Source organism: Enterobacter sp. EC_64 (genome assembly GCF_019584165.1).
In the GTDB taxonomy this organism is placed as follows: Bacteria; Pseudomonadota; Gammaproteobacteria; order Enterobacterales; family Enterobacteriaceae; genus Enterobacter; species Enterobacter roggenkampii.
Genome location: NZ_VDAS01000001.1, coordinates 229,904 through 317,570, shown reverse-complemented (window position 1 = coordinate 317,570; position 87,667 = coordinate 229,904). Strand labels below are relative to the sequence as shown.

General features: G+C 56.1%; 98 protein-coding genes, 1 tRNA gene, 3 pseudogenes and 1 riboswitch (1 of these 103 only partly in view). Of the genes and pseudogenes, 65 read left to right on the top strand and 37 right to left on the bottom strand.

What is annotated here, in order from left to right:
* The 6 genes and pseudogenes from FHC52_RS01565 to FHC52_RS01550 all read left to right on the top strand — a co-directional run.
* Nucleotides 1-505, top strand: a 505-nt coding sequence (locus FHC52_RS01565) for a DDE-type integrase/transposase/recombinase (RefSeq protein WP_220419875.1), incomplete at its 5' end; no start/stop codon positions are given.
* 57 nt (nucleotides 506-562) lie between these two features.
* The gene (locus FHC52_RS01560; RefSeq protein ID WP_021242329.1) at nucleotides 563-1,426 is read left to right on the top strand and encodes a GTPase family protein; all 864 of its coding nucleotides are present in this window, start codon (nucleotides 563-565) and stop codon (nucleotides 1,424-1,426) included.
* A 114-nt stretch (nucleotides 1,427-1,540) separates the two neighbouring features.
* A pseudogene (locus FHC52_RS22920) lies at nucleotides 1,541-1,632 on the top strand (DUF945 domain-containing protein); the annotation flags it as partial.
* 209 nt (nucleotides 1,633-1,841) lie between these two features.
* Nucleotides 1,842-1,979: pseudogene (locus FHC52_RS23005) on the top strand (transcriptional regulator); the annotation flags it as partial.
* Between the two features lie 18 nt (nucleotides 1,980-1,997).
* Entirely contained in the window at nucleotides 1,998-2,324 is a 327-nt protein-coding gene (locus FHC52_RS01555) for a TA system toxin CbtA family protein (RefSeq protein ID WP_045334606.1), read from the top strand.
* A 115-nt stretch (nucleotides 2,325-2,439) separates the two neighbouring features.
* Nucleotides 2,440-3,273: a DUF4942 domain-containing protein gene (locus FHC52_RS01550; protein ID WP_021242327.1), complete on the top strand. Its 834-nt coding sequence runs from the start codon at nucleotides 2,440-2,442 to the stop codon at nucleotides 3,271-3,273.
* A gap of 223 nt (nucleotides 3,274-3,496) precedes the next feature.
* On the opposite strand, the gene FHC52_RS01545 is transcribed toward FHC52_RS01550, so the two are convergent.
* The gene (locus tag FHC52_RS01545) at nucleotides 3,497-4,531 is read right to left on the bottom strand and encodes a tyrosine-type recombinase/integrase (protein WP_045406992.1); all 1,035 of its coding nucleotides are present in this window, start codon (nucleotides 4,529-4,531) and stop codon (nucleotides 3,497-3,499) included.
* Nucleotides 4,531-5,109, bottom strand: coding sequence for a phage repressor protein CI (locus tag FHC52_RS01540; RefSeq protein WP_199400223.1), 579 nt, complete (start codon nucleotides 5,107-5,109; stop codon nucleotides 4,531-4,533). Before FHC52_RS01540 ends, FHC52_RS01545 begins: the two co-directional genes overlap by 1 nt.
* 129 nt (nucleotides 5,110-5,238) lie before the next feature.
* Here FHC52_RS01540 and FHC52_RS01535 point away from each other — a divergent pair, with 129 nt between their 5' ends.
* The 11 genes from FHC52_RS01535 (at nucleotide 5,239) to FHC52_RS01485 (ending at nucleotide 11,926) form a co-directional block, all read left to right on the top strand.
* Nucleotides 5,239-5,502, top strand: a complete 264-nt coding sequence (locus FHC52_RS01535; RefSeq protein WP_220419874.1) for a hypothetical protein — start codon at nucleotides 5,239-5,241, stop codon at nucleotides 5,500-5,502.
* Nucleotides 5,503-5,532: 30 nt separating this feature from the next.
* Nucleotides 5,533-6,042: a phage regulatory CII family protein gene (locus tag FHC52_RS01530; protein ID WP_015386351.1), complete on the top strand. Its 510-nt coding sequence runs from the start codon at nucleotides 5,533-5,535 to the stop codon at nucleotides 6,040-6,042.
* A 7-nt stretch (nucleotides 6,043-6,049) separates the two neighbouring features.
* Complete coding sequence (locus FHC52_RS01525; protein WP_220419873.1) at nucleotides 6,050-6,250, top strand: phage filamentation protein Fil family protein; 201 nt, start codon at nucleotides 6,050-6,052, stop codon at nucleotides 6,248-6,250.
* Nucleotides 6,214-6,555, top strand: a complete 342-nt coding sequence (locus tag FHC52_RS01520) for a DUF5347 domain-containing protein (RefSeq protein ID WP_000963477.1) — start codon at nucleotides 6,214-6,216, stop codon at nucleotides 6,553-6,555. Before FHC52_RS01525 ends, FHC52_RS01520 begins: the two co-directional genes overlap by 37 nt.
* A 67-nt stretch (nucleotides 6,556-6,622) precedes the next feature.
* Nucleotides 6,623-6,856: a DUF2732 family protein gene (locus FHC52_RS01515; RefSeq protein WP_220419872.1), complete on the top strand. Its 234-nt coding sequence runs from the start codon at nucleotides 6,623-6,625 to the stop codon at nucleotides 6,854-6,856.
* Nucleotides 6,856-7,083 (top strand): TraR/DksA family transcriptional regulator, encoded by a 228-nt coding sequence (locus FHC52_RS01510; RefSeq protein ID WP_187797716.1) that lies wholly within the window; start codon nucleotides 6,856-6,858, stop codon nucleotides 7,081-7,083. The genes FHC52_RS01515 and FHC52_RS01510 overlap by 1 nt, the downstream gene beginning before the upstream one ends.
* A complete protein-coding gene (locus FHC52_RS01505; protein WP_220419871.1) occupies nucleotides 7,080-7,937 on the top strand; it encodes a DNA adenine methylase in 858 nt (285 codons plus the stop codon). Before FHC52_RS01510 ends, FHC52_RS01505 begins: the two co-directional genes overlap by 4 nt.
* Nucleotides 7,934-10,327, top strand: a complete 2,394-nt coding sequence (locus FHC52_RS01500; protein ID WP_220419870.1) for a replication endonuclease — start codon at nucleotides 7,934-7,936, stop codon at nucleotides 10,325-10,327. Before FHC52_RS01505 ends, FHC52_RS01500 begins: the two co-directional genes overlap by 4 nt.
* Nucleotides 10,328-10,488: 161 nt before the next feature.
* Nucleotides 10,489-10,677, top strand: coding sequence for a hypothetical protein (locus FHC52_RS01495; RefSeq protein WP_001154443.1), 189 nt, complete (start codon nucleotides 10,489-10,491; stop codon nucleotides 10,675-10,677).
* A gap of 11 nt (nucleotides 10,678-10,688) precedes the next feature.
* Nucleotides 10,689-10,922 carry a DinI family protein gene (locus tag FHC52_RS01490; RefSeq protein WP_001217561.1) on the top strand — a complete coding sequence of 78 codons (234 nt, stop codon included), beginning with the start codon at nucleotides 10,689-10,691 and terminating at the stop codon, nucleotides 10,920-10,922.
* A gap of 299 nt (nucleotides 10,923-11,221) precedes the next feature.
* Nucleotides 11,222-11,926: a DUF4145 domain-containing protein gene (locus tag FHC52_RS01485; RefSeq protein ID WP_063614638.1), complete on the top strand. Its 705-nt coding sequence runs from the start codon at nucleotides 11,222-11,224 to the stop codon at nucleotides 11,924-11,926.
* A gap of 8 nt (nucleotides 11,927-11,934) precedes the next feature.
* Here the strand turns inward: FHC52_RS01485 and FHC52_RS01480 are convergent, their stop codons facing one another.
* Entirely contained in the window at nucleotides 11,935-12,981 is a 1,047-nt protein-coding gene (locus tag FHC52_RS01480) for a phage portal protein (RefSeq protein ID WP_058654547.1), read from the bottom strand.
* Entirely contained in the window at nucleotides 12,981-14,747 is a 1,767-nt protein-coding gene (locus FHC52_RS01475; RefSeq protein WP_058654548.1) for a terminase ATPase subunit family protein, read from the bottom strand. The genes FHC52_RS01480 and FHC52_RS01475 overlap by 1 nt, the downstream gene beginning before the upstream one ends.
* A gap of 142 nt (nucleotides 14,748-14,889) precedes the next feature.
* Between FHC52_RS01475 and FHC52_RS01470 the strand changes: the two genes are divergently transcribed.
* The 12 genes from FHC52_RS01470 (at nucleotide 14,890) to FHC52_RS01420 (ending at nucleotide 20,698) form a co-directional block, all read left to right on the top strand.
* Nucleotides 14,890-15,723: a GPO family capsid scaffolding protein gene (locus FHC52_RS01470; protein WP_023223454.1), complete on the top strand. Its 834-nt coding sequence runs from the start codon at nucleotides 14,890-14,892 to the stop codon at nucleotides 15,721-15,723.
* Nucleotides 15,724-15,739: 16 nt separating this feature from the next.
* Nucleotides 15,740-16,801, top strand: coding sequence for a phage major capsid protein, P2 family (locus tag FHC52_RS01465; protein ID WP_013098795.1), 1,062 nt, complete (start codon nucleotides 15,740-15,742; stop codon nucleotides 16,799-16,801).
* Between the two features lie 3 nt (nucleotides 16,802-16,804).
* A complete protein-coding gene (gene gpM / locus FHC52_RS01460) occupies nucleotides 16,805-17,455 on the top strand; it encodes a phage terminase small subunit (RefSeq protein ID WP_024552863.1) in 651 nt (216 codons plus the stop codon).
* A 93-nt stretch (nucleotides 17,456-17,548) separates the two neighbouring features.
* Nucleotides 17,549-18,013: a head completion/stabilization protein gene (locus tag FHC52_RS01455; RefSeq protein ID WP_058654550.1), complete on the top strand. Its 465-nt coding sequence runs from the start codon at nucleotides 17,549-17,551 to the stop codon at nucleotides 18,011-18,013.
* Nucleotides 18,013-18,216: a tail protein X gene (locus FHC52_RS01450; RefSeq protein ID WP_000868184.1), complete on the top strand. Its 204-nt coding sequence runs from the start codon at nucleotides 18,013-18,015 to the stop codon at nucleotides 18,214-18,216. Before FHC52_RS01455 ends, FHC52_RS01450 begins: the two co-directional genes overlap by 1 nt.
* A 3-nt stretch (nucleotides 18,217-18,219) precedes the next feature.
* The gene (locus tag FHC52_RS01445; protein WP_000171565.1) at nucleotides 18,220-18,435 is read left to right on the top strand and encodes an HP1 family phage holin; all 216 of its coding nucleotides are present in this window, start codon (nucleotides 18,220-18,222) and stop codon (nucleotides 18,433-18,435) included.
* Complete coding sequence (locus FHC52_RS01440; RefSeq protein ID WP_001528581.1) at nucleotides 18,416-18,925, top strand: lysozyme; 510 nt, start codon at nucleotides 18,416-18,418, stop codon at nucleotides 18,923-18,925. The genes FHC52_RS01445 and FHC52_RS01440 overlap by 20 nt, the downstream gene beginning before the upstream one ends.
* A 4-nt stretch (nucleotides 18,926-18,929) precedes the next feature.
* The gene (locus FHC52_RS01435) at nucleotides 18,930-19,307 is read left to right on the top strand and encodes a DNZ54_00345 family protein (RefSeq protein WP_023223449.1); all 378 of its coding nucleotides are present in this window, start codon (nucleotides 18,930-18,932) and stop codon (nucleotides 19,305-19,307) included.
* Nucleotides 19,304-19,732, top strand: a complete 429-nt coding sequence (lysB, locus tag FHC52_RS22735; RefSeq protein ID WP_187298286.1) for an Rz-like lysis system protein LysB — start codon at nucleotides 19,304-19,306, stop codon at nucleotides 19,730-19,732. The genes FHC52_RS01435 and lysB overlap by 4 nt, the downstream gene beginning before the upstream one ends.
* A complete protein-coding gene (gene lysC, locus FHC52_RS01430) occupies nucleotides 19,617-19,865 on the top strand; it encodes an Rz1-like lysis system protein LysC (protein WP_233165517.1) in 249 nt (82 codons plus the stop codon). Before lysB ends, lysC begins: the two co-directional genes overlap by 116 nt.
* Nucleotides 19,828-20,259 carry a phage tail protein gene (locus FHC52_RS01425; protein WP_058654553.1) on the top strand — a complete coding sequence of 144 codons (432 nt, stop codon included), beginning with the start codon at nucleotides 19,828-19,830 and terminating at the stop codon, nucleotides 20,257-20,259. Before lysC ends, FHC52_RS01425 begins: the two co-directional genes overlap by 38 nt.
* Nucleotides 20,252-20,698: a phage virion morphogenesis protein gene (locus FHC52_RS01420; RefSeq protein WP_048213299.1), complete on the top strand. Its 447-nt coding sequence runs from the start codon at nucleotides 20,252-20,254 to the stop codon at nucleotides 20,696-20,698. The genes FHC52_RS01425 and FHC52_RS01420 overlap by 8 nt, the downstream gene beginning before the upstream one ends.
* 11 nt (nucleotides 20,699-20,709) lie before the next feature.
* On the opposite strand, the gene FHC52_RS01415 is transcribed toward FHC52_RS01420, so the two are convergent.
* The gene (locus tag FHC52_RS01415) at nucleotides 20,710-21,240 is read right to left on the bottom strand and encodes a hypothetical protein (RefSeq protein ID WP_048213298.1); all 531 of its coding nucleotides are present in this window, start codon (nucleotides 21,238-21,240) and stop codon (nucleotides 20,710-20,712) included.
* A 95-nt stretch (nucleotides 21,241-21,335) separates the two neighbouring features.
* Here FHC52_RS01415 and FHC52_RS01410 point away from each other — a divergent pair, with 95 nt between their 5' ends.
* From FHC52_RS01410 to FHC52_RS01385, 6 genes and pseudogenes are all read left to right on the top strand, one after another.
* A complete protein-coding gene (locus FHC52_RS01410) occupies nucleotides 21,336-21,914 on the top strand; it encodes a phage baseplate assembly protein V (protein WP_058654558.1) in 579 nt (192 codons plus the stop codon).
* On the top strand, nucleotides 21,911-22,270 hold the full coding sequence (locus tag FHC52_RS01405; protein ID WP_058654554.1) for a GPW/gp25 family protein: 360 nt from the start codon (nucleotides 21,911-21,913) through the stop codon (nucleotides 22,268-22,270). The genes FHC52_RS01410 and FHC52_RS01405 overlap by 4 nt, the downstream gene beginning before the upstream one ends.
* A complete protein-coding gene (locus FHC52_RS01400) occupies nucleotides 22,257-23,165 on the top strand; it encodes a baseplate assembly protein (protein ID WP_058654555.1) in 909 nt (302 codons plus the stop codon). Before FHC52_RS01405 ends, FHC52_RS01400 begins: the two co-directional genes overlap by 14 nt.
* Complete coding sequence (locus tag FHC52_RS01395; RefSeq protein ID WP_058654556.1) at nucleotides 23,158-23,763, top strand: phage tail protein I; 606 nt, start codon at nucleotides 23,158-23,160, stop codon at nucleotides 23,761-23,763. Before FHC52_RS01400 ends, FHC52_RS01395 begins: the two co-directional genes overlap by 8 nt.
* A pseudogene (locus FHC52_RS01390) lies at nucleotides 23,760-24,522 on the top strand (phage tail protein); the annotation flags it as partial. The gene FHC52_RS01395 and the pseudogene FHC52_RS01390, both read left to right, overlap by 4 nt.
* Before the next feature lie 359 nt (nucleotides 24,523-24,881).
* Nucleotides 24,882-25,292 carry a tail fiber assembly protein gene (locus tag FHC52_RS01385; RefSeq protein ID WP_220419868.1) on the top strand — a complete coding sequence of 137 codons (411 nt, stop codon included), beginning with the start codon at nucleotides 24,882-24,884 and terminating at the stop codon, nucleotides 25,290-25,292.
* Here FHC52_RS01385 and FHC52_RS01380 read toward each other — a convergent pair.
* Nucleotides 25,289-25,699 carry a hypothetical protein gene (locus tag FHC52_RS01380; RefSeq protein ID WP_220419867.1) on the bottom strand — a complete coding sequence of 137 codons (411 nt, stop codon included), beginning with the start codon at nucleotides 25,697-25,699 and terminating at the stop codon, nucleotides 25,289-25,291. The two genes, FHC52_RS01385 and FHC52_RS01380, sit on opposite strands and share 4 nt — an antisense overlap.
* A gap of 706 nt (nucleotides 25,700-26,405) precedes the next feature.
* Between FHC52_RS01380 and FHC52_RS01375 the strand changes: the two genes are divergently transcribed.
* From FHC52_RS01375 to FHC52_RS01335, 9 genes are all read left to right on the top strand, one after another.
* A complete protein-coding gene (locus FHC52_RS01375; protein ID WP_088728478.1) occupies nucleotides 26,406-26,963 on the top strand; it encodes a recombinase family protein in 558 nt (185 codons plus the stop codon).
* A gap of 104 nt (nucleotides 26,964-27,067) precedes the next feature.
* The gene (locus FHC52_RS01370) at nucleotides 27,068-28,240 is read left to right on the top strand and encodes a phage tail sheath protein (protein ID WP_058654820.1); all 1,173 of its coding nucleotides are present in this window, start codon (nucleotides 27,068-27,070) and stop codon (nucleotides 28,238-28,240) included.
* Nucleotides 28,241-28,249: 9 nt separating this feature from the next.
* Nucleotides 28,250-28,765 carry a phage major tail tube protein gene (locus FHC52_RS01365; protein ID WP_001207650.1) on the top strand — a complete coding sequence of 172 codons (516 nt, stop codon included), beginning with the start codon at nucleotides 28,250-28,252 and terminating at the stop codon, nucleotides 28,763-28,765.
* Between the two features lie 54 nt (nucleotides 28,766-28,819).
* Entirely contained in the window at nucleotides 28,820-29,122 is a 303-nt protein-coding gene (locus FHC52_RS01360; RefSeq protein WP_058654819.1) for a phage tail assembly protein, read from the top strand.
* Between the two features lie 14 nt (nucleotides 29,123-29,136).
* Complete coding sequence (locus tag FHC52_RS01355) at nucleotides 29,137-29,256, top strand: GpE family phage tail protein (protein WP_000763315.1); 120 nt, start codon at nucleotides 29,137-29,139, stop codon at nucleotides 29,254-29,256.
* Complete coding sequence (locus tag FHC52_RS01350) at nucleotides 29,249-32,026, top strand: phage tail tape measure protein (protein ID WP_220419866.1); 2,778 nt, start codon at nucleotides 29,249-29,251, stop codon at nucleotides 32,024-32,026. Before FHC52_RS01355 ends, FHC52_RS01350 begins: the two co-directional genes overlap by 8 nt.
* Entirely contained in the window at nucleotides 32,023-32,508 is a 486-nt protein-coding gene (locus FHC52_RS01345) for a phage tail protein (protein ID WP_013098780.1), read from the top strand. The genes FHC52_RS01350 and FHC52_RS01345 overlap by 4 nt, the downstream gene beginning before the upstream one ends.
* Complete coding sequence (locus FHC52_RS01340) at nucleotides 32,505-33,605, top strand: phage late control D family protein (protein WP_220419865.1); 1,101 nt, start codon at nucleotides 32,505-32,507, stop codon at nucleotides 33,603-33,605. Before FHC52_RS01345 ends, FHC52_RS01340 begins: the two co-directional genes overlap by 4 nt.
* A 50-nt stretch (nucleotides 33,606-33,655) precedes the next feature.
* Nucleotides 33,656-33,874 carry an ogr/Delta-like zinc finger family protein gene (locus tag FHC52_RS01335; protein ID WP_053216766.1) on the top strand — a complete coding sequence of 73 codons (219 nt, stop codon included), beginning with the start codon at nucleotides 33,656-33,658 and terminating at the stop codon, nucleotides 33,872-33,874.
* 15 nt (nucleotides 33,875-33,889) lie between these two features.
* On the opposite strand, the gene FHC52_RS01330 is transcribed toward FHC52_RS01335, so the two are convergent.
* On the bottom strand, nucleotides 33,890-34,264 hold the full coding sequence (locus tag FHC52_RS01330; RefSeq protein WP_045415195.1) for a hypothetical protein: 375 nt from the start codon (nucleotides 34,262-34,264) through the stop codon (nucleotides 33,890-33,892).
* Between the two features lie 126 nt (nucleotides 34,265-34,390).
* Nucleotides 34,391-34,466, bottom strand: a tRNA-Ile gene (locus FHC52_RS01325).
* A gap of 124 nt (nucleotides 34,467-34,590) precedes the next feature.
* Here FHC52_RS01325 and mug point away from each other — a divergent pair.
* A complete protein-coding gene (mug, locus tag FHC52_RS01320; protein WP_008503183.1) occupies nucleotides 34,591-35,097 on the top strand; it encodes a G/U mismatch-specific DNA glycosylase in 507 nt (168 codons plus the stop codon).
* A gap of 97 nt (nucleotides 35,098-35,194) precedes the next feature.
* On the opposite strand, the gene rpoD is transcribed toward mug, so the two are convergent.
* The 3 genes from rpoD to rpsU all read right to left on the bottom strand — a co-directional run bounded on the left by rpoD (nucleotide 35,195) and on the right by rpsU (nucleotide 39,272).
* The gene (gene rpoD, locus FHC52_RS01315) at nucleotides 35,195-37,042 is read right to left on the bottom strand and encodes an RNA polymerase sigma factor RpoD (protein ID WP_008503184.1); all 1,848 of its coding nucleotides are present in this window, start codon (nucleotides 37,040-37,042) and stop codon (nucleotides 35,195-35,197) included.
* Between the two features lie 154 nt (nucleotides 37,043-37,196).
* Nucleotides 37,197-38,942 carry a DNA primase gene (gene dnaG, locus FHC52_RS01310; protein ID WP_023294585.1) on the bottom strand — a complete coding sequence of 582 codons (1,746 nt, stop codon included), beginning with the start codon at nucleotides 38,940-38,942 and terminating at the stop codon, nucleotides 37,197-37,199.
* Nucleotides 38,943-39,056: 114 nt separating this feature from the next.
* The gene (gene rpsU / locus FHC52_RS01305) at nucleotides 39,057-39,272 is read right to left on the bottom strand and encodes a 30S ribosomal protein S21 (protein ID WP_001144069.1); all 216 of its coding nucleotides are present in this window, start codon (nucleotides 39,270-39,272) and stop codon (nucleotides 39,057-39,059) included.
* A gap of 236 nt (nucleotides 39,273-39,508) precedes the next feature.
* On the opposite strand from rpsU, the gene tsaD reads away from it, so the two are divergent.
* A complete protein-coding gene (gene tsaD, locus FHC52_RS01300) occupies nucleotides 39,509-40,522 on the top strand; it encodes a tRNA (adenosine(37)-N6)-threonylcarbamoyltransferase complex transferase subunit TsaD (protein ID WP_008503186.1) in 1,014 nt (337 codons plus the stop codon).
* 87 nt (nucleotides 40,523-40,609) lie between these two features.
* Here the strand turns inward: tsaD and ureG are convergent, their stop codons facing one another.
* The 10 genes from ureG to plsY all read right to left on the bottom strand — a co-directional run bounded on the left by ureG (nucleotide 40,610) and on the right by plsY (nucleotide 48,470).
* A complete protein-coding gene (ureG, locus tag FHC52_RS01295; RefSeq protein ID WP_008503187.1) occupies nucleotides 40,610-41,227 on the bottom strand; it encodes an urease accessory protein UreG in 618 nt (205 codons plus the stop codon).
* Nucleotides 41,228-41,236: 9 nt separating this feature from the next.
* Nucleotides 41,237-41,911: an urease accessory protein UreF gene (locus tag FHC52_RS01290; protein WP_045371376.1), complete on the bottom strand. Its 675-nt coding sequence runs from the start codon at nucleotides 41,909-41,911 to the stop codon at nucleotides 41,237-41,239.
* On the bottom strand, nucleotides 41,911-42,450 hold the full coding sequence (locus FHC52_RS01285; RefSeq protein ID WP_032653478.1) for a HupE/UreJ family protein: 540 nt from the start codon (nucleotides 42,448-42,450) through the stop codon (nucleotides 41,911-41,913). The genes FHC52_RS01290 and FHC52_RS01285 overlap by 1 nt, the downstream gene beginning before the upstream one ends.
* Nucleotides 42,451-42,459: 9 nt before the next feature.
* Nucleotides 42,460-42,918, bottom strand: coding sequence for an urease accessory protein UreE (gene ureE, locus FHC52_RS01280; RefSeq protein ID WP_032675515.1), 459 nt, complete (start codon nucleotides 42,916-42,918; stop codon nucleotides 42,460-42,462).
* Nucleotides 42,919-42,927: 9 nt separating this feature from the next.
* Complete coding sequence (gene ureC / locus FHC52_RS01275) at nucleotides 42,928-44,631, bottom strand: urease subunit alpha (protein WP_126289545.1); 1,704 nt, start codon at nucleotides 44,629-44,631, stop codon at nucleotides 42,928-42,930.
* Nucleotides 44,624-44,938 (bottom strand): urease subunit beta, encoded by a 315-nt coding sequence (locus FHC52_RS01270; protein WP_023294581.1) that lies wholly within the window; start codon nucleotides 44,936-44,938, stop codon nucleotides 44,624-44,626. Before FHC52_RS01270 ends, ureC begins: the two co-directional genes overlap by 8 nt.
* A gap of 10 nt (nucleotides 44,939-44,948) precedes the next feature.
* Nucleotides 44,949-45,251 (bottom strand): urease subunit gamma, encoded by a 303-nt coding sequence (locus FHC52_RS01265; protein WP_003862556.1) that lies wholly within the window; start codon nucleotides 45,249-45,251, stop codon nucleotides 44,949-44,951.
* A 10-nt stretch (nucleotides 45,252-45,261) separates the two neighbouring features.
* Nucleotides 45,262-46,089 (bottom strand): urease accessory protein UreD, encoded by an 828-nt coding sequence (locus FHC52_RS01260; RefSeq protein ID WP_126289543.1) that lies wholly within the window; start codon nucleotides 46,087-46,089, stop codon nucleotides 45,262-45,264.
* Nucleotides 46,090-46,298: 209 nt separating this feature from the next.
* Nucleotides 46,299-47,765, bottom strand: a complete 1,467-nt coding sequence (locus tag FHC52_RS01255; protein WP_126289541.1) for an MFS transporter — start codon at nucleotides 47,763-47,765, stop codon at nucleotides 46,299-46,301.
* 90 nt (nucleotides 47,766-47,855) lie between these two features.
* Nucleotides 47,856-48,470, bottom strand: a complete 615-nt coding sequence (plsY, locus tag FHC52_RS01250) for a glycerol-3-phosphate 1-O-acyltransferase PlsY (protein WP_008502955.1) — start codon at nucleotides 48,468-48,470, stop codon at nucleotides 47,856-47,858.
* A gap of 107 nt (nucleotides 48,471-48,577) precedes the next feature.
* Here plsY and folB point away from each other — a divergent pair, with 107 nt between their 5' ends.
* Both folB and bacA read left to right on the top strand, forming a co-directional pair.
* The gene (gene folB, locus FHC52_RS01245; RefSeq protein WP_008502956.1) at nucleotides 48,578-48,946 is read left to right on the top strand and encodes a bifunctional dihydroneopterin aldolase/7,8-dihydroneopterin epimerase; all 369 of its coding nucleotides are present in this window, start codon (nucleotides 48,578-48,580) and stop codon (nucleotides 48,944-48,946) included.
* A gap of 106 nt (nucleotides 48,947-49,052) precedes the next feature.
* Nucleotides 49,053-49,874: an undecaprenyl-diphosphate phosphatase gene (gene bacA, locus FHC52_RS01240; protein ID WP_220419864.1), complete on the top strand. Its 822-nt coding sequence runs from the start codon at nucleotides 49,053-49,055 to the stop codon at nucleotides 49,872-49,874.
* 10 nt (nucleotides 49,875-49,884) lie between these two features.
* Here the strand turns inward: bacA and FHC52_RS01235 are convergent, their stop codons facing one another.
* Together FHC52_RS01235 and FHC52_RS01230 are read right to left on the bottom strand one after the other, a co-directional pair.
* Nucleotides 49,885-51,126: a multifunctional CCA addition/repair protein gene (locus FHC52_RS01235; RefSeq protein WP_008502958.1), complete on the bottom strand. Its 1,242-nt coding sequence runs from the start codon at nucleotides 51,124-51,126 to the stop codon at nucleotides 49,885-49,887.
* A 60-nt stretch (nucleotides 51,127-51,186) separates the two neighbouring features.
* Entirely contained in the window at nucleotides 51,187-51,807 is a 621-nt protein-coding gene (locus FHC52_RS01230) for a TIGR04211 family SH3 domain-containing protein (protein ID WP_025912514.1), read from the bottom strand.
* Nucleotides 51,808-52,036: 229 nt separating this feature from the next.
* Between FHC52_RS01230 and FHC52_RS01225 the strand changes: the two genes are divergently transcribed.
* The 3 genes from FHC52_RS01225 to hldE are packed head-to-tail and all read left to right on the top strand — an operon-like array spanning nucleotide 52,037 to nucleotide 57,686.
* A complete protein-coding gene (locus FHC52_RS01225; RefSeq protein WP_126289539.1) occupies nucleotides 52,037-53,338 on the top strand; it encodes an inorganic triphosphatase in 1,302 nt (433 codons plus the stop codon).
* Nucleotides 53,339-53,359: 21 nt separating this feature from the next.
* Nucleotides 53,360-56,215: a bifunctional [glutamate--ammonia ligase]-adenylyl-L-tyrosine phosphorylase/[glutamate--ammonia-ligase] adenylyltransferase gene (gene glnE, locus FHC52_RS01220; protein ID WP_065101645.1), complete on the top strand. Its 2,856-nt coding sequence runs from the start codon at nucleotides 53,360-53,362 to the stop codon at nucleotides 56,213-56,215.
* A 40-nt stretch (nucleotides 56,216-56,255) separates the two neighbouring features.
* Nucleotides 56,256-57,686: a bifunctional D-glycero-beta-D-manno-heptose-7-phosphate kinase/D-glycero-beta-D-manno-heptose 1-phosphate adenylyltransferase HldE gene (gene hldE, locus FHC52_RS01215; protein ID WP_003862540.1), complete on the top strand. Its 1,431-nt coding sequence runs from the start codon at nucleotides 56,256-56,258 to the stop codon at nucleotides 57,684-57,686.
* 114 nt (nucleotides 57,687-57,800) lie between these two features.
* Here the strand turns inward: hldE and ubiK are convergent, their stop codons facing one another.
* Entirely contained in the window at nucleotides 57,801-58,097 is a 297-nt protein-coding gene (gene ubiK, locus FHC52_RS01210; protein WP_045371366.1) for a ubiquinone biosynthesis accessory factor UbiK, read from the bottom strand.
* A gap of 119 nt (nucleotides 58,098-58,216) precedes the next feature.
* Nucleotides 58,217-58,367: riboswitch (FMN riboswitch) on the top strand.
* Between the two features lie 106 nt (nucleotides 58,368-58,473).
* Here ubiK and ribB point away from each other — a divergent pair.
* Complete coding sequence (gene ribB, locus FHC52_RS01205) at nucleotides 58,474-59,127, top strand: 3,4-dihydroxy-2-butanone-4-phosphate synthase (protein ID WP_008502964.1); 654 nt, start codon at nucleotides 58,474-58,476, stop codon at nucleotides 59,125-59,127.
* Nucleotides 59,128-59,171: 44 nt separating this feature from the next.
* On the opposite strand, the gene FHC52_RS01200 is transcribed toward ribB, so the two are convergent.
* The 5 genes from FHC52_RS01200 to zupT all read right to left on the bottom strand — a co-directional run bounded on the left by FHC52_RS01200 (nucleotide 59,172) and on the right by zupT (nucleotide 65,169).
* Nucleotides 59,172-60,233 (bottom strand): fimbrial protein, encoded by a 1,062-nt coding sequence (locus FHC52_RS01200; protein ID WP_220419863.1) that lies wholly within the window; start codon nucleotides 60,231-60,233, stop codon nucleotides 59,172-59,174.
* Nucleotides 60,217-60,975, bottom strand: a complete 759-nt coding sequence (locus FHC52_RS01195) for a molecular chaperone (RefSeq protein WP_126289549.1) — start codon at nucleotides 60,973-60,975, stop codon at nucleotides 60,217-60,219. The genes FHC52_RS01200 and FHC52_RS01195 overlap by 17 nt, the downstream gene beginning before the upstream one ends.
* Nucleotides 60,976-60,984: 9 nt before the next feature.
* Nucleotides 60,985-63,429: a fimbria/pilus outer membrane usher protein gene (locus FHC52_RS01190; protein ID WP_220419862.1), complete on the bottom strand. Its 2,445-nt coding sequence runs from the start codon at nucleotides 63,427-63,429 to the stop codon at nucleotides 60,985-60,987.
* A 74-nt stretch (nucleotides 63,430-63,503) separates the two neighbouring features.
* Nucleotides 63,504-64,064 (bottom strand): fimbrial protein, encoded by a 561-nt coding sequence (locus FHC52_RS01185; RefSeq protein WP_032653446.1) that lies wholly within the window; start codon nucleotides 64,062-64,064, stop codon nucleotides 63,504-63,506.
* A gap of 331 nt (nucleotides 64,065-64,395) precedes the next feature.
* A complete protein-coding gene (gene zupT / locus FHC52_RS01180) occupies nucleotides 64,396-65,169 on the bottom strand; it encodes a zinc transporter ZupT (protein ID WP_220419861.1) in 774 nt (257 codons plus the stop codon).
* A 196-nt stretch (nucleotides 65,170-65,365) separates the two neighbouring features.
* On the opposite strand from zupT, the gene ygiD reads away from it, so the two are divergent.
* Nucleotides 65,366-66,154, top strand: coding sequence for a 4,5-DOPA dioxygenase extradiol (gene ygiD / locus FHC52_RS01175; protein WP_126289535.1), 789 nt, complete (start codon nucleotides 65,366-65,368; stop codon nucleotides 66,152-66,154).
* Between the two features lie 82 nt (nucleotides 66,155-66,236).
* On the opposite strand, the gene FHC52_RS01170 is transcribed toward ygiD, so the two are convergent.
* From FHC52_RS01170 to tolC, 3 genes are all read right to left on the bottom strand, one after another.
* A complete protein-coding gene (locus FHC52_RS01170; protein WP_021242309.1) occupies nucleotides 66,237-67,397 on the bottom strand; it encodes a glutathionylspermidine synthase family protein in 1,161 nt (386 codons plus the stop codon).
* A gap of 2 nt (nucleotides 67,398-67,399) precedes the next feature.
* On the bottom strand, nucleotides 67,400-68,065 hold the full coding sequence (locus FHC52_RS01165; protein WP_008502972.1) for a DUF1190 family protein: 666 nt from the start codon (nucleotides 68,063-68,065) through the stop codon (nucleotides 67,400-67,402).
* Nucleotides 68,066-68,259: 194 nt separating this feature from the next.
* Nucleotides 68,260-69,738: an outer membrane channel protein TolC gene (tolC, locus tag FHC52_RS01160; RefSeq protein WP_008502973.1), complete on the bottom strand. Its 1,479-nt coding sequence runs from the start codon at nucleotides 69,736-69,738 to the stop codon at nucleotides 68,260-68,262.
* A gap of 204 nt (nucleotides 69,739-69,942) precedes the next feature.
* On the opposite strand from tolC, the gene nudF reads away from it, so the two are divergent.
* Genes nudF through parE form a run of 5 tightly spaced genes read left to right on the top strand, consistent with a single transcriptional unit; the run spans nucleotide 69,943 to nucleotide 74,351 of the window.
* Nucleotides 69,943-70,575, top strand: coding sequence for an ADP-ribose diphosphatase (nudF, locus tag FHC52_RS01155; protein ID WP_008502974.1), 633 nt, complete (start codon nucleotides 69,943-69,945; stop codon nucleotides 70,573-70,575).
* Nucleotides 70,572-70,994, top strand: a complete 423-nt coding sequence (locus FHC52_RS01150; RefSeq protein WP_094918781.1) for a DUF1249 family protein — start codon at nucleotides 70,572-70,574, stop codon at nucleotides 70,992-70,994. The genes nudF and FHC52_RS01150 overlap by 4 nt, the downstream gene beginning before the upstream one ends.
* A 27-nt stretch (nucleotides 70,995-71,021) precedes the next feature.
* Nucleotides 71,022-71,849, top strand: coding sequence for a 3',5'-cyclic-AMP phosphodiesterase (gene cpdA, locus FHC52_RS01145; protein WP_126289533.1), 828 nt, complete (start codon nucleotides 71,022-71,024; stop codon nucleotides 71,847-71,849).
* Entirely contained in the window at nucleotides 71,849-72,430 is a 582-nt protein-coding gene (gene yqiA / locus FHC52_RS01140) for an esterase YqiA (protein ID WP_008502976.1), read from the top strand. The genes cpdA and yqiA overlap by 1 nt, the downstream gene beginning before the upstream one ends.
* Nucleotides 72,431-72,458: 28 nt before the next feature.
* Nucleotides 72,459-74,351 (top strand): DNA topoisomerase IV subunit B, encoded by a 1,893-nt coding sequence (parE, locus tag FHC52_RS01135; RefSeq protein WP_008502977.1) that lies wholly within the window; start codon nucleotides 72,459-72,461, stop codon nucleotides 74,349-74,351.
* A gap of 83 nt (nucleotides 74,352-74,434) precedes the next feature.
* On the opposite strand, the gene FHC52_RS01130 is transcribed toward parE, so the two are convergent.
* Nucleotides 74,435-76,576 carry a TonB-dependent siderophore receptor gene (locus FHC52_RS01130; RefSeq protein WP_126289529.1) on the bottom strand — a complete coding sequence of 714 codons (2,142 nt, stop codon included), beginning with the start codon at nucleotides 76,574-76,576 and terminating at the stop codon, nucleotides 74,435-74,437.
* A gap of 385 nt (nucleotides 76,577-76,961) precedes the next feature.
* Here FHC52_RS01130 and FHC52_RS01125 point away from each other — a divergent pair, with 385 nt between their 5' ends.
* Genes FHC52_RS01125 through FHC52_RS01105 form a run of 5 tightly spaced genes read left to right on the top strand, consistent with a single transcriptional unit; the run spans nucleotide 76,962 to nucleotide 81,635 of the window.
* Nucleotides 76,962-77,774, top strand: a complete 813-nt coding sequence (locus tag FHC52_RS01125; protein WP_126289527.1) for an ABC transporter ATP-binding protein — start codon at nucleotides 76,962-76,964, stop codon at nucleotides 77,772-77,774.
* Nucleotides 77,771-78,754, top strand: coding sequence for an iron ABC transporter permease (locus FHC52_RS01120; RefSeq protein ID WP_044597636.1), 984 nt, complete (start codon nucleotides 77,771-77,773; stop codon nucleotides 78,752-78,754). The genes FHC52_RS01125 and FHC52_RS01120 overlap by 4 nt, the downstream gene beginning before the upstream one ends.
* Nucleotides 78,751-79,791 (top strand): iron ABC transporter permease, encoded by a 1,041-nt coding sequence (locus FHC52_RS01115; RefSeq protein ID WP_126289525.1) that lies wholly within the window; start codon nucleotides 78,751-78,753, stop codon nucleotides 79,789-79,791. The genes FHC52_RS01120 and FHC52_RS01115 overlap by 4 nt, the downstream gene beginning before the upstream one ends.
* 9 nt (nucleotides 79,792-79,800) lie before the next feature.
* Nucleotides 79,801-80,751, top strand: a complete 951-nt coding sequence (locus FHC52_RS01110) for an iron-siderophore ABC transporter substrate-binding protein (protein WP_039025554.1) — start codon at nucleotides 79,801-79,803, stop codon at nucleotides 80,749-80,751.
* Complete coding sequence (locus tag FHC52_RS01105; protein ID WP_008502983.1) at nucleotides 80,748-81,635, top strand: MurR/RpiR family transcriptional regulator; 888 nt, start codon at nucleotides 80,748-80,750, stop codon at nucleotides 81,633-81,635. The genes FHC52_RS01110 and FHC52_RS01105 overlap by 4 nt, the downstream gene beginning before the upstream one ends.
* Nucleotides 81,636-81,731: 96 nt before the next feature.
* Here the strand turns inward: FHC52_RS01105 and FHC52_RS01100 are convergent, their stop codons facing one another.
* The 4 genes from FHC52_RS01100 to qseB form a co-directional block, all read right to left on the bottom strand.
* Nucleotides 81,732-82,046 carry a putative quinol monooxygenase gene (locus tag FHC52_RS01100; RefSeq protein ID WP_126289523.1) on the bottom strand — a complete coding sequence of 105 codons (315 nt, stop codon included), beginning with the start codon at nucleotides 82,044-82,046 and terminating at the stop codon, nucleotides 81,732-81,734.
* Nucleotides 82,047-82,077: 31 nt separating this feature from the next.
* Nucleotides 82,078-82,659, bottom strand: a complete 582-nt coding sequence (locus FHC52_RS01095) for an NAD(P)H-dependent oxidoreductase (RefSeq protein WP_014833281.1) — start codon at nucleotides 82,657-82,659, stop codon at nucleotides 82,078-82,080.
* 105 nt (nucleotides 82,660-82,764) lie between these two features.
* Nucleotides 82,765-84,114, bottom strand: coding sequence for a quorum sensing histidine kinase QseC (gene qseC / locus FHC52_RS01090; protein ID WP_032675503.1), 1,350 nt, complete (start codon nucleotides 84,112-84,114; stop codon nucleotides 82,765-82,767).
* Nucleotides 84,111-84,770, bottom strand: coding sequence for a quorum sensing response regulator transcription factor QseB (gene qseB, locus FHC52_RS01085; RefSeq protein ID WP_023326078.1), 660 nt, complete (start codon nucleotides 84,768-84,770; stop codon nucleotides 84,111-84,113). The genes qseC and qseB overlap by 4 nt, the downstream gene beginning before the upstream one ends.
* A 138-nt stretch (nucleotides 84,771-84,908) precedes the next feature.
* Between qseB and FHC52_RS01080 the strand changes: the two genes are divergently transcribed.
* Together FHC52_RS01080 and parC are read left to right on the top strand one after the other, a co-directional pair.
* A complete protein-coding gene (locus FHC52_RS01080; protein WP_008502988.1) occupies nucleotides 84,909-85,310 on the top strand; it encodes a YgiW/YdeI family stress tolerance OB fold protein in 402 nt (133 codons plus the stop codon).
* Nucleotides 85,311-85,428: 118 nt separating this feature from the next.
* Nucleotides 85,429-87,667 carry the 5' portion of a DNA topoisomerase IV subunit A gene (gene parC, locus FHC52_RS01075; RefSeq protein ID WP_008502989.1) on the top strand. 20 nt of this gene lie beyond the right edge of the window, so 2,239 of the gene's 2,259 nt are visible here — the first part of the coding sequence; the start codon lies at nucleotides 85,429-85,431; its stop codon lies beyond the right edge, outside the window.

Genomic DNA, 87,667 nt, shown 5'->3' with positions numbered 1-87,667 from the left:
CGATATGCGCTGGTGTTCAGATGGCTTCGAGTTCGGCTGCGACAACGGCGAAAAACTGCGGGTAACGTTCGCGCTGGACTGCTGCGACCGTGAGGCCATAGACTGGGCAGCAAGCACGGGAGGCTATGACAGTTCGACCGTGCAGGATGTGATGCTGAGGTCGGTGGAAAAGCGCTTCGGCGACAGGCTGCCCGACACAGCGGTGCAGTGGCTGACGGACAACGGTTCAGCATATACCGCGCATGAAACGCGGAGGTTCGCCAAAGAGCTGAATCTGGAGCCATGTACAACAGCGGTGAGCAGCCCGCAGAGCAATGGCATGGCCGAACGGTTCGTGAAGACGATGAAGGAAGACTATATCGCGTTCATGCCGAAACCGGATGTGAGAACAGCCCTGCGAAACCTTGCAGCGGCGTTCACGCATTACAATGAAAATCACCCGCATAGTGCGCTGGGATATCACTCTCCGAGAGAATACCGGCGGCAGCGGGCATCGTTAACTTAAGATACAAAAGCTGTCCGGAAATGGCGGGTCAAGATCATGCTTTTCAGGGGAGTTGAGATGAAAAATGTTGAAAGTATGCAGCCGCTGCAGAATTCGCTTTCCGACCTGCCGCAATGGGTGTCTGAACGTATATCGCAGCAGATAAATCAGTTAATCCACTATGAACCGGTGATCGGCATTATGGGTAACACCGGAGCGGGAAAGAGTAGCCTTTGCAATGCCCTGTTTGCTGGAGAGGTATCGCCGGTCAGCGATGTGGAGGCCTGTACCCGTGAACCACTGCGCTTTCGCCTGCAGGTTGGCGACCGCTATATGACGCTGGTGGACCTGCCCGGCCCTGGGGAGAGTAGCGTTCGCGATACCGAGTATCCTGCGCTGTACCACGAACAACTTTCCCGGCTCGACCTGGTACTGTGGTTGATTAAGGTAGATGACTGGGCGCTGGCGGTAGATGAGCATTTTTATCATCAGGTGATTGGGGAGGCATTCCGGCATAAGGTGCTGTTTGTTATCAGCCAGTCGGACAAGACTGAACCCACCAGCGGTAGTGGTCAATTGTCCACGGCGCAGAAGCAGAATATCAGCCGCAAAATCTGCCTGCTGCACGAGCTGTTTCAACCTGTACATCCGGTGTGTGCGGTGTCGGTCCGTCTGCAGTGGTGGTTACGGGTGATGGCCGAGCGGATGATAAAGTGTCTGCCACGTAAGGCCAGTAGCCCGGTGGTGGCGCAACTGCAGTCTCCCTTTCACACAACGACAGTCCAGGAAAAAGCACGTGACGATTTTGGTGAAACGGTCGGCGCGGTACTGGACACGGTAAGTGCTTTCCCACTGATACCGGCTCCGGTACGGGCCGTAATACAGGCCGTCCGTAACACCGTGGTGTCCGTTGCCCGGGCTGTCTGGAATTTCTTCTTCTGAACGTTTAACGCCTGCCTGTTCATTCCCGAGCCCTGTCGCTAGTGCGGCAGGGCTTTCTTTATTTGTTTTACCCATATTGAGGAGTCTGCTCATGACCCGTCTGGCTTCGTGCTTTCCCGCGCCGTGCGTGGTATCGACGGAAATGTGAAGCTCAACCGGGCTCTCTGGGTTTGGCGGAAGCTATGCTGAGTGGATTTCAGCCCTGATAGTTTTACCGCCATGTTAACAAAGGACACTCCCTGTCCGTTTCCCTCCCCATTGGATTAAGTGTTTTTTCACCGTATTTCACGGTGTGCCGCGTCGGGGCTGCTTCCGGAGGCAGATAAAAAATAGTTCATTCCACGTCCATACCCTGTCCGCCCCCCTATTTAGAATCATTTCATATTCAGTCAGTTAACTATTTCGAAGATTTAAGATGACACAGGCAGAGCGCCGTCATGACCGGCTGGCTGTCAGGCTGTCACTGATAATCAGCCGCCTGGTTGCCGGTGAAACGCTTAACATGGCGCGGCTGGCTGCAGTGTTTGGTGTGTCAGTCCGTACCCTGCGACGGGATTTTCGCGAACGGCTGATGTATCTGGACCTGGAGTATCGACGGGGGCAATACCGCCTGCGCAGTACCGGTGGGGGCGTCCAGGTGCGGCAACAACTGTTAACGTGTCTACTGGAACGCCATTACGGCCTCACACTCAACGATACGCCATTTCATGATGACGCATCCACACAGGAATATATCGAAGCGGGAATAACGCTTGCTGATGCAGTGAATTTCTTGGTGGAACGCTATGAGCTGGTGCGCACTGATCGCAAAGGATTTACCTGGCAGGAGCAGACACCGCTCCTGACAGCTACAGATATTCTCAGAGCCAGACGCGCTACCGGGCTGATGAATACATAAATCCTTCGAGCCTCATTCCTGATTTTTACCTCTGCACTTTCCTCTCTTTCTATTCATTGCATAATGCGTCTGCCATTACCTGGTGGGCGCGTTTGCTTTTTACGGACAAACTATCATGCAAACAGAAGCTGAAGTATTAACAGATCATAGCGAGCTAATTTGCTCGACCAGCATTGAACGCATAGTGACAGGCCGTGATACAGCATTAAAACAGATCGAGCAACTTATCCAGCAGCTTGACAGCATTTCCCGGCTAACCTCAGAAATCGGCGGTGGTACAGCGCAAGATTGGGCAATGAAAGTTGGGCACCGTTACGACAGTTGGATGACTGAAAATACTGATAAAGCACTGCCTGCTATCACCCGTAATATCGACCGTAGTATCTGGCGAGACTTGATGTTGAAGTCTGGCATGATGGCATTGATGGATGCTCAGGCTCGTGACCAGTGGCATAAGAACCTGGAGAAGGGGGATCTGCCTGCCATCAGTGAGGCGAATATCCTCAGTACTTTTGAGCAACTACATCGGAACAAAATGGATGTATTTGAGCGTGGCATTATCAATGTCTTCAAAGGCCTGTCATGGGATTACAAAACCAATAGTCCTTGTAGCTTCGGTAAGAAAATCATCGTCAACAATCTGGTGACGCATAACCGCTGGGGATTTAATTTGAACTGGGGTTGGCGACGGGATCACCTAGCGGACCTGGAACGAATGTTATTTCTGCTGGATGGTAAACCGATACCCGACAACCGTGGCGATGTCACTACCCGGTTGATGGATCATATTCGGGACAATCCTTCAAAGGATGTGTACGAAGATGATTTTTTCAGTGTTCGTTACTTCCAGAAGGGAACTGCGCACATCACTTTTAAACGGCCCGACCTGACAGAAAAGATGAATGATATTGTGGCGAAGCACTATCCGGGGATGTTGTCAGAGAGATGAAGACGGTGGGGTGGCTAATTCCTTACCTGACCCATTACCTGACCCAAATTGCATCCAAAGAAAAAAGAGTCAGATGATTTCTCATCTAACTCCTTGTTTTATTTGGTGGCCCCTGCTGGACTTGAACCAGCGACCAAGCGATTATGAGTTCATACAGCATCAACCGAAAATCAATAGTTTGCATTATTTATCATTGACATAGGTTGTCATTGTTTGCCACTAATTACCCATTATCCGCCATTTCTACCGCCACTTTATCGCCACTCATCGCCAATGGGTTTAGCTTAACAGCATCTTCTAAATGGTCAGGGGCAAAGTGGGCATATCGCATCGTCATTTTAATATCAGTATGGCCGAGGACGCGTTGCAGGACCAGAATATTACCACCATTCATCATAAAGTGACTGGCGAAGGTGTGACGCAGAACGTGGGTCAGTTGCCCTGCCGGTAATTCGATGCCTGTTCTCTCAAGAGCAGACCTAAACGCGCCATAACAATCACTAAATAGCCGACCTGCTCGGTCATCCGGTAGGGTGTTAAATAGCTCCTTGCTAATAGGGACTGTGCGGTTTTTTTTGCCCTTCGTGTTGATATAAGTGATTTTGAAATTTGTGAGCTGACTTTTTTTTAATTGTTCGGCTTCAGACCAACGTGCGCCAGTCGCAAGGCAAATTTTTACCACATTGACCAAATCCTGATTTTCATGGCGCTGACATTCAGCAAGCAGTACGGCGATCTGTTCCTGATTTAGCCAAGCCATTTCCATTTCTTCAGTGCGGAAAGGGCGCATATTTTTTAGCGGGTTTTCTCCTTTCCATTCGCCAAGCCGATTAAGCTCATTGAACACTGCGCGAAAGTAGGCCAGCTCAAGATTAAGTGTTCGAGGCGATACCTCTTTAACCCTATTTGAACGGGCATATTCACCCTTTAGCCTCTTTTCCCGGTAGCGGGAAAACATCTGCGCATCGAAATCGCGTGCGAGCGGTTCGCCCATACACTCAAAAACATGATGCATCGCTAACTGGCGTTTGAGACCGTCTTTGAGGGTAATACCGTGAGCGCTATACCATGAGTCAATTAGGTCTTTTAACGTGCGTCTGTCTTCCTTTTCTTCCTGCCACGGGTTTTGTACTGTGTACTGTTCAAACGCCAGCGCCTCGCCTTTGGTGGCGAATTTCTTTCTGATGCGTTTGCCTTTTGCCCCGTTTGGATAAAGCTCGCAAATCCAGCCGCCAGCAGGGTTTTTACGGATCGCCATCAGTTAACCTCACTGTAGATACCCACTACACGACCAATCAGTTTTATCTCATCAAAGCCGCATTCAAAGGGCACTTTCCCACCTGCAACGTGGAGTTTCTTACCGGGGAGAATGGTTAACTCGCGAATGCTGTTTGCTCCTTCAATATCTACCAACCATAGGCCATCGGAATGTGGTGAATCTTGATCAACAAAATGCAACTTTCCTTCTGCTCGAACTGCAATCCCTTTTGATATCTGCGTACTCAAAATATTAGGGTCAACGCTCAATATGGAATTTTTCTCAAGAACACCATCCTTGAGAATATAAAGATCCATTTTTTTAGGATCAGTGATTGAAGGGCTGGTTTCGAATTGTTCCCCCTCCCCGGTCAGAATCCACCTGAGACTTGCACCAGTTTCAAGCGAGCAGAACGCCGCTAGATCGTAAGAGATAGTGCCGCGTGTGTATCGGTTCTGCAGGGAACTTGGTGACATTTCAAAGTGATTTGCGAGCTGCAATTTTTGGGTGAAGCCATAAACAGAGATGATCCTGTCAAGGATAGTTAGAGGCTCAAAAGTGTTTTTGTTTATGCTCATTAGTGTTTTCCATGTTGACCAATGCTCAAAAGTTAATTACATTGCTCATCAGTGAAGTGTGTATGTTGGCAAACATTGGGGAATGAGAGGCCAACATTGTCTAAAACAGTAAATAGGGAATCATGCATCATGGCTTCTGAAATCGCAATCATCAAAGTACCAGCCCCCATCGTTACCCTGCAGCAGTTTGTTGAACTGGAAGGTGTCTCCGAGCGTACTGCTTATCGCTGGACAACTGGTGATAATCCTTGCGTGCCAATCGAACCGCGCACAATACGTAAAGGTTGTAAAAAAGCCGGTGGTCCTATCCGCATTTACTACGCACGTTGGAAAGAAGAGCAAATGCGTAAAGCTCTGGGTCATTCACGTTTTCAACTTGTTATTGGTTCGTAATTCACTTTATGGCAAAGGTAAGGGGGGATCATGTTTGATTATCGTGTTTCCAAACATCCGCACTTTGACGAAGCCTGCCGGGCTTTTGCGCTGCGTCACAACATGGCGAAGCTGGCAGAACGTGCGGGAATGAACGTCCAGACGCTGCGTAACAAACTGAATCCGGAGCAACCGCATCAGCTCACGCCGTCGGAAATCTGGCTGCTTACCGATCTTACTGAGGACTCCACGCTGGTTGACGGCTTTCTGGCTCAGATTCACTGCCTGCCATGCGTACCGATGAACGAAGTGGCAAAAGAGAAGCTGCCGCATTACGTCATGAGCGCTACTGCTGAAATCGGACGTGTTGCTGCCGGTGCCGTATCGGGCGATGTGAAAACCACCGCAGGCCGCCGCGATGTTATCAGCAGTATTAACTCTGTTACTCGTCTGATGGCACTGGCTGCCGTTTCGATGCAGGCGCGTTTACAGGCTAACCCGGCGATGGCAAGCGCGGTGGATACCGTGACGGGCCTCGGCGCTTCGTTCGGTCTGATCTGAGGTGGTTATGCTGACTAAAGAACCATCTTTCGCGTCACTTCTCATAAAGCAAAGCCCGGCAATGCACTACGGTCATGGCTGGATCATGGGGAAGGATGGCAAACGCTGGCACCCGTGCTGCTCTCAGGATGAACTGCTGGCTGACCTGTCCACAACCAAACAGGGGAAATCATGGCTATTGAAGGCGCTACGGCGACTGTTCCATTAAGCCCCGGTGAACGCCTGGACGGCCTGAACCATATTGCGGAATTGAGGGCTAAAGTGTTTGGTCTGAATATTGAGCCGGAGCTTGAAAGGTTTATTAAAGATATGCGCGATCCGCGCGACGTAAATAATAAACAGAATGAGCGGGCACTGGCAGCCATTTTTTATATGGCAAAAATTCCGGCAGAACGTCACGGCGTCAATATTAGTGATCTGACTACTGACGAAAAGCGGGAACTAGTGAAAGCAATGAATCATTTTCGTGCAGTGGTGAGCTTATTTCCCAAACGGCTAACCATGCCGAATTAATCCACAACAGAAATTAATGGCGTAAACCCGCCGGGCTTCTTGTTGCCCAAATTCAGGAGAAACAACTATGCGAAATATCGAAACCCGTACCACTAAAACCGGACCAGATGATGCTGGACTCAACCTGTTGCTGACTGAGGCACGCAAAGAAGAACGCCGGGGACGCGAAGATGTGATGGCTGCACGTCTGGATTCTTTAGCTACTCGTATCGTGTCACGTCAGCTTAACCACACGGAAGCGGCTGAGCTGCTGCGTCAGGAAGCGGTGAAGATTCAGAACGAAGCGCAGGAGATCCACTGATGGCTGATTCAATGGACCTTGTACAGCAGCACGTTGAAGAAGAACGCCAGCGCCACATCCACACCGCCCGCAATAAAGCGCCGGGCATTTCTCGTGTTCTCTGCATTGATTGCGATGCGCCGATCCCGCCAGCTCGCCGCCGTGCCGTTCCGGGCGTGCAGTGCTGCGTCACTTGTCAGGAAATCGCAGAACTGAAAGGCAAACACTACAACGGAGGTGTTGTATGAGCACTATCCTGAAATGGGCGGGAAATAAAACCGCTATTATGCCGGAACTGATTAAGCACCTTCCTGCTGGCCCACGACTGGTTGAACCTTTCGCGGGTTCCTGTGCTGTGATGATGGCGACAGACTATCCTCATTATCTTGTCGCGGATATTAATGCTGACCTGATTAATATGTATCAGGTAATTAAAGATGAAGTAGAACACTTTATTGCTATCTCAAAGGCTCTCTTTGCCTGCAACAATTTTTCTGAACAGTATTATGTTATTCGTGAAGAGTTTAATCATTTGCATTCCTTAGACTTAATCTGGAAGGCTGCTTATTTCCTTTTTCTAAATCGCCATTGTTACCGTGGGTTGTGCCGTTATAACCGTGCAGGGCATTTCAACGTACCTTACGGCAATTATAAAGCTCCCTATTTTCCCGAAGCAGAAATTCGCACTTTTGCGGAAAAGGCCCAGCGTGCAACGTTCATTTGTGCCAGCTATGACGAAACATTGGCGTTATTGGTGCCTGGGGATGTTATTTATTGCGATCCGCCTTATGACGGTACTTTCAGTGCCTATCACACTGCCGGTTTTACTGAGGACGATCAGTATCAGTTGGCCTCTATTCTTGAGCGCCGGGCATCAGAAGGCCATCCGGTCATTGTTTCGAACAGCGACACTTTTCTGACTCGTTCCCTGTATCGAAATTTCACCCATGACCGCATTAACGTAAAGCGCAGCATCGGCGTTGCCGCGGGCGAAGGAAAAAGGGCTGACGAACTTATTGCTGTACTCCAGCCGGAAGTATGGGCTGGCTTTGATCCAGCCGGCGGGCCTGATTGCTCTGTCGTGCATGAGGTGCGCGCGTGAGTCATCACGAAGTTGAAAAGCACGGCGGTGCAAAAGATTCCGCCGATGCTTTTGCCTGGAATGTACCTAAAAAGGCGATTAACCCCTACATGGACCCGGCGGAAGTAGCGCCGGTTTCTGCGCTTTCAAACCTGATTTCTCTCTATGCTGCAGATAACGAGCAGGAGCAACTGCGCCGCGAGGCCCTGAGTAATGAGGTCTGGGAACGCTATTTCTACAATGAATCCCGCGATCCTGTTCAGCGTGAAATGGAGCAGGACCAGCTGATAAGCCGCGCCAAAATGGCCCGCGAACAGCAGCAATTTAATCCCGATCTGGTCATCGTTGCTGACGTGAGCGCCCAGCCAGCGCATATCAGTAAGCCGCTGCTTGAGAGGATTGAATATTTCGAGGGCCTGGGCAAGCCGAAGGCATATTCCCGCTATCTGTGTGAAACCATCAGGCCGTGCCTTGAACGCCTGGAGCGCGTGCGTACCAGCCAGATTTCTGCTTCATTCCGTTTCATGGCGAGCCATGACGGGCTGGAGGGCTTATTGGTCCTGCCCGAAATGAACCAAGAGCAGGTTAAGAGGTTATCTACCCTGATGGCGGCGCACATGAGCATGTGTCTGGATGCTGCCTGCGGTGAGCTGTTTACGGATGAAGACGTTACGCCGGAAGAGATCCGCCGGTCATGGGAAAGGGTGGCCGCAGAGGCCATGCGCCTCGATGTTATCCCGCCTGCTTTCGAGCAACTGCGACGTAAAAAGCACCGCCGTAACCCGGTCCCCTACGAGCTTATTCCGGGCTCGCTTGCCCGTATGCTTTGCGCGGACTGGTGGTATCGCAAGCTGTGGCAGATGCGCTGTGAATGGCGGGAAGAACAGCTGCGCGCTGTCTGCCTGGTTAACAAAAAGGCCTCCCCATATGTCAGCTATGAGGCCGTGATCCATAAACGCGAACAGCGCCGCAAATCCTTGGAGTTTTTCCGCTCGCATGAGCTGGTTAACGCCGAAGGTGACACGCTGGATATGGAAGAAGTGGTAAACGCCAGCAGCAGCAATCCGGCGCACCGGCGCAACGAAATGATGGCCTGCGTTAAGGGGCTGGAGCTGATCGCAGAAATGCGTGGTGAATGCGCCGTGTTTTATACCATCACCTGCCCGTCACGCTTTCACGCAACGCTTAACAACGGCAGGCCAAACCCGAAATGGACCAGTGCCACGGTCCGTCAGAGCAGTGATTACCTGGTGAATATGTTCGCCGCCTTCCGTAAGGCGATGCACAAAACCGGGCTGCGCTGGTATGGCGTCCGCGTTGCTGAACCACACCATGACGGCACCGTACACTGGCACCTGCTGTGCTTCATGCGCAAAAAAGACCGCAAATCCATCACCGCGCTGCTGCGTAAATTCGCCATTCGTGAGGATCGGGAGGAGCTGGGCGCCAATACCGGGCCGCGTTTCAAGTCTGAGCTTATCAACCCGCGCAAGGGCACCCCGACCAGCTATATCGCCAAATACATCAGTAAAAACATCGACGGGCGCGGGCTGGCGCAGGAAATCAGTAAAGAAACGGGCAGATCACTGCGCGATAACGCTGAGAACGTAAACGCCTGGGCTTCGCTGCACCGTGTCCAGCAATTCCGCTTCTTTGGTATCCCTGGCCGCCAGGCGTACCGCGAGCTGCGCCTTCTGGCCGGACAGGCTGCCAGAGTGCAGGGTGACCAGAAGGCAAGCGCGCCTGTACTGGAAAACCCGCGACTGGATGCTGTGCTGGCCGCAGCTGATGCTGGCTGTTTTGCCACCTACATCATGAAGCAGGGCGGCGTCCTGGTTCCCCGTAAACATCACCTTGTCAGGACTGCCTACGAGCTTAACGAGGAGCCGAGCGCCTACGGTGATCATGGTGTCCGTATCTATGGCATCTGGTCCCCGATCATTGAGGGCCGGATCTGCACTCATGCAGTAAAGTGGAAAATGGTTCGTAAAGCCGTTGACCTTCAGGAGGCGACAGCCGACCAGGGCGCTAGCGCCCCTTGGACTCGTGGCAATAACTGTCCCCCTGTTGAAAATCTGAACAAATCAGGGGGTGATTTACCCGATATTAAAACCATGGATGAGAAGGAGCTGCAGGAATATCTCCACAACATGGGCCATAAGGAACGGCGGGAGCTGACAGCCAGGTTAAGGCTGGTAAAACCGAAGCGGAAAAAAGCATATAAACAGAATATTTCGGATCAGCAGCGCCTGCAGCTTGAGGCAGAACTGAGTTCCAGAGGGTTCGATGGTAGCGAGTCAGAGATTGACCTGCTTCTGCGCGGCGGCAGTATTCCGTCAGGTGCCGGGCTGCGTATTTTATACCGCAACCACCGTCTGCAGGAAGATGACAAATGGCGTCAGTGGTACTGATGCCGCCGCTTTAATAATTCTTGCTCTTATTGATCCGCATCAGAGCGATCTAATTGACAGATAAAAAACGGTTTACATTCGCAAATCCCTACTATACTGTAATTATAAACAGTGGATATATATACAGTTGTTGTGTGTCCGAGGTAGTGATAGGAGGGAAAATGCAGGATTATCTTTTGGAGTCATTGAAGCTCCAGCGCATTGATTTTTTTATCAAGCTTGTAGCGGCTAGTGAGTGCAGCGATGAAGAAAAACGGCTGGCTATCCAGTGGGTGTCCGAACTGACCGACGAGCTGATGGCGAAAATCCGCAGCCATGAATACTGCCGGTCGATGGACGTAACCAGTTAAGGGGAATCTGTATGCGCATTGAAATAATGATCGATAAAGAGCAGAAGATTAGCCAGGCTACACTGGACGCCCTTGAATCCGAGCTTTACCGTAATTTGCGCCCTCTGTATCCCAAAACAGCAATTCGTATCCGTAAGGGCAGCGCCAACGGCGTTGAGCTGAGCGGGTTAAAACTGGATGAAGATAAAAAGCGAGTGATGGAAATAATGCAGCAGGTCTGGGAGGACGACAGCTGGTTACATTAGCGAACGTTGCGGACGATAAAACTGGTTTTACCGTCCGCAACGTTGAACAACGAGCCACGCGAGGCGTTAGTGCTGTTGTGCATGTCTATGCCGCATGAAATCGCATGATCGTTTGAGGATCGTTTTTGCTCAGGCCCGCCAGAACTGGCGGGCTTTTGCTTATGTCATGCAGGTGCATGAAAACCACTACACAAAGCGGGCAGGCGTGGCGGGGATACGAGCGCGCGCTCATGGTTGTCAGTAAGAATTTATGGTATTTACAATATATAAATAATCACCATTTCAAGGAGATCTGTTGCATGGCTATGTTAGTGGAAAATTGCCCAAGGTGCGGTGCGCAAAAAATAGCATTTGATGTTCGAGGGGCTAACTGCTGTGGTACGTATGAAACATTTTCCGGCGAAAATTTACCCGAATATGAAGTATATTGTGTATGCAGGGAGTGTAAGAAAACCACAATATATATTTGCGATAGTTTAGAACGGGGGCGTGATCTTAGCAGTATTAACTGGGGCATGGCCTTATTTAAGTTAACTGATATTGCAAAAGTAAAACGTCCAATTAGTCCAGCAGATTTAGATGCAGGAGAACCACCAGAATTTTTGCCTCAGCATATACATGAAGCTTTTGTAGAAGGTTCTAAGTGTTTAGCTATTGGTTGCTATAACGCAGCAGGAACTATGTTTAGGTTATGTTTGGATTATGCAACAAAGGACTTATTACCCAAGGAAGATGCTGAACCAAATCAAAAAATACGGCGAAGCTTAGGGTTAAGAATGAATTGGTTGTTTGATAATCAGCGGTTGCCAGAGACTTTAAGAGACTTGGCTGAATGTGTAAAAGATGATGGCAATGACGGCGCGCATGAAGGAGTTTTAGATTACGCGGCTGCAGAGGATCTTGAAGAGTTCACTTATATATTGTTGGAACGTTTATATACTGAACCTCAACGCCTTGTTCAGGCAAAAGCAAGACGTGAGGATAGAAGAAAAAATAGAGGGTAGAACGGCAATTATTTTACATAATCACCCAATTCATAAGGAGAAAATGTAATTATTGCTTCCCCAAGCCAGTCATTTAATTCCTGCAAACGTTTTTGCAAGGGGATTAACTCATTGCGGACAAATACGCGACTGGCTTTTTCTACATCACCAAAACCGCCTGTATTGTTGGGAATAATCCCCATCATTTGCGGCGGTACGCGGTGTGCTGCCAGCATATCATCGCGGCTCACGTTCTTGATGTTCAGAAATTCATCCTTTGCAGCAACCTCGGACAACGGAATGATCTGGATACCATCTTTTTTCCCGTTGGGGGAGTACATAAACAGGTTGCGGAAGTTGCCAGGTCCTTTGGCGCTTTTCATTGCCTGGCGGATATTGTTCACATCCTCCTGATTCTGTGCTGCATCAGTCATGTACATTATGAAGCCAGCATGGCTGCCGTTGATATAATACTTACGGCGAAATAGCGTTGCGGACTCGTTGAGGAGTGTTGATGGGATAGCGGAGAGATAGCCGGGCAACCCATAAATCTCTTGGTTAATATCCGGCTCCATCAGATGGAAGACGTTGCCACGTGTAAATTCATAAGGCTGTGTGGTCAGGCCATACTGAACAAACCAGTAGGTATCGAGATCCACACCACGCCGTGTATATTTCGCCAGTGCTGGTTCCAACGAGAGAACGCCGCCGAGTCGGTTGGTGCGCTTTTCCAGATAGGCGTTACCGAACACAAGATAGTCCTGAACGAAACGGGCAAAAGCCTGCTGGCTGAGCAGGCGGTGCGGAATGTAGGTACTGCTTAGAATGTCGCGCTTAACCGCTATTGGTGAGCTGTGATGCACGGCGGCGCGGTAGGTTCGCGCCAGTCCGTCAAAGCTTACCGGCGGCTCATACCAGCGGTCTATCTGCACACATTCCACATAGTCCAGCAACTCTCGGCGGTCCAGCACCGGGATAGGATCGCCAAAAGTGAATGCCTCGGCTCTGGTGGATGTGCCTGTCTGCTCAATGCCATCAGATGTTGCTGTGTTGCTGATATTACCGAGTTCACTCATCAAAAAATCTCCACAATATTGCTGGTATTGGCGGATTCGCCCTGCAGCGGTTCGTTAAACAGTGCGTGCATCGTTGCCCAGGCCAAATCTGCGTGGCTGGCTTCTTCGCTGCGGCTGGCTTCATAGGTAGGGCGGTTGCCGCTGGCGGTTGTGGCGCGGCGGATAGCCATAAAGGACTGCGCAATGTCGGTGTGCCCGGCGTCAAACTCCAGACGGCGGTGGCTGATAATGTCGTATGCTTTGAGCACCAGGGCGTTTTTAATATTGGGGTTGTAGACAAACTCCCGGACAGCGGGAAAGAACGCTTTTACGTTCTCGTAAACGCCGTGACCGACGCCGGTCGAGTCGATGCCGATATAGGTCACGTTGTACTGCTGCGTCAGTTTTTTAATGGCGTCAGACTGGGCGCGGAAGTCCATCCCGCGCCACTGGTGTCGCTCCAGAATACGGAACTTCCCGCCCGGTACAGTGGGCGGTGCCACCACCACACACCCGGCGCTGTCACCGTTCTGCGTGCCTTTCGCCGGGTCGTATCCGATCCAGACTTCGCGCCAGCCAAACGGGCGCAGCGCCAGCGCCTGAAAATCTGCCCATACTTCCCAGCTGTCCACCATGCACGCCTGCAGTTCGCTGAGCGGGAATACTGACGCCAGATCGTCAATAAATTCGCACATCAGCAGGTTCTGGTATTCGTCAGGGCTGTACTCCATGCGCAGCTGGTCGAGGTCGAACAGATTACAGCCGCCGCGCACCGCATCCTCCACGGTGACGATCTGGCGATACTGTCCGTCCGGGCAGAGCACACCGCGCGCAAGGTTGCTGTGGGTCAGGTCAATGTCCACCTTGTCTGCTTTGGCGCGGCCCCGGTTGAACAGCGCGCCGGACCAGAACGGATAGGCGCTGTGGGTCAGGCTGGACGGCGTGGAGAAGTAGGTTTGTCGCCATTTCTTGTGAATGGCCATACCGGAGGCAACCTTGCGCAACTCCTGGAATTTCGGTATCCAGAAATATTCATCAAGGTACAGGTTGCCGTGGTAGCTCTGCGCCGTGCGGGCGTTGGTGCCGAGGAAGTACAGGCACGCGCCGTTGCTGAGCGTCATCGGGTCGCCTTTCAGCTCAACATCCACCTCTTTTGCAAAGTCGATGATGTACTGCTTAAAAACGTGTGCCTGCGCCTTACTGGCTGAGAGAAAAATCTGGTTGCGCCCCGTGGTGATGGCGTCAATCAGCGCTTCGCGGGCAAAAAAGTATGTTGCCCCGATCTGGCGTGATTTAAGCAGGTTGCGAATGCGGTGTTTTACGCCTGCCTGCCACCAGTGGCGCTGATATTCAAACATGCCGTTGCGGAAGATTTCCTCCAGCTTTTCGGTCTGTTCATCGGTAAAAACATTCTTTTCGGGCTGCCTGCGCGGGCCTTTGTTACGGTTGGCGACGTTTGGGTTTAAGTCAGCTTCGTTCCCGCCATCGTTAAATTTACCGATCCGGGCGTGGCGCTCTGACTGGCGCGCCAGCAGGTCAATTTCCTTGAAGTCTTTCCCTTCCTTCTGCTCCTTCATGATGAGCTGGCAGTAACGTGCGGCGGTGGTGAGCTGCATCTGATCCAGCGGCCCATAGTCGCCCCATTTGTCGCGCTTCTTCCAGCTGTGAACGGTTGCAACTTTCTCGCCCAGCATTTCAGCAATGCGGGCTACGCGGTATCCCTGAAAGTACAGCAGCATGGCCTGCCGACGGGGATCGAGGTCTGCGGGGGTCAGTGTGGTGTTCATGGCACAAACATACGGCCTTGACAGGCGGCTTTCCCCGGCTGCGGTTTGTGTGGTTTACCGTACAAGTGCCGCGCGTTGTTTCACTCCCCCCATCACCGCAAACATAAGGCTCCAGTAAGTTTTTTCTAACGGAGCACGGCTCATGACAGTGAAAGCAAAGCGTTTCCGTATCGGGGTGGAAGGTGCCACCACTGACGGGCGCGAAATCCAGCGTGAATGGCTGGTACAGATGGCTGCCAGCTATAACCCGACGGTCTATACCGCGCTGATTAACCTTGAGCACATCAAGTCTTATCTGCCGGACAGCACCTTTAACCGCTATGGCAGGGTGACGGGGCTGGTTGCAGAAGAAATCAAGGACGGGCCGCTGGCGGGCAAGATGGCGCTTTATGCCGATATCGAACCCACGGACGCCCTGGTGGAACTGGTGAAGAAAGGCCAGAAGCTTTTCACCTCCATGGAGGTCAGCACGAAGTTTGCCGACACCGGTAAAGCCTATCTTGTGGGGCTGGGTGCGACGGACGATCCGGCGAGCCTTGGCACCGAAATGCTGGCATTCAGCGCCACCGCCGCGCATAACCCGCTGGCGAACCGTAAGCAGAACCCTGAAAACCTGTTTTCGGAAGCGGTTGAAACGCTGATTGAACTGGAAGAAGCCCAGGACGAAAAGCCGTCCCTCTTTGCCCGCGTCACCGCGCTGTTCACCAAAAAAGAGCAGACCGATGAGGCGCGTTTCTCCGATGTGCATAAAGCCGTGGAACTGGTCGCCACCGAGCAGCAGAACCTGAGCGAACGCACGGATAAATCCCTGTCCGAACAGGACAAGCGCCTTTCTGAGCTGGAGTCCTCCCTGCAGGAGCAGCAGACCGCCTTTGCCGAGCTTGAGAAAAAGCTGAGCAGCGAAGACAGCCGAAAAGACTACCGCCAGCGCGCGCCGGGCGGTGACGCACCGGCAGGCACCCTGACCAATTGCTGATGGAGCATAAAACCCGATGAAAAAGAAAACCCGCTTTGCCTTTAACGCTTACCTGCAGCAGCTGGCGCGCCTGAACGGTGTGGAGATTGAAGAACTCTCCAGTAAGTTCACCGTAGAGCCGTCCGTGCAGCAGACGCTGGAAGACCAGATCCAGCAGTCCGCCGCTTTCCTGACGCTGATTAACATCACACCGGTCACTGAGCAGTCCGGGCAGTTGCTGGGGCTGGGCGTTGGCAGCACCATTGCCGGAACCACCGATACCACCACCAAAGAGCGCGAGCCTACCGATCCGACGCTGATGGAAGACGTGGAATACAAATGCGAGCAGACCAACTTTGATACGGTGCTGACCTACGCAAAACTGGACCTGTGGGCGAAATTCCAGGACTTCCAGGTGCGTATCCGCAACGCCATCGTCAAGCGTCAGGCGCTGGACCGCATCATGATCGGCTTTAACGGCGTGAAGCGTGCCAAAACCTCCAACCGTGCTGAGAACCCGCTGCTGCAGGACGTCAATAAAGGCTGGCTGCAGAAAATCCGCGAAGACGCGCCGGATCACGTCATGGGCAGCACCACGAAAGACGGTGCAACGACTGCAGGCGCGGTCAAGGTGGGCAAGGGCGGCGACTATGCCAACCTGGACGCCGTGGTGATGGATGCCGTCAACGAGCTGATCGACGCGGTTTATCAGGATGATGACGATCTGGTTGTCGTCTGCGGACGTGAACTGCTGTCTGACAAGTATTTCCCGCTGGTCAACAAAGAGCAGGACAACAGCGAGAAAATCGCCGCCGATCTGATCATCAGCCAGAAACGTATGGGCGGCCTGCAGGCTGTGCGCGCGCCTTATTTCCCGGCAAATGCCCTGCTGATCACCCGTCTGGATAACCTGTCCATCTACTGGCAGGAAGATACCCGACGCCGTTCTGTTATCGACAACCCGAAACGTGACCGGATTGAAAACTTTGAATCCGTCAACGAGGCGTATGTGGTCGAGGACTACCGCTGTGCGGCGCTGGTTGAAAACATTGAAATCGGTGATTTCAGCGCGCCTGCCGCACCGGAAGGTGGGGAATAACACATGAGCCTGAGTCCCGCACGGCAGCACCGCCTGCGCATTCAGGCCGAACAGGCCGCCCGTGAGGGCGGCAGTGTTCGCCATGCGTCGGGCTATGACCTGATGCTGCTGCAGCTGGCAGAAGACCGCCGCCGCCTCAAGGGCGTCCAGTCCACGGTGAAAAAGGCGGAAATCAAGGTGGAGCTGCTGCCGAAATATTCCGCCTGGGCGGAGGGCGTGCTGGCTGCCGGAGGTGCGCAGCAGGATGACGTGCTGATGTACGTGATGCTGTGGCGTATCGACGCCGGTGATTATGCCGGTGCGCTGGAAATCGGGCGTCATGCGCTGCGCCATGGCTGGGTGATGCCGCTGGGCAACCGTAACGTGCAGACCGTGCTGGCAGAAGAAATGGCAGACGCGGCGCAAAGCGCTCTGCTAGCCGCAGCCGGTTTTGATGCCGATCTGCTTTTGCAGACGCTGGACCTGACAACCGATCTGGATATGCCGGACCAGTCGCGGGCGCGTCTGCATAAAGCCATCGGCGCTGTACTGAGCGAAAGCAACCCGGCATCTGCCCTGAATCACCTTACCCATGCGCTGCAGCTCGATCCCCGCTGTGGCGTGAAAAAAGAAAAGCAGCAGCTGGAGCGCAGACTGCGCAATGACAGCCGCTAAAGAACGTGCCCCGCGCACGGGCGGCACGGGGTGGCGAAAGGCACTGCCACATCAAAACCCCGTCCACCGCCCACTTATTCAGGAGAAAGCCGCATGAAGTTTGTTGCGCCAGAACAGGCACCGGAACAGGCGGAGGTCATCAAAAATACGCCGTTCTGGCCTGATGTGGACCTGTCGGAATTTCGCAGTGTGATGCGCACTGATGGCACGGTGACGCAGCCGCGTTTAAAGCAGGTCGTGCTGACGGCGATCTCTGAGGTTAACGCTGAGCTGTACGACTTCCGCAAGCGTCAGCAGATGCTGGGCTGGCAGACACTTGCTGAGGTTCCTGCAGAAATGCTGGACGGCAAAAGCGAGCGTATCCAGCACTACCACAACGCTGTTTTTTGCTGGGCGCGCGCCGTGCTCAATGAGCGTTATCAGGACTATGACGCCACGGCGTCAGGCGTGAAGCGAGGGGAGGAGCTGGCGGAGGCCAGCGGCGATCTGTGGCGTGATGCCCGTTGGGCTATCAGCCGGGTGCAGGATGCACCGCACTGTACGGTGGAGCTTATCTGATGAAAGTGCGTGCGCATCAGTATGACACGGTGGACGCGCTTTGCTGGCGTCATTACGGGCGCACGCAGGGTGTCACTGAGCAGGTTCTGCAGGCAAATCCGGGGCTGGCTGAGTACGGCCCATTTTTACCGCACGGGCTGCAGGTGGAGCTGCCGGACATTACGGCGTCAACCACGGCGCAGACCGTCCAGCTATGGGACTGAATTATGACGCTTGAACGAATCAGCGCCTTTATCACTTACTGCATCGCCGTGCTGCTGGCATGGCTGGGCGATCTGTCGCTCAAGGATGCGTCAACGGTTGGCGGCGTACTGATTGGTGTGCTGATGCTGGCTATCAACTGGTACTACAAACACCAGTCTTTCAAATTGTTACGTGGCGGCAAAATTTCGCGGGGGGAATATGAATCCTTCAATCGTTAAGCGCTGCCTTGTCGGGGCGGTGCTGGCTATCGCCGCCACGCTGCCCGGTTTCCAGTCGCTTCATACCTCCGTTGAGGGGCTGAAACTGATCGCCGATTACGAGGGATGCCGCCTGCAGCCTTATCAGTGCAGCGCGGGCGTGTGGACCGACGGGATCGGCAATACGTCCGGTGTGGTGCCGGGCAAAACTATCACGGAACGGCAGGCGGCGCAGGGACTTATCACCAATGTGCTGCGCGTGGAGCGGGCGCTGGAAAAATGTGTGGTGCAGCCGATGCCGCAAAAGGTCTATGACGCGGTGGTGTCGTTTGCTTTCAACGTGGGCACCGGCAACGCCTGCAGCTCCACGCTGGTTAAGTTGCTGAACCAGCGGCGCTGGGCGGATGCCTGCCATCAGCTGCCGCGCTGGGTGTATGTCAAAGGTGTGTTTAATCAGGGGCTGGACAACCGCCGCGCGCGGGAAATGGCCTGGTGCTTAAAAGGAGCATAACGGAATGAAAAAGAAAGTCATGAGTGTTTTTTTCCAGCTGGCATGGGCTGCGCTGTTGGTTATCAGCCTGCTGTATCCGCGCAGCGGTGCGCCGGTTCTGGTTGGTGCGTCTGTCTGGGTGTCATGCTTCCTCGCCTGGCTGCTTGCTGCGCTGTGCGCTGTCGGGTGGTTCGCCGGAGATCGGGCACGCGATGAGGTCAGGGCGGCATTGCTGAAATTCAGGGCACACCCTGTAAAACCCGTGCGTACATGGATAATCAGGCTGCTTATTGTTCTGTGCCTGGCGTTTTCGGGATGGGTGATCACCCTGGTGTTTTACCTGCTGACGCTGGTTCTGTATCAGATTGCCCGCGCGCAGCTTCATGAGCCGATGGCGGCCTGATGCGTGCGCTGGCGGTAGTGCTGGCGCTGGCACTTGCGGCGCTGGGCTGGCAGTCGTGGCGGCTTAACAATGCCAGCAACACCATCGAGACGCAGGGCGCGGCGCTGAAAAGCAAAACGCAGGAGCTGACGAAGAAAAACAGCCAGCTGATTGGCCTGTCCATTCTGACCGAAACCAACAGCCGGGCGCAGACGCGACTTTATGCAACAGCGGAGCAGACCACCGCATTGCTGCGAAGCCGCCAGCGCCGGATCGAGGAACTGAAACGTGAAAACGAGGATTTGCGCCGCTGGGCTGACACTCCTTTGCCTGCTGACATTATCCGGCTGCGGGAGCGTCCGGCCCTCGCCGGAGGTGCAGCTTACCGTGAGTGGCTGTCCCAGAGTGACGCAGTGCCGTCTGGAAAGGTCAGCGCCGCGCAGTAACGGCGATCTGAACGCGGTGCTGGATGAAACCGAGGCCGCCTGGGCGGTCTGTGCTGACAAAGTGGACACGATTATTGCGTGTCAGGAGCGAGACAGTGAACAAACCGCAGTCCTTACGCAGCGCGCTGAATAAAGCGGTGCCTTATGTCCGCGACAACCCGGACAAGCTGCACCTTTTCGTTGATAACGGCTCACTGGTGGCAACCGGTGCCAGCTCCATGTCATGGGAATACCGCTACACCCTGAACGTGGTGATCGAGGATTTCAGTGGTGACCAGAATCTGCTGATGGCTCCCGTGTTGCTATGGCTCAGCGAAAATCAGCCGGACGCCATCAACAACCCGGAGCTGCGCGAAAAACTGTTCACCTTTGAAGTGGATATTCTGCGCAATGATGTGTGCGATATCAGCCTGAATCTGCAACTGACGGAGCGTGTACTGGTCAGCACTGATGGCAGCGTGTCAAGCGTTGAAGCGGTGCCGGAGCCGGACGAATCCGAAGAAATGTGGACGGTGAAACGTGGATGAACTGCAGAGGGTGGATGACTGGCTAACGGCATTGCTGGCAAATCTGGAGCCTGCAGCACGCAGCCGTATGATGCGGCAACTGGCGCAACAGCTACGCCGGACGCAGCAGCAGAACATCAGGATGCAGCGTAATCCTGACGGCAGCGGCTATGAGCCGCGCCGGGTGACAGCCCGTAACAAGAAGGGACGCATCAAACGCCAGATGTTTGCAAAGCTTCGCACCACAAAATATCTGAAAACTGCAGCCAGTGCCGACTCTGCCAGCGTGCAGTTTGAGGGCAAGGTGCAGCGCATTGCCCGTGTTCACCACTACGGTCTGCGTGATCGCGCCAGCCGTAAGGGGATGCTAATTAAGTATTCATCTCGAAGATTACTAGGTTTAAATGACCATATTAAAAGTGACATAAGGGATTTACTTTTGAGTTATTTGTTAATGTAAAGTTAGGACGGTTACGCACTTAATAATCTTAAATAGAGCTTTACGCTTTGACAAAAAAGAAAAAGGTTGATTTTTATTTTCCAGTTCTTTTTGTTTTGAATTCCTGAAACAATAATAGAACCGTCCCAATACTTTACTCCATTTTTGGAGGTTTTTTTTGTTAGTTCGAAATTTAGTGCGTGAATAACTTTATTGCAACACTCGCGTATGGAGCCTTTAACATGGCCATCAATAACAAAAAATATATTTTTATATTCTTCGAATGCTTCTATCTCGGGTGAGTAATCTGGGTCCCATTCATGTTTACTAGAGTCTTGAAGAATTCGTAATTTAGTACAAAGGTTAATGAGATTATTGCTAATACTATACTCCAACCAACCGTTGTACGATAACTCCTCTATTTCAAATTCAGTTACCATGACGCCATCATATTCCTTCTGGGTAGACTGTATACGCTGTAAATAAACCTCTGATGAGCAGCATAATTGTTCAATTATCCTTGCATGCTCTTCTATGGCGTAATAATCAATAGGATGGCTCATGCTTTTTCCCTTCTCCGATTAGAATTGTATTTGTGTTATCCACCACACAAGGAGGTATTGATGCCATAGATTCAATGTACGTGCAACCTAACTCCATGAATGCACAACTCACAGAAATCATGCGCCTTATCACCAATCTGATCCGCACCGGCATCGTGACCGAAGTGGATCGGAAGAAATGGCTGTGTCGGGTGAAAGTGGGCGAGCTTGAAACCAACTGGATTAACTGGCTGACGCTGCGCGCCGGTGGTGCCCGTACATGGTGGTGCCCGTCCCCGGATGAGCAGGTGGTGGTGCTGAGCATGGGCGGCAATCTGGAAACCGCTTTTGTGCTGCCCGCCATCTATTCGAATCAGTTTCCGTCGCCGTCGGATTCCGTGGACGGCTGCGTGACGGAGTACCCGGACGGGGGATGGTTTGAGTATGAACCCGCTACCGGACGATGGCATGTCAGGGGCATCAAATCCATGGTGATCGAGGCATCAGACAGCGTCACCTACAAAACCAGTGAGTTTGTGGTGGAGGCTGACACCACGCGCATTAACAGCGAGGTGGTGATCAATGGCGGCGTCACCCAGGGCGGCGGCGCAATGAGTTCTAACGGGATCGTAGTTGATGACCATGAGCATAGTGGTGTTCTGAAAGGCGGCGACAACACGGGAGGTCCGGTATGACGTTATATATCGGTATGAGCAGGAATGACGGGCAGGCCATTGCAGATACAGACCATCTGCGCCAGTCGGTGCGGGATATTCTGCTGACGCCGCAGGGCAGCCGTCTTGCTCGCCGGGAATATGGCTCCATGTTGTCTGCCCTGATTGACCAGCCGCAGAACCCTGCACTGCGTCTGCAGATTATGTCTGCAGTCTATGTGGCGCTGAACCGCTGGGAGCCGCGCCTTACGCTGGACTCCATCACCATCAACGGCAATTTTGACGGCTCTATGGTGGTTGAACTTACCGGACACAGCAATAACGGCGCGCCGGTTTCCCTTTCCGTATCAACAGGAGCAGACAATGGCAGTCATTGACCTTTCCCGGCTACCGCCGCCGCAGATTGTGGACGTGCCGGACTTTGAGGCATTGCTGGCAAAACGCAAGGCCGCCTTTGTGGCCCTCCATCCGGCTGATGAACAGGAAGTCGTTATGCGCACGTTAGCGCTGGAGTCAGAACCTGTCACCAAACTGCTGCAGGAAAATACTTACCGCGAAATCCTGCTGCGTCAGCGAATTAATGAGGCTGCGCAGGCGGTCATGGTGGCCTATTCCATGGGAAATGACCTTGAACAACTGGCAGGTAACTGCAACGTGAAGCGCCTGACGGTAGTCCCTGCAGATAATGACGCGGTGCCGCCGGTCGCCGCAGTAATGGAAAGTGATGAAGCATTACGCCAGCGCATTCCTGCAGCATTTGAGGGGCTGTCCGTTGCAGGGCCGACGGGAGCCTATGAGTTCCACGCCAGAAGCGCCGACGGGCGCGTGGCTGATGCCAGCGCAACCAGTCCGGCACCGGCAGAGGTGGTACTTACCGTGCTGAGTCGTGAGGGTGACGGTACGGCAGGGGCTGACCTGCTGGCGGTGGTTGAGCTGGCGCTTAACAGTGAAAAGGTTCGCCCGGTGGCAGACCGTCTGACGGTGCGCAGCGCTGAAATTATTCCGTACAGCGTGGATGCGACGATCTTCCTTTATCCGGGGCCGGAGGCTGAGCCGGTGATGGCAGAAGCAAAAGCCAGCCTGCAGAGATACATCGCCAGTCAGACGCGGCTGGGACGTGATATCCGCCGCAGCGCCATTTATGCCGCGTTGCACGTAGAGGGCGTCCAGCGTGTGGAGCTGGCGTCCCCGCTGGATGATGTGGTGCTGGATAAGACGCAGGCAGCGTCCTGCACAGAGTGGAGCGTCACCAACGGGGGTACGGATGAGTAGTCTGTTGCCGCCGGGTTCGTCGCCGCTTGAACGCCGACTGGCGCAGACCTGCAGCGGGATTTCCGATCTGCAGGTTTCGCTGCGTGATTTATGGAATCCGGCAACCTGCCCGATCAGGTTCCTGCCTTATCTGGCCTGGGCGTTTTCTGTTGACCGCTGGGATGAAAGCTGGACAGAAAGCGTCAAGCGCCGCGTTGTGCAGGATGCTTTTTATATCCATCAGCACAAGGGGACAACCAGCGCCGTGCGGCGTGTGGTTGAGCCGTTTGGCTTCCTGATCCGCATCATTGAGTGGTGGCAGACCGGCGAAACGCCGGGGACGTTCCGTCTGGATATTGGCGTGCAGGAGCAGGGCATAACAGAAGAAACCTATCTGGAGCTGGAGCGCCTGATCGGTGACGCCAAACCGTGCAGCCGTCATCTGGTTGGCATGTCCATCAATTTGCAGACAGGTGGTCCGTATTTTTTGGGTGCAGCCACCTACATCGGTGAAGAAATCACGATCTATCCGTACATCAACGAAACCATTATTTCCGGCGGCACCGCTTATGAGGGCGGAGCGGTCCATGTTATTGACACGATGAGAGTGAACCCATGAGCGCAAAATTTTACACCCTGCTGACGGATATCGGCGCGGCGAAACTGGCTAGCGCCGCCGCGCTCGGTATCCCGCTTAAAATTACCCAGATGGCGGTGGGTGACGGTGGTGGAGCACTGCCCACTCCCAGCGCACAACAGACTGCGTTAGTGGCTGAAAAGCGCCGCGCAGCGCTGAATATGCTGTATATCGACCCGCAGAACAGCAGCCAGATTATTGCTGAGCAGGTGATCCCGGAAAATGAGGGCGGGTGGTGGATTCGTGAAGTCGGACTATTTGATGAAACCGGTGCGCTGATTGCTGTGGGAAACTGCCCGGAGAGCTATAAGCCGCAGTTGGCGGAGGGCAGCGGACGCACGCAGACCGTACGCATGGTGCTGATTACCAGCAGCACCGATAACATCACCCTGAAAATTGACCCTGCTGTGGTTCTGGCAACCCGCAAATATGTGGATGACAAGGTGCTGGAGCTTAAGGTGTATGTGGATGACCTGATGGCAAAACATCTTGCTGCTGCAGATCCACATACGCAATATGCGCCAAAAGCCAGTCCGACATTCACTGGTACGCCAAAAGCACCGACGGCAGCGGCAGGCAATAATTCCACGCAACTTGCTAACACGGCTTTTGTGCAGGCGGCAATTGCCGCACTGGTGGCATCTTCTCCAGCTGCACTCGATACGCTTAACGAACTGGCGGCGGCGTTGGGAAACGATCCTAATTTTGCCACCACCATGACAAATGCGCTTGCCGGAAAGATGGACAAGGCAGCCAATGGAAAAGACATTGCTGATGTTTCGGAGTTTCTCAAAAACCTTGGTTTAGCAAGTTTTCCGCAATATCAGACTTTGGGGGCCGGGCAGCATATTATTCAACACGGCTCCGGTGCTGCAAACAGTTCAGGAATAGCCGATATCGTATTCCCTAAAGCGTACACAACTACAGATAATCTTAATGTTATAGCAACCGCGACGGCGATCACTCCATCAAACTATATCGTTACAGTCGGGACTCCAACGTTAACTGGTGTGCGTATTTATACAACTGGTGCGAACGCAGGAAGCATACCGACACCAATGGCAATCGGATTTAACTGGTTCGCAACCGGGAGATAATTGATGAAAGTTTTTTACAGTGCCAGCCAGAACGGTTTTTATGATGATAACCAGACTCTTCCTGCAGATGCGGTCGAAATTGCTGAGTCGCTCCGAACTGAGTTAATTACCGCCCAGAACGCAGGCGGCGTAATCAGGCCGGGAAGTGATGGAATGCCGGTGATCATCCCGTCCGCAGATTACGTCCCGGAATTAACTGAAGAAGAGCAGCGGTGGTTTGCTGAATCCAAAAAACAGTCACTGTTGTCAGAGGCAACCAATCGAATTGGACCTCTACAGTACGCGGTCGATGCAGGCAAAGCGACGGAAGAAGAAGCCGCCGCTTTGATTGCATGGCAGGATTACAGGCTGAATTTGATGCGAGTCAATACGTCAAAAGCGCCCGATATCAAATGGCCTGAACTGTCCGTTTAATTAGCTGGTAATGGCGGTAGTACACTGCTACCGTCACCCACTTTGATGTATGCACGCAACTGCTTGCGATAATCCGTCCATGCCATCAGAGCGGCATTCACTTCCGATTCGGTAGTTCCTGCATAATCAGCGTCTTCTATCTGTTCATTCAGTGCAGTGATTTTTTCCGTAGCGACGTTGTACTCAGTCTGTGCCAGTGCCATATTTTTCTGTGCCAGTTCTTCTTCTGATAATTCTGGTGGTGGCGGAGCCGTGAACTTTCCATCTGTGTAGAACCAGCCAATATCGGCAGCACCTGCGCTAATCCTGATCGCCTCGATATCGTCGCCAAAATCTAAATCAATTCCATCCCACACGATGACATTAACAACAGTTCTGTTCTCTACAACAGCATATAAGTCAGCCATTACGCATACTCCCAGATGATTGCAATTCCGCTTCTTCCGGATGACCCAGGGACTGAGTTTGCCACTGTCGCACCACCGTTACCGCCAGCACCATATCCACCTGGTCCGGATAAAATTGACGAACCGCCGATACCGGGTCCGACGGATGCACCGGCAATTGTTGGTGACGCGGAAACCCCGCCTAGTCCCGAACCACCGGAACAATTCAGGTCACCGCCTGTGCCTGTTCCTCCCTGATTCCCTGCGCCCACTATTGTTGACATGTTATTTCCTGTGCCCACCGCGCTATTGCCCAGAGCGCCACCGGATGCTGAAAAAATAGAACCGAATGACGTTATCCCTCCAGATGAGCCATTCGTCCCACCGGCTGATGCACCGTTACCTCCTGCGCCGATAGTCACTACCACTGACGAAATGGATGATAAACCCACCCATTTTGCTGCGTATCCTCCAGCACCGCCCCCGCCGCCAGCAGCATTAAAATTCTGTGACGCTGTTGCCCCGCCACCACCACCACCACCACCTACAATTTGCACCCACGCAAATTTGGCACCTGACGTTGGAGTATAGGTTCCCGATGACGTGATAATCATGGGACGACCAATCAACCGGCCTACAACGCCGTTATTTACCAAACCAACGTTTTTGAAAATGCATAATTATCAGTCAAATGGCATGATTTCTCATTTTAACGGAATGAAAAACCATGCTTATTGGATATGTACGCGTATCAACAAATGACCAGAACACGGCTTTGCAACGTGATGCGCTGGAGCGGTCAGGATGTGAGCTTATTTTTGAAGATAAAATGAGCGGTAAAACAGCAGAAAGACCGGGGCTTAAAAAATTACTAAAGCGCCTTTATCCTGGAGACACGCTTGTTGTCTGGAAACTGGATCGACTTGGGCGGAGTATGCGTAACCTGGTCATTCTGGTGGAGGAACTAAAACAACGTTCCGTGAACTTCCGCAGCCTGACTGACAGTATTGATACTTCAACACCAATGGGGCGTTTTTTCTTCCACATTATGGGCGCGCTGGCGGAAATGGAAAGGGAGCTAATCGTGGAGCGTACTCGCGCCGGGCTGGCGGCAGCAAGGGCGCAAGGTCGTATTGGTGGCAGGCGTCCAAAGCTAACCCCGGAGCAATGGGCGCAGGCTGGGCGTTTGCTGGAAGGTGGCGAAACACGTCAGCGTGTAGCGTTGATCTTCGATGTGGGTTTATCAACGTTGTACAAAAAATTCCCTGCCAGTCGGCAAGCTTAACAATGGTTTCATTGTGCCATGAATGACACATTGCCGACTGCGTGCACGGGAGGCATATCAACCAGAACATAGGCAGACACCCTGTAAACCGGAGAGACTGCCTTATGGCTCAGGACTACCACCACGGCGTGCGCGTTGTTGAAATCAACGAGGGCACCCGATCCATTACCACGGTGAGCACCGCCATTGTGGGCATGGTATGCACCGGCGATGATGCTGATGCGTCCATGTTTCCCCTCAATAAGCCGGTTCTGCTGACCGATGTGTTGACCGCCAGCGGTAAAGCGGGCGAGTCCGGCACGCTGGCCCGTTCGCTGGATGCGATTGCAGACCAGGCTAAACCCGTGACCGTCGTTGTACGTGTGGCGCAGGGCGAAACCGAAGCGGAAACCACCTCCAACATTATCGGCGGCGTGACCGCTGACGGTAAAAAGACGGGCATGAAAGCGCTGCTTTCGGCGCAGTCGCAGCTCGGCGTCAAGCCGCGCATTCTCGGCGTGCCGGGACACGACACGCAGGCGGTTGCCACTGAGCTGCTGAGCGTGGCGCAGAGCCTGCGCGGGTTTGCTTATCTGTCCGCCTATGGCTGCAAAACGGTGGAAGAAGCGATTGCCTACCGTGACAATTTCAGCCAGCGCGAGGGGATGCTGATCTGGCCTGACTTCATCAACTTTGACACAGTGCTGAATGCAGATGCGACGGCTTACGCCTCCGCCCGTGCGCTCGGCCTGCGTGCCAAAATTGACGAGCAGACCGGCTGGCACAAAACCCTGTCCAACGTGGGCGTGAATGGTGTCACCGGCATTTCCGCTGATGTGTTCTGGGATCTGCAGGACCCGGCAACCGATGCGGGACTGTTGAACCAGAACGACGTCACCACGCTTATCCGCAAAGACGGCTTCCGCTTCTGGGGTTCCCGCTGCCTCAGTGACGATCCGCTGTTTGCCTTTGAGAACTACACCCGCACGGCGCAGGTGCTGGCTGACACCATCGCAGAAGCGCACATGTGGGCGGTGGATGGCGTGCTTAACCCATCGCTGGCCCGTGACATTATCGAAGGTATCCGCGCCAAGCTGCGCAGCCTGAAAGCGCAGGGTTACATCATCGGCGCAGACTGCTGGCTGGATGAGTCGGTGAACGATAAAGACTCCCTGAAAGCCGGGAAGCTCACTATCGACTACGACTACACGCCGGTGCCGCCGCTTGAAAACCTGATGCTGCGCCAGCGCATCACCGATCAGTACCTGCTGGATTTCTCCAGCCAGGTCAGCGCGTAAGGGGACACCATGGCTTTACCACGTAAGTTAAAACACCTGAACCTGTTCAACGACGGGAACAACTGGCAGGGGATCGTTGAGTCTCTGACCCTGCCGAAATTCACCCGCAAGTTTGAGAAGTATCGCGGCGGCGGTATGCCGGGCGCGGTGGACGTGGATATGGGGCTGGATGACGGCGCACTGGACACGGAATTTTCAATCGGTGGCACCGAACTGCTGTTATTCAAGCAGATGGGCAAGGCCACCGTTGACGGCATCCAGCTGCGTTTCACCGGCTCCATTCAGCGTGACGATACCGGCGAAGTGCAGGCCGTTGAGCTGGTTGTGCGCGGGCGCCATAAAGAAGTGGATTCCGGCGAGTGGAAAACCGGCGAGAGCAGCAGCACCAAAGTCAGCAGCACCAACAGCTACGCGAAGCTGACCATTAACGGTGAGGTGCTCTATGAGGTCGATCTGGTCAACATGGTTGAAATCGTTGACGGCGTGGACCTGATGGAAGAACACCGTAACGCCCTCGGCCTCTGATTAACCTTAACGGCGCGGGAAGCCGCGCCAGTATTTCATTAACAGGAAACGAACATGAGCGACAAGCTGACTGAAAAAACCGTAAAACTGGATACCACCATCATGCGCGGTAAAACTGAAATTACCGAAATTGTGCTGCGTAAGCCGCAGTCCGGCGCACTGCGTGGCACCCGTCTGCAGGCCATTATGGATATGGACGTGGGCGCGATGATGACTGTGATCCCGCGAATCTCCTCCCCGACGCTGACTGCGCAGGAAATGGCAGAGCTGGACCCCGCCGATCTGACAGCAATGGCTGTAGAGGTGGTTACTTTTTTGTTGCCGAAGTCGGTGCTTGCCGATTTGCCGACAACCTGACGGTTGATGATCTGGTGGCAGATATTGCCACCATCTTTCACTGGTCGCCGTCCATCACTGACGTTATGCCGCTGACTGATGTGCTGGAGTGGCGGCATAAGGCAATTCAGAGAAGCGGGGCCAGCGATGAGTGATAATAACCTGCGACTGCAGGTAGTTCTGGGGGCGGTGGATAAGTTAACCCGCCCATTTAAAAATGCACAGGCTGGCTCTAAGGAGCTGGCATCAGCTATTCGACAAACCCGCGATCAGATTAAAAAGCTGAGTGATGCTGGAGGTCAGCTTAAATCTTTCGATCAGCTAACTCAAAGTGTTAGCCGTACTGGTGCCGAACTGGATCAGGCGAGGCTACGCGCTCAAATGATGACGCGCGAAATGTCTTCTTTGGAATCCCCGACAAAAAAACAAACGCAGGCGCTTGAAGCTCAGTGGCGTGCTGTTTCACGTCTTGAACAAAAACAGCAACAGGAAACTCGCCAGATGGCGGCAGCCAGGGCTGAGCTTTATCGGCTGGGGTTATCTGCTGGGGGCGGAGCGCGTGAGACGGCACGGATTGCACAAGAAACTGAGCGGTATAACCGACAGTTGGCTGAGCAGGAGCGCAGGCTGCGTGAAGTTGGCGAGCGTCAGCGAAAGCTCAACGCCATCAAAGCCAAGGCTGAAAAGACCCGCGAGTTAAGGAATTCTCTGGCAGGTAATGGTGCAGGGGCGATGGCGGCTGGGGTAACTACTGGCATGACGTTGCTGGCTCCAGTAAAAGCCTATTCAGAATCAGAAAATGCAGCGAATCAGCTCGCCGGTTCAATGATGGGGCCGGGCGGAAAGGTAGCGCCTGAATTTGAAAAAATTAACCGGCTTGCAGTTGCTTTGGGCGATAAGCTGCCGGGAACAACAGCCGACTTTCAGAACATGATGACTATGCTACGCCGTCAGGGTATGTCGGCGCAGGTCATCCTGGGCGGCTTGGGAGAGTCAGCAGCTTATCTTGGCGTGCAGTTACAGATGGCTCCCACTGCAGCAGCTGAGTTTGCGGCTAAGTTACAAGATGCTACCCAGACCTCCGAAAAAGACATGATGAATCTGATGGACGTGATCCAGAAAGGATTCTACGCAGGGGTAGATTCAGGAAATATGCTGCAGGGGTTCTCAAAAATCAGCAGTGCGATGGATATTATTCATAAAAAGGGATTGGACGCGGCTAAGACATTTGCTCCTCTATTAGTTATGGCTGATCAGGCTGGTATGGCTGGAGAGTCAGCTGGTAATGCCTACCGAAAAGTATTTCAGTCCGTCATGAATACGGAAAAAGTGAAGGATGCTAATGATGAACTAAAAGGCACCGGAGTTAAGTTCGATTTTACGGATGGCAAGGGGGAGTTTGGCGGGCTGGAGAAAATGTACACGCAGTTAGCTCAACTCCAAAAGCTTAATACTGAGAAAAGGTTAGCTACTCTAAAAGGTATTTTTGGGGATGATGCGGAAACGCTGCAGGTGCTAAATATTATGATTACCAAAGGCATCTCAGGCTATCGTGAAACGGCTTCAAAGTTACAAAATCAGGCTTCTCTACGCGAGCGTGTTGATGCCTCCTTGAATACTCTTGGTAATAAATGGGAAGCCGCTACAGGTTCCTTTACCAATGCTATGGCTAGTATCGGTGAAACAGTTGCCCCAACATTAAAGAAGCTGGCTGACTGGTTGGGTGAACTGGCTTCGCGTCTGGATGGTTTTGTTAAACGACACCCACAATTGACCTCTGCGCTGTTTAAGCTGGCAGCTGGCTTTGCCATTGTTGCAACCGCCGCTGGGGTTGTTTCACTAGCGCTGGCGTCCGTGTTAGGGCCGATGGCAGTAGTGCGAATGAGCGCAGGGGTGATGGGGCTAAAATTTTCATCTGCATTTGGTCTTATTGGGAAAGCAATCAGTTCTGTTGGCAAGTCAGTTATATGGCTGGGCCGATTGATGTTTGCAAATCCTATACTGGCTGTCATTGGGCTGATCGCCGCTGGTGCAATTTATATCTGGCAGAACTGGGACACGCTTGGGCCAAAATTCAAGGCAATGTGGGATGCCGTATGTAATGCCACAAGTACGGCATGGGATTGGATTAAAGAGAAGGCCAGTGCCGCATGGGAGGGGATTAAGTCACTGTTCTTTAATTATACCTTGCCGGGATTAATAGCTAAAAATTGGGATGCAATAAAATCTGGCGTTTCTGACGCGTGGGCCAATATCAGACAATCTATTAGTGAAAAATGGAATTCGATCCTGGCTGATGTTGCCGCGCTTCCTGCGAAGTTTCAGGACATGGGCAGCGCCATTATTGACAGCATTCTCGATGGAGTTAATGCCAAATGGGAGACACTCAAAAGCAAGCTTTCCTCAGTCACCGATTATCTGCCTGACTGGATGACCGGAAATAATAAAACACAAGGTAAAGCACAGGTGCAGGTGGTTGGTGGAGCAGCAGCAGCTGCCGTTCCGTTTGCCGGGATGTATGACAGTGGTGGGATTATTCCGCGCGGTCAGTTTGGTATTGTTGGGGAGAACGGCCCTGAAATTGTGAACGGCCCCGCAAATGTGACCAGCAGGCGGCGCACTGCTGCGCTGGCTTCCGTCGTTGCAGGTGTCATGGGCGTAGCGGCAGCGCCTGCAGAGGCAGCTCCACTACATCCTTACAGCCTGCCTACTGTGGCATATAAACAAAGCCAGCCTGCGAAATCTGCCAGTGCGCCGCCAGTGATGCACTTTGAAACTCACGCACCGATCACTATCTATGCTCAGCCAGGGCAGAGTGCGCAAGATATTGCCCGTGAAGTTGCCCGACAGCTTGACGAACGCGAGCGCAAGACCAGGGCTAAAGCACGCAGCAATTTCAGTGATCAAGGGGGATATGAATCATGATGATGGTACTGGGGTTATATGTCTTCATGCTGCGTACAGTGCCATATCAGGAGCTGCAGTATCAGCGAAGCTGGCGACACGCCGCCAACAGTCGGGTGAACCGGCGACCATCAACGCAGTTTCTTGGCCCGGATAATGACTCGCTGACGTTATCTGGCGTACTGCTGCCGGAAGTCACCGGGGGCAGGCTGTCATTGCTCGCGCTGGAGCAAATGGCAGAGCTGGGCAAAGCATGGCCTCTGATTGAGGGAAGCGGGACCATTTACGGCATGTTTGTGATCGAGAGCCTGAGTCAGACAAAAACAGAGTTTTTTGAAAGCGGAATGCCTCGCCGTATTGAGTTTACGCTGACCCTGAAAAGGGTTGATGAGTCGCTGTCTGATATGTTCGGCAGTCTCAGCGATCAGCTCAGTAACCTGCAGGACTCTGCAACGTCTGCGATAGGTAATATTAAAAATACGGTTGGAGGGTTGCTGCAGTGAATTTTAGCTCTGATCTTTTTGACCTGAACAGCAGAAGCCCGGCTTTCAGTATCACTATTGAAGGTAAGGACGTGACCACCGCGCTGGATGCGCGCCTGATGAGTCTGACGCTGACCGATAACCGGGGTTTTGAGGCTGACCAGCTTGATCTGGAGCTGGACGACGCCGACGGGCAGATCGTTCTGCCGCGACGTGGTGCCGTTATTCAGCTGGCGCTGGGGTGGAAGGGCCAGCCGCTTTTCCCAAAAGGGGCATTTACGGTGGATGAGATTGAGCACAGCGGTGCTCCTGATCGTCTGACTATCCGTGCCCGTAGCGCTGATTTCCGTGAAACCCTCAACACCCGGCGCGAAAAGTCATGGCACCAGACAACCGTTGGCGATGTGGTAAAGGAAATCGCAGCACGGCATAACCTCAAAATGGCGTTGGGTAAAGACCTGACGGACAAGGCACTGGATCACATGGACCAGACCAATGAAAGCGATGCCAGTTTCCTGATGAAGCTGGCGCGCCAGTATGGGGCGATTGCTTCCGTTAAGGATGGAAACCTGCTGTTTATCAGGCAGGGGCAGGGAAGAACGGCGAGCGGAAAGCTGTTGCCGGTTATCACCATTGAACGTAAAGCCGGTGACGGTCATCGTTTTACCCTGGCTGATCGTGGTGCTTATACCGGTGTAATTGCCAGCTGGCTGCATACCCGCGAACCCAAGAAAAAAGAAACAACTAAGGTTAAGCGCCGCCGGAAGAAAACCACCGCGCCCAAAGAGCCGGAAGCAAAACAGGGTGATTATCTGGTGGGAACGGATGAAAACGTTCTGGTTCTTAATCGTACTTACGCAAACCGCAGCAATGCTGAGCGTGCGGCAAAAATGCAATGGGAGCGCCTGCAACGTGGTGTTGCGTCTTTCTCCCTGCAGCTCGCAGAGGGGCGGGCAGATCTCTACACCGAAATGCCAGTAAAGGTGAGCGGCTTTAAGCAGCCTATCGACGATGCAGAATGGACCATTACAACGTTGACGCATACGGTCAGCCCGGATAATGGTTTTACTACCAGTCTGGATCTTGAGGTTAAAATTGATGATTTAGAACTCGAATAGTAGTAAATTCACTAAAGTGAATTTAAAAAGCGTCAAATGAGGTTCTGATTATGATGAATTGCCCTAAATGTGGACACGCAGCGCATACAAGAAGCAGCTTTAGGGTATCGGACCAGACAAAAGAGCGTTATTGCCAGTGCCAAAATATTAACTGTGGTGCTACTTTTGTTACTCATGAAACTGTTGTGAGATACATTACTACTCCCAATCTAATTGATCATGCCCCACCACACCCATCAACGGGAGGGCAGGGCCATATGAACTTTTAAAACCACTGATTAGGTTTACATTTTTTCGATTAAGCTGGTTCTGTATTCTTCTGCTTGCTTGAAGTCCATGGAACCAGTTTTTTTACACTCAATCCCACCGCCATTTATTTTGTAACCCTGATCGGACGTGACATTCCATAGAGTGATTTTTTTTATTGTCTCTGGATTCCACTTGTTCATAAAGTAGTCATCACATATAGCGCTGAACATGGATTTTGCAGCGTCTATCATTAGTGCTTGCTTGTTGTATCTGACGGTCAGCTCACCATCTTCCAGTACATGAGTCCTGATATCATAACCAGCTATCAGATTGTCGATAGAGTTGGGTATTTTGTCCGCGAATGCGCTCTGAGAAGTGATTAGTAACAGAGCTAATAAAGGTTTTTTCATGAGAGATCGCCCTTTAAAAGTAAAAGTATGTGAAAAACCACCGCCATTTCATCGCCACTAAAAAATTAACCAACAAAAAAGCCACTCGCTAGAGTGGCTTAATTATATGTTTTTAAAGCTAAAATTTGGTGGCCCCTGCTGGACTTGAACCAGCGACCAAGCGATTATGAGTCGCCTGCTCTAACCACTGAGCTAAGGGGCCGTGGCGGTGAATTATAAAGTAACTCCCCGCAGCAATCCAGCCATTCACACCTGCCTGCTGTTTTTATAAACAACGCATTATCAATCCTTTATACTTCCATAACGATGTATCAGCGGGAGTAAAGATGATCAACGACATTCTGGCCCCTGGCCTGCGGGTGGTGTTCTGCGGAATCAACCCGGGCAAGTCCTCGGCGCACACCGGTTTTCACTTTGCCCATCCGGGCAATCGCTTCTGGAAGGTGATCTACCAGGCCGGGTTTACCGACAGGTTACTCAAGCCCGAAGAGGAGCAGCATCTGCTGGACACGCGCTGCGGAATTACCATGCTGGTCGAGCGGCCGACGGTGCAGGCAAGCGAGGTCAACCTGCATGAACTGCGCAGCGGCGGGCGGGAGCTGGTGAAGAAGATTGAAGACTACCAGCCGGCCGCACTGGCGATCCTCGGCAAGCAGGCCTACGAGCAGGCATTCAGCCAGCGCGGGGCTAAGTGGGGTAAGCAGAGCATCATGATTGGCGTTACGCAGGTGTGGGTGTTGCCGAACCCGAGCGGGCTCAACAGGGCGACGCTGGACAAGCTGGTAGAGGCGTATCGGGAGCTGGATGAGGCGCTGATGGTACGGGGGCTTTAGGGCTTCTACGGCCTGATGCCCTCACCCTGACCCTTTCCCACAGGTCGAGGCAATAAAAAAAGCTCCCCGAGGGGAGCTTTTTCACTGTCAGAACAGATTAGTCGTCCAGGAAGCTACGCAGCACTTCAGAGCGGCTTGGGTGACGCAGCTTACGCAGCGCCTTCGCTTCGATCTGACGGATACGTTCGCGGGTAACGTCGAACTGTTTACCCACTTCTTCCAGCGTGTGGTCGGTGTTCATATCGATACCGAAACGCATACGCAGCACTTTCGCTTCACGGGCGGTCAGGCCAGCCAGAACGTCGTGCGTTGCGGCACGCAGGCTTTCGGTGGTGGCAGAGTCCAGCGGCAGCTCGAGGGTGGTATCCTCGATGAAATCACCCAGATGCGAATCTTCATCATCACCAATTGGTGTTTCCATGGAGATTGGTTCTTTGGCGATCTTCAGCACTTTACGGATCTTGTCTTCCGGCATCAGCATGCGCTCGGCCAGCTCTTCCGGCGTCGGCTCGCGACCCATCTCCTGCAGCATCTGGCGGGAAATACGGTTGAGCTTGTTGATCGTCTCAATCATATGCACCGGAATACGGATGGTGCGCGCCTGATCCGCGATAGAGCGGGTGATAGCCTGACGGATCCACCAGGTTGCGTAGGTGGAGAACTTGTAACCACGACGGTATTCAAACTTGTCTACCGCTTTCATCAGACCGATGTTGCCTTCCTGAATCAGATCCAGGAACTGCAGACCGCGGTTGGTGTATTTCTTGGCGATAGAGATAACCAGACGCAGGTTCGCTTCAACCATCTCTTTCTTCGCACGGCGGGCTTTCGCTTCACCGATGGACATGCGACGGTTGATGTCTTTAACCTGCTCGATGGTCAGGCCAGTCTCTTCTTCAATCTGCTGCAGCTTCTGCAGGCCGCGATACACGTCTTCTTTCACGTCGTGCAGTTTTTCAGACCACGGCTTGTTCATCGCAATAGCCGCGTTGAACCAGGTTTCGCTGGTTTCGTTGCCGGTGAAGAGGGTGATGAAGTTCTTCTTCGGCATTTTGCACTGCTCAACGCACAGCTTCATGATGATGCGTTCCTGGGTACGTACGCGATCCATCATCACGCGCATGCTGTTCACCAGGTAGTCGAACTGTTTTGGCACCAGGCGGAACTGTTTGAACACTTCAGACAGTTTCAGGATCTCTTCCTGAGCGGCTGCGTGGCTGCGGCCTTTCGCTTTGATGGTGTCACGCGTCACTTCGTACTGAGTACGCAGCTCGGCAAACTTCTCGCGCGCCAGTTCTGGGTCGATGCTGTTGTCATCATCGGCGCTGTCGTCGTCGCTCTCTTCCTCATCTTCGTCTTCGTCATCATCCATCTCTTCCTGAGACAGTTCAGAACCGACGTGAGTGGCGGTAGGCGCCATATCTTCTTCAGCGTTCGGGTCGACAAAACCGGTGATCAGGTCAGACAGGCGCGCTTCTTCCGCTTCAACGCGATCGTACTGCTCCAGCAGATAGGTGATCGCTTCCGGGTACTCAGCAACAGAGCACTGAACCTGGTTGATCCCATCTTCGATGCGTTTTGCGATGTCAATTTCGCCTTCGCGGGTCAACAGTTCAACGGTACCCATTTCGCGCATGTACATGCGGACCGGGTCAGTGGTACGCCCGATTTCAGATTCCACGCTGGACAGTACCTGTGCAGCAGCTTCTTCCGCATCTTCGTCAGTGTTGTTGGAGGTTTCAGCCAGCAACAGATCATCGGCATCCGGTGCTTCTTCCATCACCTGAATGCCCATGTCATTGATCATTTGGATGATGTCTTCGATTTGATCTGAATCGACGATATCTTCCGGCAGATGGTCATTGACCTCGGCATAGGTCAGATAGCCTTGCTCCTTACCACGTTGGACAAGAAGTTTCAGCTGTGACTGCGGGTTTTGCTCCATAAGACGGTATCCACACTTAATTCGTTTGATTGGTGTCGGCGATGGGGCTGCCAACCTTTAAAGCGAGGGCGTACTTATATTTTTGCCGCTGCCTCTCAGTGCGGCTGCCGGGGGCTTCCCGATCGATATTCGGCACTTAAGCCGTTAAATTTATTTATTTCTTCGCCAGTTCCTGGTTAATCATCCAGAGCTCCCGGCGTTCTTCGCTGCTCAAACCGTGTGTGCGCTCGCGAGCTATCAACTCTTCCTGGCGCAACTCAAGCATCGAATCAAACATATGGTTGAGTGAGTCGGTAAACGTTTTTTCTGCAATGTCCTTATCTGCTATATCGTCCCACATCGACAATTTTTCAAGGGTAGCGGCCTCTTTTGTGCCGCGATAATGCTCTAAAAGTTGTCCGGTGGTCAGACCTGGCTGAGACAAACAGGTGTTGACCAGTTCTGAAAATAAGCCAAGCCCGGGCAATTTTTCGTGGTTCAAACCCGCCAGCGACGGCACCTGTGGCGCCAGCTCGGGGTTTTGTACCAGTAACCCTATCAGTATACGCATGGTTGTGCGTTTTAGCTGAGGCGCGGGGCGAACCGCACCGTTTTCAGCCTGTTTAGGCATTAAACGTTCAAGCTGGCTGTCATCCAGAATGCCGAGCTTGTTGCCTAGCTCCTGACGCAGGTAGATGCGCAGCGTTTCGCCGGGCACCTGACTGATTAACGGCAGCGCCAGCGTGCTGAGCTGCGCGCGCCCGTCAGGGGTACTCAAATCAACCTGCGGCATCAGGCTGTTAAACAAAAACGTGGAGAGCGGCTGTGCCTGCTCCATCCGCGCTTCAAACGCCGCTTTGCCCTCTTTACGCACCAGCGTATCCGGGTCTTCACCGTCGGGCAGGAACATAAAGCGCAACTGACGCCCGTCGGTCATATAGGGTAGCGCGGTTTCCAGCGCGCGCCAGGCGGCATCGCGTCCGGCGCGGTCTCCGTCGTAACAACAAATCACGTTGTTGGTCACGCGGAACAGCAGCTGGATGTGATCCGCCGTCGTGGACGTTCCTAACGACGCAACCGCGTAGTTAATGTCGTACTGCGCCAGCGCAACGACGTCCATATAGCCTTCGACGACCAGAAGACGCGGTGGTTCCGCGTTATCCTGCTGCGCCTCATAAAGGCCGTAAAGCTGGCGGCCCTTATGGAAAATATCGGTTTCCGGGGAGTTGAGGTACTTCGGCAGGGCATCACCCAGCACGCGACCACCAAAACCAATTACCCGGCCTCGCTTGTCGCGGATTGGGAACATTACCCGTTCGCGGAAGCGGTCGTAGCTTCGTCCCTGGTCGTTGGTGACCAGCATGCCTGCATCGATGAGAGACTTACGATCTTCGCTATTGCCGCCAAAACGCTTTAACACGTTGTCCCAGCCGGGCGGGGCGTAGCCAATAGCGAAACGCGCAATGACATCGTCGCTCAGTCCGCGCTTGTTCAGATACTGACGCGCAGGTTCAGCCGCAGAGTGCTTAAGAGACTGTTGGTAAAACGAATTCAGGCCATCCATCAGTTGATACAGCGTTTGCCGTTGATGGCGCTCGATCTGACTTGGCCCACTGCCAGCTTCATACGGCACTTCAAGGTTATGCATTGCCGCCAGCTCTTCGACGGTTTCAACGAACTCGAGCTTGTCGTAGTTCATTAAAAAATCGACGGCATTACCGTGAGCACCACAGCCGAAGCAATGGTAAAACTGCTTTTCACCGTTTACGGTGAAGGAGGGGGTTTTTTCGTTATGGAACGGACAGCACGCATGGTAATTCTTGCCCTGCTTCTTCAGCTTTACCCGCGCGTCGATGAGATCGACGATGTCGGTTCTGGCGAGCAGGTCATTGATGAAAACGCGTGGGATTCTTCCGGCCATATGCCCCAAAATTTAAGCGACTTATAAACGAAAACAAGCCGCGCATTCCTTCCGGAAGCACGGCCTTACGACTACTACTCTGTCTGTCAATTGAGGGCTGAGGCCCTCAACCAATTAGTACAGACGAGTACGGCGTGCGTTTTCGCGAGCCAGTTTCTTCGCGTGACGTTTCACAGCGGAAGCTTTAGCGCGCTTACGTTCGGTCGTTGGTTTTTCATAAAACTCACGACGACGAACTTCAGCCAGAACACCTGCTTTCTCGCATGAACGTTTGAAGCGACGCAGTGCTACGTCGAACGGCTCGTTTTCACGTACTTTAATTACCGGCATGTAACTCTCACCTTTAATAAATTCGGTTTGCCGCTGGCATCAACGCCAGCTTATTTCAAAATGGTGCGGAATTTTACTGCAAATGCTGCTGCTTTGTAAAGCACCGATGCGATTTTGAAAGGGACTTTAATAAGGGTGAGGAGTATACACGAGCCTTCTTCCTGGGGCGAACAAAGTTTTACATCAACCCGCCCAGGCTCTACACTGCGCGGTATTGAAACGAGGTAAAACAAGTCATGCGTGTACTGGGTATTGAAACATCCTGCGATGAAACCGGCATCGCCATTTACGACGACGAAAAAGGGCTTCTGGCCAACCAACTGTATAGTCAGGTGAAATTGCACGCTGACTACGGCGGCGTCGTGCCTGAACTGGCCTCTCGTGACCACGTGCGTAAAACCGTTCCCCTGATTCAGGCGGCGCTGAAAGAGGCCGGGTTAAGTTCAACCGATATTGATGCCGTAGCCTACACCGCGGGGCCGGGTCTGGTCGGCGCGCTGCTGGTCGGCGCGACGGTTGGCCGTTCGCTGGCCTTCGCGTGGGATGTGCCAGCCATCCCGGTTCACCATATGGAAGGGCACCTTCTGGCGCCGATGCTGGAAGAGAATCCGCCTGAATTTCCGTTTGTGGCGCTGCTGGTCTCCGGCGGCCATACGCAGCTGATTAGCGTCACGGGCATTGGCAAGTACGAGCTGCTGGGCGAGTCAATCGACGACGCTGCCGGTGAAGCGTTCGACAAAACCGCCAAGCTGCTGGGACTCGATTACCCAGGCGGCCCGATGCTGTCCAAAATGGCGGCGCAGGGAACGGAAGGGCGCTTTGTCTTCCCGCGTCCGATGACCGACCGTCCGGGGCTGGACTTCAGCTTCTCCGGGCTGAAAACCTTCGCGGCCAACACCATCCGCAATAACGACGACAGCGAGCAGACCCGCGCCGATATCGCCCGCGCGTTTGAAGATGCGGTGGTGGATACGCTGATGATCAAGTGCAAGCGCGCGCTGGATCAGACCGGCTTCAAGCGTCTGGTGATGGCGGGCGGCGTCAGCGCCAACCGCACGCTGCGCGCGAAGCTCGCCGAGATGATGCAAAAGCGTCGTGGGGAAGTGTTCTACGCCCGTCCCGAATTCTGTACCGATAACGGGGCGATGATTGCCTACGCCGGTATGGTGCGCCTGAACGCTGGCGCAACGTCTGACCTGAGCGTGTCCGTGCGTCCGCGCTGGCCGCTGGCGGAACTGCCTGAGGCGTGAGTTTTTTTGCCCGGTGGCGCTGCGCTTACCGGGCCTACAAAACCGTAGGCCGGGTCAGGCGAAGCCGCCACCCGGCAATAACCCGCACTACACCCGCAGCATCCCTTTCTCTTCCAGAAACGCAATGATCGTTCCCAGACCGTCTCCCGCTTTCAGGTTAGTAAAGGTCCACGGACGCTCGCCTCGCATGCGGTTGGTGTCGCGCTCCATCACCTCCAGCGAGGCGCCGACGTACGGCGCGAGATCGGTTTTGTTGATCACCAGAAAATCGGACTTGGTGATCCCCGGCCCGCCCTTGCGCGGAATTTTTTCCCCTTCGGCCACGTCAATCACGTAGATGGTCAGATCCGCCAGCTCCGGGCTGAAGGTCGCGCTCAGGTTGTCCCCGCCGCTTTCCACGAAGATCAGATCCAGATTGCCGAACTTCTCGCTGAGCGCTTCCACCGCCGCCAGGTTCATCGAGGCGTCTTCGCGGATGGCGGTATGCGGGCAGCCGCCGGTCTCCACGCCCACGATGCGCTCCGGCGCCAGCGCGCCCGCCTCGGTCAGGATGCGCTGATCCTCTTTGGTGTAGATATCGTTGGTCACCACCGCCAGGTGATATGTGTCGCGCATTGCCTTGCAGAGCGCTTCCAGCAGCGCGGTTTTGCCCGACCCTACCGGGCCACCCACGCCCACGCGCAGGGGATGTTTGTAATCAGCCATGTTGACTCCTCAGGAACGGAATAGTCGTGAATATTGGGTTTCGTGGCGCGCGGAGGCGATGGCGGACAGCGGCGTAGCTGCTCCCAGCGCGTCGTCGCGACGTAAAAAGGCCTGTTCAAGCCCGGCGGCAAAATGGTCGCTCAGCTCGATAATCAGCTGCTGCGCCGCCTGCTGCCCAAACGGCACCAGCTTGACGCCCGCCATGACCGCGCTCTCAATCCAGCTGTAGCCGAGGCTCAGCGCCAGCTCGCGCACGTCAATGCCCCAGCGCACGCCGAGCCACGCCATGCCGCAGAGCTGGCTTTGCCTGCACAGCGCCAGCCATTCTGCCGGGCAGTCCGGCTCCCAGCTTTTGATGAGACGCGTAAAGGCCGCTCCGCGGTTGCGTTCTTCTTCGCGCAGCTCGCGCGTTTCCCGACAGGCGAGCAGGTATGCCGTCCAGCGTTTGGCCGTTGCCAGATCGTGCCGATCGCAGGCCTGGCAGAGGCGGTGAAACAGCGGCAGATCGACGCAGAAAAAACTCTGTTCCATCTGCTGGATCTGCCAGCGTTTAAAGGCGTCGACGTTCGCGACCCAGCCCGCCTCCACGGCCCACTCCAGCCCCTGCGACCAGGTAAATGACCCGACCGGCAGGCTGCTGCTGGAGAGCTGCATCAGGCGCAGCCACTGGCGGGCGTGCTCCATCAGCTCATCAGCGCCAGCAGGGCGGAGACGATCAGCCCGCCGCCGAAGGTTTTACGCAGCCCGTCGTGACGGCGCAGCAGCAAGCCTGCGGCGAAACTGGCGCACAGCACCGTCGCGCTGGCGAACATAAACCCGCTGGTGAACAGCCAGAAGCTATGGCCGGACATCTCCACGCCGTGCGCCCAGCCGTGGAACATCGCCAGGGCAGGCACCGCCAGCAGCAGACGGTTTTCAGTCTTAAACATCATCACGCCGCTGACCGCCAGCGAGGCGATAATCAGCATCTCCATGCCGCTAAAGCCGCCGAGCAGGCTGCCTGCGATGGCGCCGACAAGCATCATCCCGAGGGTGGCAAACGGCAGCAGGAGCTTGCGGCCGCTCAGCGCCGAGAGCACGCCTGCACCGGTGAGCATCAGGAGATGATCGAGCCCGGTCAGCGGATGGAAAAAACCAGCCTGAAAGCTGTCGGCACCGTGGCCGGGATGCGCGAGCGCGGGAACGGAAAAAGCCAGCAGTAACAGGGGGAGTAACTTGCGCATGATGAGTCCTTAATGTGAATGGGCGTGAGAATGGCTATGGGCATCGCTGGCATACGCGCCCGCTTCTGGTTCAAACGGCAGGCTGGCGTAGGTCACCTCCAGCCCAAACTGGCGCAGCATGTCGTCGAGAACGTGATCGTGGTGATAGCGCAGCTCGCCGGGCATCACCTGCAGCGGCACGTGGCGGTTGCCCAGGTGGTAACAGGCGCGGGCGAGCAGGAACGGATCGGCGCAGCGCACCACGGAGACCGACTCCGGGGCGGCGATCACTTCGATCACTTCGCTGCCGTCGTCGGTGGTCAGCAGGTCCCCCCCGCGCAGCAGCAGGCCGCGCGGCAGCATCAGCCCGGCTTCGCGGCCGTCGTTCAGCGCTACGCGGGCGCGGCTTTTCACCCGTACGTCAATCGGCAGCGTGACGCTGGCGGTAGTCGGGTGCGCGTGGTCCAGACGTTGGGTCAGATAAATCATCATTACTCCTCAAAACAGGAAATAGCGTTGCGCCATCGGCAGAACGTCAGCCGGTTCGCTGGTAATCAGTTCGCCGTCGACGCGCACCTCGTAGGTTTGCGAATCAACGGTGATGTTCGGTTGCAGAGCGTTATGGATCATGTCGGCCTTTTTCACCGTCCGGCAGCCTTTTACCACCGCCGTGGCGCTCTGCAGACTGAGCTGCTGTGGGATGCCGTTCGCACTGGCGGCCTGCGAGATAAACGTCAGCCGCGTAGCGTGGCGTGCGGCGCCCAGCGATCCAAACATCGGGCGGTAATGGACCGGCTGCGGCGTGGGGATTGAAGCGTTGATGTCGCCCATCGGCGCGCAGGCGATCATCCCGCCCTTGACGATGGTGGCGGGCTTGACGCCGAAGAACGCCGGGGACCAGACCACCAGATCTGCCAGCTTGCCCGCCTCAATCGAACCGACTTCGTGGGCGATGCCGTGGGTCAGCGCCGGGTTAATGGTGTACTTGGCGACATAGCGCTTCACGCGGAAGTTGTCGTTATCGCCGGTCTCTTCCGGCAGCGCGCCGCGCTGGACCTTCATGCGGTGCGCGACCTGCCAGGTGCGGATAATCACTTCCCCGACGCGGCCCATGGCCTGCGAATCTGACGAGGTGAGCGAAAACGCGCCGATATCGTGCAGCACGTCTTCCGCGGCGATGGTTTCACGACGAATGCGGGATTCGGCAAACGCCACGTCCTCGGCAATATCCGGGTCGAGGTGATGACAAACCATCAGCATGTCGAGATGCTCGTCGATGGTATTGACCGTGTAGGGCAGCGTCGGGTTGGTGGAGGAGGGCAGAATATTCGGGTGCGCGCAGGCGGTGATGATATCCGGCGCGTGGCCACCGCCCGCCCCTTCGGTGTGGAAGGTGTGGATGGTGCGCCCGCCAATGGCGGCCAGCGTATCTTCGACAAACCCGGACTCGTTCAACGTGTCGCTGTGCAGCGCCACCTGAATGTCCATCTCTTCGGCCACCTCCAGCGAGCAGTTGATCGCCGCAGGCGTGGCGCCCCAGTCTTCGTGGATCTTCAGCCCGATGGCGCCCGCGGCAATCTGCTCGCGCAGGGCATCTGGGTTGGAGCCGTTCCCCTTGCCGAGCAGGCCGATATTCACCGGAAGCGTATCGGCAGCCTGCAGCATGCGGGCGATATACCACGGCCCCGGCGTGCAGGTGGTGGCGTTGGTGCCCGCCGCCGGACCGGTGCCGCCGCCGATCATGGTGGTGACGCCGGAGACCAGCGCCTCTTCCGCCTGCTGCGGGCAGATCCAGTGGATGTGGGTGTCGATCCCGCCTGCGGTAACGATCTTCCCTTCGGCGGCAATCACTTCCGTCGCCGCGCCAATCGGGATCGTCACACCGGGCTGGATGTCCGGGTTCCCGGCTTTACCGACGGCAAAGATCCGCCCGTTCTTGACGCCAATATCGGCTTTCACGATCCCCCAGTGATCGACGATCAGCGCGTTGGTCAGCACCAGATCCACGCAGTCGTCTGCGGTCATCTGCCCCTGACCCATGCCGTCGCGGATCACCTTCCCGCCGCCGAACTTGACCTCTTCGCCGTAGATCGTGAGATCGTCTTCCACTTCAATCCACAGCTCGCTGTCGGCCAGCCGGACTTTATCTCCGGTGGTGGGGCCAAACATATCGGCATAGGCCCGGCGTGAAATGTCAGCCATGTTTCACCTCGCCCATTACCTCGCCGCGAAAGCCGACAATGCGCTGCGCACCCGAGACCTGAACCAGCGTCACTTCCCGCTTCTGGCCGGGCTCAAAGCGCACGGCGGTGCCTGCCGGGATGTTTAACCGGTAGCCTCGGGTCGCCTCACGGTCAAACTTCAGCGCCGGGTTGACCTCGTAAAAGTGATAGTGCGATCCGACCTGGATCGGCCTGTCGCCGTGGTTTTCGACAATCACGGTTTGGGTTTCTCGCCCGACGTTGATCGCAATCGTGCCGGGCTGGATCTGGTATTCGCCTGGGATCATCACGCGCTCCTTAGACGATCGGGTTGTGGACGGTGACGAGCTTGGATCCGTCCGGGAAGGTGGCTTCCACCTGGATATCCGGGATCATCTCCGGCACGCCCTCCATCACCTGGTCGCGCGTCAGGACGTGGCGGCCCGCCTCCATCAGCGAGGCGACGGTTTCGCCATCGCGCGCGCCTTCCATGATGAAGGCGCTGATCAGCGCGACCGATTCCGGATAATTGAGCTTTACCCCGCGCGCAAGGCGGCGTTCGGCAACCAGCGCGGCGGTGAACAGCAACAGCTTGTCTTTTTCTCTGGGAGTCAGTTCCATAGCGTTTCTCTTATGTCTGCCAGATGCGCGGCGAACAGGCGGTTTTGGGGGTTAAAAGCGGGCGAAGCGACTGCCAGATATCGCGCATCACCCGCTGACAAATCAGGTTGTCGTGGGAGAGAAAACGCACCGACATGAGATCGTCGGTGAGCGTTGCCCCCGCAAAATGGCCCAGAGGCGCGAGCAGCGCGCGCACCGCGTCGAGTTGTTCTTCTCTGGCCGGGTAGAACAGCAGCGTGCCGATCCACGGATGCCCGGCGACGGGTGTGAGATCGCCGTTGCTGAGGTGCTGACGCTCAATCAGACGCGGCTCGTCCTCAACCCAGACTTCAAGGCGGCTCTCCAGCGTGCCGTGGCTGAAGGTCTCACCGATCACCGGTCGTCCCAGACAGTACAGCTCCCACGCCAGCAGCGTGCTGGAGGCCTTCAGGTGGAAGACGGAGCGCAGCGCGGCATTCGCCCCGGGGAAGATAATGGTGTCCTGCGGCAGCCACTCCAGCGTGGCGTCTTCATCAAGGTAAAAGTGCTGGCTCAGACGCGCCTGCGGGCCGCTGCTGCGATAAAACTTGCTGGCGCCGGGCATGGTGATAAGCGTGTGGCTTTTGGCGTCCAGCCGAACGGAAATGTCCAGCGTATCGCCGCCCACAACCCCGCCCGGCGGGTGCAGCAGGTAAAGGTGGCAGGTTTCGCCTTCGGGATAAAATGGACGCTGAACGGTAAGCGGCCCGACGTGATGAGCGGAGTGCAGGAGGGTTTTCTCAGGGGTGTGACAAAACTGCAGGGCAAGCGACGCCTGCCAGCCTTTGTACGAATTATCAGTGACCTGAGCTGCTAACATGCTGCATCCATCTGCGCATCATCGGGGTCGTTTCAGTATGCCCTGGCAGAATTGAAGGCTGTCATATGAGTCGCTTATGGATAAAAAAACGGCTCATATGAGCCGGTTTCAAACTTTTGATAATCGCCCGGCGGCGCTACGCTTGCACGGGCCTACAAGAGAATGCGCAATGTAGGCCGGGTAAGCGCAGCGCCACCCGGCAGGAAAGGCTAGCGATAATCCTCCGCATCCACATCATACCCCGACGGCTCCCAGCGGATCGCCAGCAGCGAGGTCAGGCCGATAAATGGCGCCAACGCAATCACCCAGAACACGGCGGTATCCAGCGAGGCGACCAGCAGCGGGAACAGGAACAGCGACAGCGTCGAGCTGCTGCGCATCAGCGTCTGGTTAAGGCCAACGCCGACGCCGCGCAGCGAGGTCGGGTAGCTCAGTGAGGCAAACGTCATGGTATGCGCGCCCGGGCCGAAGCCCTGGCCGAACAGGAAGAGCGCCAGCATCGCCACGGCAAGCACGCCTTCGGTGGCGCCTTCCGGACGACCAATTAGCCCCAGGCCCAGCAGCGCGACCAGCTGGCAGGCGTAACCCGCCAGCGACATCCGCCAGGCGCCGAAGCGCGGCACGTAGCGTACCGCCAGCAGTCCGCCAACGAAGGCAAACAGCAGGTTAAGCACCAGAGAAATCAGGATGGTGGTCAGCATCGACTGGACGAAGAAGCTGGAGATGATCACCGGCAGACCAAACGCCACCGCGTTATAGGCGAACGAAGAGACGACGGACAGCAGCGTGGCGAGCGTCGTGCGGCGTAAGTAGACGCCGCGGAACAGGTTCAGATAGTTGGACCATTTCGCTTTATTCACGACGGGAGCTGGCTGGCTGAGCGCATCCTGCGGCACGTGGGCATTGATGTTATACGATTGACGCAAAATAGACGCCGCCTCCTTCAGGTTGCCCTGATTTGCCGCCCAGACTGGCGATTCGCTCATATAGCGGCTGCGGATGGCGATAATCACCAGCGCGGGTACCGCGCCGAAGCCAAGGATCAGGCGCCACAGCCAGTCGCTGTGGCTTTCCGGCAGCACGGCGTAGAAGAAGAGCACCAGCAGGTAGGAGATACTGATGGCGGCATACCAGGTGGGGCACCACATGGCGACGCTGGAGGCCTTATTGCCGGGGCCTTTTAGCCTGGCGAACTCGCTTAAAAATGCCATCGCCACGGGAAGGTCGATCCCGACGCCAAGCCCCATGACAAAGCGGGCACCCGCCAGCACATATTCGTTCGGGGCCAGCGCACAGGCGATGGCGGCCACCACGAAGAAGAGCATGTCGGCCATAAAGACGCGATAGCGCCCGATTTTATCCGTGAGATAACCGCCGAGCAGCGCCCCGACAATCGCGCCAAACGTAATGGCGGACGCCACCATGCCGGTACCGGCGGGCGTCAGGTTAAATTCGCGGGTGATATCTTTTATGCCGAAGGCCAGCGCGCCCAGATCGTAGGCATCGAGGAAAATCCCGCCCAGCGCGATACCGATCACGATGCGAGCATTGGCCCGGCCCTGAGAACCATCATTAACGAGGCGTGAAACATCCGATGCGCTGCGCACCCACTGGATGTCGCCATCGGAACGTTTTCCTGCCGTTGAAAGGGGAGTTGTTTCTGTGATTTCTGCCATTTTCTTCTTATGTGGTTGTGTTGTGTCCCTAACAGTTACCACAGGCAGAAGGTGACCAAAATCACATTTGGCTATAAGGCATAACTAACCTTACGGAGCGTCTTTTTTCTTCCTCTTGAGCTTCGTCCAGATTTTGGTCTCCTGACGACGCCACAGGCGCTGAATATTGTCGTGATGACGCAGCAGGATAAGGCAGGAGAGCATCGATACCGGGAAGGTGAACTGAGGTTTGAACCACCAGACGTAGAACGGGGCGATCAGCGCGCTGACGATCGCGCCCAGCGACGAATAGCCGCTCAGCAGAATGGTGAGCAGCCAGGTGCCAGCCATCACGCCGGTTAAATCCCAGCCGATAGGCGCAATGGCACCAAAGGCGGTTGCCACGCCTTTACCGCCTTTAAAACCGAAGAATACGGGCCAGATGTGGCCGACACAGGCAGCAATGGCAATGAGGCCCAGCCAGAACGGCGTGACGCCCAGCGCATACGCGCCCCAGACGGGTAGCATCCCTTTCAGAACATCAAAAATCAAAACCGCTACGGCTGCTCCCTTGCCGCCAATTCGTAGTACGTTGGTCGCTCCCGGATTCCCGGAACCACTTTCACGCGGGTCAGGTAACCCGGCGATGCGGCAGACCAGAATGGCGCTGGAGATTGAGCCGCAAAGATAGGCGAGGAGGATCATTCCAGGCGCGATTGCACTCATAACGCTGTTCCGTTTTGAAAATGTATCTGTATTCTCAGCATCTGTGGATAATACGCATAATTCGCCGGAAGTGGTATCCGGTTTAGCCAAAAAGCAGGCAGGTCGTGATGGATATTGTATTTATAGAGCAACTTTCGGTAATCACCACTATTGGTGTTTACGACTGGGAACAGACCATCGAGCAGAAGCTGGTGTTCGATATCGAAATGGGCTGGGATAACCGCAAGTCGGCAAAAAGCGATGACGTGAACGACTGTCTCAGCTACGCCGACATCAGTGAAACGGTCATCGGCCACGTGGAAGGGCAACGTTTTGCGCTGGTCGAACGGGTGGCGGAAGAGGTCGCAGAATTGCTGCTGAAAAAATTCAACTCACCGTGGGTGCGCATCAAGCTGAGCAAACCGGGCGCGGTGGCGCGCGCGGCCAACGTGGGCGTCATTATCGAGCGTGGCACAAATCTGAAAGGGAAGATTTAACGTCATAATAGCTAAACCATTTTAGGTTATACCGGTCTTAAAGCTGTATCTTTCACGGTAGCCGTTGGGGCGACCGTTTTTTTTATATTTTTTTAGGGGTTTATAGATGAGCGATATGCACTCGCTGCTGGTGGCGGCAATACTGGGTGTGGTCGAAGGATTGACGGAGTTTTTACCGGTTTCCAGTACCGGCCATATGATCATTGTTGGTCATCTGCTGGGCTTTGAAGGCGATACTGCAAAAACGTTTGAAGTGGTGATCCAGCTGGGTTCGATTCTGGCGGTGGTGGTGATGTTCTGGCGCCGTCTGTTTGGCCTGATCGGTATCCATTTTGGCCGTCCGCCGCAGCACGAAGGGATGAGTAAAGGCCGCCTGTCGCTGATCCATATTCTGCTCGGGATGATCCCGGCGGTGGTGCTGGGGCTGGTTTTCCACGACGCCATCAAATCGCTGTTTAACCCGATTAACGTGATGTACGCGCTGGTGGTGGGCGGCTTCCTGCTGATCGCCGCGGAAGTGCTGAAGCCAAAAACGCCGCGCGCGGAAGGGCTGGACGATATGACGTATCGTCAGGCGTTTATCATTGGCTGCTTCCAGTGTCTGGCGCTGTGGCCGGGCTTTTCCCGTTCAGGCGCAACCATCTCCGGTGGGATGCTGATGGGCGTAAGCCGTTACGCCGCGTCAGAGTTCTCGTTCCTGCTGGCGGTGCCGATGATGATGGGGGCCACCGCGCTTGACCTCTATAAAAGCATCGGTTTCCTCACCACGGGCGACATTCCGATGTTCGCCGTCGGCTTCATCACCGCGTTTATCGTGGCGCTGATTGCCATCAAAATCTTCCTGCAGCTGATTAAGCGTATCTCGTTCATTCCGTTCGCGATCTACCGCTTTATCGTTGCCGCTGCGGTTTACGTGGTCTTCTTCTGACCGACTGCCCTCAGTCTTTTGGCTGAGGGCAATGCTTTTCCTTCCACTCTGATACCGCCTGAATCCGCCGTTTCGTCAGCTCTTCGCGAATGTCCGGGCCTTTGAATCCCGCCTCGACAACGTCCTTCGTCGGCACCGCTTTGGCTACCTCCCAGGCTTTACGCAGTAAACGTCCCTGCGGGTAGTCACAGGCTTCAAACCCGGTACGCCCGCGCACGTCAGCCTCGCTGGTGAGCGCGATCTGCTCCACGCGCTGGGGTTTGCGCCAGGCGTCGATGTTATCGAACAGCTTAACGATGGTGGCCGGTTTCAGGATCGGGAAGGTATGGATCAGGTCGTGGAATTCGGCCACCAGTTTCGCCAGATCGCGGATTTCGTTCGGCACGCGCAGGCGCTGGCACAGCCCTTCGACCAGCTTCACCCCTGCCGGACCGTGCCCGTGGTGCCGAGGCCAGAGCTCTTTTGGCGTTAAGCCTTTGCCGAGATCGTGGCACAGGGTGGAAAAGCGCACGTCCACGTCAGGGCTGAGCATGGCCGCCATGCTCAGGGTCATCAGCGTGTGCACGCCGGTGTCAATCTCCGGATGCCATTTCGCCGGAGCCGGTACGCCAAACAGCGCGTCTATTTCCGGGAACAGCACCTTCAGGGCGCCGCAGTCGCGCAGCACCTGGAAAAAGACCTGCGGGTTACGCGTGGTGAGCGCATTCTCGGTCTCTTTCCAGACGCGCTCTGGCGTCAGGTGTTCAAGCTCGCCCGCCTCGGTCATGGCGGTCATCAGCGCCATGGTCTCATCGGCAATGCGGAAGCTGAGATGGGCGTAACGCGCGGCAAAACGCGCCACGCGCAGCACGCGGAGCGGATCTTCAGAAAACGCCGGGGAGACGTGACGTAAGAGACGGTTGCGCAGATCGTCCTGGCCGCCATAAGCGTCAATAATCTGGCCGTGCTCGTCCTGCGCCAGCGCGTTAATGGTGAGATCGCGACGCAGGAGATCGTCCTCCAGCGTGACGTCCGGCGCGGCATAGCAGGTAAAGCCCGTATAGCCCGAACCTGATTTCCGCTCGGTACGCGCCAGGGCATACTCTTCGCGGCTTTTCGGATGTAAAAAGACGGGAAAATCGCGGCCTACCTGCTGGTAGCCCGCGTCCAGCATCTCTTCCGGGGTGGCGCCCACCACCACCCAGTCTTTATCTTTGACCGGCAGACCTAACAACGCATCACGTACCGCACCACCGACCAGATAACTCTTCACGCCTGACACTCCCGTTTTCTCTTTTCCAGAATGATACGTAAGTCTGGCAGAGAAGACGAATTAGTTCATCCAGCGATCTTTACGTTTACGGCTTGGGATCAGGTGCGGCAGAACCAGACCCAGCACCAGGCCGACGCCCAGCACGCCGCCGCCATACATAAACCACTGCATGATGATGGTGCGCTGTTTGTCATCGAGCTGCAGGTTGGCGGCATTCACTTTCTTCTGCGCGACAATCAGCTCGTTTTTCAGCTTCTGGTTCTCTTCTTTCAGGCCGTTAATCACCCCGTCGCTCTGCGCCACTTTCTGCTGCATCTCGGCGGTACGCTGGTTCCAGGTTCCGTCGATATTGTTCAGCTTGTCGGTCAGGGTTTTCACCTGATTTTCCAGATCCGGTACGCGGGTGCGCAGGCTTGGCACGGTGCTCAGCTCTTTCAGTGGGATCCAGGACGTGCGGCCAGAACTGTCGCGAACCTGACCGTAGTTGGTGTCCGCGTTGGTCTGTAACAGGGTGACTTCCTCGCCGGCATTTACCGTGCCCACGAGGCGATAATTATCTCCGGGGCCACTGCGTACCCAGGTGTTCAGTTCGTCAGAAACGTAACGCTTCTCTTCAGCGTGCACTGCGGTTGCGGCGCTAAAAGCGAGTAAAGTAAGTCCAATCAGGCGTAATTTAAGCATCATTAGTCGTTATTTTCATAAATAGTGGAACGATAGTAGTGGCAACAGTGTCTCTACGCAAAGCATTCATCAGCAATCAGAATCATCTGTGTCACGACTCTACACATTTACGCCCGTCAAATTGCTCATTGCATGGCAATTTGGCGCAAAATACTATGTACTGACAAACAAATGGCGAGGAAGTTCGCCCTCATTGACGCGTCTGTGACGCCCGCAAAAGTACAAGGCTATGGCTCAGGAAATCGAATTAAAATTTATCGTCGAAAAAGACAGCGTTGACGCACTCCGCCAGCATCTGCATACGCTCTCCGGCGAACACCATGCACCGGTACAACTGCTTAATATCTATTACGAAACGCCGGATAACTGGCTACGCCGCCACGATATGGGGCTGCGCATCCGTGGCGCGAGTGGGCGCTACGAGATGACGATGAAAATTGCCGGCCGCGTGGTCGGCGGGTTACATCAGCGTCCGGAATACAATATCGACACCAGTCAGCCAGAACTTGAGCTGGAACGTTTTCCGGCGGAAGTCTGGCCGGAAGGCGAGCTGCCTGCCACGCTGGCGGAGCAGGTGCAGCCGCTGTTCAGCACCGATTTCTGGCGCGAGAAATGGCTGGTGACGGAAGGTAAAAGCCGCATCGAAATCGCCCTCGATCTGGGTGAGGTGAAGGCGGGTGAGTACCAGGAGCCGATCTGCGAACTGGAGCTTGAGCTGCTGGAAGGGGACGCAAATGACGTGCTGAAGCTGGCGCGCAAGCTGGTGAACCAGTCCGGATTGCGCCAGGGGAGCCTGAGCAAAGCCGCGCGGGGTTACCATCTGGCCGCCGGAAATGCGCCGCGCGTGCTGAAAGAGACGACCATTTTGCGCGTTGCGCCGAAAGCCAGCGTTGAGCAGGGGCTGGAAGCCGCGCTGGAGCTGGCGCTTTCTCAGTGGCAGTACCATGAAGAGCTGTGGGTACGAAATGTGAAAAACGCCAAATCCCACGTGCTGGCGGCCATTGCCCTGGTGCGCCATACCCTGACGCTCTTCGGCGGTATTGTTCCTCGCAAAGCGAGCGCTCACTTACGTGATCTGCTGACGCAAACCGAAACGCTGATGCTCTCGGACGTATCTGCGCAAACGGCGATCTACAGTCCGCAAGCCGCTTCGGCAAAACTGGCGCTGACCGAGTTTCTGGTGACGCGCGGCTGGCGCGCCTTCCTGGATGCGAAAGCCGAGGCCAAAATCGCGGAAAACTTTAAGCGTTTCGCAGACATTCATCTTTCCCGTCATGCCGCTGAACTGAAGAGCACCTTTGCGTATCCGCTCGGTGATAAGTATGGCGATCAGCTTCCCCGTCTTTCGCGCAACATCGACAGCATGCTGCTCCTTTCCGGTGCCTACGACGGGCCACAGGCGCAGGCATGGCTGGAAAACTGGCAGGGGCTGAAGCATGCCATCGAAACCCGTCAGCATATTGAAATTGAGCATTTCCGTAATGAGGCCATTTCGCAGGAGCCGTACTGGCTGCACAGCGGAAAACGTTAACTCTGGCAAGGAACCCCTAGAATGCCGCTTTCTTCACCGTTACAGCAGCAGTGGCAGACCGTTTGCGAACGTCTGCCTGAGTCATTACCGGCGTCATCGTTAAGCGAGCAGGCGAAAAGCGTGCTCGTCTTCAGTGATTTTGTGCAGGAAAGCATCGCCGTCTACCCGGACTGGCTGGCGGAGCTTGAGAACGCACCGCCGCAGGCGGACGAGTGGCGGCACTATGCCGGCTGGCTGCAGGCCGCGCTTGAAGACGTCGCGGATGAGGCGACGCTGATGCGCGTCCTGCGTCAGTTCCGCCGTCGTGTGATGGTGCGCATTGCCTGGGCGCAGGCGCTGGAACTGGTGAGTGAAGAGAGTACGTTGCAGCAGTTAAGCGAGCTGGCGCAGACGTTGATTGTCGCCGCGCGCGACTGGCTCTACGCCGCCTGCTGTAAAGAGTGGGGCACGCCGTGCAGCGAGGAAGGGGTTCCTCAGCCGCTGTTGATTCTGGGGATGGGCAAGCTGGGCGGCTGCGAGCTGAACTTTTCCTCCGATATCGACCTGATTTTCGCCTGGCCCGAGAACGGCTCCACGCGCGGCGGCCGTCGCGAGCTGGACAACGCCCAGTTCTTTACCCGCCTCGGCCAGCGTCTGATTAAGGCGCTGGATCAGCCGACGCAGGACGGTTTTGTCTACCGCGTGGACATGCGCCTGCGTCCGTTTGGCGACAGCGGGCCGCTGGTGCTGAGCTTTGCCGCGCTGGAGGATTACTACCAGGAGCAGGGGCGCGACTGGGAGCGTTACGCGATGGTCAAGGCACGGATCATGGGCGACAGCGACGACGCCTACGCCAACGAGCTGCGCGCCATGCTGCGCCCGTTCGTGTTCCGTCGCTATATTGACTTCAGCGTGATCCAGTCCCTGAGAAATATGAAAGGGATGATCGCCCGTGAGGTGCGCCGTCGCGGGCTGAAGGACAACATCAAGCTCGGCGCGGGCGGCATTCGCGAAATCGAATTTATCGTCCAGGTCTTCCAGCTGATTCGCGGCGGGCGCGAGCCGTCGCTACAGTCCCGCTCGCTGCTGCCGACGCTGAGCGCCATTGAGCAGCTTCACCTGCTGCCGGACGGCGACGCGCAAACCCTGCGAGAGGCCTATCTTTTCCTGCGCCGTCTGGAAAACCTGCTGCAAAGCATCAACGACGAACAGACCCAGACCCTGCCGGGGGATGACCTTAACCGGGCGCGTCTGGCCTGGGGGATGCGCGTGGATGACTGGTCAACGCTGACCGAACGGCTCGATGCCCATATGGCAGGCGTGCGCCGCATCTTCAACGAGCTAATCGGTGATGACGAAAGCGAATCGCAGGACGATGCCCTTTCCGAGCACTGGCGCGAGCTGTGGCAGGACGCGCTCCAGGAAGATGACACCACGCCGGTGCTGTCGCACCTAACCGACGACGCGCGCCATCGCGTGGTGGCGCTGATTGCCGATTTCCGTCTTGAGCTGAACAAGCGCGCCATTGGCCCGCGCGGCCGTCAGGTGCTGGATCACCTGATGCCGCACCTGCTGAGCGAGGTCTGCTCGCGGGCGGATGCGCCGGTGCCGCTGTCGCGCATGATGCCGCTGCTGAGCGGGATCATCACGCGCACCACGTACCTTGAGCTTTTGAGCGAGTTTCCGGGGGCGCTGAAGCACCTGATTTCCCTCTGCGCCGCCTCCCCGATGGTGGCCAACAAGCTGGCGCGCTACCCTCTGCTGCTGGATGAACTGCTCGACCCAAACACTCTGTATCAACCCACGGCGACGGATGCCTACCGGGACGAGCTGCGTCAGTATCTGCTGCGCGTGCCGGAAGAGGACGAAGAGCAGCAGCTGGAGGCGCTGCGCCAGTTTAAGCAGGCCCAGATGCTGCGCGTGGCGGCGGCGGACATCGCCGGAACGCTGCCGGTGATGAAAGTGAGCGATCACTTAACCTGGCTCGCGGAGGCGATCATCGACGCGGTCGTGCAGCAGGCGTGGGTGCAGATGGTGTCCCGCTACGGCCAGCCGAAGCACCTTGCTGACCGTGAGGGGCGAGGGTTTGCCGTGGTGGGTTACGGCAAGCTCGGCGGCTGGGAGCTGGGATATAGCTCCGATCTGGATTTGATCTTCCTGCACGACTGCCCGGTTGACGTGATGACCGACGGCGAGCGCGAGATTGACGGGCGTCAGTTCTATCTGCGCCTGGCCCAGCGCATCATGCACCTGTTCAGCACCCGCACTTCGTCGGGCATTTTGTATGAAGTGGATGCGCGCCTGCGTCCGTCCGGCGCGGCGGGTATGCTGGTCACCTCAACGGAGTCCTTCGCCGATTACCAGAAGAATGAAGCCTGGACCTGGGAGCATCAGGCGCTGGTGCGTGCCCGCGTGGTGTATGGCGATCCGCAGCTCAAAACGCAGTTCGATGCCGTCCGTAAGGATGTGATGACCACCCCGCGCGAGGGCAGTACGCTGCAGACGGAAGTGCGCGAAATGCGCGAGAAAATGCGCGCGCACCTGGGTAATAAACACCGCGATCGCTTTGATATCAAAGCCGACGAGGGCGGGATTACCGATATTGAGTTCATTACCCAGTATCTGGTGCTGCTCCACGCGCACGACAAGCCGAAGCTGACCCGCTGGTCGGATAACGTGCGCATTCTGGAGCTGCTGGCGCAAAACGACATTATGGACGAGCAGGAGGCGCAGGCCTTAACCCGCGCCTACACCACGCTGCGCGACGAGCTGCATCACCTGGCGCTACAGGAGCAGCCGGGGCACGTGGCGCTGGACTGTTTTGTCGCAGAGCGTGCTCAGGTAACGGCCAGCTGGCAGAAGTGGCTGGTGGAACCGTGCGTAACAAATCAAGTGTGATATTATCGCGCGCAAATTGTGAATCTTTCTGGAGTCAGGAATGAAAGTAACACTGCCAGAGTTTGAACGTGCTGGAGTAATGGTTGTTGGGGATGTGATGCTGGATCGCTACTGGTATGGGCCGACCAGCCGCATCTCTCCGGAAGCACCGGTACCGGTGGTTAAGGTCGACACCATTGAAGAGCGTCCCGGCGGCGCGGCAAACGTGGCGATGAACATAGCCTCTCTGGGCGCGCACTCGCGTCTGGTTGGCCTGACCGGTATCGACGATGCGGCGCGCGCGTTGAGCAAGTCGCTGGCGGACGTGAACGTGAAGTGTGACTTCGTTTCGGTTCCGACCCACCCGACCATCACCAAGCTGCGCGTGCTGTCACGTAACCAGCAGCTGATCCGCCTTGACTTTGAAGAAGGGTTCGAAGGCGTTGATCCCGAGCCGCTGCACGAGCGCATTAACCAGGCGTTAGGCAATATCGGCGCTCTGGTGCTGTCCGACTACGCGAAAGGCGCGCTGGCCAGCGTGCAGACGATGATCCAGCTGGCGCGTAAGGCCAGCGTACCGGTGCTGATCGATCCTAAGGGCACCGACTTTGAGCGCTATCGCGGCGCAACCCTGCTGACGCCAAACCTCTCCGAGTTTGAAGCGGTGGCGGGCAAATGCAAAACCGAGGAAGAGCTGGTTGAGCGCGGCATGAAGATCATTGCTGACTTCGAATTATCTGCGCTGCTGGTGACCCGCTCCGAGCAGGGGATGACGCTGCTGCAGCCGGGCAAGGCGCCGCTGCATATGCCAACCCAGGCGCAGGAAGTGTACGACGTGACCGGTGCCGGTGATACGGTGATCGGCGTGCTGGCAGCGACGCTGGCGGCGGGGAACTCCCTGGAAGAAGCGTGCTACTTCGCGAACGCCGCGGCGGGTGTGGTCGTCGGTAAACTCGGTACCTCAACCGTGTCCCCAATCGAGCTGGAAAACGCGGTGCGCGGCCGTGCGGATACCGGTTTTGGTGTGATGACCGAAGACGAGCTGAAAGTGGCCGTTGCTGCCGCGCGCAAGCGCGGTGAAAAAGTGGTGATGACCAACGGCGTGTTCGACATCCTGCACGCGGGCCACGTGTCGTATCTGGCGAATGCGCGTAAGCTGGGCGATCGCCTGATTGTGGCGGTGAACAGCGATGCGTCGACGAAGCGCCTGAAGGGTGAAACGCGTCCGGTTAACCCGCTGGAGCAGCGTATGATCGTGCTCGGCGCGCTGGAAGCCGTGGACTGGGTGGTATCGTTTGAAGAAGACACGCCGCAGCGCCTGATTGCCGGTATTCTGCCGGACCTGCTGGTGAAGGGCGGGGATTACAAGCCGGAGCAAATCGCGGGCAGCGAAGAGGTCTGGGCCAACGGCGGCGAGGTGATGGTGCTTAACTTTGAGGATGGGTGTTCCACCACCAACATCATTAAGAAGATCCAGAAAGACAGTCAGTAAAAAACGGGCCTATTGGCCCGTTTTTTTATGTCGGGTGGCGGCTGCGCCTTACCCGAACTACGCGTTCATCCAGGCCCGGTAAGGCGTAGCCGCCACCGGGCTCAACAGGCCGCACTATGCCTGGTCATCCACCGGTGGAATGGCCGGCGCTGGCTTCACTTCTTCCGGCGCATTGCGGTTTTCCAGCTCGCTCAGACGCTGTTCCAGCAGTGCAAGTTTCTCGCGGGTGCGCAGCAGAACCTGGGTCTGCACGTCAAACTCTTCGCGGCTGACGAGATCAAGGCGAACCAACTGCGCCTGCAGCGTCTGGCGGATTTTCTTCTCAACGTCATCACCAAATTCACGAATGCCTTTTGGCATAGACTCGTGAACCTGACGCGCAATTTGCTCAATTTTCTTCGGGTCAATCATTGTCGTTTCCCTTGATGAAAAGGTGTTAGTGTCCATTGTAGCGCGTCATGCCCGGGGTAAACAAAATTGTTTGATGCTTATGCATTGCCCAGGATAATCAATAGCGTTATAGTTATCTCGCTTATTCTCAGGGCGGGGCGAAATTCCCCACCGGCGGTAAATCAGCTTAACGCTGAAAGCCCGCGAGCGCTTTGGGTGAATTCTCAAAGGTCAGCAGATCCGGTGTAATTCCGGGGCCGACGGTTAGAGTCCGGATGGGAGAGAGTAACGATCCAGTCGGGCATGGGCCCGCTCACGTTATCTTTTTGCCGCTTATACGGCGCTCCTAAGACTGCCCTGATTCTGGTAACCATAATGTTAATGAGGTTTTTTTACCATGAATCAGACGCTACTTTCCTCTTTTGGCACTTCAACTCAACGTGTTGAACATGCACTGGATGCACTGCGCGAAGGCCGCGGTGTGATGGTGCTTGACGATGAAAACCGTGAAAACGAAGGCGACATGATTTTCGCCGCCGAAAACATGACCGTTGAACAGATGGCGCTGACCATCCGTCACGGCAGCGGCATCGTATGCCTGTGTATTACCGAAGATCGTCGTAAGCAGCTCGAGCTGCCGATGATGGTCGAAAACAACACCAGCGCCTTTGGTACCGGATTTACCGTGACCATTGAAGCGGCGCATGGCGTGACCACCGGTGTGTCTGCGGCTGACCGTCTGACCACCGTACGTGCCGCGATTGCTGATGATGCGAAGCCATCCGATCTGCATCGTCCAGGCCACGTCTTCCCACTGCGCGCGCAGGCGGGTGGCGTGCTGACCCGCGGCGGTCACACCGAAGCGACGATCGACCTGGTGACGCTGGCAGGCTTCAAACCTGCGGGCGTGCTGTGTGAACTGACCAACGACGACGGCACTATGGCGCGTGCGCCAGAGTGCATCACCTTCGCACGTCTGCACAACATGCCGGTGGTAACGATTGAAGATCTGATCGAGTATCGCCAGGCGCACGAGCGCAAAGCCAGCTGAAATGGCTGATGTGAAAAAGCCGGGGAAACCCGGCTTTTTTACGTTTAGTGGTAGTTAATTTTGAACAGCACCATGGTTTCAAATGGTCCGGACTGGATCGCTTTTCCCGGCACCGGCGTCAGCTCAGCGGTATAGGTCTGTTCGTACTGCAACGTACTGCCGGTAAAATCGGCATACTCATCGTATCGGTTAAAGGTGTAGGGCTGCGTTCCGTTCAGGATGCGTAATTTCAGGCCGTTACCGATGAGCAGGGCGGTATCTTCTTCGCTCAGCATCTCGTTCGTATAGAACGACGAATCCATTTTAAACCCATCGGAACACTCGGCGTCCTGTATCTTGGTCGTTCTGACCGAGAACGTGCGCGTTCGCTTTCCCTGATTCATTATGTCGCGAGCGCTGAACGTACCAAAATCAATCTCCTGATTTTCCGGATAGATGCTGAAGGTCGCCCCGCAGTCCAGCACGGTGATATTGTTCAGGCCATTAATATGATACTTCAGGTTTTTCGCATCGGACATCTGGTTGACGCCGCCCTTGCCGTCGAACTGCACCACGATATAGTCCCCGAGCGTGCTGACGTAGCCGTGCGGCGGCATGACCTTGATTCTGACGTACAGACGAAAGCGCACGATGAACGTGCGTGAGGTGTGAATGTCGTTCGCATTGCCGGAACAGATGCGGTTCTCCCAGCCCATTTGCTGGATTTGGGCGGGGGTATAGATAGTGATCTGTTTGTTATCAAGGCACTGGGAGGTATCAACCCCGTTGGGTTGCCCCGTCGCATCGTAGTCAATCCCTTCATAGGTTACGCCGAGTTCGTAGTAGGGATCGGACGCCGACGGGTAGGGGTTAACCCAGGCGTAGATGTCCTCTTTTTCAAAATTACTGGTGGTGTTGTGGTCGCAGGTCACAGGGACTTTGATATCGTCAGATTCCCATATCTTTTCCCCCACCTGCGCGTTGCTGGGAATGGCAAAAGGGGAGATCGTTTTTGTCTCCTCGACGGGCCCGCCGGAAACGCCGAGATAGCAGTCAAGCGCCAGCGCCTCTCTGACGGGCAGAAGGGCGAACAGCAGCAAAAACAGACAATTAACGAGCTTGCGCATTGTTTTGACCCTTCCGCTCGCTGAGCTGGCATGGCGCCTTACCCGCACAGGTAACGTCCACTTTTTTCAGCGCGCCGTAATCATCAATGTAACCCACGCTGTAGTAGTTCCCGTGGTAGTCGCCGGTAGAGGTGGACGCCGTGGCAAACGGAGCAATCATCAGGCTGTCGAAGCCCGGCAGCTGGGTTTTCGCATTTTTACTCAGCCACGCGAGTGTGATGTAATAGGGCGTGGGGTTATGTACGCTGAGCCCCGTTGCGGTGGCGGTAATTTCCATGCGCATTTCGCTTTGATCACCCGGCTTTTTGGTGATGGCTTTTGGCCGCCAGAACAGCTTAATGCGGCTCTGCATCGCCACCTGCATAACGCTGCGCGCCTCGCTGGCGCCGCTTTTGGGCGGAACTTCTCGCAGGTTGAAGTAAAACAGCGACTCTCTGTCCTTCGGCAACTGCCCAACCGCTGCCTGCTTCACAATCCTGACCTGCGATGACGCGCCCGCTTCTATGCGCTGAATGGGCGGTAGCGCCATGAAGTGGCTGTCCTCTTTGCGCCCGTTTTCGTCTTCAATCCAGGAAAGCGCCAGGTAGGGTAAGGTTTTGCTCTGGTTATCGACTTTCAGGCTGCTTGCCTTGTCCCCTTCGGGAAAAACGATCCGCGTGCGGTCCAGGTTAATGGCGGCATGCGCGTTCAGTGCGGTGCCGAGCAATATCAGGCTCAGGGCCTTGAGTGGGGTGAGTTTCATCATGGTTTCTTACTGGCAAGGCAGCATGAGCTGCATACTGTTTTCAAGGTGAGAAGGTAACGAGAAGCGACACTGTTGGTTGTCTCCCCACGTGACCAGGAACTGTTGCTCAGGCTGGACGGCGCCCAGCCAGACGCGGCCCTCCTCGGCGCCCTGGTCCGCCTGCAGGCCGTTATCCTGCAGGCGGACCAGGGCGCCGAGCGGCGGTGTCCCGGAAGGCGTTCGCAAAATGCCGGCAATATCGTTACCGGCTCGGGTCGCGATTTGACGATAGCCGATGGCACCTTCTGTCCAGGTGGAAGTGACCACCCGCGTTTCGACGTCAACGCCGTCAGGCAAATTGTTCATGTTGACCCGCACGCTGGCCGGGGTATAGCTGGATAACGACGGCAGAACGCCGATACCCGACGCGTTGGTTTCGTCATGCGATACGTTCAGCGGGATATGGCCCACGCCGTCAGTGCTGACCATGACGCGTGGCTCATTGCCGTAGCTGCGACGGTGCAGGGCAAACCCTTTCGCCGTCCCGGTAAACGATCCGTTCCAGCTGGCGCTCATTGAGTTGTACTCATTCGCCTTATAGCTGCCCGAGACGTTGAGATCCCCCAGCGAAGAATAGTGCTGATAGTTTCCGCTGAACTGTGCGCCCGCATCGGCTTTTTCGCTCTCGGTGCCAGCAGAAACGCCCCAGGTATTGTTCCGGTCAGAAGTATCGTACCAGGAGACGCTCTGGCTCAGGCTGTCGCCGTTGCGCAGGTCGTAGTTCAGGCGATGGTCAGGATCGAGCGGCACGCTCAGCGAGAGATAAAACTGGTTATCGTCCTCTTCATCATCTTCGTAATGGGTTCTGCTCAGCGACAGGGTCAGGCCAAGGTTTTTCCAGCGGCCAAGGTCGAAGTTATAGCCAGCGGTGACGCTGCCGGTCGTGGAAGGTGAGTCGTCCCACCAGGTTTGGCGCAGCATGCTCAGATAAAGGTTTAGCGAGAGGGCCGATATGTACTGACTGGCGGTGACACTGAGGGTCTGTTTTTCCGTCTGGCTGTCGCTGTTGTCGTTATCCAGATAGCGCGCATAGCTCAGGAACTGACGGTCCGAGTAGCGGTAGCTCGCCAGCGTAAGCTGGCTACCGGTGGTGTCGAACCGTTTACTGTAGTTAAAACGGTAGCTGTAGCCCGTCTGCGGATCCGCGCCCGGCAGCTGGCTGGTGGCCCGGGTGATATCAAACGAGAGCGCGCCCAGATACGCCATGTTTTGTCCCAGCCCGGCGGCCAGGGCGCGGTAGTGGTCACCATCGGCCAGCGTTCCGCCATAGAGCGAAGTTTGCGACAGCATACCCCAGGAAAACTCGCCGCTCATGAAGGTGCTGTCCTCAACGTCATGCGATGCGTCCTTTCGCGGCTTGCCTGCCGCCAGCTTGTAGCGAACCTGGCCCTGACGCGTCAGGAAGGGGACGGATTCGGCGGAGACCTGGAACGTACTCACCCGGCCATCTTCTTCCGTCACCTTCACGTCGAGCGTGCCCTGCACCGACTGGTTGAGATCCTGAATGATGAACGGGCCCGGCGGGACTTTTGTTTGATAGATGACCCTGTCGGCGAGGCTTACGGTGACCGTCGCGTTGGTTTGGGCAATGCCGGAGATTTGTGGCGCATAGCCGCGCAGTGACCACGGCAGCATGCGCTCATCGCTGATAAGCGACGCGCCGGTGTAGGTGAAGGCATCGAAAATCGACGACTGGAAATCCGTCTCGCCGAGCGTCAGCTTTGCGCCCATGGTGGGGAGGGGGCGGAACATATAAACGCGCGAGAAGCGCCCGTTATGCTCTGAACCGCCGTCCGCGTGCGTTTGGTTGTATTGATAATCGCTGCGCAGCCGCCAGGCGCCGACGTTCGCGCCCGCCGTGCCGTAAGTGTTGGCATTATCTGAACTGCTGCCGCTGTTGGGCTGGTAGTGGCTGGCAAAAAGATTGTAGTCCAGCAGGACGCCCGCCACGCCGTTATCCCAGGTTGACGGCGGCATCCAGTCGGCAGAACGGTACTGCAGCCACGCCTGGGGAATGGACACGTTTAGCGTCTGGCTTGCTTGTTCAAAGGTAAAATGAATGTCCGGCAGCGGGGCGAAGTCTATACAGCCCTCTTTTTCAGTGAGCGATTCCCGTATTTTATCCTGCAGGCCGAACGTGTCGGCCAGTTCGGCGGGAATACAGACCTGAACTGCATCATTCACTTTTTTCCACGTTAACTGCCAGCCGTTTGCTAAGGGGGTGTCATTAATTGAAATCGTAACAAAATAACGACCGGGGACGACGGAGGCGCGATCTTTAAACTGTGTTAAATCGACGCTGTTGCGCTGATCTTTATCGATGGCATTAATATTAAATTCGGTACCAGAGGCGACTTTCGTCATTAACAGGGCGGTAATGATGATTATGCATGTTGATTTATGTTTCATCATCCTGTTGCTCAAGGTAAATATAAAATGCCGACTGGCATAACGAGCCAGTCGGTAGATAACGAGGTAAATTCGAATTATTTATACGCCAGCACATAGTTTGCGGTGGCTTCAACCTGACCCGGCGTTGCCGTTTTGCCGCTCAGCACTTCCATCTGCGCCTTAAAGTGCAGCGTCTGGGTGGCGGAGCCTGCCAGCAGGGTAACTTCACTGGCGCTACCCAGGGTGATGTTCGCTTCCGCATTATCCAGCAGACGGACGCCCACGTTCTGCGCACCGCTGGCATAGGTGTTGGTCATCAGGCTGGTATCCGTTGTATCCGTGGCGGAGCTGGTGAACGTGACGTCAACCTTGGTGATTGGGGTATCGGTTTCATCGCCTGGATCGTCCAGCTGGCAGTTTTCCAGGTTGATATCTACCGCAACGGGAGACGATTTTTTATTGGCATTAATAACGGCAGTCGTAATTTCACCCAGATCGACTTCTTTATCAACGCTATCAGGAGCAATGCTGCACGGCGCATCAATCACCACCCCTTTGAATTTGATCTTGCCTGAGCCTTGTTCTGCAGCCAATGCCGATCCAGAAATAAGCGTGGCCATTGCCACGGCTAAAAGCACTTTTTTTCCTGTAAACATGAAAATATCCTTTTTCAGTTGAATTCATATCCTGAATATTAATCAGAATATTGCCAGGAAAGTATATCGATCTCCGGCGGGGTAATGCGATTAACCACGCTTAAAAATCATTGTAGATATAATTAAAATATAAATACGGGTTATTGTAAGTGGATGAATTTCAAGAAGTGTAAATTATAATGCCGGATGCATTGTTTAGTGTTATTACGCACAGTAATGTTCAATAAAAAACTTGATTTTTTTATAAGGAAGGAGGCGTGGCGTATATTCCGTAAAAAGTTATTCCTTTAACAAATAATAGGCGCCTCTGTTTCAGGAGGCGCCCGTCATGTCAGCCAATGCCTGCGGCCTGAAGTAAGACCAGACTTAGCCCCATCACCGACATCCCGCACAGCACGCCATAGCTGGGGTTGTTATTGGGATCGATCTCTTTCGCCAGCGGCATTAATTCATCGACGGAAAGCGCCACCATAATCCCGGCAACTGTGGCCATAATGGCGGCCATCACGACAGGGGAGACCAGGCTTCCGAGAATCAACCAGGCCAGGACACCGCCGAGGATTTCAGCCATCCCGGAAATTCCTGCCCAGAATACCGCGGTACGTTTCGAGCCCGTGGCGGCATACACCGGTCCGGCGACCGCCAGTCCTTCAGGAATATTGTGTAAGGCCACCGCCAGCGCGATGCCAAAGCCCATTTCCAGATTGCTGCTGGCCGTCACGTAGGTCGCGACCCCTTCCGGGAAGTTATGCAGGCTAATCCCCAGCGTGAGCAGAACCGCCGTTCGCTTAATATTCCGCGGCACAGGCGTTACGTTTTTCTGCATTAAATCCTGCGGATGCGCGTGGGGTAGCATCCGGTCGAGGGCAAAGTAACCCAGCAGGCCAACGACAAACATGCCGTAGCCCAGCAGGGGAGACATCCCGTCGGTGCCCAGCGCAGCAGGGAGCATCTCCATCAGGGAGATAAGCAGCATGATCCCGGCAGCAAAGCCCAGCGAGAAGGCCAGCACGCGGTTTGACGGCTTCTGACCAAGCGCGCCGAGGATTGCGCCGATAAAGGTCGCGGCGCCCGCCAGTATGGTCAGGATCAGAGGGACTGACATGGATTGCTCCTTATGATAATGATTATCATTAATATAAATGATTCATTTCTGGCAAAGCGAGGGGCGAACCCCGGCTTTACACATTCCTTACATTCAAAATTCCTGATGATGATCTTCACGCTTATCAGCGTTCATCTTTGTCCGATTGCGCGTAATGTAGCACCATTAAATTGACACCTTCTGTAAGGATATCATCATGACTTCATCCCGTATGCCAGCCCTGTTTTTAGGCCACGGCAGCCCAATGAACGTTCTGGAAGATAACGTCTATACCCGCGCATGGCGTCATCTGGGCGAGACGCTGCCGCGTCCAAAAGCGATTGTGGTGGTATCTGCGCACTGGTTCACCCGCGGCACGGGCGTGACCGCCATGGAAGCGCCAAAGACCATTCACGATTTTGGCGGCTTCCCGCAGGCGCTGTATGACACGCATTATCCGGCCCCCGGCTCGCCTGAGCTGGCACAAAGGCTGGTGGAACTGCTGGCGCCTGTTCCGGTTGCGCTGGATAAAGAAGCCTGGGGCTTTGACCATGGCTCATGGGGCGTGCTGATCAAAATGTATCCTGATGCGGATATCCCGATGGTGCAGCTGAGCATCGACAGCACCAAACCGGCTGCCTGGCATCTGGAGATGGGGCGCAAGCTGGCGACGCTTCGTGATGAAGGCATCACGCTGGTGGCAAGCGGCAACGTGGTGCACAACCTGCGCACGGCGCGCTGGCATGGTGAAAACACGCCATACCCGTGGGCGACCGCTTTTAACGACTACGTTAAAGCGAACCTGACCTGGCAAGGCCCGGCTGAGGCGCATCCGCTGGTGAACTATCTGGAGCACGATGGCGGTTCGCTCTCTAACCCGACGCCGGAGCATTTCCTGCCGCTGCTGTACGTGCTTGGCGCGTGGGACGGTCAGGAGCCGGTTACGATCCCGGTCGATGGAATAGAGATGGGAAGTCTGAGTATGCTGTCGGTGCAGGTAGGGTGAAAACATGCCGGGTGGCGGCTTCGCCTTACCCGGCCTACAGGTCGAGCGTAGGCCCGGTAAGCGTAGCGCCACCGGGCAAGTCTTACTCCACAAAAATATGCGGGTAGAACCGCGACAGATCCTGCGTGATCAGCGCGCGATCTTCGCGAATGCCAATTCCGGCAGGTTGATCGTTAATGAGCCAGCTGCCAATTAGCGTATAGCTGTCGCCAAATTTCGGCAGTTGATAGAACGCCTGGACGATCATCCCTTCCTCGCCGTAAGGCCCTTCAACCGCTTCCAGCGTTTTACCGTTTTCGATGATCGACACGTTCGCGCCTTCGCGGGAGAAGATCGGCTTAACGACGTATTTCTCCATCTGCGGGTAATCATCTTCCGCAAAGTACGCTGGCAGCAGGTTAGGGTGATTCGGGAACATCTCCCACAGCATCGGCAGTAGGGCCTTGTTGGAGATAATGCTCTTCCAGGCCGGTTCCAGCCAGCGCACGCCCGCATCTTCCAGCTTGGTGGAGAACATCTCGCGCAGCATGTACTCCCACGGGTAGAGCTTGAACAGGTTGCTGATGACCTGATCCTGCATGTCCGTAAACTGACCTTTTTCACCCAGGCCGATATCCTCGATATAGAGGAACTCGGTCGCCACTTCCGCTTCGGCGGCGCAGTCCTGCAGATACTGAACCGTGCCACGATCTTCTTCCGTGTCGCGGCAGCAGGCGAGATGCAGCAGGTTGAAGCCAAACTGCTCGCGCAGCTCGGCAAAGCGCTCGATCAGCTTCTCCTGCAGGCTGTTGAACTGGTCGCTGCCTTCCGGCAGGTTTCCGGCGTTCATCTGGTCTTCCAGCCAGATCCACTGGAAAAATGCCGCTTCATAAAGGGAGGTTGGCGTATCGGCGTTGTTTTCTAAAAGCTTCGGTTCACCCACGCCGTCCCACGCCAGATCCAGGCGAGAGTAAAGCGAAGGCTGATTCGTTTTCCACGACTGGCGGACAAAGCTCCAGGTGTGCTTTGGAATACGAAACTTGGCCATCAGCTCGTCGCTGTCGATGACTTTTTCCACCACCTTGAGGCACATCTGGTGCAGCTCAGCCGTGACCTCTTCCAGCTTCTCAACCTGGGCCAGGGTGAGCTTGTAGTAAGCGTCTTCACACCAGTACGGCTCGCCGTACATGGTGTGGAAGTTAAAGCCGTACTCGGTGGCTTTTTCGCGCCAGTCCGGGCGCTCGGTAATACTGACTCGTTCCATGATCAGCCGCCCATTGAGCGAGTAGAGGTGCCTGATGCACTGCGCTGCATGCTGGTCTGTTTCGCCACAGACTCACCGAACCCGCCGCGGGTGATGGTGCTGGTGGTCGCAGGCTTCGGCGCCATCGCGGTTTTCGGTACGGTTACGGTGCGGCCCGGAGTCGCTGCACCGTAGCCTTTACCGCTGGCATCAGTATATTGACCGTAAGCCGGGCTGGCCGGGTTTTTCGAGCTAAACAGCGGCTGCTGCTGGTAACCCGCGCCGCCGCCCATCAGACGGCCCATCATGTAGCCTGCCATCAGCGGCATCCAGAAGCTGCCGCTGGACTGCGCCTGTGCCTGATTTTCAGGTGCCGTGCCTGCCTGAGCCGGTGCCTGCTGGCACTGACCTTCACCAAATTCCGCTACGCAGTCTTCGCGTGAGGCATATTTCGGCGCGGTGCGTTCCGCTTCTTTCAGCGCGTTGGTGTAGGCCGTTTTACATTCGGCCGCTTTCCCGGTGGCGGCAGAGCAGTCGTCCGCGTTTTGATACAGCGAAACCGTTTCATCGTTTTTCTCACAGCCTGCCAGCATAAAGACAGCGGTAACCGCCAGCGCAACAGGGGTGAGGTGACGTGCATTCCAGCTCTTGCGGAAAGACGCGTGATTGATCGTTTTTGTCCGTTTCATGTTTGTCTTCCAGGACCCAGTGGTAATAACGCTCAGGATAGAGGATGAGTGGTTGAAAATGAAGCGAAGAGGGGCGGAATCAGGGGGATCTTTACGTTGGCTTACGTTCGGATGTGATTTTGCGCCGGGTGGCGCTGCGCTTACCCGGCCTACGATTCAGTAGGCCCGATAAGCGAAGCGCCATCGGGCAATGCTTAGTTACGGAACGGATTGTTGCCCTTGCTGGCAGGCGCTGTGGTGCGCGCGGCAGCAGGCTGTGCAGCAGGGGTAGTGCCGTTAGCGTTGAAGTTATCAACCGCGGCAACCTGCTCCGGGTTCTCCGGTGCAACGCTGTCCGGAGAGGTGGAGACCGGCTTGCCCAGTGCGCTGTTCAGCATCTGCAGGTCTTGCTCGTTCAGCGTACCCAGAGCCTGCTTAATGTTCAGCTGGTTAATCAGGTACTGATAACGCGCGCTGGAGAGCTGCTGTTTCGCGTTGTACAGCGTGGTGGTCGCGTCGAGCACGTCAACGATAGTACGTGTACCGACCGAATAACCCGCTTCCATCGCGTCCAGGGAGCTCTGTGCAGACACAACGGCCTGTTTATAGGCGTTGATGCTACTGATTGAGGCGTTCACGTTGTTGAAGGATGAACGTACGGTCTGCACCACGTTACGATGGGCGCTTTCCAGCTGCTCGCTCGCGCCAACAAAGTTGTACTGCGCCTGTTTCACCTGGGAGTTAACCTGACCGCCCTGATACAGCGGCAGGGAGAAGCTCAGGCCCACTTTGTTCTGACCCATATTGCTGTCGTCATACTGGGCAGAATTGGTTTTAGAGCCACTGTAGGTGGTGTCAGAAACGCCGGTAGAGGCGCTCAGGCTCAGGGTTGGCAAATGGCCGTCCTGCGCCTGACGAATCTGCTCGCGGGCCAGGTCCTGGCTCAGACGTGCCTGCAGCAACGTCAGGTTGCGGTTTTCCGCCTCTTTCAGCAGGGCGTTAACGGCCTGCGGCTTATCCGTTTTGAAGCTGTCGACGTTCAGGGAGGCCAGCTCAGGATAGTAGTTCCCGGTCACCTGGCGCAGGGATTCCAGCGCGTTGTCGAGGTTATTACGCGCGGTCACTTCGTTGGCCAGCACGGTGTCGTACTGTGAACGGGCGTTCTGCACGTCGGTGATCGCCACCAGACCCACGTTGAAGCGCTGGGTGGTTTGATCTAACTGACGGTAAATGGCCTGTTTCTGCGCTTCGGTGTAGGAGAGCGCGTCAATGGCGCTCAGCACGTTGAAGTACGCCGTAGCTGTGTTCAGGATCAGCGTCTGCTGGTCGGTCTGATAAGTCACATCCTGGATGCCCGCGCTCTTTTCCTGCAGGGTCAGGGCACGCCATTTGGACATATCAAACAGCGTCTGTGTTAATTGCAGTGAGGCACTGGTAGCATTGGAGTTTACGCCGTTAGCGTCGCGGAAACCGTTGCTGTAGGTATAATCTGCACCTAACCCTAACTGTGGCAGCAAGGGGCTACGCGCTTCGTTAATCTTTTCAAACGCAGCATCACGATCGGCCGCTGATTTACGTAAATCAGGGTTGCCCAGACGTGCCTGCTGGTAGACCTGTAACAGGTTTTCCGCCTGGCTCATTGCACTGAAGCCCGTCAGGCTCAGGCCGATAAGGATGGGGAGCAATTTCTTCATTTGCATTCCTTGTTGTGAAGCAGTATTAGCGCTGATCTAATTAAAAAATAATTGCCGATTCTAACAGAATCATCCACACCAAAAGGTTGGCGTTACGTGCCATCTGGCGGTAATTTGCACCAATCTATCATATAGCCTTACAAACGGCAGCCAAACAGCCTTGAAATTCACAATTTCATCACCATTGCTACCAGGACTCGACTCATGCAAAAACCAGAAAAGTTGCCCGTGACATTCGCCAAAAACGATGTAGAAATTATTGCACGAGAAACGCTTTATAGCGGTTTTTTTTCAATGGATCTTTACCGTTTCAGGCATCGCCTGTTTAACGGTGAAATGAGTGGCGAAATCAGACGCGAAATTTTTGAGCGCGGGCATGCGGCAGTCTTGCTACCCTTTGACCCAGTGCGTGACGAAGTCGTGCTGGTGGAGCAGATCCGCATCGCCGCTTATGACGTCAGTGAGAGCCCGTGGCTGCTGGAGATGGTGGCCGGGATGATCGAAGAAGGCGAGACGGTTGAAGACGTCGCCCGGCGCGAGGCGCTGGAAGAGGCGGGGCTGGTGGTGGGCCGCACCAAACCGGTGTTGAGCTATCTGGCGAGTCCGGGTGGCACCAGCGAACGCTTATCCATAATGGTGGGCGAAGTGGACGCCACGACCGCAGAAGGCATTCACGGTCTGGCTGATGAAAACGAAGATATTCGGGTTCATGTGGTGAGCCGGGAACAGGCTTATCAGTGGGTAGAAGAGGGGAAAATCGACAACGCAGCGTCTGTCATCGCCCTGCAATGGCTGCAGCTGCATTATCAGACATTACGAAACGAGTGGAAAAAATGAAGCGCTATACGCCTGACTTCCCAGAAATGATGCGCCTGTGCGAAACGAATTTTGCACAATTGCGCCGCCTGCTGCCGAGAAACGACGCACCCGGCGAAACGGTAAGCTATCAGGTGAGCAGCGCGCAGTATCGATTAACGATAACAGAATCAACGCGCTACACTACGCTGGTGGAGATTGAGCAAACGGCTCCCAGCATTAGCTACTGGAGCCTGCCGTCGATGACGGTACGCCTCTATCACGACGCGATGGTCGCTGAAGTGTGTTCAAGCCAGCAGATCTTTCGTTTCAAGGCGCGGTATGATTACCCGAATAAAAAGTTGCATCAACGCGACGAAAAGCATCAAATTAACCAGTTTTTAGCCGACTGGCTAAGGTATTGTTTAGCACATGGAGCAATGGCGATTCCGGTTTGTTAGCGTCATAAACCTACCTAAGGACACCATTTGGAAAGCCTGTTGAACCTGACTGTTGCTGGTGGGGCGCCAGTCAGGATATTACAAATCACCGATACCCACCTTTTTGCCGAAAAGCATGAAACGCTGCTGGGGGTGAATACCTGGGAGAGTTATCAGGCGGTACTGAGCGCCATTCACGCTGAAAACCGTGCATGCGATCTGATTGTCGCAACGGGCGATCTGGCGCAGGACCAATCTTCCGCGGCCTACCAGCATTTTGCTGAAGGCATCGCGAGCTTTAGCGCGCCCTGCGTCTGGCTGCCGGGTAACCACGATTTTCAGCCCGCAATGTACAGTTCTCTCCAGGATGCGGGGATTTCTCCGGCGAAATGTGTTTTTGCGGGTGAACAGTGGCAGATCCTGCTGCTGGACAGCCAGGTGTTTGGCGTCCCGCACGGTGAGTTAAGCGAGTTTCAGCTCGACTGGCTTGAGACCAAACTGGCGGCTGAACCTGAACGTCACACGCTGCTGTTGCTTCATCATCATCCTCTGCCGGCGGGCTGCAGCTGGCTCGATCAGCACAGCCTGCGCAACTCCGCGGCGCTGGATCGCGTGCTGGCGAAGTTCCCGCGGGTGAAAAATCTGCTGTGTGGGCATATTCACCAGGAACAGGATCTCGACTGGAACGGACGCCGCATGCTGGCGACGCCGTCGACCTGCGTTCAGTTTAAGCCGCACTGCGCCAACTTTACGCTGGATACCATCGCGCCAGGCTGGCGCTGGCTGGAACTGCATCCCAACGGCACGCTGACCACGGAAGTCTGCCGTTTGACCGGCGCACAGTTCCGCCCGGACACCGCTTCAGAAGGCTATTGATGTCTACGCTCCTTTATCTGCACGGATTTAACAGTTCGCCGCGCTCCGCAAAAGCGACACAGTTTCGCCAGTGGCTGAGCGAGCATCACCCTGACGTTGAGATGATTATCCCACAGCTGCCGCCTTACCCGGCAGAAGCCGCGGAAATGCTGGAATCCATCGTGCTTGCACACGGCGGCGAAACCTTTGGTGTGGTCGGTTCATCGCTGGGGGGATATTACGCCACCTGGCTCTCGCAATGCTTTATGCTGCCCGCCGTGGTGGTTAATCCGGCGGTACGGCCATTTGAGCTGCTGCGGGACTTTCTTGGCGAAAACGAGAACCCCTACACCGGCCAGCAATATGTGCTAGAGTCACGCCATATTTACGATCTCAAAGTTATGCAGGTCGACCCGCTCGAGGCGCCGGATCTCATCTGGCTGCTGCAGCAGACGGGTGATGAAGTGCTGGATTACCGCCAGGCAGTGGCGTATTACGCCTCCTGCCGCCAGACTATAGAAGAGGGCGGAAACCATGCTTTCACGGGCTTTGAGAATCATTTCACCCAGATTGTCGATTTTCTTGGACTGCACAGCCACTGACAATCAATGCGAATTGCTAGTTTAAATCATGACGCAAACCTATAACGCTGATGCCATTGAGGTCCTCACCGGGCTAGAGCCGGTTCGCCGCCGCCCGGGGATGTACACCGATACGACGCGCCCAAACCATCTGGGCCAGGAAGTTATTGATAACAGTGTGGACGAAGCGCTGGCGGGCCATGCCAAACGCGTTGACGTCATCCTGCATGCCGATCAGTCGCTGGAAGTTATTGACGACGGGCGCGGCATGCCGGTGGATATCCACCCGGAAGAGGGCGTCCCGGCCGTTGAGCTGATCCTCTGTCGTCTGCATGCGGGCGGTAAGTTCTCCAACAAAAACTACCAGTTCTCCGGTGGCCTGCACGGCGTGGGGATTTCCGTCGTCAACGCCCTGTCCAAACGCGTGGAAGTGAACGTCCGTCGCGATGGTCAGGTCTACAACATCGCGTTTGAAAACGGCGAGAAGGTGCAGGATCTTCAGGTTGTCGGCACGTGCGGCAAACGCAACACCGGCACCAGCGTCCACTTCTGGCCTGACGAAAGTTTCTTCGACAGCCCGCGCTTTTCCGTGTCCCGCCTGACGCACCTGCTGAAAGCCAAAGCGGTGCTTTGCCCGGGCGTGGAAATCACCTTTAAAGATCACGTTAATAATACCGAGCAGACCTGGTGCTACGCCGATGGCCTGAACGACTACCTGTGCGAAGCGGTAAACGGCCTGCCAACGCTGCCGGAAAAACCGTTCGTCGGTAACTTTAGCGGCGATACCGAAGCGGTGGACTGGGCGCTGCTGTGGCTGCCGGAAGGCGGCGAGCTGCTGACCGAAAGCTACGTTAACCTGATCCCCACCATGCTCGGCGGGACCCACGTCAACGGCCTGCGTCAGGGGCTGCTGGACGCGATGCGCGAATTCTGCGAATACCGTAATATCCTGCCGCGCGGCGTGAAGCTGTCGGCGGAAGATATCTGGGACCGCTGCGCCTACGTGCTCTCCGTGAAGATGCAGGATCCGCAGTTTGCCGGTCAGACCAAAGAACGTCTGTCGTCACGCCAGTGTGCGGCGTTCGTCTCCGGCGTGGTGAAAGATGCCTTTACCCTGTGGCTGAACCAGAACGTTCAGGCGGCGGAGATGCTGGCCGAAATGGCGATCTCCAGCGCCCAGCGTCGTCTGCGTGCCGCCAAGAAAGTTGTGCGTAAAAAGCTGACCAGCGGCCCTGCGCTGCCGGGCAAGCTGGCAGACTGTACCGCGCAGGATCTCAACCGCACCGAGCTGTTCCTCGTGGAAGGGGACTCGGCGGGCGGGTCGGCCAAGCAGGCGCGCGATCGTGAATACCAGGCGATCATGCCGCTCAAGGGTAAGATCCTGAACACCTGGGAAGTCTCGTCTGATGAAGTGCTGGCCTCGCAGGAAGTCCACGATATCTCGGTTGCGATCGGTATCGATCCGGACAGCGACGATCTGAGCCAGCTGCGCTACGGCAAGATCTGCATTCTCGCGGATGCGGACTCCGATGGTCTGCACATCGCCACGCTGCTGTGCGCGCTGTTTGTGAAGCACTTCCGCACGCTGGTGAAAAACGGTCACGTCTACGTGGCGCTGCCGCCGCTGTACCGTATCGACCTCGGCAAAGAGGTTTACTACGCGCTGACGGAAGAAGAGAAAGCGGGCGTGCTGGAACAGCTGAAGCGCAAGAAGGGCAAACCGAACGTGCAGCGCTTTAAAGGGCTGGGCGAGATGAACCCGATGCAGCTGCGCGAAACGACGCTGGATCCGAACACGCGCCGTCTGGTGCAGCTGACGATCAGCGATGAAGACGAACAGCAGACCAACGCCATGATGGATATGCTCCTTGCCAAGAAACGTTCGGAAGACCGTCGTAACTGGCTGCAGGAGAAAGGCGATATGGCGGATATTGAGGCTTGATGCCCTCACCCTAACCCTCTCCCGCAGGGAGAGGGAATGGATCGTAGGCCCGATAAGCGCTAGCGCCACCGGGCTTTTTTACATCAAAACTCCATCTTCACCGTAAACTGCACTTCGCGAGGGTCGCCAATCTGGTTGCCCAGGTTGTTGGTCGCAATGGACGAGGTGTAGTAGGTCTTATCAAACAGGTTCTTCACGTTGACCTGCAGCGTCACCGGATACTGCAGCTTCATCTTATAGGCCGCAAAGGCATCCGCCACAAAATAGCCCGGCAGATAATAATCCGCGCCGTTGGTCGCTGAACGACGGCTCACGCCGTGCCCGCCGCCGCCAATTGTCAGCGTATTCCCGGCAATCGCATTGTGAATATCGTACGTCAGGAACAGGGAGCCGGTGTGGCGCGGCACGTTCGGCAGCGGTTTGCCCGCGTAGTCCGGGTCTTCAAGCACCTTCGCGTCGGTATAGCCGTAGCTGGCGATAATATTGGTGTTCTCGGTCAGTGACCCGGCAAGATCCACCTCCACGCCCTGGGAGCGCACGCGGCCCGCGGTTTTGGCGATGGTTTCACCTCCCACGCTTTCATTGTACAGCACGTTGCGTTTGTGGATATCAAACAGCGCGATATTGGCGGTAACGCCGTCGAACAGGTCGAACTTCGCGCCCAGTTCGTAGGCGTTTGAGGTTTCCGCCGGCAGGTCGCCAATGTAACTTGCAATGGACGACTGCGGCATAAACGTCTGCGAGTAGTTGGCAAACAGCGAGACGGATGGCGTGAGCTTGTAAACCAGCCCCAGCTTTGGCGTCCACTGTTCGTCGCGGCTGTCGGTGTTGACGTTGAACGGACGACCTTTACCCGCGTACTGGGTGTAATACTGGTAGCGCATCCCGGCGACGGCGATCCACTTATCCGTCAGGTACAGGGCATCCTGCGCGTAGGCCGAATAACTCTCCTGCTTGAGCGTCTGGTCGCTGTCTGCGGCGGAGACGGTTGTACACTTGTTGAGTTTGCCGTAAACCGGATGGTAGATGTTGAAACCTTTGACGTTCTTACAGCGCATCATGTCCGTACGCAGCAAATCGTAATTCTCATACGATACGCCGGTCAGGATCTCATTGTAAAAGCCTGCAATATCGACATTCCCCTGCAGATCCGCGCGGGTGCTGTGCATGCGCTGGGTCGAGCCCTGGGTCGCATCCACGCGGCGGGTCAGGTTGCCGGTTTTTGCATCGTAGGCCATCACGCGGGCCTGGTTATCGCTGTATTTGTCCTGGCTGTAGCTGTAGTCGAACTTCGCGGTCCACTGGCTGTTAAGACGGTATTCCGCGTTCAGCTGCGCCAGATCGGACTGACCATCGGTCACGTTAAACGGCTCGTCAAAGCGGGTTTTGCGATCGACATCAACGGCTTTTTTAGTGTTGAGATCGAAGATCGTTCCGCGATCGAACGGCGTTTTATAGTCGCGATGCGAATAGAGCACGGTCACGGTGGCATCATCGCCGAACCAGGTGAGCGACGGGGCGATAAAGGTGCTGCGTTCGTTGCCAAAATTACGCCAGTAATCTTCGTCCTGATACTCACCCGTGAGGCGATACGCCAGACGCGTGCCGTCGATCGGGCCGGTCACATCGACCTGTCCGGTGCCGCCGCCAAAGCTGGAGGAGGTGGCGGACAGAGAACCACCGAAGGTTCTCTCCGGGCGTTTGGTGACGACGTTAATCAGGCCGCCCGGATCGAGAATGCCATACAGCGTTGAGGCCGGGCCTTTAAGCACCTCCACGCGCTCGGTGGCGGCGTTAAAGCTGCGCGGCAGGACGGTGCGCAGGCCGTTGGTCATGATCGAGCCGTCCCGGTTCGCGCCAAACCCGCGGCGCACGAAGGCATCCTGCGTACCGCCGAGGGTATTCGTCTGGACCACGTTGCTAACGTTATAGAGCGCCTCATCCAGCGTGGTGGCGTGCTGATCCTCCAGCACTTTATCGCTGACGGTATTCACCACCTGCGGGATATCCAGCATCGGCATGTTGGTCAGCGTTGCGGTGGAGGTGTTCAGCGGCTGGTAGCCGTTGGTGGCTTCCGCCGGCGTATTTGGATCGGCAGTGACGGTAAGCGTTTCGCCGTCTTTAGCCGCGGTGGTGTCCGCCGCCTGGGCCAGCGGCGCCATAAACAGCAGTGAAAAGAGCGCGCGCCCTTTTACCCCAGAGAGTGAAGGTGTGAACGTAGCCATTACATCTGTTATCCCAAAATATCCGTGAATCACCTTCACGGAAGAATGTGTGAGTCATTGCCCTTTTATGCTCTGCTCGTTAGCCAGAACCGGCATCGAACATGTAATTGAGAATCATTCAATCATGCGGGAATGTAGTAGTAAATGAAAAATGATAAAAATCGGCTACATGCATGAAACGCAACGGGAAAGTACAAGGGTAATGAATTATTTAATTGAAAAATAATGATTTATTAATTTTGTGGTCTGCACGGTAACGCTCCGTTACCCCTGGTTTTTTCAGGGTGTTTCTTCGCTTGACTACTACATGGCGTGGCGTCAAACTCTCAAAAGAGAATGATTTTTATTTATATTTGTTGCGCTTTTTTATTACGTTGGCGTTCACGTGGCTTACAACACAACACAACCGGGACTGGTTCTGGAGAACCTCTCTGCGGGCTATCAGAAAAAAATCATCGTTGATGATATCTCTCTTGCGATCCCCCAGCAGAAAATAACCGTTCTGGTGGGCGCAAACGGCTGCGGGAAATCCACGCTGTTGAGCACCATTGCGCGGCTGCTCCAGCCGCTTGGCGGCGCGGCGGTTCTCGACGGCAAGGCGATCCACGAGCAGCCGACCAAAGCCGTCGCCCGCCAGCTTGGTATTCTCCCGCAGTCCCCGCTGCTCCCGGAAGGGTTAACCGTTTTTGAGCTGGTCTCGCGCGGGCGCTTTCCCTGGCAAAACGTTATGCGCCAGTGGAGCGACGAGGACGAACTGGCGGTGGAAGAGGCCCTGCGCCTGACCGGCACTGCAGAGTTTGCCCATATGCCGGTGGAAAGCTTATCCGGCGGCCAGCGTCAGCGCTGCTGGATCGCCATGGCGCTGGCGCAGCAAACGCCGTATATCCTGCTGGATGAACCCACCACGTTCCTCGATCTTCGCTACCAGGTGGAGATCCTGGAGCTGCTGCACGCACTGACCCGCCAGCACGGGCGTACCGTCGTGGTGGTGCTGCACGATCTTAACTTTGCCGTGAACTACGGTGATTCCCTGGTCTTTTTACGCCAGGGAAAAGTCGAGGGGGTGTTACATGAAGGCGACGCCTGCACGCCGGAGCTGATCAAAGCGGTGTTTGATGTGGACGTGCATATGTCCATCAACCCCTTGACCGGCAAACCGTTCTTTATGCCGTTTCGCCAGAGCATTCAGAAGCCATGATGCGCATCTCTCTGGCTTTCCTGATTTTCACCCTGCTGTTGGCAATGGGGGCGATTGCTCATTTGGGGATCGGTGCACGCTTTATCGCCCCGCAAACGGTAGTGGAGGCATTCTTTCACTTCGACCCGCGCAATTTCGACCATAACATCATCATCAGACTACGGCTGCTGCGCCTCTGCGCCGCGATGGTGACGGGCGCCGCGCTCGGCGTGGCGGGCGTGCTGCTGCAGTCCGTGATCCGCAACCCGCTCGGCGAGCCGCATATTCTGGGGCTCAACGCCGGGGCAGCGCTCGCGGTGGTGATCGCCAGCGCGCTTGGGCTGTCGCTGCCGTTTGGTCGCCCGCTGATTGCCGCCGCCGGTGCCGCCGCGCTGTTTCTGCTGGTGCTGATGTTCTCCTCGACCGGTCGCACCGGGCTCACGCCGATGAAGGTCACCCTGTGCGGCGTGGCGATGTCGGCGTTTGCCTCGTCGATTACCGCCGCGGTGTTAATCCTGGATGAACAGACGCTACTCTCTCTGCGCACCTGGCTGGCGGGTGATATCGCCGGGATCAACGCGCAGATGCTCCAGAGCGCCCTGTGGGCTGCAGCCGCTGGTTTTCTTCTTGCTATCGGGCTGTCGCCCTCGCTCAACATGCTGGCGCTGGGCGACAGAATGGCGCAGGGGCTTGGCGTGTCGCTGCTGAAAACCCGCCTCCTTGCCCTGCTGGCCATTGCGCTGCTCTGCGGCGCGGCCGTCTCCCTCGCCGGACCGATTGGCTTTATCGGCCTTGTGGTACCGCAGCTCATTCGCCGTCTGGTGTCGGTCGATTTACGCGCGATGGTGCCGCTGTCGGCCCTCTGCGGTGCGCTGGTGCTGCTGCTGGCGGATATCGCTGCCCGCACGCTGTTTACCCCCTGGGAGCTGGCAACCGGCATCATGACGGCCCTTGTCGGCGCGCCCGTGTTCATCCTTATGGCCTCGAGGATGTTCAAATGAACCGGGCCGGACTCCGCACGATCCGTGTTGGCCGCCTGTCGGCGCTGGTTCGCCCGAAGGCGCTGGCGTGCCTGTCGCTTTTCGCGCTGATGGCGCTAGGCCTGCTGGGCTTTGGCCTGACGCACGGTTCTCTGCCCATTCCCGCCTCTGCCATCGGGCGGGCGTTGTTTTCGCATGAAACTTTGACGGCGGAGACGCGCTACGTCGTGATGGATATCCGCCTGCCGCGCCTGCTGATGGCGGTGCTGTGCGGCGCGATGCTCGGCATGGCGGGGGCGGCGATGCAGTCCATCACCCGCAACGGACTGGCTGACCCGGGGCTTATCGGCGTGAAGGAGGGCTGTAGCGCGGCGGTACTGCTGCTGATTTTTCAGTTCCCGGCGCTGAGCCTGGCCTGGCGTCCGCTGGTTGGCATGGCCGGTGGGCTGCTCACCGCGCTGCTGGTGATAGCTCTGGCGCGCGATATCTCGCGCCCGCGGTTCATTTTGATCGGCATCGGCGTGTCGTGGGCGTTTGCCGCGGCAATGGGCGTCTTTATGACCACCGCCGACGTGCGCGACGTGCAGACGGCGATGCTGTGGCTGGCGGGCAGCCTGCATGCGGCAAACTGGACGCTGGTAGGGCTGGCCGCGCTCTGGGCTGCCCCCGCGTTTGCGCTGCTGCTCTTTACCGCGCGGGCCGCGGACGTGGCGCTGCTCGGCAATCAGGCTGCTACGGGCCTTGGCGTGCGCACAACCCGGCTGGCACTGCTGCGGGTTCTCGCCCCGGTAGTGCTGACGGCGGCCTGCGTCTCCTGCGTGGGCAGCATTGGCTTTGTGGGGCTGATTGCCCCGCATATGGCGCGCCTGCTGCTGCGCGGTGATCAGACCGCGCTCCTGACGGGAAGCGCCGTGCTGGGCGCGCTGCTGGTGCTGCTGGCGGATAACGTCGGACGTCTGGCATTCCTCCCGCTGCAGCTGCCGGCGGGAATTGTCATTTCATTGATTGGCGGACCGTTTTTCCTGCTGCTGCTCTGGCAGCGTCGGGACAGATTTTAGGGGATTATGATGCGCGTACTGTTTTCGATGCTGTTGCTGGTGGGGTTCGCGGTGAGCGCGGCGGAGCCGACGCAGACCTTTACTGACGATCTGAACCGAAAGGTGGTGGTGCCGGTGCACCCGAAACGGATTGTCTCCTTACACGATCTGGACATCACCATTCCGCTGATTGAGCTTGGCGTGCCGCCGGTGGCGAGCCATGGCCGCACGCGGCCGGACGGCAGCCATTTTCTGCGATCCAGCGGCATGTTGACCGGCGTCGACTTCGATAATTCCGATATCAAATTTATCGGCACGGCCGATATCGACATTGAAGCCATCGCCGCCGCCAAACCTGACCTGATCGTTACCGAGCCGACCCGCAACACGCCGGTGGAACAATTAGCGAAAATTGCCCCGACGGTGAGCATCGATCATCTCGACGGCGGCGCGCCGGAAATCTACCGCAAGCTGGCTCAGCTGACAGGAACGCAGGCGCGGCTTAAGGTTCTGGAGCGGCGATATCAGGAGCAAATCAAGGCGCTGAAGGCGACCATCGACACGCGCAAAATCACCGTATCGGTGATTCAGGCCAATCAGGGGAAAATCAACGCCATGCACAGCTACCACTCGCTGGGCCGCGTTCTGCGCGACGCCGGATTCAAATTCCCGCCGCTGATTGAGTCCATCCCGGAAGGGGGGCGCATCGACGTCAGCGCCGAGCGCCTGCCGGAGCTGGATGCCGATTTCGTCTTTGCTACCTGGCGCGGGGATACGGGCGGTAAACCGCAGGACGAGCTGGCGGCGATGGAGGCGGTGATGCCGGGCTGGTGTCAGTTCCTGACTGCCTGCCGAACCGGGCATTACGTGCTGATCTCGCGTGAAGAGGCGATCTCGAATTCGTTCGCGTCTTTAGGGCTGATGGCCGCGCAGGTGCAGTCGCAGATTGCCGGGCGTCCGCTGCCGGAGGCGTCACGGTGATCCGCAAAGAGAAAGGGCGCGTGGATGTCTATGGCGACCGCTTTCGCGCGCGGGCGCATCAGCTGACGCCGCGTCTGCTGCAGGTCGCACGCTATATCCATGACAACCGCGAGGCGGTGATGGAGCAGACCGCCATGGAGATTGCCGCCGTACTGAAAACCTCGGATGCCACGGTGGTCCGCGCCATACAGGCGCTGGGGTTCGCCGGGCTGCGCGATCTCAAGCAGACGCTGGAGCAGTGGTTTGGCCCGGTGGTCACCTCCAGCGAAAAGATGTCCACCACGGTGAACACGCTCGCCAGCGACGTCAACGCGAGCATTGATTTCGTGCTGGAGGGACATCAGCACACCTGCGAGGTGTTATCCGAGCCCCACAACCGCTACGCGATGGCGCAGGCGGTCTCACTGCTGGCGCAGGCAAGGCAGGTTGCCATATTTGGCATTGGCGCCTCCGGCATTCTGGCCGAGTACACCGCCAGGCTGTTCAGCCGTATGGGGTTACCCGCCACGCCGCTCAACCGTACCGGGATCGGGCTTGCCGAACAGCTGATTGCGCTTCAGCGCGGTGACGTGCTGGTGATGATGGCGCAGAAATCCGCGCACCGGGAGGGGCAAACCACCCTGCGTGAAGCAAAACGTCTGGGCATTCCCACCATCCTGCTGACTAACGCCCTCGATTCGCGTTTCAGTAAGGAGGCCAGCGTGGTGATCCACGTTCCGCGCGGGGGCGAAAAGGGTAAAATCCCGCTCCACGGCACGGTGCTGCTCTGTCTGGAGATGATCATTTTATCCGTCGCCGCCACCGAACCGCAGCGCGCCATCAAGTCGATGAAGCGCATCAACGAGCTCCATCGCGGGTTAAAGCCGGGGAAGAAGAGCAGCTAAAAACAACAAAGCCCGGTGGCGCTAGCGCTTACCGGGCCTACGGTTCAGGTTTTGTAGGCCGGGTAAACGCAGTGCCACCCGGCAAATTCCACGAACTTAAACCCCTTGCTCCAGAATGCGGATGTGGGTTTCCAGCACGTCGCCCTTCACCGCGTCGCTCCACGCATTCATGTGCGCGGTCTGCAGATGCGCTTCAAGATGCGCGACGGTTTCCCACTGCTCAACCATGATGATCGAGTCCGGCGCGGTCGCCTGGAAGCTGGCGTCAGTGGCGGCATCCACCATCGGCGCGTAGCCGTGGCAGCCTTCTTCTTTCAGTACGGTCGGGATAATTTTCGCGAACTGATCCAGCACCGCCTGGCGGTGATGTTGACCTGGACGAGTACGGATTTCTGCGATAACGGTAAGCATGTTTACTACTCCTTTAATTCCAGGCTACCAGTTAAGCAAAAATTTCCGCGAGATGCTTGCGATATTCTGCGATATAGCGCGGGACATCAGGCATTTTAATCACGTCGTTGACGATAAAGGTCGGCAGCGGATCCATGCCCAGGAACTGATTCGCCTTGTGGAACGGCAGATAAGCACCGTCTACGCCCACGCCTTCGAAGAACTGATCTTTCTCGGTGAAGGCTTCCAGCGGCGCGTTCCAGGTCAGTGACAGCATATATTTTTTGCCCTGAATCAGGCCGCCTGAACCGTATTTTTTGGACGCGTCAGAGCGGGTGCGGCCATCGCTGGCATACAGCGAACCGTGACCTTCGGTGAATACGTCGTCCATGTACTTTTTCACGGTCCACGGCGCGCCCATCCACCAGCCTGGCATCTGCCAGATCACCACGTCAGCCCACAGGAAGTTCTGCACTTCGGCTTTCACGTCGTAGTGGCTGTCTGCACGCACGACCTTAACATCATGCCCGGCGTCGCGCAGGAAACCGTCCGCGACCTCGGTCAGGGTGTCATTCAGCTGGCCTTTAGAGTGCGCAAATTCTTTTGCACCGTTAATAATCAGAATGTTGCTCATTTTTTGTCCTCGACGATGAGAGTATGCCGGGTATTCTACGCGCGAGGACGGAGCGGAAAAATGAGCAAAATGTGCAAAGTCTTTTGCTGGAGATGCAATAATCCGCTACCAGCTGACCTTCACCTCAAAGCCGCCTTCCGCCGCATTGCTCAGCGAGACGCGCATTCCGTGCAGCGCGGCAATGCGCCTGACGATAGAGAGTCCCAGCCCGCTGCCCGTGGCGTTCTGGCCCGGTGGACGATAAAAACGCTCGCCGATGCGCGCCAGCACCTCGGGGTCAACGCCGGGACCGTTGTCGCGCACGCTAAAGCTACGCGCGTCCAGCGTCACGTCCACCACGCTGCCGCGCGGACTGTAGCGGATGGCGTTGTCCAGCAGATTGCGCACCAGCAGGCTGAGCAGCAGGGGCTGCCCTTGACGTTTGACCTGCGGGGCATGGTTGATGAGGCGAATATCAATCCCTGCATGCTGCGCCGGATGCCAGATATCCAGCACCGCCGACTGCAGTAAATCGGCAAGCGTTATCGGTTCGACATCGTCCAGGTTATCCAGCGAGTCCAGACGCGACAGGGTGAGGAGCTGATCCACCAGCCGCGAAGCGCGGTCGATTCCCGCATGCAGCTGTGCCAGCGCTTTTTCCCGCGCCTGCGGATCGTCCTGCGAGAGCTGCGCCACGTCAGTTTGCACCTTCAGGGCCGCCAGCGGGCTGCGCAGCTCGTGGGCGGCATCGGACGTAAAGCGGCGCTCGCGGGTCATCATCTCCTGGGTACGTGCGAAGAGGTGATTCAGCGCGTCGAGCAGGGGGCGCACTTCCGTGGGCACACCCTGAAGCACAAGCGCATCGGTCGCATCCGGCGAGCGGGAGCGCAGGGTCTGCGCCAGCTTTTTGAGCGGCCTCAGCTCCCGGCTCAGGAGGAGAACCAGCAAAAGCAGCATCACCGGCAGCGCCACCAGCCAGGGCGTGAGCTGCGAGCTGACCACGTCCAGCGCCATATCCTGGCGGTACTCCCACTCCTGACCGACCACCACGCGGTACTTCCCGTCGGGTGAGGTCAGCCACAGGAAACGCCATTCGTCGTTGTCGTCCTGGAGCTGCCCGTTAGCAAACCCGTCGCGGCGATAGTGGTACGGAATATCGCGCCCGTTCTCGCCGTCGTTCAGCAGCATTTTGCCCTCGACGCTGTAAATGGCGAAAGCCAGCGCGTCGTCATCGAGACGGCCATGCTTCACTTTTTTCGGGATCTCGCGCATCCGCTCGGGGGCGCGGATCTCGTCCAGATCCATCGTCAGCAGCCGTTTGGCAAACAGCATCTGCTGCGTGTCGAAGAGCTTATCCAGCTTGTGGGTGGTCTGCTGCCAGGCCACCAGGCTGGCGGCAAACCATGCCGTCAGGGAGAGCGCTAAAAAGAGGAGCGTCAGGCGCAGCTTCAGGCTCAGGCGTTGCGTCAGCTTCATGCGTCACCCAGGGTATAGCCGATGCCGTGCACGGTGCGGATAAACTCGCTGCCAAGCTTGCGGCGCAGATGATGAACGTGGACTTCTACCGCGTTGCTGGAGACGTCGTCGTCCCAGGTATACAGTTTTTCCTCAATCGTCTTGCGAGGGAGCACGCGGCCTGCATTGCGCATCAGCAATTCCAGCAGCGCGAACTCTTTCGGCTTCAGCGTTAGCGGTTCACCGTCCAGCGTGGCGACGAGACGGGTCGGATCGAGCGTGACCTTGCCGTGGCGTAGCTCGCTATGCGTCTGGCCGTGGCTGCGGCGGACCAGCGCCTCGAGGCGGGCACCCACTTCAATCAGCGCGAACGGCTTGCAGAGATAATCATCCGCGCCAAGACGCAGCCCTTCCACGCGCTGGTTAAGCGCATCCCGCGCGGTCAGGATCAATACCGGCTCGCTGCGCCCGCTTTCGCGCCACGCGCGCAGGATGTCCAGACCGTCGATTTCCGGCAGCGTCAGATCCAGCACCACGGCATCATAGGGTGCAGACGCGAGCGCGGCCTGACCGGTTTTACCATCGGTAAACCAGTCCACGCTAAAGCCCATTTTGCTTAAACCCGCCCTGATACCGTCGCCGATTAACGTGTCGTCTTCTACCAGTAAAATGCGCATATTCCCTCCTTGATGCCGTCAGTAAACCCTCTGTAAGCGCCTGCTGTACAGCAATAATAAATAAATTTTTCCCTTAAGAAGTTGTTAAGGATTACCCTGTTTAATGGACTGCGAAACCAGATTAAAGGGAGAGTTAATATGAAAAAATTCGCTGCCATTGCCGCCATCATGATGATGGCCACTGCCCCCGTTTTTGCCGCGCAGGGCGGATTTAACGGCCCGTCCGCCACGCAAACCCAGACCCAGACGCAGGCAGGCGGTTTTGTCGATAACGACGCCAACCTCACCACCGCGGTGAAGGTGAAAGAGATGAAAGACGACAGCTGGGTGAAGCTGCGCGGGAACATCACCCAGCGCCTGTCCGATGACCGCTACACCTTCCGCGATGAGACCGGCACGGTGAACGTGGAAATTGACCACAAGCGCTGGAACGGCGTGACCGTCACCCCGCAGGATAAAGTGGAAATCCAGGGCAAGGTCGATAAAGAGTGGAACGATTTTGAAATCGACGTGAAGCAGGTCATTAAGCTGAACAAATAACCCGAAAAGGGCCGCATAAGCGGCCCTTTTTCTTTGTGACTCAACTCGTCAGATAGGGTAGTATCTGCGGCAATATTGCCTGAAACCCTTCGGTTTCTGAGTTGAGGAATCACACGTAATGAGCGATATGGCAGAGCGCCTCGCGCTACATGAATTCACGGAAAACGCCTACCTGAACTACTCCATGTACGTCATCATGGACAGGGCGTTGCCGTTTATCGGGGATGGCCTGAAGCCCGTTCAGCGCCGCATCGTGTATGCGATGTCCGAACTGGGGCTGAATGCCACCGCCAAGTTCAAGAAATCCGCCCGTACCGTCGGTGACGTACTGGGTAAATACCATCCGCACGGCGACAGCGCCTGTTATGAAGCGATGGTGCTGATGGCGCAGCCGTTCTCTTACCGCTACCCGCTGGTGGATGGTCAGGGGAACTGGGGGGCGCCGGACGATCCGAAATCCTTCGCGGCGATGCGTTATACCGAATCCCGCCTCTCTAAATATGCCGAAGTGCTGCTGGGCGAGCTGGGCCAGGGGACCGTTGACTGGGTACCGAACTTCGACGGTACGCTGCAGGAGCCGAAGATGCTGCCCGCGCGTCTGCCGAACATCCTGCTGAACGGCACCACCGGGATTGCGGTCGGTATGGCGACGGACATTCCGCCGCACAACCTGCGTGAAGTGGCGAAAGCCGCCATCACCCTGATTGAGCAGCCGAAAACCTCGCTCGACGATCTGCTGGATATCGTGCAGGGCCCGGACTTCCCGACCGAAGCCGAGATCATCACCTCGCGTGCGGAAATCCGCAAAATCTACCAGAACGGTCGCGGCTCCGTGCGCATGCGCGCGGTGTGGAATAAAGAAGACGGCGCCGTGGTGATCACCGCGCTGCCGCATCAGGTTTCCGGAGCCAAAGTGCTGGAGCAGATCGCCTCCCAGATGCGCAATAAAAAGCTGCCGATGGTGGACGACCTGCGTGACGAATCTGACCACGAGAACCCGACCCGTCTGGTGATCGTGCCGCGTTCTAACCGCGTGGACATGGAGCAGGTGATGAACCACCTGTTCGCCACCACCGATCTGGAAAAAAGCTACCGCATTAACCTGAACATGATCGGCCTCGACGGACGCCCGGCGGTGAAAAACCTGCTGGAGATCCTTACCGAATGGCTGACGTTCCGCCGCGATACGGTACGCCGTCGTCTGAACCATCGTCTGGAGAAAGTGCTTAAGCGCCTGCATATCCTCGAAGGTTTGCTGGTGGCGTTCCTCAATATCGACGAGGTGATTGAGATCATCCGTACCGAGGACGAGCCGAAGCCCGCCCTGATGTCGCGCTTTGGCATCAGCGAAACCCAGGCCGAAGCGATCCTCGAGCTGAAGCTGCGCCATCTCGCCAAACTGGAAGAGATGAAGATCCGCGGCGAGCAGAACGAGCTGGAAAAAGAGCGCGATCAGCTGCAGGCGATCCTCGCGTCCGAACGCAAGATGAACACCCTGCTGAAGAAAGAGCTGCAGGCTGATGCCGACGCGTTTGGTGACGACCGTCGTTCTCCGCTGCACGAGCGCGAAGAAGCGAAGGCGATGAACGAGCACGACATGCAGCCGTCCGAGCCGGTGACCATTGTCCTGTCGCAGAGCGGCTGGGTGCGCAGCGCCAAAGGCCACGATATCGACGCGCCGGGGCTCAGCTACAAAGCGGGCGACAGCTTTAAAGCGGCGGTGAAAGGCAAGAGCAACCAGCCGGTGGCGTTTATCGACTCCACCGGTCGCAGCTATGCCATCGACCCGATCACGCTGCCTTCCGCGCGCGGGCAGGGTGAACCGCTGACCGGCAAGCTGACGCTGCCGCCGGGCGCGACGGTTGACCATATGCTGATGGAAGCCGATGACCAGAAGCTGCTGCTGGCGTCTGACGCGGGCTACGGTTTTATCTGTACCTTCAACGATCTGGTTTCCCGCAACCGTGCCGGTAAGGCGCTGATTAGCCTGCCGGACAACGCTCACGTAATGGCACCGCTGGTGATCGAGAACGAAAGCGACATGCTGCTGGCGATCACCACCGCCGGACGTATGCTGATGTTCCCGGTCAGCGATCTGCCGGAGCTGTCAAAAGGCAAGGGCAACAAGATCATCAACATCCCGTCGGCGGAGGCCGCGAAAGGCGAAGATGGCCTGGCGCACCTCTTCCTGCTGCCGCCGCAGAGCACGCTGACCATTCACGTCGGCAAGCGCAAAATCAAGCTTCGTCCGGAAGAGCTGCAGAAGGTGGTGGGCGAGCGCGGTCGCCGCGGCTCGCTGATGCGCGGCCTGCAGCGTATCGACCGCGTGGAGATTGACTCTCCTGCACGCAGCGCGG

What these genes read in the sequence shown, in the direction of transcription:
- FHC52_RS01415 (WP_048213298.1), bottom strand. Translation starts at nt 21,240, where the DNA reads ATGAGCCATCCTATTGATTATTACGCCATAGAAGAGCATGCAAGGATA.
- FHC52_RS01345 (WP_013098780.1), top strand. Translation starts at nt 32,023, where the DNA reads ATGATGATGGTACTGGGGTTATATGTCTTCATGCTGCGTACAGTGCCA.
- yqiA (WP_008502976.1), top strand. Translation starts at nt 71,849, where the DNA reads ATGTCTACGCTCCTTTATCTGCACGGATTTAACAGTTCGCCGCGCTCC.
- FHC52_RS01485 (WP_063614638.1), top strand. Translation starts at nt 11,222, where the DNA reads ATGGCTATGTTAGTGGAAAATTGCCCAAGGTGCGGTGCGCAAAAAATA.
- FHC52_RS01450 (WP_000868184.1), top strand. Translation starts at nt 18,013, where the DNA reads ATGAAAGTGCGTGCGCATCAGTATGACACGGTGGACGCGCTTTGCTGG.
- FHC52_RS01475 (WP_058654548.1), bottom strand. Translation starts at nt 14,747, where the DNA reads ATGAACACCACACTGACCCCCGCAGACCTCGATCCCCGTCGGCAGGCC.
- FHC52_RS01365 (WP_001207650.1), top strand. Translation starts at nt 28,250, where the DNA reads ATGGCTTTACCACGTAAGTTAAAACACCTGAACCTGTTCAACGACGGG.
- FHC52_RS01395 (WP_058654556.1), top strand. Translation starts at nt 23,158, where the DNA reads ATGAGTAGTCTGTTGCCGCCGGGTTCGTCGCCGCTTGAACGCCGACTG.
- FHC52_RS01290 (WP_045371376.1), bottom strand. Translation starts at nt 41,911, where the DNA reads ATGGAGCACGCCCGCCAGTGGCTGCGCCTGATGCAGCTCTCCAGCAGC.
- FHC52_RS01560 (WP_021242329.1), top strand. Translation starts at nt 563, where the DNA reads ATGAAAAATGTTGAAAGTATGCAGCCGCTGCAGAATTCGCTTTCCGAC.
- FHC52_RS01270 (WP_023294581.1), bottom strand. Translation starts at nt 44,938, where the DNA reads ATGATCCCAGGCGAATACCAGATCCAGCCCGGCACGATTGCGATCAAC.
- FHC52_RS01380 (WP_220419867.1), bottom strand. Translation starts at nt 25,699, where the DNA reads ATGGCTGACTTATATGCTGTTGTAGAGAACAGAACTGTTGTTAATGTC.
- FHC52_RS01115 (WP_126289525.1), top strand. Translation starts at nt 78,751, where the DNA reads ATGAACCGGGCCGGACTCCGCACGATCCGTGTTGGCCGCCTGTCGGCG.
- hldE (WP_003862540.1), top strand. Translation starts at nt 56,256, where the DNA reads ATGAAAGTAACACTGCCAGAGTTTGAACGTGCTGGAGTAATGGTTGTT.
- FHC52_RS01170 (WP_021242309.1), bottom strand. Translation starts at nt 67,397, where the DNA reads ATGGAACGAGTCAGTATTACCGAGCGCCCGGACTGGCGCGAAAAAGCC.
- nudF (WP_008502974.1), top strand. Translation starts at nt 69,943, where the DNA reads ATGCAAAAACCAGAAAAGTTGCCCGTGACATTCGCCAAAAACGATGTA.
- FHC52_RS01490 (WP_001217561.1), top strand. Translation starts at nt 10,689, where the DNA reads ATGCGCATTGAAATAATGATCGATAAAGAGCAGAAGATTAGCCAGGCT.
- FHC52_RS01120 (WP_044597636.1), top strand. Translation starts at nt 77,771, where the DNA reads ATGATGCGCATCTCTCTGGCTTTCCTGATTTTCACCCTGCTGTTGGCA.
- FHC52_RS01255 (WP_126289541.1), bottom strand. Translation starts at nt 47,765, where the DNA reads ATGGCAGAAATCACAGAAACAACTCCCCTTTCAACGGCAGGAAAACGT.
- ygiD (WP_126289535.1), top strand. Translation starts at nt 65,366, where the DNA reads ATGACTTCATCCCGTATGCCAGCCCTGTTTTTAGGCCACGGCAGCCCA.
- rpoD (WP_008503184.1), bottom strand. Translation starts at nt 37,042, where the DNA reads ATGGAGCAAAACCCGCAGTCACAGCTGAAACTTCTTGTCCAACGTGGT.
- FHC52_RS01400 (WP_058654555.1), top strand. Translation starts at nt 22,257, where the DNA reads ATGGCAGTCATTGACCTTTCCCGGCTACCGCCGCCGCAGATTGTGGAC.
- FHC52_RS01530 (WP_015386351.1), top strand. Translation starts at nt 5,533, where the DNA reads ATGTTTGATTATCGTGTTTCCAAACATCCGCACTTTGACGAAGCCTGC.
- FHC52_RS01195 (WP_126289549.1), bottom strand. Translation starts at nt 60,975, where the DNA reads ATGAAACTCACCCCACTCAAGGCCCTGAGCCTGATATTGCTCGGCACC.
- FHC52_RS01100 (WP_126289523.1), bottom strand. Translation starts at nt 82,046, where the DNA reads ATGCTTACCGTTATCGCAGAAATCCGTACTCGTCCAGGTCAACATCAC.
- tsaD (WP_008503186.1), top strand. Translation starts at nt 39,509, where the DNA reads ATGCGTGTACTGGGTATTGAAACATCCTGCGATGAAACCGGCATCGCC.
- folB (WP_008502956.1), top strand. Translation starts at nt 48,578, where the DNA reads ATGGATATTGTATTTATAGAGCAACTTTCGGTAATCACCACTATTGGT.
- FHC52_RS01190 (WP_220419862.1), bottom strand. Translation starts at nt 63,429, where the DNA reads ATGATGAAACATAAATCAACATGCATAATCATCATTACCGCCCTGTTA.
- FHC52_RS01535 (WP_220419874.1), top strand. Translation starts at nt 5,239, where the DNA reads ATGGCTTCTGAAATCGCAATCATCAAAGTACCAGCCCCCATCGTTACC.
- FHC52_RS01330 (WP_045415195.1), bottom strand. Translation starts at nt 34,264, where the DNA reads ATGAAAAAACCTTTATTAGCTCTGTTACTAATCACTTCTCAGAGCGCA.
- ubiK (WP_045371366.1), bottom strand. Translation starts at nt 58,097, where the DNA reads ATGATTGACCCGAAGAAAATTGAGCAAATTGCGCGTCAGGTTCACGAG.
- rpsU (WP_001144069.1), bottom strand. Translation starts at nt 39,272, where the DNA reads ATGCCGGTAATTAAAGTACGTGAAAACGAGCCGTTCGACGTAGCACTG.
- tolC (WP_008502973.1), bottom strand. Translation starts at nt 69,738, where the DNA reads ATGAAGAAATTGCTCCCCATCCTTATCGGCCTGAGCCTGACGGGCTTC.
- FHC52_RS01550 (WP_021242327.1), top strand. Translation starts at nt 2,440, where the DNA reads ATGCAAACAGAAGCTGAAGTATTAACAGATCATAGCGAGCTAATTTGC.
- FHC52_RS01185 (WP_032653446.1), bottom strand. Translation starts at nt 64,064, where the DNA reads ATGTTTACAGGAAAAAAAGTGCTTTTAGCCGTGGCAATGGCCACGCTT.
- zupT (WP_220419861.1), bottom strand. Translation starts at nt 65,169, where the DNA reads ATGTCAGTCCCTCTGATCCTGACCATACTGGCGGGCGCCGCGACCTTT.
- parE (WP_008502977.1), top strand. Translation starts at nt 72,459, where the DNA reads ATGACGCAAACCTATAACGCTGATGCCATTGAGGTCCTCACCGGGCTA.
- FHC52_RS01465 (WP_013098795.1), top strand. Translation starts at nt 15,740, where the DNA reads ATGAAAAAGAAAACCCGCTTTGCCTTTAACGCTTACCTGCAGCAGCTG.
- qseC (WP_032675503.1), bottom strand. Translation starts at nt 84,114, where the DNA reads ATGAAGCTGACGCAACGCCTGAGCCTGAAGCTGCGCCTGACGCTCCTC.
- FHC52_RS01405 (WP_058654554.1), top strand. Translation starts at nt 21,911, where the DNA reads ATGACGTTATATATCGGTATGAGCAGGAATGACGGGCAGGCCATTGCA.
- FHC52_RS01385 (WP_220419868.1), top strand. Translation starts at nt 24,882, where the DNA reads ATGAAAGTTTTTTACAGTGCCAGCCAGAACGGTTTTTATGATGATAAC.
- FHC52_RS01435 (WP_023223449.1), top strand. Translation starts at nt 18,930, where the DNA reads ATGAAAAAGAAAGTCATGAGTGTTTTTTTCCAGCTGGCATGGGCTGCG.
- FHC52_RS01505 (WP_220419871.1), top strand. Translation starts at nt 7,080, where the DNA reads ATGAGCACTATCCTGAAATGGGCGGGAAATAAAACCGCTATTATGCCG.
- bacA (WP_220419864.1), top strand. Translation starts at nt 49,053, where the DNA reads ATGAGCGATATGCACTCGCTGCTGGTGGCGGCAATACTGGGTGTGGTC.
- FHC52_RS01360 (WP_058654819.1), top strand. Translation starts at nt 28,820, where the DNA reads ATGAGCGACAAGCTGACTGAAAAAACCGTAAAACTGGATACCACCATC.
- qseB (WP_023326078.1), bottom strand. Translation starts at nt 84,770, where the DNA reads ATGCGCATTTTACTGGTAGAAGACGACACGTTAATCGGCGACGGTATC.
- FHC52_RS01285 (WP_032653478.1), bottom strand. Translation starts at nt 42,450, where the DNA reads ATGCGCAAGTTACTCCCCCTGTTACTGCTGGCTTTTTCCGTTCCCGCG.
- FHC52_RS01520 (WP_000963477.1), top strand. Translation starts at nt 6,214, where the DNA reads ATGGCTATTGAAGGCGCTACGGCGACTGTTCCATTAAGCCCCGGTGAA.
- plsY (WP_008502955.1), bottom strand. Translation starts at nt 48,470, where the DNA reads ATGAGTGCAATCGCGCCTGGAATGATCCTCCTCGCCTATCTTTGCGGC.
- FHC52_RS01375 (WP_088728478.1), top strand. Translation starts at nt 26,406, where the DNA reads ATGCTTATTGGATATGTACGCGTATCAACAAATGACCAGAACACGGCT.
- FHC52_RS01445 (WP_000171565.1), top strand. Translation starts at nt 18,220, where the DNA reads ATGACGCTTGAACGAATCAGCGCCTTTATCACTTACTGCATCGCCGTG.
- FHC52_RS01540 (WP_199400223.1), bottom strand. Translation starts at nt 5,109, where the DNA reads ATGAGCATAAACAAAAACACTTTTGAGCCTCTAACTATCCTTGACAGG.
- FHC52_RS01510 (WP_187797716.1), top strand. Translation starts at nt 6,856, where the DNA reads ATGGCTGATTCAATGGACCTTGTACAGCAGCACGTTGAAGAAGAACGC.
- ureC (WP_126289545.1), bottom strand. Translation starts at nt 44,631, where the DNA reads ATGGCTGACATTTCACGCCGGGCCTATGCCGATATGTTTGGCCCCACC.
- FHC52_RS01555 (WP_045334606.1), top strand. Translation starts at nt 1,998, where the DNA reads ATGTATCTGGACCTGGAGTATCGACGGGGGCAATACCGCCTGCGCAGT.
- ureE (WP_032675515.1), bottom strand. Translation starts at nt 42,918, where the DNA reads ATGATTTATCTGACCCAACGTCTGGACCACGCGCACCCGACTACCGCC.
- FHC52_RS01470 (WP_023223454.1), top strand. Translation starts at nt 14,890, where the DNA reads ATGACAGTGAAAGCAAAGCGTTTCCGTATCGGGGTGGAAGGTGCCACC.
- FHC52_RS01495 (WP_001154443.1), top strand. Translation starts at nt 10,489, where the DNA reads ATGCAGGATTATCTTTTGGAGTCATTGAAGCTCCAGCGCATTGATTTT.
- gpM (WP_024552863.1), top strand. Translation starts at nt 16,805, where the DNA reads ATGAGCCTGAGTCCCGCACGGCAGCACCGCCTGCGCATTCAGGCCGAA.
- FHC52_RS01410 (WP_058654558.1), top strand. Translation starts at nt 21,336, where the DNA reads ATGAATGCACAACTCACAGAAATCATGCGCCTTATCACCAATCTGATC.
- FHC52_RS01150 (WP_094918781.1), top strand. Translation starts at nt 70,572, where the DNA reads ATGAAGCGCTATACGCCTGACTTCCCAGAAATGATGCGCCTGTGCGAA.
- FHC52_RS01545 (WP_045406992.1), bottom strand. Translation starts at nt 4,531, where the DNA reads ATGGCGATCCGTAAAAACCCTGCTGGCGGCTGGATTTGCGAGCTTTAT.
- FHC52_RS01335 (WP_053216766.1), top strand. Translation starts at nt 33,656, where the DNA reads ATGATGAATTGCCCTAAATGTGGACACGCAGCGCATACAAGAAGCAGC.
- FHC52_RS01455 (WP_058654550.1), top strand. Translation starts at nt 17,549, where the DNA reads ATGAAGTTTGTTGCGCCAGAACAGGCACCGGAACAGGCGGAGGTCATC.
- FHC52_RS01165 (WP_008502972.1), bottom strand. Translation starts at nt 68,065, where the DNA reads ATGAAACGGACAAAAACGATCAATCACGCGTCTTTCCGCAAGAGCTGG.
- FHC52_RS01515 (WP_220419872.1), top strand. Translation starts at nt 6,623, where the DNA reads ATGCGAAATATCGAAACCCGTACCACTAAAACCGGACCAGATGATGCT.
- glnE (WP_065101645.1), top strand. Translation starts at nt 53,360, where the DNA reads ATGCCGCTTTCTTCACCGTTACAGCAGCAGTGGCAGACCGTTTGCGAA.
- FHC52_RS01130 (WP_126289529.1), bottom strand. Translation starts at nt 76,576, where the DNA reads ATGGCTACGTTCACACCTTCACTCTCTGGGGTAAAAGGGCGCGCGCTC.
- FHC52_RS01095 (WP_014833281.1), bottom strand. Translation starts at nt 82,659, where the DNA reads ATGAGCAACATTCTGATTATTAACGGTGCAAAAGAATTTGCGCACTCT.
- dnaG (WP_023294585.1), bottom strand. Translation starts at nt 38,942, where the DNA reads ATGGCCGGAAGAATCCCACGCGTTTTCATCAATGACCTGCTCGCCAGA.
- FHC52_RS01225 (WP_126289539.1), top strand. Translation starts at nt 52,037, where the DNA reads ATGGCTCAGGAAATCGAATTAAAATTTATCGTCGAAAAAGACAGCGTT.
- ribB (WP_008502964.1), top strand. Translation starts at nt 58,474, where the DNA reads ATGAATCAGACGCTACTTTCCTCTTTTGGCACTTCAACTCAACGTGTT.
- FHC52_RS01350 (WP_220419866.1), top strand. Translation starts at nt 29,249, where the DNA reads ATGAGTGATAATAACCTGCGACTGCAGGTAGTTCTGGGGGCGGTGGAT.
- FHC52_RS01110 (WP_039025554.1), top strand. Translation starts at nt 79,801, where the DNA reads ATGCGCGTACTGTTTTCGATGCTGTTGCTGGTGGGGTTCGCGGTGAGC.
- FHC52_RS01370 (WP_058654820.1), top strand. Translation starts at nt 27,068, where the DNA reads ATGGCTCAGGACTACCACCACGGCGTGCGCGTTGTTGAAATCAACGAG.
- mug (WP_008503183.1), top strand. Translation starts at nt 34,591, where the DNA reads ATGATCAACGACATTCTGGCCCCTGGCCTGCGGGTGGTGTTCTGCGGA.
- FHC52_RS01525 (WP_220419873.1), top strand. Translation starts at nt 6,050, where the DNA reads ATGCTGACTAAAGAACCATCTTTCGCGTCACTTCTCATAAAGCAAAGC.
- ureG (WP_008503187.1), bottom strand. Translation starts at nt 41,227, where the DNA reads ATGGCTGATTACAAACATCCCCTGCGCGTGGGCGTGGGTGGCCCGGTA.
- FHC52_RS01080 (WP_008502988.1), top strand. Translation starts at nt 84,909, where the DNA reads ATGAAAAAATTCGCTGCCATTGCCGCCATCATGATGATGGCCACTGCC.
- FHC52_RS01480 (WP_058654547.1), bottom strand. Translation starts at nt 12,981, where the DNA reads ATGAGTGAACTCGGTAATATCAGCAACACAGCAACATCTGATGGCATT.
- FHC52_RS01230 (WP_025912514.1), bottom strand. Translation starts at nt 51,807, where the DNA reads ATGCTTAAATTACGCCTGATTGGACTTACTTTACTCGCTTTTAGCGCC.
- FHC52_RS01265 (WP_003862556.1), bottom strand. Translation starts at nt 45,251, where the DNA reads ATGGAACTGACTCCCAGAGAAAAAGACAAGCTGTTGCTGTTCACCGCC.
- FHC52_RS01440 (WP_001528581.1), top strand. Translation starts at nt 18,416, where the DNA reads ATGAATCCTTCAATCGTTAAGCGCTGCCTTGTCGGGGCGGTGCTGGCT.
- FHC52_RS01260 (WP_126289543.1), bottom strand. Translation starts at nt 46,089, where the DNA reads ATGTTAGCAGCTCAGGTCACTGATAATTCGTACAAAGGCTGGCAGGCG.
- FHC52_RS01200 (WP_220419863.1), bottom strand. Translation starts at nt 60,233, where the DNA reads ATGCGCAAGCTCGTTAATTGTCTGTTTTTGCTGCTGTTCGCCCTTCTG.